Genomic DNA, 102,733 nt, shown 5'->3' with positions numbered 1-102,733 from the left:
GCCGACAGGTAAATTAATTCGTCGACTTTTGACACACTGTTGAGTTCTCAAGAATCAAGCGCGTACCGTGCTGATCGTTTCCGACCCGCTGCGGGGCAACCCGGTAAAACTTACCGGTCCGTGTCCGGCCCGTCAAATCGGGACCTGAGTGACTTTCCGGCTGCTTCCTCCGCCGGGACGGACCATGAGCCGTCCGCCCTCAGGGCGTGGCGACAAGGCCTGGATCCTGCCGGTGGAAGCTGTCTGCCTGGGGGCCGGCCACCCGATCGAATCTGGTGTCCCGCCGCACCCTGGCGACATCGAGAACAGTACACGGGCCCCGGCGCAGATGCACATCGGGGGCCCCTCCTGCGGAGGTGCGCTAGCGCACGTCCCGCTCCCCCGCGTGTCGGCTTGCGTCCACGGGCCGTCCACTTCTCCCTCGGGCCGTGGTCACCACCGCGACCGCCACCAGGGCGAGGACCACCAGCAGGCCCACCGCGGCGGCCACCCCGTCCCATCCCGCGCCGGCCCAGGCGACGCCCACCCACAAGCCGAAGACGCTGGACCCGGCGTAGTAGGCCATGACGTACGCCGCGCTGGCGCGGACGGCGACCGGGCCGGCCACCACCGGCGCCCACCCGCTCGCCACGGCGTGGGCGGCGAAGAACCCGCCCGTGAGCACCACCAGTCCGAGGATCACCAGGACCAGCCGGTCGGGCACGGTCAGGGCGAGCCCGGCGCCCATCACCAGGACGGCCAGCACCATCACCCGCGGCCGACCCCACACGTCAGCGGCCCGTCCGGCGGCGGCGGAGGCGACCGTCCCGGCCAGGTAGGCGAGGAACACCAGGCCCAGCAGGGCGGGCGGGAGGTCGAACGGTGGCCCGGACAGGCGGAACCCCAGGTAGTTGTAGACCGCGACGAAGCCGCCCATCAGCCAGAACGGCACGGACAGCAGCGCCACCAGCGCCAGCCAGGGCACCCGGGGGTCGGTGCCGGTCGTCGCCGTCCGCGGGCCGGGGTCCGGCTCGACCGAGTCGGGCAGCAACCGCCAGAAGGCCGCGGTGGCCAGCGCCGCCCCCAGCGCGAGCGCGCCCACGCCCCACCGCCAGGAGCCCAGGTCGGAGACGCCGGCCGTGACCAGGCGCCCGAGCACGCCCCCCAGGGAGTTGCCGGCGACGTAGAGGCCCATGGCCGAGCCGAGTCCGGCCGGGTGCACCTCGGACCCGACGTGGCCCATCGCCACCCCGACCACGAGCGCGAGGGCGAGCCCGGTCAGGACCCGCAGCACCACGAGGCCGGCGAAACCGGGCGCCACCGCCACCAGGGCGGTGAGGACCACGGAGGCGACGAGCCCCCAGCGCATCGTCGGACCGCGCCCCCACCGCCTGCCCACCCAGGCGGCGGGCAGCACGGCGAGGGCCAGGGCGCCCGTGGTCGCCGAGACGGTGAGGCTGGCGGCACCCGCGCCGACGTCGAACTCCGCGCCCAGCTGCGGGAGCACCGGCTGGGCGGCGTACAGCATCCCGAAGGCGGCGAGCCCGGCGAGCACCATGGCGCCGTTGAGCCGGGCGAACCCGGGGGTGCCGGGGCGGTGGAGGCCCTCGACCCCCGTGGTCGCGCTCACCGCGACGGCGCAGCGCCGGCCCGCTGCTCCCACGCCTCGAGGCTCTCGCCGATCACGACGTCCATCACCCGCGCCAGCCGCTCGGGCTCCAGCCCGGGGGCGTGCCGGCACATGCGCTCCACGATCTCGGCCTCGCGCCCGGCGTCGCGGCCGCGGTGGCCGCCCGCGCCGCCCGCGGCGTCCTTGTGGTCCTGCACCGCCGCCGTCAGCGCGGCACGACGCGCCAGCAGCTCGGCCAGCTGGTCGTCGACCTCGTCGATGGCCGCCCGCAGGTGCGACAGCGGCCGCTCCCCCGGCCAGACCACCCGGACGTCGGGAGCCCCCTCCTCGGTGGCCGACCCGTCGGTCGTCTCGAGCTCGACCAGCCCGTGGTGGGCGTAGAAGGCGCGGGCGGGACGGTTGGTCGCGAACACCCACAGCCCGAAGCCCTGCGGGCGCTGCGCCCGCGCCAGGTCGAGCAGGGCCGAGCCGACGCCGCGACGCTGGTGCGCGGGGTCGACGTAAAGGTCGTCGAGCCAGGTGCGGGTCAGCACGAGGAAGCCGGCGACACCCTCGCCGGCGTCGGCCACCCACACCTCGCGGTCGGGCGCGGAGACGGCGGCCGCGAGGTGGGCGCGCACCTCCTCCTCGCCGTGCACCGGGAGCGGGAGGTCGGGCGCCGCGGCGCGTCGGGCCGCCACGAAGACCCGGGACAGGTCCGCGACCTCGTCGGGCCGCGCCGGTCGGAGCGTCAGGTCGGCCGCGGTGAGGTCGGGCGAGGTCGGCTCACTGGCCGTCACGGACGACCTCGAGCGCGTGCGCCAGGTCCTCGGGGTACGCCGACTCGAACTCGACGTGCTCCCCCGTGCCCGGGTGCTCGAAGCCGAGCCGCACCGCGTGCAGCCACTGCCGCTCCAGCCGCAGCCGTCGCGCCAGCGTGGGGTCGGCGCCGTAGGTGAGGTCGCCGACGCAGGGGTGCTTGAGCGCCTGCATGTGCACCCGGATCTGGTGGGTGCGGCCGGTCTCGAGGTGCACCTCGAGCAGGCTGGCGAACCGGTGGGCCTCGAGCGTCTCGTAGTGGGTGACGCTCGGCTTGCCGTCGTCACGGACCGCGAACCGCCAGTCCGAGCTGGTGTGGCGACCGATCGGGGCGTCCACGGTGCCCTGCAGCGGGTCGGGGTGGCCCTGCACCATCGCGTGGTAGACCTTCTCGACCGTGCGCTCCCGGAACGCGTTCTTGAGCAGGGAGTAGGCGCGCTCGCTCTTGGCGATGACCATGACGCCGGAGGTGCCGACGTCGAGCCGCTGCACGATCCCCTGCCGCTCCGACGCCCCGCTGGTCGCGACCTGGACGCCGGCGGCCCGCAGGTGTCCCACGACGGTCGCCCCGGTCCAGCCCATGGAGGGGTGCACCGCGACACCGACGGGCTTGTCCACCACGACGAGGTCCTCGTCCTCGTGGATCACGTGCAGGCCCTCGACGGGCTCCTCGACCACCTCGAGGGGGTCGGTCTCGACCGGGAAGCTGACGTCGAGGCGGGTGCCGGGGAGCAGCCGGTCGGACTTGCTGGCCGGGGCGTCGTCCAGCTGCACCCGCCCGGTGGCGATCAGCTCGGCGGCGCGGGTGCGGGAGACGCCGAACAGGCGGGCCAGGCCCACGTCGACCCGCTCGCCGGCCAGGGTCTCGGGCACCTCGAGGGTGCGCTCCTCGGAGGACTCGCTCATCGGGCCGCCTCCGCGGTGGCGTCGTGACGGGTGCCGTCGGGGTTGATGCCGCGGAAGAGCAGCAGCACCAGGAGCACGCCGGCCACGTTGATGCAGATGTCGGCGACGTTGAAGACCGGCCAGTTGGGCAGGGCGAAGAAGTCGACGACGTGGCCGCGCAGCGGACCGGGCGGGCGCAGCAGCCGGTCGACGAGGTTGCCGGTCACGCCGGCGAGCAGCAGGCCGAGGGCCAGCGCCCAGGCGCGGTGCCGGACGCGGCCCACCTGCCACAGCACGACGACGGTGGCAACGATCGCGATCACCGAGATCACCGGGGTGATCGAGGCCCCCGCGCTGAAGGCCGCGCCGGGGTTGCGCACCAGCACCAGCCGCAGGAAGGAGCCGAGCACCTCGACGGGCTCACGGCCGGTGAGCTCGCGCACGGCCAGCACCTTGGTGACCTGGTCGACGACGAGCCCGGTGACGCCGACCGCGAGGGCCAGCCGGGTCGCCCGGGCGGGACGGTCCGCGGTCGCGGAGACAGGGTCCGCGCCGACCGTGTGACCGGCCGGCGGGTCCCCAGGACGCCCGGTCGCGCTCAGCGACGCTCCTCGCGCTGCTTGCACGTCAGGCACATCGTCGCCCGCGGGAAGGCCATCAGCCGGTTCTTGCCGATGGCGTTGCCGCAGATCTCGCACTGGCCGTACGTCGTGTCCGCGATCCGCTCGAGCGCGTGCTGGCTCTGCTCGAGCATGTCGCGGGCGTTGTTGACGATCTGACGCTCCTGGTCGCGCTCGAACGAGGCCGAGCCGACGTCGGCCTGGTCGTGCCCGGACCCCTCGCCGGAGTTCTCGATCATCCCGGCCAGGTCACCCTCGACCTCGGCGAGCTCGCCGGTGAGGCGTCGGACGTCGTCGTGCAGCTGCTCGCGCACCTGCTCCAGCTCCTCCGAGGTCCACGGGCTCTCCTTGTCGAGCACCACGAGGTCCTGGGGAGCAACCACCTTGTCAGCCACGTTGGGCGTCGCCTTTCGCATGAGTCGTACGAGCTGCAGGCACCCGGTCGGGCGGTGACACGCAGCGTGTCGTCTGGGTCGTCGGTGCGGCGGCGAGCGTCTTCACTGCCGGTGGCGTGCCCCTGGCGCTCCTCGGCAGGAGCGGCGCACGTGTGGCGAGAGGATATGTGCCGGGTCCGACGCCTTCAAACCACGGCGCGGTCGCACGGCGTCCCGGGCCGCGGCTAGAGTTGTCCCACCGCACGGCGTGGACGGGACGAGTACCCCTCTGCACGGCCAGGAGCGAGCCGGGGACGGTGGGAGCCCGGTGGCACGGCAGGGGGCGAAGATCACCCCGAGCCGCCGGAAGAAACGGCTCCCAGCACCACCGGGGACCGGAGTAGACCCGGCAGCGGTGGACCCTCCCGGGGTCACCCACGAAGCGGGCCGGCAGCACCAGCGCCGGTCAAGGAGGGTGGTACCGCGGGGCCCGGCCCGGCCGGTCCTCGTCCCTTCGGTCAGCACCGCCCCAGACCGAAGGACGACCGTGACCCAGCCCGACGCCCCGACGGGTGCGCCCACCGGCGCAGCGCCCGCGTACCGCCCCGTGCCGCCCCAGGTGGACCTGCCCGCGCTCGACCGCGAGGTGCTGGGGTTCTGGAAGGACCGGGGCATCTTCGAGAAGTCGGTGGCGCGCAACGCCGGGGCCGACACGTGGACCTTCTACGAGGGCCCGCCCACCGCCAACGGCCGTCCGGGGACGCACCACATCGAGTCGCGCACCTTCAAGGACGTCTTCCCGCGGTTCCGGACGATGCAGGGCTACCAGGTCAACCGCAAGGGCGGCTGGGACTGCCACGGGCTGCCCGTCGAGCTCGCCGTGGAGAAGGAGCTCGGCTTCTCCGGCAAGCCCGACATCGAGGCCTTCGGCATCGAGGAGTTCAACGCCCGCTGCCGTGAGTCGGTGACCCGCTACGTCGGTCTCTGGGAGGAGATGACCGACCGGATGGGCTGCTGGCTCGACATGCGCGAGCCCTATCGCACCATGGACCCGGAGTACGTCGAGTCGGTCTGGTGGGCACTGAAGCAGATCCACGCCAAGGGCTTGCTGGTCGAGGACTACCGGGTCGCGCCGTACTGCCCGCGCTGCGGCACCGGGCTCTCCGACCACGAGCTGGCCCAGGGCTACGAGACCGTGACCGACCCGAGCGTCTACGTGCGGCTCCCCCTCACCTCGGGCCCGTACGCCGGGACCGGCGGCCAGCAGGGCGCCAGCCTGCTGATCTGGACCACCACCCCCTGGACGCTGGTGTCCAACGCGCTGGTCGCCGCCCAGCCGGGGCTGACCTACGTCAGCGTCACCGACGGCGTCGAGACCCTCGTGATGGCCGAGTCGCTGGTGGCGTCGGTGCTCGGCGAGGGGTGGGAGATCGAGGACCGCTTCACCGGCGCCGACATGGTGGGCTGGACCTACCAGCGCCCCTTCGAGCTGCTGTCGTGGCCGGCCCGCACCGACGGGGCCAGCGACCTGCCGGACGCCCACTACGTCGTGGCCGAGGACTACGTCACCGCCGAGGACGGCACCGGCCTGGTGCACCAGTCCCCCGCGTTCGGCGAGGACGACTTCGCCTCGTGCCGTCGCAACGGCGTGGCGATGGTCAACCCGGTCACGCCGCGGGGCGAGTTCGAGGACGACCTGCCGCTGGTGGGCGGCCAGTTCTTCCGCCACGCCAACGCCGACCTCGTCGAGGACCTCACCCGCCGCGGGCTGCTGTTCCGCCACCTGCCCTACGAGCACAGCTACCCGCACTGCTGGCGCTGCCACACCTCGCTGCTCTACTACGCCCAGCCGTCGTGGTACGTCCGGACCACCGAGGTCAAGGACGAGCTGATCGCCCAGAACGAGCAGACCAGCTGGCACCCCGCCACCATCAAGCACGGCCGCTACGGCGACTGGCTGAGCAACAACATCGACTGGGCGCTCTCGCGCAGCCGCTACTGGGGCACGCCCCTGCCGATCTGGCGCTGCGCCGAGGACCACCAGACCTGCGTCGGCTCGCTGGCCGAGCTCTCCGGGCTCACGGGCACCGACCAGTCCGGGCTCGACCCGCACCGGCCCTTCGTCGACGACGTCGCCTTCGCCTGCCCCACCTGCGGGCAGGAGGCCCGCCGCGTCCCCGAGGTCATCGACGCGTGGTTCGACTCTGGGTCGATGCCGTTCGCGCAGTGGGGCTACCCCCACGTCGAGGGCTCGGCGGAGCGCCTGGAGCAGGCCTACCCGGCCGACTTCATCTGCGAGGCCATCGACCAGACCCGCGGCTGGTTCTACACGCTGATGGCGGTCGGCACGCTGGTCTTCGAGCAGTCCTCCTACCTCAACGTGCTCTGCCTGGGTCACATCCTGGCCGAGGACGGCCGCAAGATGTCCAAGCACCTCGGCAACATCCTCGAGCCGATCCCGCTGATGGACGAGCACGGCGCCGACGCGGTGCGGTGGTTCATGGCCGCCGGCGGCTCGCCGTGGGCCGCCCGCCGGGTCGGGCACACCACGATCCAGGAGACGGTCCGCAAGGTCCTGCTGACCTACTGGAACTCGGTGGCCTTCCACGTGCTCTACGCCGGCATCGCCCGCTGGACGCCGGGGGCCGGCAGCGCCCCGCCGGTCGCCGAGCGCCCGGTGATGGACCGCTGGGCACTCTCGGAGGCCCACCACCTCGTGGGCGAGGTCACCACGGCGATGGAGGGCTTCGACACCCAGCGCGCCGGGTCGCTGCTCGCGGCGTACGTCGACGACCTGAGCAACTGGTACGTCCGCCGCTCGCGCCGCCGCTTCTGGGCCGGTGACGAGGCGGCCTTCGCCACGCTGCACGAGTGCCTGCGGCTGGTCACCCAGCTGATGGCCCCGCTGGCGCCGTTCGTGACCGAGAAGGTGTGGGGCGACGTGTTCGCCGCCAGCGAGCCCGACCTCGCCGAGTCGGTGCACCTCTCGTCGTGGCCCGCGGCCGAGGCGTCGTACGTCGACCGCGAGCTGTCGGCGCAGATGCTGCTCGTGCGACGGCTGGTCGAGCTCGGCCGCGCCGCCCGCGCGGACGCCAAGGTGCGGACCCGGCAGCCGCTGGGGCGGGCGCTGGTCGCCTCCTCGGCCCACGCCCGGCTGGGCGAGGAGCTGCGGCGCGAGATCGCCGAGGAGCTCAACGTGGGTGCGGTCGAGCCGCTCTCCTCCGCCGGGGCCGACCTCGTCGACCACAGCGCCAAGGGCAACTTCCGCGCCCTCGGCAAGCGGTTCGCGAAGGACACCCCGCGCGTCGCCGCCGCCATCGCCGCGGCCGACGCCGAGGCCCTGGCGACGACGCTGGCGGCCGAGGGCCGTGCCACGGTCGAGCTCGACGGCGCCCCGGTGGAGGTGCTGCCCGACGAGGTGATCGTCTCCGAGCGCCCGCGCGAGGGCTGGTCGGTGGTCAACGAGCAGGGCGAGACGGTCGCGCTCGACCTCGGGCTCACGCCGGAGCTGCTGCGGGCCGGCACGGCGCGCGAGGTGGTGCGGATGGTGCAGGAGGCCCGCAAGGGCTCCGGCTTCGAGGTCTCCGACCGGATCACGCTGCGCTGGGCACCGCTCGGGGCGGGCAGCGACCTCGCCGACGCCGTGACCGAGCACCAGGAGCTGATCGCCACCGAGGTCCTGGCCACGACGGTCGCGCAGGCGCCGGCGGACGAGGACCTGCCCCACCGCGACACCGACCTCGGGATCGCGTTCTCGGTGACCCGGGTCTGACCGGGTCCGGACGCACCACGGCCCCGACCGGTGACCCGGTCGGGGCCGTGCGTGCGTCGGCGGCAGCGGACCGTCGGTCCGGAGCCGGTCGCGTCAGGAGCTGGTGTCGTCCTGCGGGTGGCCGTGGCCGGCCGGGAGCTCCCCACCCTCGCCACGCCCGTCGAGCGCCTCGAGCTGCTGGGTGAAGTAGCTCTTCAGACGGCTGCGGTACTCCCGCTCGAAGGCGCGCAGGTTGTCGACCTCGGCGTCGAGGCGCTGCTTCTCGCGCTCGACGTCGGCCAGGGCCTGGCTGCGCTTGCCCTCGGTCTCGGCGTCGAGGTTCTGCGCGCGGGTCCGCGCCTCCTCGTCGAGCTGGTCGGTGCGCTGCCGGGTCTCGGACTCCAGCTGCTCGGCCTCGGTGCGAGCCGCGGCCAGGATCTGCTGGGCCTCCTCGCGCGCCTCGGCGACGACCTCGTCGGCGTTGCGCGTGGCCAGCTCCAGCAGCCGGGTCGCCGCGGAGGACGCCTCGGCCGAGGTGGTGACCCGGATCTGCTCGTGCGGGGAGGGGCGCAGGCCCGAGGCGGCGGGCACGGCCTGCGGCTCGGCGGTGCTCTGCTCGGCCTCGCCGGAGACCGGCGGCGCCTCGGCGGCGGCCGGCTGCTCGGGCGTCGCGGCCGGCGCCGGGCTGGCCGGGGCCGGCTCGACCTCGGCGGCGGGAGTGCCGGTGGCGGCGTCGTCGGCCGTGGTGGCACCGGCGCGCGAGCGCAGCTGCTCGTTCTCCTTGAGCAGGCGGCCCAGCTCGGCCTCGACCTCGTCGAGGAACTGGTCGACCTCACCCTGGTCGTATCCCTCGCGCAGCCGCGTCGGGGTGAACCTCTTGGTGCTCACGTCCTCGGGCGTCAACGGCATGACCTCACCTGGCATCCTCACGTCGTCCATCAGGGGCTCGTGGAACCCTAGCGGGTCAGCCTCGGAGCAGGATGGCCTGGTTGAGCCCGCGCAGGACGTAGCACAGGATCAGCAGCGCGATGAAGCTCAGGTCGACCGCGACGCCGCCCAGCCGCAGCGGCGGGATCACCCGGCGCAGCGCCTTCACCGGCGGGTCGGTGGCGGTGTAGACGCCCTCGAGCACGACGAGGGCAGGACCCCGCGGCACCCACGAGCGCGCGAACAGCTGCACCCAGTCCACGATCAGCCGGATGAACAGCAGCACGATGAACGTGGTCAGCAGCAGATCGATGACGGAGCCGACGACAACCACGTGCTGAGCCTAGGGGGTCGTTCCAACGTCTCCGGAGGGGGTTCAGCTCTGGTTGAAGAAGCCGTTCTCGGCGATGCGCTGCTTGTCCTCGGCCGCGACCGAGACGTTGGGCGGGGAGAGCAGGAACACCTTGTTGGTGACGCGCTCGATCGAGCCGCGCACCGAGAACACCAGGCCGGCCGCGAAGTCCACCAGCCGCTTGGCGTCGGTGTCGTCCATCTCGGAGAGGTTCATGATCACGGGCACGCCGTCGCGGAAGTTCTCGCCGACGACGCGGGCCTCGTTGTAGGTGCGGGGGTGCAGCGTGGTGATGCGCGACATCGGGGCCACCGTCGGGGTCGGGGCCGCGGTCCGCTGGACCGGGGCCTGCGGGGCGGGACGGCGGCGCTCGGCGAGGTGGGCCACGGGGCGCGAGCGCTCCACGTCGTCCTCGTCGTCGACGTCGGTCTCCAGGCGGGTGGCCGTGCGGGCCGGGGCACGACGGGTGTCGTCGCGCTCGGCACGGGGCTCGGCGTACTCACCCTCGGCGTCCTCGAGGAGTCCGAGGTAGACGCCCATCTTCCGCATCGCGCTCATTGCCTGTTTCCTCTGCTCTCGTCACGCTCATCTGCCTGCACGCACGTCGTGGCGGCAGGCGTTTCGGACACTACTTGCTCTCGGGTCTGGGACCGAGGACCGCCGAGCCGACGCGCAGGTGTGTCGCACCGCGCGCGATCGCCTCGTCGAGGTCGCCGCTCATGCCGGCGGAGATCCAGCTCGCGCCGGGGTGGTCGCGGCGCACGTCGGCCGCCACCTCGGCGAGCCGCGCGAACGCCTCGCCGGCGTCGCCCCCCAGCGGGGCGACCCCCATCACGCCGCGCAGCACCAGGCCCTCGGCCTCGGCCACCCGCGCCGCCAGCTCCCCCACCTGGTCGGGGTCGGCACCGGAGCGGCCGTCGGCGCCCGGCGGGTCGAGGCTGACCTGCACGAGCACGTCGAGGTCGCGACCGCGCTCGGTGGCGCCGCGGCTCAGGCCCGTCACCAGCTTGGCCCGGTCGAGGGAGTGCACCGCGTCGGCGTACGTCGCGACGGCGGCCGCCTTGTTGCTCTGCAGCCCGCCGATGAAGTGCCACCGCAGCGGCAGCCCGACCAGCTCCTCGGCCTTGGCCGCGGCCTCCTGGTGCCGGTTCTCGCCCACGTCGCGCACCCCGAGGTCCGCGAGCACGCGCACGTCGGAGGCCGGGAAGAACTTGGTCACCACGACGAGGGTCACCTCGTCGGGGTCGCGCCCCGCGGAGCGGCAGGCGGACGCGATGCGCTCGCGCACCTCGCCGAGGCGGCGCTCCAGGTCGTCCTCACGCTCGCTCACGACCGCCTCCGCACCAGGCCGGCCAGCCGGCCGGACCGGACGCCGTCGCGGCGGTAGGAGTACAGGTCGGGCGACTCCAGCGTGCACCGCGAGACGTCGTCCACGGTGACGCCGGCGCGCTCGAGCCGGGCCCGCACGCCGGCTCCGAGGTCGAGCCCGGGGGTGCCCCACGACGTCGTCGCCGCCGCAGCGGGCTCGAGGGCTGCCACCTCGTCGCGCAGCCGGGCCGGAACCTCGTAGCAGCGTCCGCACACGTGCGGACCGATCCACGCCCGGACGTCGGTGGCGCCCAGCGCGCGCATCTGCTCCACGCAGGCGTCGACGACGCCCTCGGCCAGGCCCTGGCGGCCGGCGTGGGCCGCCCCGACGACGCCGGCCCCGGTGTCGGCCAGCAGCACCGGCACGCAGTCGGCGACCCGCACCACGAGCACGACGTCGGGCTGGTCGGTGACCAGGGCGTCGCAGCGCTCGCGCGGCTCGTCGCCGGCGGTGGTCACGACGCGACGGCCGTGGACCTGCTCCATGTCGGCGACGCGCGCACCCGGGGCGAAGTCGTCGAGCACCAGCGCGAGGTTGCGCCGGCGGTCGACCTCGTCGTCCTCGCCGACCAGGGCGAGGTTGAGCGAGTCGAAGGGGGCGGCACTGACCCCGTCGTACCTGTCGGTGAACGCCAGGTCGACGGGGCCGGTGCTGCTGCGGTGGGAGTACACCCGGGGGTGACCTACTTCAGGAAGTCGGGCACGTCGAGGTCGTCGCCGTAGCCCTCGCGGGACGGCGCCGAGGCGGGGCGGCTGCCCCAGCCCGAGGTGCCGCGCGAGCCCTCCTGCGGAGCCGGCTCGCGTCGCTCCGGGGCGGGCGCCGGGGCCTGCTGCTGCCCGGCGTCGCTCGAGCGCTGCGCGCCGACCGTGACCGGCTCGCGGCGGGGCGCGGCGGCGGCCTGCTCGGCGCGGCGCTGCTCGGCCAGGGCCCGGGCCGCGGCACGGGTCTCCTCCTGGCTCTGCTGGGCCGGCCGCGGACGCAGCCCCTGGCCCTCGTCGCGACGCTTGGGACGCCCACCCTCGAAGCCGGCGGCGATGACGGTCACCCGCACCTCGTCGCCGAGCGCGTCGTCGATGGTCGCACCGAAGATGATGTTGGCCTCGACGTGCACCGCGTCGGCCACCATCGCGGCCGCCTCGTTGATCTCGAACAGGCCGAGGTCGGAGCCACCGGCGATCGAGAGCAGCACGCCCTGGGCGCCGTCGATGGACTCCTCGAGCAGCGGGCTGGAGACGGCGAGCTCGGCGGCCTCGACGGCGCGGTTCTCGCCGCGGGCCGAGCCGATGCCCATCAGCGCCGAGCCGGCGTTGGACATGACCGACTTGACGTCGGCGAAGTCGAGGTTGATCAGGCCGGGGGTGGTGATCAGGTCGGTGATGCCGGAGACACCCTGCAGCAGGACCTGGTCGGCCTGCTTGAAGGCGTCGAGCATGCTCACGTTGCGGTCGCTGATCATCAGCAGCTTGTCGTTGGGGATCACGATGAGGGTGTCGACCTCCTCGCGGAGACCCTCGATGCCCTCCTCCGCCGAGGTCGCGCGGCGGCGGCCCTCGAAGGCGAAGGGGCGGGTGACCACACCGATCGTCAGCGCCCCGAGGGAGCGCGCGATCTTGGCGACGACGGGGGCGCCACCGGTGCCGGTGCCACCACCCTCACCAGCGGTGACGAAGACCATGTCGGCCCCCTTGAGGACCTCCTCGATCTCCTCGGCGTGGTCCTCGGCGGCCTGCGCACCCACGCTGGGGTTCGCACCGGCGCCGAGACCACGGGTCAGCTCGCGCCCGATGTCGAGCTTGACATCGGCGTCGCTCATCAACAGGGCCTGTGCATCTGTGTTGATGGCGATGAACTCGACGCCCTTCAGCCCGACCTCGATCATCCGGTTGACGGCGTTGACTCCACCTCCACCAATACCCACGACCTTGATGACGGCGAGGTAGTTCTGGGGTGCTGCCACGGCGGTGCCTCTCACTGTGTGGTGGTGCGTCCGACGGTTGTCGGTCGACCTCGGATGTTCCTGTGGGGAAGTCCGTCCCAGGAGGGCCAGCAACTCTAACCCTGAAGTAGAGGGTTATAGTTATGTCAACCTGGGGCGGTGGGATCAAGTTAGGCGGGAGGGCCCGGCCGACCGAATCGACACGCGGGGGCGCGTCGAGATTCCGCGAAATTCGTCCGATGGTGTAGGCGCGCTCGGCAGGTCGCGCACGACCGCACCGCGGGGCGACGGACGCGGGCGGGCGGGGGTCAGCGGGTGGTGAGGCGGCCGGGCACGGAGACGTCGATCTCGTCGACGCCGCGCGGCAGCTGGGGCAGCATCACGGCGAGCACCTCGGCCTTGGTGCCCGACTGCTCCGCGCTCCCCCACACCACGCGTCGGCCGCTGGCCAGCACGAGGGTGATCTCGTCGACGCTGCCCACCTCGACGGTGCGGGTGCGCCCCGCCACGTCGGCCGGGAGCGCCTCGACGACGCCGGCGGCCTCGACGACCGCCTCGCGGCCGACGCCCTCCCCCGGCACCACCAGGGGCAGCTTCTCCGGCCGGGCGTCGTAGCCGCCGAACACGACGCCCTCGGCGTCGAGGGCCTGGAGCCGGCCCGAGCGCTCCAGGACGGCGACCGGGGTGCGCGGGGTGACCTCGACGTGGAGCGTGTGGGGCCAGCTGCGGGAGATCTCGGCGTGGCGGACCGCGGGGATCGCCTCGACGCGGCGCTGCAGCAGGTCGGTGTCGACGCGGGCCAGCGGGGTGCCGGCCGGGACCTCGACGGCCCGGGCCACCCGGGTCTCGCCGGCCGCGCCGGCGCCGGACACCTCGACCCCGCGCGCGGTGAGGTAGGGCGAGAACAGCAGCAGCCACCCGATCGCCCCGAGCAGGCCCGCGGCGAGCACCCCGACCGCGACCCGCTTGACGGTGCGGCGACGGCCTTGGTGCTGACGTCGCCGGCGGACGTCGTCGAGGGCTATCCGGACGGTCTCCTCGTCGGGTCCGGTGGAGGACGGGACCGATGTCGTGGACCGCCCGGGTCCGCGCGTCCTGCGGGGCAGCCGCATCAGTGGCCTCCCCCGCGGCGGGGGTCGTCGGCCCGCTCGGCCAGCCGCTCGAGCACCTCGGGGCCGAGCAGCGTGACGTCGCCGGCCCCCAGGGTCAGCACGAGGTCGCCGGGACGCGCCCGGTCGACCAGGTGGCCGGCCACGGCCGACCAGGAGGGCTCGAAGACGACGCGGTCGGCGGGCAGCGGCACCGCGTTGGCGACGAGCGCGCCGTCGACGCCGGGCTCGGGGTCCTCGCGGGCGACGTAGACGTCCATGACGACCACCTCGTCGGCGGCGCCGAGGGCGACGCCCATGTCGTGGCCGAAGATGCGGGTGCGCGAGACCATGTGGGGCTGGAAGGCCACGATCAGCCGGCCGTCGCCGGCCACCGAGCGCGCGGCCTGGAGGTCACCCCGGATCTCGTTGGGGTGGTGGGCGTAGGAGTCGTAGACCCGCACCTGCCCGACCTCCCCCTTGAGCTCCATCCGGCGGCGGGTGCCGCTGAACGACCCCAGCCCCGCGGCGAGCGCCTCGAAGTCGAAGCCGAGCCGCAGCCCGCACGCCAGGGCGGCGAGGGCGTCGAGCACGTAGTGACGACCGGGGATCCGCAGCCGCACCTGGCCGAGCCGCTCGCCGCGGTCGACGACGGTGAAGCTCGAGGTGGAGCCGGCGAACCGGACGTCGACGGCCCGCACCTCGGCGTCCTCGCGCTCGCCCACGCGGACCACCCTGCGTCCGCGCGCGGTCGCCGTGGCGGCCAGCGCGTCGGCGCCGGGGTCGTCGGCGCAGAGCACGAGGAAGCCCGCCGGGTCGACGCGGTCGACGAACTCGTCGAACGCGGCCCGGTAGGCCTCCTCGGTGCCGTAGTTGTCGAGGTGGTCGGCCTCGACGTTGGTGACCAGCGCGGCGTGCGGGGAGTAGACGAGGAAGGCGCCGTCGCTCTCGTCGGCCTCGGCGACGAACAGCTCGCCGGTGCCGTCGTGGGCGTTGGAGCCGGTCTCGTTGAGGTCGCCGCCGATGGCGAAGGACGGGTCGGCGCCGCAGTGCTGCAGCGCGACGGTCAGCAGCGAGGTGGTCGTGGTCTTGCCGTGCGTGCCGGCCACCGCGACGACGCGGCGGCCCTGCATCACCGACTCGAGCGCGGCCGAGCGCGGCACCAGCCGCAGCCCGCGGTCGCGGGCGGCGACCACCTCGGGGTTGTCCTCGCGCACCGCGGTGGAGACCACGACCGTGTCGGCGTCGCCGAGGTGGGCGGCGTCGTGGCCGAGGTGGCAGGTCGCCCCGAGCGCGCGCAGCGCCTCCAGGGTGCGGGAGTCCTTGGCGTCGCTGCCCGTCACCCGGATGCCGCGGGCCAGCATGATGCGCGCGATGCCGGACAGGCCGGCCCCGCCGATGCCGATGAAGTGGACCGTGCCGAGCCGGTCGGCCGGCAGCAGCTCGTCGGGGACGGGGACCCTCATCGGCGTGCCTGCTTCCGGTAGTGCCAGGCCTCGACGACCAGGTCGGCGAGGAGCTCGTCGGCGTCGAGGGGCACGACGCCCGACGCGGCCGCCCCCATCGCGGCGAGCCGTGCGGGGTCGGTGAGCAGGTCGGGCAGCGCCGAGGCCACCCACTCGGGGGTCAGCGCCGCGTCGGAGACCAGCAGCCCTCCCCCGGCGTCGACGACGGGACGGGCGTTGAGGGCCTGCTCGCCGTTGCCGATCGGCAGCGGCACGTAGACGGCCGGCAGCCCGACACCGGAGACCTCGGTGACGGTGTTGCTCCCGGCGCGGCACAGCACGGCGTCGGCCGCGGCGTAGGCGAGGTCCATGCGGCTGACGAACGCCTCCACGACGTACGCCGGACCGCTGGCGCGCTGCTGCTCGCCCAGGGCCGGGTGGGCCTCGCCGCGGGGGCCGACGACGTGGAGCACCTGGACCCCCGCCGCGGCGAGGGCGGGGGCGGCGGCGGCGACCGACTCGTTGAGCCGGCGCGCCCCCTGGGAGCCGCCGGTCACGAGCAGCACCGGACGGTCGGCGGCGAGCCCGAAGTGGGCCAGCGCCTCCGCACGCAGGGCGGCGCGGTCGAGGGTGCTGACCATCCGCCGCACCGGGAGGCCGAGGTGGCGGGCGTGGGGCAGGTCGGTGCCGGGGAACGAGGTGGCGACGAACGGCGTCAGCCGCGCACCGAGCCTGTTGGCGATGCCGGGCAGGGCGTTGCCCTCGTGGACCACGAGGGGCAGCCCGCGCCGTCGGGCGGCGAGGTAGGCCGGCACCGAGACGTAGCCGCCGAAGCCGACGACCACGTCGGGGCGGACCCGGTCGAGCACCTCGAGGGTGGCGGTGAGCGCCGCCCGCACCCGGCCGGGGGTGCGCAGCAGGTCGGCGTTGGGCCGGCGCGGGAGCGGGACGGCGGGCACGAGCTCGAGCGGGTAGCCCGCCTCGGGCACGACCCGCGTCTCCAGGCCGCGGGCGGTGCCGAGCGCGGTCACCTCGACGTCGGGCAGGCGGCGGCGCAGCGCGTCGGCGGTGGCGAGCAGGGGCGAGGTGTGCCCGGCGCTGCCGCCCCCGGCGAGCAGCACGCGGTGGGGTCCGTCGTTCACGCCCGGCCCCGCTCGGTGCCGCGGCGGCGCGAGCGCAGGCCGCCGGCCAGGACGGCCGGCACCCCGCTGCGGGGCGTGGTGCCGTCGTCGTCGCGGGGCGCCCGGTCGCGTCGGCGGGCGCGCAGCGCGGCGCGGGCCTCGGGCTCGTCGCGGGCGAAGCCGACCAGCAGGCCGAGGGCCACCAGCGAGGGCACGAGCGCGGAGCCGCCGTAGGAGACCAGCGGCAGCGGGATGCCGATGACGGGCAGCAGCGCGAGCACCATGCCGATGTTGATGAGGGTCTGGGACATCAGCCAGATGCAGATGCCCGCCGAGGCGTAGCGCACGAACGGGTCGGCGGTGTTGATGGCGAGCCGGATCATGGCGTACGCCACGGCGCCGAACAGCGCGAGCACCAGCAGCGTGCCGACCAGGCCGAGCTCCTCGCCGAGCACGGCGAAGATGAAGTCGGTGTGGGCCTCGGGCAGGCTGCCCCACTTCTGCTGGCTGGCCGAGAGGCCCTTGCCGAGCAGGCCTCCGCTGGCCATGCCGAGCAGGCCGTGGCCGGCCTGCCAGCCCGCGCCCTGGAAGTCGGCGAAGGGGTCGATGAAGCTCGTCAGGCGGGTACGCCGCTCGGCGTTGCTCGCCGCGAGGTAGAAAGCCGCGACCCCGACGACCGACAGCGCGATGCCGAACAGCCGCGCCGGCACGCCGACCACCCAGAGCATCCCGAGCAGGATCGCGAACAGCACCAGCGCGGTGCCGAGGTCGTGCTGGAACACCACCAGGCCCGAGATCATCACCACGACCGGCGCGACCGGCACCAGGGCCTGCACCGGGTTGCCGAGCAGCCGCTCCTTGCGGGCGTAGACGTCGGCGGCCCACAGCACGACCGAGAGCTTGGCGATCTCGGACGGCTGCACCGTGAGGGGCCCGAGCGCCAGCCAGTTGCGGTTGCCGTTGACGGCGAACCCGAGGCTGGTCTGCGTCAGCGCGAGCAGCACGACGGCCACGCCCACGGCCGGCCAGGCCAGGCGGCGCAGCCAGCGCCGGTCGATGCGGCTCGCGACCCAGGCGGCCGGGAGCCCGATCGCGACCCAGGTGAGCTGCTTGAGCACGATGTAGTAGCTGCTGTCGTGCACCTTGAAGGAGTAGACGCTCGAGGCGCTGAGCACCATCATCAGCCCGATCGCCAGCAGCATCGAGGTGCCGCCGAGGATGAGGTAGTAGGAGGTCAGCGGCCGCTCGAGGCTGCGCTTGACCACGCGCCAGCGGTCGGCGAGCGGGGCGAGTACCGTCGCCACCCGGCCTCGCGGACCGGGCGCCCCCGCGGGCGCCGGGGCCGCCGGTGGCCGGGTCTGGCTGGTGACGCTCACCGGGCTCCTCCTCGGGCCTCCCGAGGAGGGGGGCCGCTAGCTGCTCGTCCCCCGGCGGCGGTGCACCGCGGCGGCGAAGGCGTCACCGCGGGCGCCGTAGTCGGCGAACATGTCCATGGACGCGCACCCCGGCGCCAGCAGCACCGTGTCCCCCGGTCTGGCCAGGGACGCGGCACCCGCGACGACGCGGTCCATCGGTCCTTGCCCCGCATCCTCCCCGGCGGCCACCTCGATCACGGGCACATCGGGCGCGTGTCGCCGCAGCGAGTCCCGGATCACCGGGGCGTCGCGACCGAGCAGCACGACGCCGCGGAGCCGGCCGCCGACGGCCTGCACGAGGTCGTCGAAGCGGGCGCCCTTGGCCAGCCCGCCGGCCACCCACACCACGGGGTCGTAGGCGCGCAGCGAGGCCAGCGCGGCGTGCGGGTTGGTGGCCTTGGAGTCGTCGACCCAGCGCACCTCGTCGAGGACGGCGACCTCGGCGATGCGGTGGCCGTCGGGCCGGAACGCCCGCAGCGCCTGCCGCACGGCGGCCGGCGACACGTCGTGGGAGCGCGCGAGCGCAGCGGCGGCGAGCGCGTTGGCGACGTAGTGCGGGGCGTCGCTGGCCAGGTCGCCGATCGTGCACAGCTCGGCGGCGCTGGTCTCGCGGTCGGGGACGAAGGCGCGGTCGGCGAGCACGTCGTCGACGACGCCCACCATCCCGACCGACGGGGTGCCGAGGGTGAAGCCGATCGCCCGCGCGCCCTCGACGACGTCGGCGTCGCGCACCAGCTGCTCGGTCACCGGGTCGGCGACGTTGTAGACGCAGGCCCGCTGCACGCGCTCGTAGACGCGGCCCTTGTCGGCGGCGTAGTCGGCCATGGCGGTGGGGCCGGCGTACCAGTCCAGGTGGTCCTCGGCGACGTTGAGCACCGCCGCCGACTGCGCGGCGACCGAGCGGGTCCAGTGGAGCTGGAAGCTGGAGAGCTCGACGGCGATCACGTCGTAGGGGTCGGGGTCCATCACGGCCTCGACGATCGGCAGCCCGACGTTGCCGGCGGCGACGGTGCGCAGCCCGCCGGCCCGCAGCATCGCCTCGAGCATCTGCACGGTGGTGGTCTTGCCGTTGGTGCCGGTCACGGCCAGCCAGGGGGCGGGGCGCTCGGGGTCGCGCAGCCGCCAGGCCAGCTCGACCTCCCCCCACACGGGTACGCCGCGGGCGGCGGCCTGGGCGAGCAGCGGCGAGGTGGGCGCCCACCCGGGCGAGGTGACCACGAGGTCGACGTCGTCGGGCAGCGTGGCGGTGCTGCCCTCCCCCAGCCGCACGGTGGCGCCGAGGCTCTCGAGCAGGTGGGCGCGCTCGACGCGGTCACCGGCCTGGGACTCGTCGAGCGCGGTCACGCTCGCACCGAGGAAGGTCAGGTTGTCAGCCGCGGCGTACCCCGAGACCCCGAAGCCGGCGACGACGACGCGCACGCCGGCCCACTCCGACGTGCGGCCGAGGTCGGTCACGTCACGCGTCATCCGCCGGCCACCCACTCGGCGTAGAACAGGCCGAGGCCGGCGGCGACGAAGATGCCCGCGATCAGCCAGAACCGGATGACCACGGTGATCTCCTCCCAGCCGAGCATCTCGAAGTGGTGGTGCAGCGGCGCCATCCGGAACAGCCGCCGGCCCTTGGTGGCCTTGAAGAAGCCGACCTGGAGGATGACCGAGAGGGTCTGGATCACGAACAGGCCGCCGAGCAGGGCGAGCAGGAACTCGGTGCGGGTCAGCACGGCGAGCCCGGCCAGGGCCCCACCGAGGGCCAGCGAGCCGGTGTCGCCCATGAAGATCTTGGCCGGGGAGGCGTTCCACCACAGGAAGCCGAAGCAGGCGCCGGTGATGGCGGCGGCGAAGATCGCGAGGTCGAGCGGGTCGCGCACCTCGTAGCAGGTGGGGCCCGGCTCGCGGCCGCACCACTGGTTGTTCTGCCAGATGTTGACCAGCGTGTAGGCGCCGAAGGTCATCACCGACGCGCCCGCGGCGAGGCCGTCGAGGCCGTCGGTGAGGTTGACGGCGTTGCTGGTGCCGGCGATGAGCAGCCAGATGAACAGCACCACGACGATCGCCGGGAGGGTGAGGTCCTTCGGGTCGCGGATCAGCGAGATGGTCTGGCCGGCCGGCGTCTGGCCGCGGGAGTCCTCGAACCACGGCGCCAGGGCCAGGGCGCCGAAGGCCACCGCGACGAAGGTCTGCCCGATGAACTTGGCCCGGCTGCGCAGGCCGAGGCTGCGCTGCCGCGAGATCTTGATGTAGTCGTCGAGGAAGCCGACCGTGCCCAGGCCCACGAACAGGAACATCAGCAGCAGCGCCGAGGCGCTGGGGGTGCGGCCGGTGACCAGGCACGCGGCGAGGTAGGACAGCACCGAGGCCAGCACGATCACCAGGCCGCCCATGGTGGGCGTGCCGCGCTTGGTGTGGTGGGTGGTGGGGCCGTCGTCTCGGATCAGCTGGCCGTAGCCGTGCCGGGCGAGCACGATGATGGCGTAGCGCGTGCCCACCAGGGTGAGCACCAGCGACAGGCCGCCGGCGAGCAGGATCGCTCTCACGTGCGGGACTCCTCTCCGCGCGCACCGGCGTTCGGCGCGTCGTCCTCGAGCAGCGTCTGGGCCACCTGCTCGAGACGTCCGGACCGCGATGCCTTCACCAGCACCACGTCCGGACCGCCGACATTCTCGCGCAACCAGGCCGAGGCCTCGGCCACGCCCCGGACGTGGTGTGTCGCGGGGTGCCCGGCGTCGCCGAGCGCGTCGGCGATGCCCGCCGCGCCCTCGCCCACGACGAGGACCACGTCGAGACCCATCCGCGCGGCCAGCGCTCCGACCGCCCGGTGCTCCGCGGCGGCGTCGGGTCCGAGCTCGCGCATCTCCCCCAGCACCGCGACCGTACGACGGCCCGAGCGCGTGCCGATGCCGGCGAGCGTCTCCACCGCCGATCGCATCGAGTCGGGGTTGGCGTTGTAGGCGTCGTTGACCACGACCAGCCCGTCGGCCCGCTCGGTGAGCTCCATCCGCCAGCGCGAGAGGGCCTCGATGCCGCGCAGGCTGGTCGCGACCTGCGTGAGCCCGAGCCCGACCGCGACCCCCACCGCCGCGGCGGCCGCGGCGTTGGTGGCCTGGTGGGCGCCGAGCAGGCGCAGCTCGACGCGCTCGGTCGCGCCGGCGTGGAGCAGGTCGAAGGCCGGGCGGCCGAGGTCGTCGAGGACCAGGTCGCCCACCCGCACGTCGGCCCCGTCACCGGTCCCGAAGCGGACGGTGTGGACACCGGCGTCGTCGGTGACCCGCGCGTCCATGCCGGTCACCAGGGGGTCGTCCGCGTTGAGCACCGCCACGCCGTGGCCGGGGTGCAGCGCCTCGACGATCTCGCCCTTGGCCTGGGCGATGTTGGCCTGCGACCCGAACTCGCCGAGGTGGGCCTTGCCCACGTTGAGCACCAGGGCGACGTGGGGCGGCGCGATCGCGCACAGCTCGGTCAGGTGGCCGATCCCCCGGGCGCCCATCTCCAGCACGAGGTAGCGGGTCTCGGCCGTCAGCCGCAGCACGGTGAGCGGCAGGCCGAGCTCGTTGTTGAACGACCCGGCCGTCGCCACCGTCGGCCCGGCGTCGGCCAGGACCCGGGCCAGCATGTCCTTGGCGCTGGTCTTGCCCTGGGAGCCGGTGATCGCCACGACCACCAGCGCCTCGGGGTCCTCCAGCGGCAGTCGGCCGAGCTCGCGGTCGTCGCGGTGGCGCCGGCGCAGCACCTGACGGGCCAGCTGCTGCAGCGCCGCCTGGGCGTCCTCGACCACGACGGTGGGCACCCCGGTCGGGCGGGTGCCGAGCACGGCGACCGCACCGGCGGCGACGGCCGCGGCCGCGTGGTCGTGGCCGTCGACGTGCTCCCCGGCGAAGGCGACGAACAGGCCGCCGGGCTCGGGGGTGCGGGTGTCGAGGAAGGCAGGGCCGGTCACCACGGTCGTGGGGTCGGCGTCGTGCAGCGCGCCGCCGACCATCTCGGCGACCTGGGCCAGGGTCCGCTCGATCACCGCAGCGCCCCCTCGATCGCGGCGCGGAGCTCGTCGCGGTCGTCGAACGGGTGGACCTGCCCGGCGACCTCCTGGCCGGTCTCGTGGCCCTTGCCGGCCACGACCACGGTGTCGCCGGGTCCGGCGAGCGCCACGGCACGGCGGATCGCCTCGCGGCGGCCGTCGACCTCCACCACCTCGGCCCGCTCGGCCGAGGGCACCTCGGCGGCCCCGGCGAGCAGCGCGGCCCGGATGGCCGCGGGGTCCTCGCTGCGCGGGTTGTCGTCGGTCACCACGAGCACGTCGGCCAGCCGGGCGCCGATCTCGCCCATCACCGGGCGCTTGCCCGTGTCGCGGTCGCCGCCCGCGCCCATCACCAGCACCAGGCGTCCTCGCGTCAGCGGCCGCAGCGTGTCCATCGCGGCCTGCACGGCGTCGGGCTTGTGGGCGTAGTCGACGACGGCGAGCCAGGGCTGGCCGGCGTCCACGCGCTCGAGCCGGCCGGGCACGCCACCGGACGCGGAGATGCCCCGGGCCACGACCTCGGGGTCGAGGCCGGCCTCCCCCGCCACGGCAATCGCGCACAGCGCGTTGGCGACGTTGAACGCGCCCGGGATCGGCACCCGCGCCCGCACCCGCAGGCCGTGCGGCCCGAGCACCGTGAACTCCGAGCCGCCCGGCTCGCCGACCACGTCCACCGCCCGCCAGTCGGCGTCGGCGCCGGTCGCGGAGAACGTCGCCATCGGCACCGTGGCCACCCGCAGCAGCCGGCGGCCGAACTCGTCGTCGACGTTGGTCAGGCCCCGCTGGGTGCGCTCGGGGGTGAACAGCGACGCCTTGGCGGCGAAGTAGTCCTCGAGGTCGCGGTGGAAGTCGAGGTGGTCGCGGCCCAGGTTGAGGAAGGCCGCGGCGTCGAAGACGACCCCGTCGACGCGCCCCATCACCAGCGCGTGGCTGGAGACCTCCATCGCGCAGGCCTCGACCCCGCGCTCGACCATCACCGCGAACAGCGCGTGCAGGTCGGGCGCCTCGGGCGTGGTCAGGGTGGAGCGGACGTCCTCGCCCGCGATGCGGGTGCCGACCGTGCCGACCACCCCGGCGCTCACCCCGGCGGCGGTGAGGCCGCCCTCCAGCAGCCGGGTCGTCGTGGTCTTGCCCTGGGTGCCGGTCACGGCGAGCAGGGTCAGCGCGCGGGCGGGATCGGCGTACACCCGGGAGGCGAGGGTGCCGAGCAGGGCGCGGGGCCGCTCGGCGACCAGCAGCGGGACCTCGAGCCCGGGGGCCTCCTCGGCGAGCACGCGGCGCACGGTCGCGGCCCCCTCGGCGTCGGTCAGCACGGCGACGGCGCCGGCGGCGACGGCCTGGGCGACGTAGGTCGCGCCGTGGGCGCGGGCACCCGGCAGGGCGGCGTACACGTCACCGGGGCAGACGCGCTGCGAGCTGAGCGTGAGCCCGGTGACCTCGAGGGCGTCGGCGCCCGGAGGGGACAGCTCGGCCCCGGTGAGGGCACTGACCTCGCCCATGGAGAGCGGCGGTGGCGAGCTCGGGCGGGTGGGGCTGGTCTCGGGCTCGGGCACCGGTCGAGGCTACCTATTCGGAGCCGGTGGTCGACCCGGCGGTGGGGGCGCCGGAGGTGCCGTCGGCCCCGTCGGACAGGTCCTCGCTGTCCACCTCGCCCTGGCCGGGACGCAGGCTGCTGGGCGAGGGCACCCCGAGGTCCTGGCCGGTGCTCCACTCGGTGGGGATGCTGGGCGGGAGCGTGCCGGTGGGCGCCACGGCGTACTTCTGGAGGAGGTAGGCGAGGATCTTGCGGAAGATCGGGCCGGTCGTGCCGCCGCCGCTGCCGCCGATGCTGGGCTTGTTGACCATGGCGTAGACGGTGAAGCGGGGGTCGTCGGCCGGCGCGAACCCGCCGAAGGAGACGGCCTTGCCGCCCATGGCGTAGCACCGGCACTCCCCGCCGGCCTGCTGCGCGGTGCCGGTCTTGCCGGCGACGCGGTAGCCCTGGATGCCCGCGCCGGGCGCGGTGCCGACGTCGGGGGTGGTGACGAGCTCCATCATCTCGGCGGTCTTGCGGGCGGCCTCGCTGCTGACGGCGCGCCGCTTGGTGGCGGTCGCGGTGCCGACCTCCTGGCCCGAGGACGTGCGCTCGCGGCCCTCGACGATGCTCGGCTCGACCAGCTCGCCGTCGTTGCCGAGGGCGTTGACGGCCGCGGCCATCTGGAGGGCGTTGACCGACAGGCCCTGGCCGAAGGCGATCTGCGCCCGGCTGAGCACCGACCACTCCGAGGCGTCGGTGAGCAGGCCGCGGCTCTCGCCGGGCAGGCCCACGCCGGTCTTCTGGCCCAGTCCGAAGCGGGTGAGGTGGTCGTGCAGCTCCTGGGGGGTGAACTGCCCGGCGGCGATGCTGGTGCCGATGTTGCTCGACTGCGCCACCACGCCGGCGACCGTCATCTGCAGGGTGCCGTGGTCGAACCAGTCGCCGATGACGCGGTCGAGCACAGGCAGCTCGGAGGGCACGGTCAGCTTGGTCTCCGGCGCCACCTTGCCGTCGTCGATCAGCGAGGAGAAGGTCAGCACCTTCTGCACCGAGCCCGGCTCGTAGACGTCGGAGACCGCGGACGAGACGAGCTTGCGCTGCGCCTCGGCGACCTCGGCCGGGGTCATCCCCGGCTCGGTGCCGGTGCAGTCGGCCAGCGCGAGCAGCTCACCGGTTCGGGTGTCCATCGCGACGGCCACCCCCGACTCGGCCTGCACGGTCTGCACGGTGTTGCACAGCACCCGCTGGGCGTACCACTGCACGTCGCGGTCGATGGTGAGGCGGAGGTCCTTGCCGTCGACCGGCGCGACCCGCGTGTTGTCGCCGAGCGGGATCCGGTTGCCACCGCCGACCTCGTAGGTCTCGCGACCGTCCTTGCCCGCCAGCAGGTCGTCGAAGGCCAGCTCGAGGCCCGCGGCGGGCTTGCCGTTCTCGCCCAGGAAGCCGATCACGTTGCCGGCGACGTCGCCGGAGGGGTAGCTGCGCAGCGGGTCGGGCCGGGTGTCGATGCCGGTCAGCTCCTGCTCGCGCAGCTCCGCCACGACCGAGGAGGCGAGCGTGGAGGGGACGCGCCGGGCGACGTAGGCGAACCGGGTGTCCTTCTCGGTCAGGGTGTCGCGGACCTCGAAGTAGTCGAGGTCGAGCCGGTCGGCCAGGATCCGGGCGATCGCGTCGGCGTTGGGGGCCGTGGTCTGCGGGTCGGCGACGACCATGAGGCCGGCCACCGACTCGGCCAGCGGCTCGCCGTTGCGGTCGAGGATCCGGCCGCGCTTGGCCGGCAGGTCGAGGGTGACCAGGCCCGAGGACTCGGCGCGGGCGGCGTACGACGCGGCGTCGATGCCCTGGATCTGCACCAGCCGCCCGGCGAACAGCGAGAGCAGCATCGCGACCCCGATCAGCGCCACCCGGAGGCGGAGGTGGGTCGTCCCGCGCGAGGAACGGCGGGTTGGGCTCACGGGTGGCTCCCGGGGTCGCGGGCCCGGTCAGCCCGGGCCGGTGGGCGGTGTGCTCTGTCTATCGGCTCAGGGGGCGCCGTCGGCGGCGGCGCGCGGGGTCGCCTCGACGATCACCGTGCGGCGCTCGATCTCGGCCGGCTTCTTCGACGGACCGGGCGTGACCTGGACGGCGTCGCCGCCGCCGGCCGGGGTGGGCGTGCCCAGCACGCGGCCGTCGCTGAGCCGCACGAAGGCGGGCGTCTGGGGGGCCACCATGCCGAGGTCGCGGGCGGACTGGGCCAGCTGCTGGGGGTCGCGCAGCCCGTCGAGCTCCAGGTCGAGCGCCTGCTTGCGGGCGGTCAGCTCGGTGGCGCGGTCCTGCAGCGCGGTCGCGGTGAAGGAGGTCTGCTGCATCTGGGTGTTGAACATGAGCAGGCCGACCACGCCGCCGGCGAGGATCACCAGGACGAGCACCGCGAACGGCGTCCGGGCCGCCTGGGTGCGGCCGAGCGACCGCGCGGGGACGACGGTGAGCCGGGCCCGCTCGACGGCGGCCTCGGCGAAGCGGGGCAGGCGGCGGCCGCTGGCGGCCTGAGAGGACGAGGTGCTCATGCGGCGTGGTCTCCCCGGTTGGTGTTGACGCGTTCGACGGCGCGCAGCCGCACCGAGGCGGCTCGCGGGTTCTGGGCGATCTCCTCGGCGGTGGCCTTCTCGGACCCGCGGGTGACCGAGCGCAGCGGCGGCTCGAGGCCGGCGGGCACGACCGGGAGGTCGTGGGGCGCCGTGGAGGTGGTGCCGGCGGTGAAGACGCGCTTGACGAGGCGGTCCTCGAGCGAGTGGTAGCTCATCACCACGACGCGGCCCCCGACCGGGGTCGCGGCCACGGCGGCCGGCACGGCCCGCTCGAGCACCCCGAGCTCGTCGTTGACCTCGATGCGCAGCGCCTGGAAGGTGCGCTTGGCCGGGTGTCCTCCCGTACGCCGCGCGGGCGCCGGGATGGTGTCGTAGAGCAGCTCGACCAGGCGGGCCGAGCGGGTGAACGGCTCGGTCTCGCGCGCCTTGACCACCGCCCGGGCGATGGCGCGGGCGAACTTCTCCTCGCCGTAGCGGCTCAGCACCCGCGCCAGGTCGCCGACGTCGTAGGTGTTGAGCACGTCGGCCGCGGTGCGACCCACGCTGTCGTCCATCCGCATGTCGAGCGGCGCGTCCTCGGCGTAGGCGAACCCGCGCTCGCGGACGTCGAGCTGCATCGAGGAGACCCCGAGGTCGAACAGGACGCCGTCGAGGTGGGCGAGGCCGAGGTCGTCGAGGACGTCGGGGATCTCGTCGTACACCGCGTGGACGAGGGTCAGCCGCTCCGCGTGGGGGGCCAGCCGCTCACCGGCCAGCTCGAGCGCGTGGGGGTCGCGGTCGACGCCGACGACGCGGGCCTCGGGGCACCGCTCGAGCACGGCCTCGGTGTGGCCGCCGAGCCCGAGCGTGGCGTCGAGGAAGGTGGCACCCGGACGCTGGAGCGCGGGCGCGAGGAGGGCGACGACCCGGTCGAGCATGACCGGGACGTGGCTCGGGTTCGGCATGGGCGGCGCGGACCTAGCCTGCGACCTGGACGAGGAGCATCAGCAGGACGGCGAGCCCGCAGGAGGCCACGGCCGAGAAGGCCATCACGGCGACCTGGTCGCGGGCCTCGTGGCGCACGCGGCGCCCGCCGGGACCGGCGCCGAGGGGCGGGACGTCCGCGGCGGTGCGCTGGCTGTGCGTGGTGCTCACGGTGTCGACCCCCTCGGTGGAGCGCTGCTGGTGCGTGGGCGCTGCCGGGTCCGGCAGCGGGGCGGGATCGCAGGGCCAGGTTCTCCGTCCGCTCGTCCCGTGGAGGGAAGAGGTGGCCTTCTGACACCGGGGAAGGTGCGTCAGACGACCGGGATGAGCGGACGTGAGCCTCGCCCTGCGATCTCGCTGTGGAGTTGTGCCGGTGGTGCGGGGTGGAGCGGGGTGGAGCGGGGTGGTGCGGGACTCAGAAGCCGGGGAAGACTTCTTCGGAGAGGTTGGCGAACGCCTGCTCCTGGTCGGCGGTGTAGCGGGTCCAGGCCGACGGCTCCCAGATCTCGACGCGGTCGTAGATGCCGATGACCACGGCCTCGCGGTCGAGCCCGGCGTACGCCCGCAGCTCGGGGGTCAGCGAGACCCGGCCCTGCTTGTCCGGCACCTGCTCCGAGGCGAGCGCGAACAGCATCCGGCCGTAGGCCCGCAGGCGGGCGTCGGTCTGCGAGGCGTTCTTGAACTTCTCGGTGAAGACGTCGAAGTCGGCGCGGGTGCGGAGGTCGAGGGAGCGGTCCTGGCCACGGGTGATCACGAGCCCCTCCTTCATCTCCTCGCGGAACTTCGCCGGGAGGAACAGGCGCCCCTTCTCGTCGAGCTTCGGGGTGTAGGTGCCGGAGAACATCTGCTGCTCCCCTCGCCGACCCCAAGGACTCCTCGTTCCTCCACTGCGCTCCACTTTACACCACTTCCCTCCACCAGCAACCACTTTCGCCCCCTCGGGCACCCCGTTCCGCCGCGTCGCCGCAGGTCGGGGCTCCCCGACCCCGCACGGGGCCACCCGGGGTGGAGGGGGCGCGACCCGTGGTCCGGTGTGGCCCCATGGGGTTCACTGGTGGCCAACCCCGCCCGTGACCCACGACGAGGTCGCCCCGGTGGTGGGTGGTGGAGCGACGTGGGGCAGGTGGAGGACGAGTGGTGAGCGACGTGACGACCGGGGACCGCGGGAGCGCCGTCCCCCGTGGCGACGGGGGCGGACCGGCGGACGGGGTCGACGAGGTCCGCGTCGTCGCCGAGCGGGTCCAGGCCAACGTGGGCACGGTCATCGAGGGCAAGCCCGAGATCGCCCGCACGGCCCTGGTCGTGCTGCTCTCCGGCGGTCACCTGCTGATCGAGGACGTGCCCGGCGTCGGCAAGACGATGCTGAGCAAGGCGCTGGCCCGCTCCATCGACTGCAGCGTGCGGCGGATCCAGTTCACCCCGGACCTGCTGCCCTCCGACGTCACCGGCGTCTCGGTGTTCAACCAGGACACCCGTCAGTTCGAGTTCCGGCCCGGCGGCATCTTCGCCAACATCGTGGTCGGCGACGAGATCAACCGGGCCAGCCCCAAGACGCAGTCGGCGATGCTCGAGTGCATGGAGGAGGCCCAGGTCACGGTCGACGGCTCGACGTACGGCCTGGAGTCGCCGTTCATGGTGATCGCGACGCAGAACCCGATCGAGATGGAGGGCACGTACTCGCTGCCCGAGGCCCAGCGCGACCGGTTCATGGTGCGGCTCTCGATGGGCTACCCCGTCGAGTCGGCCGAGATCGCGATGCTGTCCTCCCGCGAGGGCACCAGCCCGATCGACGAGCTGGAGCCGGTCACCGACGCCGCCGAGGTCCGCAAGCTGATCGAGGTCACGGGGCGGGTGCACGTCTCCCACGCCGTCCAGCAGTACGCCGTGGCGCTGGCCACCGCGACGCGCCGCTCCCCCGACCTCCGCCTGGGCGCCTCCCCGCGCTCGACGCTGCAGCTGGTGCGGGCGGCCCGCACGTGGGCGGCGATGCAGGGCCGGGCCTACGTGCTGCCCGACGACGTGCGCGAGCTGGCCACCCAGGTGCTGCCGCACCGGTTGCTGCTCACCATGGAGTCCACGATGGCCGGCCGGCGGCCGCTGCAGGTCGTCGAGCAGATCCTCGCCCAGGTGCCGGTGCCCGGCCCCACCTCCGGTGCGGGCAGCAGGCGTGCGTGACCTGACCCTGCGGGGGCGCTGCTTCCTGGCGGCCGGGGTCGCGGCGGTGCTGTGCGGCATCCAGGTCGGCGAGCGCGACTTCGTGCGGATGGGCCTGCTGGCCGCGGCGGTGCCGCTCGTGGCCTGGCTGCTGGTACGTCGTACGCCGCGCCGGGTGTGGGTGCGCCGCAACCTCAGTTCGCTTCGGGTCGAGGCCGGCGGGACCGCCCAGGTCGAGGTGGTGCTCGGCAACGACGGCCGGACCACCGGCCGGCTGCTGGTGGAGGAGCGGCTGCCCGACGAGCTGGGGTCGCGCCGCGGGTTCGTCGTCGACCCGCTGCTCACCGGCGGCCGCAGCACGCTGCGCTACCTGATCCGCACCACCGCCCGGGGACGCTTCCCCGTCGGCCCGGTCCACGTCCACGTCGCCGACGCGCTCGGGATGGTCGACGTCGAGCAGGAGCTGGACTCCCGCGACACCCTGCTCGTCACGCCCCGCACCGTGCCGCTGCCGCCGATCCCGCTGACCGGCCGCTGGGCCGGCGCCGGCGACAACCGCGCCCGCGAGCTGCTCGGCGGCGGCAGCCCCGACACCACCATCCGGGAGTACCGCCTCGGCGACGACCTCCGGCGCATCCACTGGCCCAGCAGCGCCCGCAACGACGAGCTGATGGTGCGCCGCGAGGAGCAGGAGTGGCAGCTGCGCTGCACCCTGCTGCTCGACCACCGGCTGGCCAACCACCGCGGCCACGGGGAGGAGTCCTCGTGGGAGGCCGCCGTCGGCGTCGCCGCCTCCCTCGTGCAGCACTTGGCGGCGCAGGGGTTCGAGGTGCGCCTGGTGACGGCGGCCGGGGCCGGCGCCGCGCCGGAGTGGCACGCGGGACGGGGCAGTCTCGGGGTCCACGAGCAGCTGGAGCGCCTCGCGGTGCTGCGCGGCTCCCGGCAGGGGGCGCTGGCCACCGACTGGGTCGACGAGAGCCAGCACGGCGGCATGCTGCTGGCCGTCCTCGGCGACCTCGACGACGCCGACCGCCGGACGCTCGGCCGGCTCGCGGCGGCCGGGGACGCGGCGTACGCCGTGGTGCTGGACGTCGACTCGTGGTCGACCACCGCCCGCGTCGCCGACCGCACCACCCCGACCGCCGAGCTGCGCCGCCACGGCTGGCGGGCCGCCACCCTCGCCCGCGGTGGGTCGCTGGGCGCCACCTGGCAGGAGCTCGGCCGATGACGACCACCGCCCCGCCCGCCGGACCCGCGACCACCGGGCCGGCACCCGGCCCCGCCCCGGCACCGCGGCCCCGGGGGGCCTGGCGACCGGTCCCGGCCGTGGTCGGGTTCCTCGCGGCGTGGGTGGCGATCTTCTCCTGGAGCGGCATGATCGCCGAGCCCTCGGGCTTCCTCGTGCCCGTCGGGGTGGGCGGGCTGGTGCTGGCCCTCGCCGGCAGCCTGCTGCGGTTCGCCCGCGTGGCGTCGTACGCCGTGGCGGCGGTGCAGGCGGTCCTCGGGCTGCTGCTGCTCAACCTCTTCTTCGCCTCCGGCCAGTCGCTGCTCGGGTTCGTCCCGACCGGCGCCTCGCTGCAGCGCGTGGCGGTGCTGGTGGAGAACGGCGCCCGGGCGCTGAACTACTACGCCGCGCCCGTCGAGTCGTTCGCGACCTCGACCCAGGCGCTGCTGGCCGGGTGCGGGCTCCTCGTGGTCTACGCCGTGGACGTGCTGGCGCTCGGCCTGCGCCGCCCGCCGCTGGCGGCGCTGCCGCTGCTCGTCGCTCTCAGCGTTCCCGTGACCATCCTGCTCGAGGACCTCTCGATCCCGGTCTTCGTGGTGGTCGCGCTGCTCTTCGTCCGGCTCCTCACCGCCGAGCGGCACGACCGCTGGAGCCGAGACCGTGACGAGCTGCCGCGGCGCGGCCCCGACGACGGCCGTGCCGTCGGCGACCCGGGTCGCGGCCTGGTCTGGCAGGTCTCGCTGGCCGCCGTGGCGCTGGCGCTGCTGGTGGCCCCGCTGGTGCCGGTCGGCGACAGCCTGCCCGACGACGGCACCGGCGAGGGCCCGGGCACCGGCGCGGGCGACGTGCGGCTCACCACGACGGTGAACCCCTTCATCTCGTTGCGGCGCGAGCTGATCGAGGAGACCGGCACCCCGTTGCTCTACGCGCGCACCGACGCCGAGCAGACGTCGTACGTCCGTACGACCGTGCTCGACCTCTTCACCGGCCAGCAGTGGCGGCCCTCCCAGCGCGACCTGCCCAGCGAGAACCTGGCCGACGGCGTGCTGCCCGAACCGCCCGGGCTCGCCGCCGGCCAGGGCGGAGCCGAGGCCGACTGGGACTTCGAGCTCGCCCCCGGCTACGCCACCAGCTGGCTGCCGCTGCCCTACCCGCTGCGCGAGATCGAGGTCGAGGGCAACTGGCGCTACGACGACCGCACCTTCGACGTGGCGCTGGCGCGCGGGCGCGCCCCCCAGGGCCTGGAGTACGCCGCCCGCTCGTTCGCCCCGCGCGTGACCGCGGCCGAGCTCGACTCGGCGCAGCCGCCGCCGGCCAGCGTGCGTGCGGCCGGCACCGCGCTCCCCCGCGACCTGCCGCCGGTGATCGCCCAGACCGCGCGCGAGGTCACGCGTGGCGCCGACACCGGGTTCGCCCGGGCCGTGGCGCTCCAGGACTGGTTCCGCACCTCCGGCGGCTTCACCTACTCGCTGGAGCAGCGCGACGGCTCGGGCATGCAGCTGCTGGCCGACTTCGTCACCACCGACCGGATCGGCTACTGCGAGCAGTTCGCCACCGCGATGGCCACGATGGCGCGGACCCTCGGCATCCCCGCCCGTGTCTCCGTCGGCTTCCTGGCTCCCGAGCGGCAGCCCGACGGCCGGCTGCTCTACACCTCCGACACCCGGCACGCCTGGCCCGAGCTCTACTTCTCGGGTGCCGGCTGGGTGCGCTTCGAGCCCACCCCGGGCGGGCGCACCGGCGCCACGCCGAGCTACACCCGGCAGTCGCCAGACGAGCCGGTGGCCGCCCCGACCCCCTCGGACGAGGCGTCCCCCGAGGCGACCCGGGAGGAGGAGGCGGCACCCGAGGACACCGACGCCGGAGGCCCCGGCGGCAGCGGCCCGCTCCCGTGGTGGTCCCTGCTCGTCCCGGTCGCCCTCGTCCTGCTCGCGGGCGGACCGACCCTCGTGCGGCGGCGCCAGCGGGCCCGCCGCCTGGGTGGCGCGTCCGCGACCACGGACGGGGTGCCGGCCGAGGGCGCCTGGGCCGAGCTGCGCGCGGTCGTGCTCGACGAGGGCCGCGACTGGCCGGACACCCGGACGCCGCGCGAGCAGGCCCGCCGGGTCGTCGCCCAGGCCGACGGCCCGAGCCCCGACGACGTCCGCGGCCTGGAGGACCTGCTCGTCGGGGTCGAGCAGACCCGCTACGCCGGCGGGGCGGGTGGCGTCCGTGAGGCGGTCCGCACCGAGACGGTGGAGAGCACGCTCGCGACGTGGCAGCGGCTGCTGCGTCGTACGGACGAGGGACGGGTGGCCCGCTGGCGCCGACGGTGGTGGCCGGCGTCCCTCACCGGCTGAAGACCTCCCCGGCCACGAGGTGGGTCGGCTGGTCGCTCACGACCGCCGGCACCCGTCGGCGGGCGACCGGGCCCGGGGACGCCACAGCGCCGCCCACGACGACGTGCGGCGGCGCTGGTGAGGCGGTGGATCGGTCAGTAGCCCTGCTGGCGGCGGCGCTCCCACCGCTGCTCCATGCGCTGCATGAAGGTGCCCTGGCGGGGCGCGCTGGAGCGGCCGGCACGGCGGGGGGCCTTGGGGCCCTTGCTGCGCTTGGTGGCGCGACCACCCTCGATGACACCGAAGCGGTGCGGGTGGTCGTCGAAGTCGAAGAGCTGCTCCTCGCCACTGCGGGGCTGCTGGGCGGCCGGGGCGTGACGGCCGCGCCACGCGGCCAGGCCGAGGGTCGCGGACGCGAGCATCACCAGGAAGCCGAGGACGGCGAGCCAGATCTGCTGGGACACGGCACCGCCCATCAGCATGCCGACGCCGAGGACGAAGACCGCGACGGCCCCGAAGGTGCGCAGCTTGGCGGTGCGCTCGAGGGCGCTGCCCCGGAGCGTGGAGGCGAACTTCGGGTCCTCCTGCGCAAGCGCCTGCTCCATCTGCTCGAGCAGACGAAGCTCCTCTTCGGAGAGTGGCACGGCGTCCTCCCACGTGACTGGCCCGGTGTGGCCCCGGTGAGCGCCCCTGTGCTGGAGGCGGTCGGTGTCGGTCCGTCAAGTCTAGGCAGGCCGTGGGCGTGGCGGTAGCCGAGATCACAAATAGGGGCCAGATCGGTGGTAGGAGCCCGGGCGGTGGCCGCCGCGACGGCGGGCCCCGCCGTGGTCGCGGTCAGGGTCGGTCCCCCTGCAGCAGCGTGGCCCGGCGTACGGCGCCGCCACCGAACCGGCTGGCCGCCGCGTCGACCGCCCGGTCGGCGTCCTCCCAGCCCCGGTCACGGGCTCCGATGACGAGCTGGCGCTGGACCTGCTCCCGTGGCAGCAACCCCTCCACCCGCACCCCGACCAGCCGGATCCGGGCCCGCTGCAGCCCGAGCGCGTCGAAGAGCGCCGCCGCGGTGCCGTGGACCTCGCCGGTGACGTCGGTGGCGTCACCGAGGGTGCGGGAGCGGGTGATGGTGGTGAAGTCCGCGAACCGCACCCGCAGCGTGACGGTGCGCCCCGCGACGCCGGCCGCCCGCATCCTGCTGGTCACCTTGGCCGACAGGCGCAGCAGCTCGCGCAGCACCACCGCCGGGTCGTCGGTGTCGCGGCCGAACGTCTCGTCGGCGCCCATGCTCCGGTCGGGCTCGTGGTTCGGACGCCGGGGCGTCAGCGTGCGCCGGTCGGTGCCCCAGGCGAGGTGGTGCAGGTGGGCACCGGCCGCGTTGCCGATGCCCCGCTGCAGCGTGGCCACCGGGGTGTTCGCCACCTCGCCCACGGTGCGCAGCCCGAGCCGGTGCAGCTGGTCGCGCGTCTTCTCGCCCACGCCGTAGAGCTCGCCGACGTCGAGCGGGTGCAGGAACTGCGTCACCTCGCGCGGCGGGACCACCACCACGCCGTCGGGCTTGGCCCGCCGGCTGGCCAGCTTGGCCACCGCCACCGACCCGGCCACCCCCACCGAGCAGGTGATCCGCTGCTCGTCAGCCACCCGGGCGCGCACGTGCTCGGCGATCCGGCGTGGCGAGCCGAGCAGACGGGTCGCCCCGGAGACGTCGAGGAACGCCTCGTCGATCGAGACCGCCTCCACGACCGGGGTCACCTGGCGGAAGATCTCCATCACCGACGAGGAGACGCTCTCGACCTCGGCGAAGTCGGGCGGCAGGACGACGGCCTCGGGGCACATCCTCCGGGCCCGGGTCATCGGCAGCGCCGAGCGGACGCCGTGGCGTCGCGCCGGGTAGTTGGCGGCCAGCACCACGCCCCGGTGACCGCCCCCGACGATCACGGGCACCGTCTGCAGGTCGGGCCGGTCGCGGATGGCCACCGAGGCGTAGAAGGCGTCCATGTCGACGTGCAGGATCGGGCAGTCCCACGAGGGATCGCCCGGCTCCCGGGTGACCGGCCTCACCGGGCCCCCCGAGTGTTCGGGCCGGCCGGGCCGCTCGGGCCGGCCGGGCCGCTCGGGTCAGGAGGCGGAGAGACCGGCGAGCACGTGGAGCTGGCTGGCGACGGTGAGGTACTCGGGCCGCTGCGCGACCGCGCGCTCCAGCTCGAGCAGCGCTGCCCCGGCCCCTGGCTCGAGGTCAAGCAGGGAGGAGGGCACGAGGTCGGTGAAGACCCGTACGCCGTGGACCGCGGCGACGTCGAACCCCGCCGCGCCGAGCTGCTCGCGCAGCTCCTCGGCGGTGAAGCGCCGTTCGGCCGTGGAGACCCCGTGCTCGGCGGTGAGCAGGTCACGGGCCTGGGTGAAGTGCCCGGCCATGGCCCGGGCCAGCACGGCGGCGTGACGCTGCCCCACCTGGAGCGAGAGCATCCCCCCGGGGCGCAGCACGCCGGCGATCGCCGCGAGCGCCGCCGCCGGGTCGTCGACGAGGCCGAGCACACCGTGGCACAGCACCAGGTCGACGTCCTGGGCCACCTCGGCGAGGGTGCCGAGGTCGCCCTGGACACCGGTGACCCGGGCCGCCACGCCCTCGTCGTGGGCGCGGCGCCCGAGCGCGGCCAGCGCGTCGGGGCTGGGGTCGACGACGGTGACGTCGTGCCCGAGACCGGCCACCCGCACGGCGAAGCCGCCGGTGCCGCCCCCGATGTCGAGCACCCGCCGGGTCCCGCCGTCGAGCACCGCCTGCACGGCGTCCCACACCACGGCGGTGCGGACGGCGTTGCGGCGTTCGAGAGGGCGCTCCATGGCGCCCACCCTAGGGGGTGGCGGGGCTCCCGGAGCTCCCGGAGCAGGGCCGTGGGGCCAGGGCGCGGGGCGCTCACCCGGGGCTCCCGGGGCTGCGGTGCCACAGCGCGCGGGCCACCTGACCGGTGACGACGCCGGGGCGGGTCCCGGCGGGGGCCACGTCGGCGTAGGGGGAGGTACGGAACCCGCTGGTGTGCACCACGACCCGGCGGGGGCCGGGGTCGCCCACGGCCCCGTCCTCACCCGAACCGGCCGGGCCGGAGCCGCGCGGCACGCGGGCCAGCTCGTCGTGCACCGCCGACATCCCCTCGACCTGCCAGAGGTCCTGCAGCGCCCCGAGGTCCCACGCCCCGGTCGCCCGCAGCGAGACGCCGCGACGCCCGGTGCGCCGCAGCACGCCGCGGACCACCAGCAGCCACGACCCGAACACGGTGGCGGCGTAGGGGCCCTGGGCGTCCTCGAAGAACGTCGCGTCGACCGGACCGGTGGCGTCGTCGAGGGTCAGGAAGACCACCCGCCGGCCCGAGCGGATCGGCGGGGTCTGGGTGGCGACCTTGACGCCGGCCACCAGCAGCTCGGCGCCGCTGCGGGCCTGGAGCAGACCGGCCGAGCGGGTCACCCCGAGCCGGTCCAGGAACGCGGCGTGGAAGTCGACCACGTGCCGGCTGACGTCGAGCCCGAGGACGTCGAGCTCGGCGCGCACCCGGTCGGCGGGCGACATCTCCGGCAGCCCGCTGACCTGCTGGTGGGTGGGGTCGCCGAGGTCGAGGGTCAGCTGCACCGAGTCGCGGTCGGGGTGGTGGGGGCTACCGGTGTGATCGGGGCGGCCGTCGCCGGGCGGCCGGGTGCGCGACAGCCCGCGGGCGCGCCGCAGCTCGCTGCGGGCCGAGGCCCGCTGCAGCCGGTCGAGGTCGCCGACCTCGAGCAGCAGGTCGCGCCGGGTCACCCGGTGACGACGCCCGCACCCCTCGGCACCGCCGAGGCCATAGACGCCGTCCAGGCCGCCGGCCTGCACGATCCGCTCCACCACGGGCCGGGAGACCCGGGCCCGCTGCCACAGGTCGGTGAGCGAGGCGTACGGCGCGCCCTCCCGGCCGGCGACGATGCGCCGGACCTCGGCGTCGGTGATGCCGCGGACCTCGCTGAGCGAGAGCCGGATGCCGTAGCCGTCGGCCAGCCGCTCGACGGTGTAGGTCGCCGCGCTGGCGTTGACGTCGAGGCCGAGCACCGCGATGCCGAGCTGGCGGGCGTCGTCGAGGATCAGCCGCTTGGGGTACATCCCGGGGTCGTGGGTCAGCAGCCCGGAGATGAAGTGGGCCGGGTAGTGGGCCTTGAGCCAGGCCGACTGGAAGGTCGGCAGCGCGAACGCGGCGGCGTGGGCCTTGCAGAACCCGAACGAGGCGAACGCCTCGATCACCGTCCAGATCTGCTCGACCACGTCGAGGTCGTAGCCGCGGCCCAGCGCCCGGGGGTGGAACCAGGCCCGGGTCGCGGCCATGCCGTCGCGGTCCCCCAGCGCGCGCCGCCACTCGTCTCCCTCGGCGTAGGAGCAGCCGGTGAACAGGGCGATCATCTCGATCACCTGCTCGTGGAAGACGACCACGCCGCGGGTGCTGCCCAGGATGGGACGCAGGTCGTCGTGGAGGTAGTGAGGCAGCCGCCAGCCCTGCTTGGCCTCGAGGTAGGGGGTGATCATGTCGCTCTTGACCGGCCCGGGCCGGAACAGCGAGATGTCGGTGATGATGTCGGAGAACTCCTCGATCCCGGACTTGCCCACCAGCTCGCGCTGGCCCGGGGACTCGATCTGGAAGATGCCGAGCGTCTTGGCGCTGGAGATCATGCGGTAGGTCGTCGGGTCGTCGAAGGGCACCTGGGTCTGGTCGTCGAGGTCGACGTGGTGGCCCTCCACCCGCTCGATCTCGGCCACGGCGTGCGCCATCGAGGACTGCATCCGGATGCCGAGCACGTCGAGCTTGAGCAGGCCGAGGTCCTCGACGTCGTCCTTGTCGAACTGGCTCATGGGGTAGCCCAGCAGGCTGTGCTCCACCGGTGTGCGCGCGAGCAGGCTGCGGTCGGAGAGCAGCACGCCGCAGGGGTGCATGGCGATGTGGCGGGGCAGGCCGTCGAGGCTCTCCACGAGCCGGAAGAACAGGTCGAAGCTCCCCCACTCCCCCGCCGCCGCCTCCCGGGCCAGGCCGGTGGCGCGCAGCTCGGGCAGGTCGCGCAGCGCCGCGCGCGCGTCGCGGGCCCGCACGTGCGGGAAGGCCTTGGCGATCGCGTCGACCTCGCCCGCCGGCATGCCCAGGGCCGCACCGACGTCGCGGATCGCGTGGCGGACCTTGTAGGTGTCCATCATCGAGACCGTCGCGCAGCGCTCGCGGCCGTAGCGCTCCAGGATCGCGTCGTAGACCTCGAGCCGGCGGGCGGACTCCACGTCGAGGTCGATGTCGGGCAGCGAGCGGCGCCGGGGCGAGAGGAAGCGCTCCATCAGCAGGCCGTGCCGGATCGGGTCGACCCCGGAGATGCCGAGCAGGTAGTTGACCAGGCTGCCGGCCCCGGAGCCGCGGGCGGCGCTGCGGATGCCGAGCCCGCGGACCATCTCGGTCACGTCGCCGACGGTGAGGAAGTAGGGGGCGTAGCCGAGACGCCGGATGGTCTCGAGCTCGTCGTCGAGCCGCTTCCAGATCCGCTGGCGGCCGACGTCGCCGAAGCGCCACCCGATGCCGGCCTGGCACCGCGCGCGCAGCACCGCGTCGGCAGGAGCCTCGGCCCCCACCCGCGCCGGGACCACGGTCGTGGAGAGCTCGAGCTCGGGGAGGTGGACCTCGCCGAGGCCGAGGTCGGCCCGGGGGTCCAGCACGCACTGGTCGGCGACGCCGCGGGTGCCGGCCAGGACCGCGGTCGCGCTGCCGGTGCCGGCGAGACGACAGACCTCCTCGGCGACCTCGTGCATCTGCTTGCCGGACTTCAAGAACCCCTCGGCGTTGCGCCGGTCGAGGTGGCGCAGGTCCATCGGGACGAGCCGACGTGTCGCGTCGAGGACGTCGGTGGTGGGGGCGTCGAGGCGGTCGGCGAACCGCACCGCGTTGCTGAGCACCACCGGGACCCGGCGTCCGCGCCGCGAGGCCACGCCCAGCATGCGGGCGGCGTGGACCGAGGTGCCGGGACCGTCGCCGCGCAGCCGGTGGGAGGTCAGCTCGACCGCGAGCTGCTCGGCACCGACCAGCTCCACCCACCGCGCCAGCACCTGCTCGGCGAGGTCGTCGCGGCGCCGCGCGGCGGCCAGGCCCAGCTCGGAGGTGGGGCCGAGAAGCACGCGGACCGGCTCGCCGGCGACGTGCTCGGCCACCGCCTCCGCGGTGCACACCGGCGAGCCCCGCTCACCCGGCGGGGCGCCCCAGCCGGGCCGGTCGGCCCAGCCGCCCCGGCCGGCCCCGTCGGCCGCGGCCGCACCGTCGGCCGCTCCGTGGGCCGCCGAGACCAGCCGGCACACCGCCGCCCAGCCGCGCCGCCCCTGCGCCAGGAAGACCACCCGGGGCAGCCGGGGGTCCCGGACGACACCACCGCGCACGGGGGTGCGGGGCTGCGCCCGCGGGCCGGCACGGCGCGCCGGCTCGGGGCGGAAGGCGAGGTCGACCCCGAGGACGGGTCGCACCCCGTGGGCCAGGGCGGCCTTGGCGAAGCGCACCGCGCCGTAGGTGCCGTCGCGGTCGGTCAGCGCCAGCGCGTCCATCTCCTGCTCCGCCGCGCGCTCCACCAGGACGTGGGGGTGGGACGCGCCGTAGCGCAGGGAGTAGCCGGAGGCGACGTGCAGGTGCACGAAGGGGTCGGACACCGGGCGGGCCCGGCTCAGGCGACGCGGATGGGAGCGTGCTCGGTCAGACCGAGCGAGGTCTCGACCAGCGCCAGGAACCGATCGGCGTCCCGCACGAGGTCGTCGGCCTCCCGCGGCGTCACCGCCCGCCGGGAGCCCGCCTCGGCCGCCGCCCGCTTGGCGGCGCCGGCGGCGAAGAACGTGGCCCACTCCTCCAGCTCGGGAGCGACCTCGGCCAGCAGCACCCACGCATTCTTCTGCCGGGACCGGCGTGCCGTGGTGGGACGGGCCCGGGCCGCCAGGAGCGCGGCCGTGGCGCGGAGCGCCGAGACGTGGGCCTGGGCGTAGCGCTCGGGCACCCCGGGGGTGGTGATGGCCTCGCGCAGCGAGGTGGCCGCCCGCTCGAGGTAGGAGTGGGTGGCGGCCGGCAGGAAGGCGGGCGGCGAGTAGTCGACAGCAGCGCTCACGGGTCGGCCTCCTCAGTCCATCGCCCGGACGAGCTGCCAGCTGCCGTCGGACCAGCTGAGGACCAGGTCGAAGACGCCGTAGCCCGGGTCGGCGTCGCCACCGGCTCCGCCGCGCCCCGCGGCCGCGGCCAGCGCCGCGACCCGTCCCCGGGCCGCGGTCACCCGCCAGACCTCCTGCTCGCGGAGCAGGTCGGTCACCGCGGCACCGGAGGCCTCGGCGGCGGGTCGGGTCCACCAGGCCCCGGTCTCCACCCAGTGCGCCACCACCTCGCGCACCTGCCACAACCGGCCCCGCCACAGGAACTGCTCGGGGTCCTCCTCCGCACCCTTGCGGACCTCCACCGGGTCGTCGTAACGCCGCACGTCGTGCTCCTCGTCTTCTCGCAGCCGTCTCGACCCGCTGGGTGCCCCGGTGGAGGACGGGGGTCGAGGTCATCCCCCACCGAGGCTGATCGAACACGTGTTCGAACAACCTCAAGGTACACCCGCCCGCCGACAACCCGTCAAGCCTCCGACGAGCCCGGTACGGTGCGGCCATGGGCGACCCGGTCACGGAGCACGCGGCGATCACCCGCTTCCGCGAGGCGCTCGCAGCGCGGGGCGGGACCGGCGAGGTCGTGGTGCTGCCGGAGGGGGTCCACACCGCCGCGCTGGCGGCCCAGGCCCTGGGCTGCGAGGTCGGGGCGATCGCCAACAGCCTGCTCTTCGCCGTGCCGGCGACCGACGGGTCGACGGACGGGACCCCGCTGCTCCTGCTCACCAGCGGGGCGCACCGGGTCGACACCGGGGCGGTGGCCGGCCGGATCGGCGTACCCGCCCTGCAGCGGGCGCGGCCCGACTTCGTGCGGCACCACACCGGGCAGGTGATCGGCGGGGTCTCCCCGCTCGGGCACCCGGCGCCCGTGCCGACCTACCTCGACCCGTGGCTGCGGCGGCACGAGGTGGTGTGGGCGGCCGCCGGCCACCCGGCCGCGGTGTTCAGCACCACCGTCGAGGAGCTGCTGCGGATGACCGGCGCCACCGAGGTGGACGTCGAGGCCTGACGCGCCCGGTGCCGCCGGGCCGGCGGCGCGGGACCGCCCCCTAGGGTGACCGCCATGGCACGGGTGGTGGTGGTCGGCGGCGGGTACGGCGGACTCGCCAGCGCCGCCCGTCTGGCCAAGCTCGGCCACGACGTCACCGTGCTCGAGGCGCGCGACACCCTCGGCGGGGCCCTGGGACGCGTCGAGCGCGACGGGTTCACGTGGGACGCCGGACCGGCCCACACCCTGCTGCCGGCCGTGGCCCGCGACCTGTTCCGCAAGTCCGGCCGGCCCCTGGAGCGCGAGCTCGAGCTGGTGCCGCTGACCCCGCTGCGCCGGCACCGGTTCGAGGACGGCACCGAGCTCGACCTGCCCGCCGGTCGCGCCGACCAGCTGGCCGCCGTCGACGCCGCGCTGGGGCCCGGGGCCGGCACGGCCTGGGTCGAGCACGTCGACGCCTTCGCCGACGACTGGGCGGCACTGCGCCGCGACTACTTCGAACGACCCTTCGCGCGCGACCTCGCCGGCGACCACGCCAAGGCGCTGCTCGGCACCCGGCTGACGCTGCACAAGGTGCTGCGCTCGACCTTCCGCAAGGACGAGCGGCTGCGGCTCCTGGCCGGCACCGCGGCCCTGCTGGAGGGCCACGCGCTCCGCGACGTCCCGGCCTGGGTCGGGCTGTGGAGCTACGTCGAGCAGAACTTCGGCTCCTGGACGGTGCCCGGCGGCATGGCCGGGCTCACCGACGCCCTCGCCGCCCGCCTGGCGACGCGGCGCGTGCAGGTCGAGCTCGGCACCCGCGTGCGCGACCTCGAGGTCCGCGAGGGCCGGGTGCGCGGCGTCCGCACGGACGACGGCGACCTCGACGCCGACGTCGTCGTGGTGGCCGTCGACCCGCGCCAGGTCCCGGCGCTCGCCCCGCACGTACGCCGGACCAACCCGGCCATCCCGCCGGTCGTGGCCCACGTCGGCCTGGCCGGCGAGGTGCCCGACCTCCCCCACGAGACCGTGCTCCACGGCGACCCGACCCTGGTCGTGCGCACCGGCGGCACCGCGCCCGCCGGCCACCACGCCTGGACGCTGCTCGCCCGTGGCCGGATCAGCGAGGACCCGGTGACGGCGCTGGCGCGCCTCGGGGTCCGCGTGCGCGACCAGGTGGTCGTGCAGGTCGACCGGTCCCCCCTGGAGCAGGTGCGCACCTACGGCGGCTCGCCGTACGGCGTGCTGTGGCAGGGCCGCGGCACGGTCGCCCACCGCCTCGGACCGCGTACGCCGATCGGCGGGACCTACCTCGCCGGGGCCAGCGCCAACCCCGGGGCCGGCGTCGCGGCGGTCGGGCTGTCGGCCTCCCTCGTCGCGCAGGCGGTCGGCCCCGCGACGTGAGGTCGGGCGCTCAGGCGCTCAGCGACAGCGCCGACCAGATCTCGCGCGTGGCCTTGGAGCGGTTGAGGGTGTAGAAGTGCAGCCCCGGCGCCCCTCCGGCGAGGAGGTCGTCGCACAGCTCGGTGGCGATCGCGATGCCCTCGGCGCGCACGGCCGCGGGGTCCTCGGCGAGCGGCTCGATGCGCGAGCGCACCTCCGCGGGGATGTCGCGCCCCGAGAGCTCGACCATCTTGGTCATCGAGGTGACGCCCAGGATGGGCATGATGCCGGGCACGATCGGGATCGTCACCCCGGCGGCCCCGGCGCGCTCGACCAGCCCGAGGTAGTCCGAGGCACGCAGCACCATCTCGGTGACGGCGAACTCCGCGCCGGCGTCCTGCTTGGCCCGCAGCACCGCGACGTCGTCGTCGAGCGTCGCCGCGTCGCGGTGGCCCTCGGGGAACGCGGCGACACCGATGCACAGGTCGCTGCTGCGCCGCACCAGCCCGACCAGCTCGGAGGCGTAGTCGACGCCGCCCGGCGTGGGCTCGAACGGCGTGCCCGGGCCGCCGGGCGGGTCGCCGCGCAGCGCCAGGACGTTGCCGACCCCCGAGCCGCGCAGCGCGGCGAGGATGTCGAGCAGCTCGGCGGTGGTGTGGCCCACGCAGGTCAGGTGGGCCATCGGGAGCAGCGAGGTCTCCTGCGCGATCCGCGCCGTGATGGCCAGGGTGCGGTCGCGGGTGGTGCCGCCCGCGCCGTACGTGACGGAGACGAAGGAGGGCTGCAGCGGCTCCAGCTCGCTGATCGAGCGCCACAGGACGTCCTCGCCCGCCTCGTCCTTGGGCGGGAAGAACTCGAAGGAGAACGAGCGCTGTCCGCTCCCGAGCAGGTCGCCGATGCGCGCAGGGGTCCCGGACATGCCCCGAGGATACGGGGCTAGGCTCACCCGGTGACCGTGCCGCACGCAGCGTGGGACACCGCCGGTTTCCGGACCTCGGTCGAGTCCACGCTCCTCGACTTCGTCGATGCGCAGGCCGCCTGGCTGGCCGAGCTGGGACCCGACGCCGACCGGCTCGTCTCCCACGCCCGCACCAGCGTCACCGGTGGCAAGCGGCTGCGCGCCGCCTTCTGCTGGTGGGGCCACCACGCGATCGACGACGCCCCCCTCGACGACGTGACGGGCACGGCGCTGCTGCGGGCGTGCGGCGCGCTGGAGCTGCTGCACGCCAGCGCCCTGGTGCACGACGACCTGATGGACGCCTCCGACACCCGTCGCGGCCACCCCTCGACCCACCGCGCGTTCGAGCGCCTGCACCGCGAGCAGGGCTGGAGCGGCGGCGCCGTGGAGTACGGCGCGTCGGCGGCCATCCTGCTCGGCGACCTCCTGCTCAGCTGGTCCGACGAGCTGCTGCGCACCTCCGGGCTGCCGGCCGAGCGCGTCCTGGAGGCACTGCGCTTCCTCGACCTCACCCGCAGCGAGGTGGTGACGGGGCAGTTCCTCGACGTCTCCGCGCAGGCCCGGGGCACCGCCGACGTGGACACCGCGATGACGGTGCTGCGCTACAAGTCGGCGAAGTACAGCATCGAGCGGCCGCTGCACGTCGGGGCGGCGCTCGGGGGCGCGACGGCGGCGCAGGTCTCCGACCTGACCCGCTTCGGGCTCCCGCTGGGCGAGGCGTTCCAGCTGCGCGACGACGTGCTCGGCGTCTTCGGCGACCCGGCGGTGACCGGCAAGCCCGCGGGCGACGACCTCGTGGAGGGCAAGCGCACCGTGCTGGTCGCGCTGGCCCTCGACGCCCTCCCGGCCGAGGAGGGCCGTCGTCTCGACGTCGCCCTCGGCACCCCGCTCGACCCCGACCAGGTCGCCGAGCTGCGCGACCTCATCGACGCCAGCGGCGCGCTCGCGCAGCTGGAGCAGGTCATCGAGCACCTGACCGGCACGGCCCTCGCGGCGCTGGAGCGCGCCGAGGTCACCGACAGCGCCCGCACCGCCCTCGCGGGGCTGGCGGAGCAGGCGACCCAGCGCACGGTCTGACCGCCCGCGCCGCGTGGGCCCCGTCGCTCAGGACAGGGCCATCGCCTGGGCGCGGCGCTTGACCTCCGAGCCGCGGTTCTCGCGCAGCGCGTCGATGGGGCGACCCGGGAGGGTCTCGTCGTCGGTGAACAGCCAGGTCAGGATCTCGAGGTCGTCGTAGTGGCCGTCGTGCAGCAGCGTGAGCAGCCCGGGCACCCCCTTGACGATCTCGCCGTCCATGACGAGCGCGGCTGGGACCTGCTGACCGGCCTTCGGGCGCGGCACGGCGGCGGCCAGCTGGTGCTCCCGGATCCAGGTGCGCACCCGGCTGACCGTCACGCCGAGCGCCTCGGCGGTCTGCTTCCAGTCCCACCATTCGCCCACCAGGGCGTCGAGGTCGGCGTTCGGGTCGGCGGAGGCCGGCACGCGGAGGTCGTCGTCGCTCACCGGCCCATGCTCCCACCCGAGCGGCGCCGCGGCGTACTCGGCCGGAGATCCTGCTGCTGCGCCGGAGCCCTGGTCCCGGCGCAGCGCCGGTTTCCCAGGCGACCCTGGGAAACCGCCGCCGCGCGCCGACCCACCCCGGCAGACCGACCCCCCACCGCGACTCCACGCCGACGGGTCGCACGGTCCCGGGCCGGGGACCCCTGGCACCGTAAAGTGGCTGGTCAGTCGGGCTCTCTTCCCCACCCGCGCCGGAGGACACCGTGGACCGCACCCGTGACGCCCTGACCGGGCGCGTCCTGGACGGGCGCTACCGCCTCGGCGCCAGGATCGCCCGCGGGGGCATGGCCACCGTCCACGAGGCCGTCGACCTGCGGCTGGACCGGCCGGTCGCGGTCAAGGTGATGCACGAGGGACTGGCGGCCGACGACGAGTTCGTGCGCCGCTTCCAGCGCGAGGCCCGCTCGGCCGCCCGCCTCTCCGACCCCCACGTCACGGCCGTGTTCGACACCGGCGACGACGACGGCACGCTGTTCCTCGTCATGGAGCTGGTGCCCGGCCGCACGCTGCGCGACCTGGTCAGGTCCGAGGCCCCGGTCGCCCCGGGCCGGGCGCTCGCGCTCGTCGAGCCCGTGCTGTCAGCGCTGGCCGCCGCCCACCGCGCCGGCATCGTCCACCGCGACGTCAAGCCCGAGAACGTGCTGCTGGCCGACGACGGCCGCGTCAAGGTCGCCGACTTCGGTCTCTCGCGGGCCGTCAACGCCGAGACGCAGCACTCCGCGACCGGCGGGGTGCTCATCGGCACCGTGTCCTACCTCGCGCCCGAGCTCGTGGTCGACGGCACCGCCGACGCGCGCACGGACGTGTACGCCGCCGGCGTGGTGCTCTTCGAGCTGCTCACCGGCAGCAAGCCGCACCAGGCCGAGAACCCCATCCAGGTCGCCTACAAGCACGTCCACGAGGACGTCCCACCGCCGTCGAGCCGGGTCCCGGGGCTGCCGGCCTACCTCGACGCCCTCGTCGCGCGGGCCACCTCGCGCGAGCCCGCGCTGCGGCCCGCGGACGCCCAGGTCCTCCTCCAGCAGGTACGCCGGGTCCGGCTGGCCCTCGACCAGGGCGTGCTCGAGGACGACGAGCTGACCGCCGACCTCGCCCCCGTCGCCCTGGCCCGCTCGGCCGGTGGCGTGGTCGAGGAGCTCGACGCCGCCACTACCGACGAGATCCCCGACATCCTCGCCCCCGCCGAGGCGGCGCGGGCCGCGCGGGTCGACGACCGGGAGCACACCCGCACCGTCCGGCGCGACGACCTCGGGGCCGACACGGTCTACGACCAGGAGCAGGACCGGTCCCACGACCGGCTGCACGAGGGCGGCAGCACCCTGCTCGCCCCGCCCCGACCGCCGCAGCAGCGCCGGGGTGACGGCGGGGTCCCGGGCTGGGGCAGCGAGCGGCTGGTCGGTGGACCGGTCGGCGACGGCACGGACGACCACGACGACTGGCCGGAGGCGCGCCCGCACCGTCGCGGACGCGGACCGGTGGCGCTGCTGCTCGTGCTGCTCCTGGCCGCCGGGGCCGCCGGCGCCGGCTGGTGGTTCGGCGTCGGCCGCTACACCGACGCCCCGGCGGTGTTGGGGCTGTCGCGGGCGGCCGCGGAGACGCGGCTCGAGGCGGCCGGCCTCGACCTGCGGGTCGGCGACCCGGCGTACAGCGAGACCGTGCCGCGCGGCCGGATCGTCGCGACCGACCCCGAGCCGGGCGGCCGGGTGCTCCAGGACGGCACCGTGGTGGCGGTGCTCTCCCGCGGGCCCGAGCGCCACGACGTGCCCGCCGTCGCCGGTCGCTCCCTCGACGCCGCGCAGCAGGCGCTCCTCGACGCACGGCTCGGGTTCGGCGAGGCCGTCGAGCGGTTCTCGGCCGAGGTGCCGAAGGGCCAGGTCGTCGCCAGCGACCCCGTCGCCGGCACCGCGCTGCGCCGCGACGCCGCCGTCGACCTCGTGGTCAGCAAGGGCCCCCGGCCGATCAAGGTGCGCGACTGGACCGGCGAGGACGCCGACGAGGCGCAGGCGGCGCTGGAGGAGCGCGGCTTCGAGGTCGAGGTCGGCGAGGAGAACAGCGACACCGTCGACGCCGGCACCGTGATCGGGCAGTCGCCCGACTCCGGCACCGCCTTCCGGGGCGACACCGTCGAGCTCACCGTCAGCAAGGGCCCGGTCCTGGTCGAGGTGCCCGACGTCGTGCGGATGGGCGTCGCCGCGGCCACCGCCCGGCTGGAGGCGGCCGGCTTCGAGGTCGAGGTGCAGGAGTCCAGCCTCTACATCGGGGTGCAGTACGTCGTCTCGATGGACCCCGGCGGCGGTGGCCGGGCCCCCCGGGGCAGCACCGTCACGCTGGGCATCGTCTGACCCGTTCGTCCGGTAGGTCCGTCGAGGAGGTCACGATCCGGACTCAGCGGTCCGGATCCTGGAAACCTGGTCCGTCATGCGGACGAAGGCGTCCTACGCTCGCGGCATGGTCGTGGTGATGTCGCCGGAGGCCACCGAGGAGCAGATCGCACGCGTCACGTCCCGCGTCGAGGAGACCGGTGGTCGCGCCTTCGTGAGCCGCGGCGTCGTACGCACCATCATCGGGCTGGTCGGCGACATCGAGTCCTTCCACGGCCTCAACCTGCGCAGCATGCCCGGCGTCGAGGCGGTCCACCGCATCTCCGACCCCTACAAGCTCGTCAGCCGCCAGCACCACCCCGACCGCTCGACGGTGCACGTCGGCGAGCCCGGCGCGCAGGTCGCGATCGGCCCCGACACCTTCACCCTGATCGCCGGCCCCTGCGCCGTCGAGTCGGCCCAGCAGACCCTCGAGGCGGCCGAGATGGCGCGTGCCGCGGGAGCGCGGCTGCTGCGCGGCGGGGCGTTCAAGCCGCGGACCTCGCCGTACTCCTTCCAGGGCCTGGGCACCAAGGGCCTGGAGATCCTCGCCGACATCGGTCGCGCCACCGGGCTGCCCGTCGTCACCGAGGTGGTCGACGCCCGCGACGTGGCCGTCGTGGCCGAGCACGCGCACATGCTGCAGGTCGGCACCCGCAACATGGCCAACTTCGGGCTGCTCCAGGCGGTCGGCGACGCGGGCCGACCGGTGCTGCTCAAGCGCGGCATGAACTCCACGGTCGAGGAGTGGCTGATGGCCGCGGAGTACGTCGCCCAGCGCGGCAACCTCGACATCGTGCTGTGCGAGCGCGGCATCCGCACCTTCGAGCCCGCGACCCGCAACACCCTCGACATCTCCGCGGTGCCGGTCGTGCAGGCGACCAGCCACCTTCCGATCATCGTCGACCCCTCGCACGCCGGCGGCCGCCGCGACCTGGTCGTCCCCCTCTCCCGCGCCGCGATCGCGGTCGGCGCCGACGGCATCCTCGTCGACGTCCACCCCGACCCGGAGAACGCGCTGTGCGACGGCCCCCAGGCGCTGGTCGGCGCCGACCTGCGCGAGCTCGCCTCCGCCGTACGCCGCCTCACACCGGTGGTGGGCCGCCGGGCCTAGACCGCCCGCGCACCGTAGACGCGCGGACACAAGTTCGCCGGAGCTGGTCGACCTGACCCGTTCTGCCCCGGTACGCCGACCCGTTGGCCGGACTTGTGTCCGCGCGTCTGCGAGCCCGCGGGCCGTCCGGACCGTCAGCCGACGAGCCGGGAGAGCACCTTCGCGGCGCGCTCGACCTCGTCGCGGGTGACGTCGAGGTGGGTGAGCATCCGGACCCGGGTGGGGCCGACGGCACCGATGAGCACGCCCTCCTCGCGGGCGGCGGCGACCACGGCCGCGGCGTCCGGGGCCTCGACGACGACGATGTTGGTCTCGGTCAGCGCGGGGTCCTGGCCGCAGGCCTCGGCCAGCAGCCTGGCGTGCTCGTGGTCGTCGGCGAGCCGGTCGAGGTGGTGGTCGAGCGCGTGCAGGCCGGCGGCCGCGAGGACCCCGACCTGGCGCATCCCCCCGCCCATCCGCTTGCGACGCACGCGGGCCACCTCGATCGCCTCGGCCGAGCCCAGGACGAGGGAGCCGATCGGGGCGCCGAGGCCCTTGGAGAGGCAGACCGCCATGGCGTCGGCCACCGCGCCGTACTCCCGCAGCGGGGTGCCGGTGGCGACGTGGGCGTTCCAGATGCGGGCGCCGTCGACGTGCACGCCCACCCCGACCTCGTCAGCCCAGCCGCGCAGCTCCTGCAGGTCGGCCAGCGGGAGCACCGTGCCGCCGGCGAAGTTGTGGGTGTTCTCCACCGCGATCGCGGTGGTGCGCACGAAGAAGGGGCCCATGTCGGGGGCGTACATCGACCGCACCGTCGCCAGGTCCAGCTGGCCGCGCTCCTCGACCCAGGTGCGGCTGGTGATGCCGAGCAGCGCCCCGTGGGCGCCGAGCTCGGCGCGCAGGATGTGCGAGCGCGACTCGCAGAGCACCTCCTCGCCCGGCCCGACGAGGGAGGCGACGGCGAGCACGTTGGCCATCGAGCCGGTCGGGGTGAACAGCGCGGCCTCGAAGCCGAACAGGTCGGCGACCCGCTCCTGCAGGTGCTGGACCGTCGGGTCCTCGTCGTAGACGTCGTCGCCCACCTCGGCCTCGGCCATCGCGCGCCGCATGGCCGGGGTGGGGCGGGTGACGGTGTCCGAGCGGAGGTCGATCATGTGCCGAGCCTAGGAGCGGGGTCGCGGCCTCAGCCGAGCAGGTCGGGCACCACCCACTCCTCCCCCAGCACGTGGTGGGCGAGGAAGGCGAAGACCGTGGCGTACCAGAGCTTCGCGTGGTTGGGGGTGAGCACCCAGTGGTTCTCGTCGGGGAACAGCAGGAACTTGTGCGGCATCGAGCCGTCGTCGGCCTCGGCGTGCGCGGCCAGGTCGGCCCACAGCCGCAGCCCCTCCCCGATCGGCACCCGGTAGTCCTTGTCGCCGTGGACGACCAGCATCGGGGTGACGATGTCGGCGACGAACCGGTGCGGGGAGTTCGCGGCCGCCATCTCGGGCGTCATCTCGCGCGACCAGTACCACGGGGCGTCGGTCGTCGGCCCGAACTGGTCGAGGGCCCACAGGCTGGCGTGGGTGACGATCGCGTCGAAGCGGTCGGTGTGCCCGGCCACCCAGTTGGCCATGTAACCGCCGAAGGACCCGCCCATCGCGGCGGTGCGGCTCTCGTCGACGTCGTCGCGGGCGACGGCGGCGTCGGTGGCCGCCATCAGGTCGGTGTACGGCGCGCCTCCCCACGCGCCCCAGCCGCGGGCCACGAAGTCGAGCCCGTAGCCGGTCGACAGCGCCGGGTCGGGCAGCAGCACGGCGTACCCCCGGGACACGGCGAGCCAGGGGTTCCAGCGCCACGACCAGGCGTTCCACGAGCCGAGCGGCCCACCGTGGATCCACAGCAGCAGCGGGGCGGGAGCCTCGACCGACGCCCCGTGGGGCAGGCACAGCCACGACCGGACGCGGGTGCCGTCGGCGGCGGTCGTCTCGACGTCGACCAGCGTGCCCGGCAGCAGCGGCGGCTCGGCCGGGCCGCGCAGGGGGACGGAGGCCTGGTCGGGCGTGGTGGCGTCGAGGCGGACCGGCCGGGGCGGCTCGGCCCAGGAGGTGCGCAGGGCGTAGACGGTCCTGCCGTCGGGGCTCACCTGCACGTCGGAGTAGGCGAAGTCGTCGTGGGTCAGCCGGGTGAACGCACCGCTGCCCACGTCGCAGCGGAACACCGGCGAGCGGCCGTCCTCGTCGGCGTGCAGCAGCAGCGCCGAGCCGTCCGGGGTCCAGGTGAGGTCGCCCGCCGGCCAGTGGTCCCAGTCGCCGCTGAGGTCGCGCAACGCGCCGGTGGCGAGGTCGACCACGGCCAGCCGCACGTCGCCCGGGTCGTCGGGGGTGGAGCGTCGCTCGGTGGTCACGGCCAGCGTCGCCCCGTCGGGGCTGAAGGACGGCGAGCCAAGCTCGACCCCGGGGTCGTCGAGCAGCAGCCGGCGTTCCCCGGTCGCGACGTCGACCAGCGCCATCGCCGAGCGCATCCCGCCGCGTTCGCGGACCGCCCAGGTCGCGGCCACCGTGGTGCCGTCGGGGCTGAGGTCGTGGCCCCCGGAGTAGAAGCTCGTGTCGCCACGGCCGGCACCCGGGGTCAGGTCGCGCAGCTCGACCCGGTCGTCGCCCTCGGGGAGGGTGCCCACGAGGAGCCGGGGGTGGTCGGGGCCGAGGTCGTGGTCCCAGAAGCGGATCCCGGCACCCTCGTGGAGGATCGCGGAGACCTTGCCGTCCTTGCGCGCCTTGCGGGTGCGGGCCTCGGACTCCTCGTCGGTGGAGGACGGGAAGGTGGCCGAGGTCAGCACCAGGGTGCCGGCGTCGCGCGCGACCCGGACGTCGCCCACGCCTCCGGGTCGGGAGGCGACGACGCGCGCCTCACCGCCACCGGCGGGCAGCTGCCACAGCAGCGCCGTCTCCTCGTCGTCCTCCGCGGCCGGGTCGGGCCGCGACGAGGTGAAGAGCACCGAGCCGTCGGTGGCGAAGCTCGCACCGGCCTCGCCCTTGGCGCTGCGGGTCAGCCGACGCGCCGGCCGGTCACCGGCCGGATCGACCTCCCACAGCGCGCTGACCCAGCGGGCACCCGCCGGGTCGAGGGTCTGGACCGAGGTCACCAGCCGCGTGCCGTCGGGCGACACCGCGAGCCCGCCGACGCGGGGCAGGGCGACGTAGGCCGCCAGGTCGTGCAGCGGGTCGGCGGAGACGACAGCGGGGCCGTCGGGGGCGGTGGTGGGGTCCGGGTCGCTCACCCGTCACACCCTGCCACGCGCCTCCGACAGCCCTGCGGGACCTCAGGCGGCCGTGAACCCGGCGGCCCGCGGGCTCTCCGGCTCGCCCGCCGCCGCGTCCTCGAGCGCCAGCGCGAGGATGTCGGCCACGTCGGCCACCGGCCGCACGTCGAGCGCCTCCAGCACCTCGGCGGGCACGTCGTCGAGGTCGGGCTCGTTGCGCGCCGGGATGAAGACCGTCGTGGCGCCGGCCCGCTGGGCCGCGAGCAGCTTCTGCTTCACCCCACCGATCGGCAGCACGCGACCGTTGAGGGTCACCTCGCCGGTCATGGCGACGTCGTGGCGCACCGGGCGACCCGTGGCCAGCGAGGCCAGCGCGGTGACCATGGTGACGCCCGCCGACGGACCGTCCTTGGGCACCGCTCCCGCGGGCACGTGGAGGTGCAGGCTGCGGTCCAGCGCGGTGGCGTCGACGCCGTGCTCGGCGCCGTGGGCACGCAGGTAGGACAGCGCGATCTGCGCCGACTCCTTCATCACCTCGCCGAGCTGGCCGGTGAGGTGCAGCCCGCGCTCGCCGGGCATCGACGTCGCCTCGATGAAGAGCACGTCGCCGCCGGTGCCGGTCACGGCCAGCCCGGTCGCCACGCCCGGCACCGCGGTCCGCTCGGCGGTCTCCGGGGTGAACCGGGGCCGGCCGAGGTAGTCGCGCAGCGTGCTCGCGTCCACCGTCAGCGGCGCCGCCTCGCCCGAGGCCAGCCGGGTCGCGGCCTTGCGCAGCACGCGGGCCAGGGCCCGCTCGAGCTGCCGCACCCCCGCCTCACGCGTGTACGACGCGGCGACCGACCGCAACGCCTCGTCCTCGACGACGACCTCGTCCTCGCCGAGCGCGGCCCGCTCCAGCTGACGCGGCAGCAGGTGGGTGCGCGCGATCGAGACCTTGTCGTCCTCGGTGTAGCCGTCCAGGGTGACGACCTCCATCCGGTCCAGCAGCGCGTCGGGGATCGAGTCCACGACGTTGGCGGTGGCCAGGAAGACCACGTCGGACAGGTCGAGGTCGACCTCGAGGTAGTGGTCGCGGAAGGTGTGGTTCTGCGCCGGGTCGAGCACCTCGAGCAGCGCCGCCGCCGGGTCGCCCCGGTAGTCCGAGCCCACCTTGTCGATCTCGTCCAGCAGCACGACGGGGTTCATCGAGCCCGCCTCGGAGATGGCCCGCACCAGGCGGCCGGGCAGCGCCCCGACGTAGGTCCGACGGTGGCCGCGGATCTCGGCCTCGTCGCGGACGCCGCCGAGGGCGACGCGGACGAACTTCCGGCCGAGCGCGTGCGCGACGGACTCGCCCAGCGAGGTCTTGCCGACGCCGGGAGGACCGACGAGGGCCAGCACGGCGCCGGAGCCTCGGCCGCCGACGACCTGGAGGCCACGCTCGGCACGGCGTGCGCGCACGGCGAGGTACTCGGTGATGCGGTCCTTGACGTCGTCGAGGCCGTGGTGGTCGGCGTCGAGCACCGCACGGGCGGCGCCGACGTCGGTGGTGTCCTCGGTGCGCACCGACCACGGCAGCTCCAGGACGGTGTCGAGCCAGGTGCGGATCCAGCCGGCCTCGGGGGCCTGGTCGCTGGCGCGCTCGAGCTTGCCGACCTCGCGCAGCGCGGCGTCGCGCACGTCGTCGGGCAGGTCGGCGGCCTCGACCCGGGCGCGGTAGTCCTCGGTGCCGTCGGGCTCGCCCTCGCCCAGCTCCTTGCGGATCGCGGCGAGCTGCTCGCGGAGCAGGAACTCGCGCTGCCGCTTGTCCATCCCCTCGCGGACGTCCTCGCTGATCTTCTCGGTCACCTCGAGCTCGGCGAAGTGCTCGCGGGCCCAGCCCAGGACACGGGTCAGCCGCTCCTCGACGTCGGGGGTCTCGAGGAGCTCGCGCTTCTGCTCGTCGGAGAGGTACGGCGCCCAGCCGGCCAGGTCGGCGAGGTCGGAGGGGTCGGTGATCCGCTGGACGTTGTCGATGACCTGCCACGCGTTGCGGCGCTGCAGGATCGCGATCACGACCTTGCGGTAGTCCTCGGCGAGCTCGTGGGCCCGCGAGGACGGGGCGTCGGTCTCGACCGGCTCGGCCTCGACCCACAGCGCCGCACCGGGGCCGGGGACGCCGGAGCCGATCCGGGCTCGGGCGCCGGCGCGCAGCACGGCGACCGGCGCACCGCCGGGGAGGCGGCCGATCTGCTCGACGGTCGCCACGACGCCGTACGTCGGGTAGCGGTCGGCGAGCCGCGGGGCCAGCAGGAGGGTGGCCTCGCTGTCGGCGTCGGCCGCGGCGCGCGCGGCGTCGACCACCGGGCGGGTGTCGGCGTCGAGCTCGACCGGGACGACCATGCCGGGCAGCACCACGGTGTCGGGGAGGGAGAGGAGCGGGAGGGTCTGCACGTCGGTCATGGGGGTCTCCGATTCTTGAGTCTGTCCGGCTCAACCTCGGCCCGGGGTCGGCGCTTCCCGGGCGACGTCCGCCCACAGCGAACGCCCAGCACCTCCGACCCCGAGCGGGCACTTCCGCCCCGCTCCGACACGCCGACCGGGCAGCTCCGCGCACCCCGGGGGTTCCGTAACGTCCCGGCGCCGGACGCGTTGCTCCTGGGGACACCGACCTCTGGAGCTCCCATGCGCCGCCGCCTCGCCGCCCTGTCCCTCAGCATCGCCGCCGCCGTGTCGGCGGGCCTGGTCACGACCGCCCCGGCGTCGACCGCCACGACGGGCACCACCCCCACCCCGCCGTCGTACGTCGCGCTGGGTGACTCCTACAGCGCCGCCTCCGGCGTGCTCCCGGTCAGCCCGACCGCGCCGCCCCAGTGCCTGCGCTCGACCCGCAACTACCCCGCCGTGATCGCCGCCGCGACGGCCCGGCCGGTGCGCGACGTGACCTGCGGGGGCGCCGACACCACCGACTACCGGGAGTCGCAGTACCCCGGCGTCGCGCCGCAGCTCGACGCGGTCAGCAGCAGCACCGAGCTGGTCACGATGACCATCGGCGGCAACGACAGCGGCGTCTTCGTCGGCGCCATCACCACGTGCGGCACCGCCGGGGCGAGCACCGCCGGCCGGGGCAGCCCGTGCCGGGACCGCTACGGCAGCTCCTTCGAGGACACCATCCGCACCACGACGTACCCCGCGCTGGTCCGGGCGCTGCAGGACGTCCGCGCCAAGGCGCCCGACGCCCGCGTCGCGATCCTGGGCTACCCGTGGATCGTGCCGAGCAGCGGCCGCTGCTTCCCGCAGCTGCCCATCGCCGACGGCGACGTGCCCTACCTGCGCAGCCTGCAGGCCACGCTCAACGACGCCGTCGCGCGCGCCGCGGCGGCGACCGGAGCGACGTACGTCGCCCTCGACGGCGTCTCCGAGGGCCACGACGCCTGCAAGCCGATCGGCACCCGCTGGGTGGAGCCGGTCGTGGGCACCACCAACCCCGTGATCGTGCACCCCAACGCCCTGGGCGAGCGTCGGATGGCCGAGCAGACCCTCGCGGTCCTCGGCCTCGGCTGAGCAGGACTGCCCGCTCGACCCTCCTGGGCGTGCACGGACTGCCCGCTCGACGGTCCTGGGCGTGCACGGACTGCCCGCTCGGCGGTCAGACGTTGCCGATGACCCCGGTGAGGGTGATGCGCAGCGCCACCCGGGTGGGGTTCTCACGGGGCTGGCGGTAGCGCTCGGCGTAGCGGCGGCAGGCCTCGGCGACGGAGTCGGGGTCGTCGAGGACCTCGGCGGTGCCCTCGATCGTCGACCAGCGCCGACCGTCGACCTGGCACACCGCGACCCGGGGGTCGAGGCCGGCGCGGAGGTTGGCGACCTTCTGGGAGCCGCCCGAGGTGATGGCCCAGGCGAAGCCGCCGGTGCCCTCGGTGTCGGGGTCGACGGCGACGCCCATCGGGACGACGTGCGGGGAGCCGTCGCGCCGCAGCGTGGTCACGGTGCACAGGTGGCGCTCGCGCCAGAACTCGAGGTGGTCGCCCACCAGGGCGTGGGTGCGGGGCACGGGCCCACCCTGGCACAGCGGTTGTGGAGAACCGCCCCGCGGCCGGCGACGAGCCGCGACCATGGGCGCACGACCGGCTCGTTCCTCGGGGGGACCATGACCACGACCGCACCGACCCCACCCACCACCGGCTCCGCCGTGGGGCCCAGGGCGGCGGGCCTGCGGGACCCGGCGCTGGACCTGCTGGCCCTGCTGCTCGTGGCGGGCGGCACCGGCTGGGACCTGCTCTCGCTCTCCGAGGTCGGTCCCGCCACGCTGGTCGCCGGCGCCCTGGTGCTGGCCGCCGTGGGGTCGGTGCACGTGGCGACGGTGCTGACGCCCACGCCGCGGGGGGACGTGCTGCTCGTCGTACGCCTGCTGCTCGTGCTGGCAGCGGCGGCGGTCCTGCTCCCGGCCGTGCGGTCGCAGCCCGAGCTCACCGACGTCCAGGTGCCCTACCGCCCGGCCGCCGCCACCCTCGGCCTGCTGCTGGCCGCGGCCGTCGTGGCGTTGCTGCCCCGCCGGCCCGACGCGTCACCCGCGGCCGTCCGGTGGCGCCGGTACGCCGCGACGGCGCTCGTCGCCCTCGCCGTGCTCGACCCGGCGGCGGAGGTGGCGCGCGACGTCTGGCTGGCGTCGACCACGCTGCCGGCGGGGCTCGGGCTGCGACCGACGTCGGTCTACCTGCTCGGCGCCCTGACCGTCCCGGCACTCGCCGTCGGCCTGCTGCTGCTGCGGCGCCCCGGGGCGGGCGCGGTGCTCGGCTGCGCCTCGCTCACCGGGCTGGTCGCGCTCCTGCTGCTCGGCAGCGTGACCGCCGGCAGCGCCTACCCGCAGGTGGCCAGCCCGCTGGCCTGGGTCGTCGCGACCTCGGTGCTGCTGCTCGCGGGCGGGGTCGCCGTGGGCACCGACCCGCAGCCACCGCCGCAGGGCAGGTGCGCCGACCCGGCGCTCACCGCCGGGCTGGTGCTCGTCGCCGCTCCCGCCCTGGGCCTGCTGCTCGAGCTGCTGGCCCTGACCGGACGCTGGCTGACCCTCGACCGTGACCACGGCGAGCAGCTGCGCCCCGACGTGCTGGTGCTGGGCGGGCTGCTGGTGCGGCTGCTGGTCGCCGCCGGCGTGCTCGCGCTGCTGCACCACGGCGGCCGCAGCACCCGGGTCGCCGCCGGCGCGGTCGCGGGCGTCGTCGCCCTGCTGACGCTGCTGGGCATCATGGTGGGCCACGTCGTCGCGGGCGTGACCTTCACGCCGTGGGGCCTGATCGCCGTGATGGCCCCGCCGACGGCGGTGGCGGTGCTGGCGCTCAGGCCTTCCGCAGCATCTCCGCGACCAGGAACGACAGCTCCAGGCTCTGCACCCGGTTGAGGCGGGGGTCGCAGACCGACTCGTAGCGCCCGGCCAGGTCGGCCTCGCTGAGCTCCTCGCCGCCGCCGACACACTCGGTGACGTCGTCACCGGTGAGCTCGACGTGGAGGCCGCCGGGCCAGGTGCCGACGGCGCGGTGGACGTCGAAGAAGCCCTGGACCTCCTCGATGACGTCGTCGAAGCGACGCGTCTTGTAGCCCGAGGACGCCTCGAAGGTGTTGCCGTGCATCGGGTCGCAGACCCACGCGGCCTCGACCCCGGCGGCGTGGACCTTCTCCAGCAGCGGCGGCAGGTGGTCGCGGATCTTGCCCGCGCCCATCCGGGTGATGAAGGTCAGCCGGCCCGGCTCGTTGGTCGGGTTGAGCTTGGCGGCGAGCGCGATGGCGTCGTCGGAGGTCGTGGTCGGGCCGAGCTTGACGCCGATCGGGTTGGCGATGCGGCTCATCAGCTCCACGTGGGCGCCGTCGAGCTGGCGGGTGCGCTCACCGATCCACACGAAGTGGCTGGAGACGTCGTAGGGCAGCTGGGTGCGGCTGTCGGTGCGGGTCAGCGCGTGCTCGTACTCCAGCACCAGCGCCTCGTGGCTGGAGTGGAAGTCGACGCGACGCAGCTCGTCGACGTCGACGCCGATGGCCTCCATGAACGACATCGCCTTGTCGATCTCGGCGGCCAGCTGCTCGTAGCGACGGCCCACCTCCGAGCCGAGCACGAAGTCGGTGTTCCAGGTGTGCACCTGGCGCAGGTCGGCGTAGCCGCCGGTCACGAAGGCACGCACCAGGTTGAGGGTCGCGGCCGAGGCGTTGTAGACGTCCACGAGCCGGCTCGGGTCGGGCACGCGGGACTCGGGGGTGAAGTCGAAGCCGTTGACGGCGTCGCCGCGGTAGGCCGGCAGCGTCACGTCGCCGCGGGTCTCCCAGTCCGAGGAGCGCGGCTTGGCGTACTGGCCGGCCAGCCGCCCCAGCTTGACCACCGGGACCGAGGCGGCGTACGTCAGCACGACGGCCATCTGGAGCAGCACCCGCAGCTTGTTGCGGGTGTTGTCGGCGGTGACCCCGGCGAAGGTCTCGGCGCAGTCGCCGCCCTGGAGCAAGAACGCCTCGCCGCGCGCGACTGCGGCGAGCTTGGCCTTCAGCTCGTCGCACTCACCGGCGAAGACCAGCGGCGGCATCTGGCGCAGCCGGGTGACGGCGGCGTCGACCGCGGCGCGGTCGGGGTAGCTCGGCTGCTGGGCGGGGGCGAGGGCGTGCAGCTCGGCCAGGGACGGGACAGACGGGACGGACACCGCTCCAGGGTACGGCGCTCCGGACGCCGCACCGAAACGCGACCCCGAGGTGGACTCCCCGCCCCCGTGGGGCCGGACCGCCTCACTCCCCCAGGTGCTCGACGTCGCGGAAGCGGCCGCCCTCGGGCTTGTGCACGACCATGGTCACGAGCCAGAGCCCGACGCCGATCAGCATCAGCACCCCGGCGATCTGGTAGACCAGCGCACCCCGGTCGACCCACGGGCCGACCAGGAAGGCGCACAGCACGGCCGCCACGGCCGGGGTGAGCCCCGGCGAGCGGAAGCCCCCGTCGTGCGACCTGTCGCGACGCAGCACCAGGCAGGCGACGTTGACGATGAGGAAGACCACGAGCAGCAGCAGCGAGGTCACGCTGGCGAGGTTGAGGACGACCTCGTCCTCGGCGCGGCTGGAGACGTAGACGATCAGGGCCAGCGCGAGCAGCGTGGAGAAGGCGATCCCGACGTAGGGGGCCTTCGACCGGGGCGAGACCTTGCCCAGCACCCGCGGCAGCACGTCCTGGTTGGCCAGGCCGTAGAGCAGCCGGCTCGCCATCAGCATGTTGATCAGCGCCGTGTTGGCCACGGCGAACACCGCGAGGAAGGGGAACACCCGGTCGATCGGGAAGTCGGGGGCACCCACGCGGACGACCTCGAGCAGGGCCCGGCCCTCGCTCGCGTCGGCGATCTGCTCGGAGGTCAGCACCGAGACGACCGAGACCGCCACGAGCATGTAGATCACGACCGCGATCCCCAGGCCGGTGAGCAGCGCGCGGGGGAAGATCCGGGCCGGGTCCTTGGTCTCCTCGACCATGTTGACCGAGTCCTCGAAGCCGACCATGGCGAAGAACGCGATCGAGGTGGCCGCGGTGACCGCGAGGAAGAGGCCCTTGTCGCCGGAGTCCTCGAAGGTCACGACGCGGCCGAAGTCGACGTTGCCCTGGGACATCGCGAAGAAGCCGACGCCGATGACGATCGCCAGGGCGGTCACCTCGACGAGCGTCAGCACCACGTTGAACTTCACCGACTCCCCGACCCCACGCAGGTTGATCAGCGCCAGGAGCAGCATGAAGGCCATGGCGATGGCGGTGACCACGCCCGTGCTGGGCTCGGAGTCCAGCCACCCGTTGGCCACGAAGCCGCCGGTGAGGTTCTGCGCCAGGACGTTGGAGGAGGTGGCGGCACTGGTGATGCCGGAGCAGATCACCCCGAACGCCACCAGGAACGTCACGAAGTGGATGCCGAACGCCTTGTGGGTGTACAGCGCGGCCCCCGCCGCCCGGGGGTACTTGCAGACCAGCTCGAGGTAGGACAGCGCGGTCAGCGACGCCACCACGAAGGCCACCAGGAACGGCAGCCACACGATGCCGCCGACGATCCCGCTGAGCTGGCCGGTGACGGCGTAGACGCCCGCGCCGAGGATGTCGCCGACGATGAAGAGCAGCAGCAGACCGGGCCCCATCACCCGCTTGAGGTCCGGCTGGTCCTGCGTGGTCTGTTCGGACGTGGTGCTGGACATGACGAACCTCCGACGTGAGCGGTTCCGGCCATCGTGGACCACGACACGCGGTCTGACCAGCCATTCGGCGTACGACGCGCCAAGGTCACGCGACCGTCACACGCCCGTGACGCGACCCGGCCGCCCGACGGCCCGTCGGGCGGGGAGCTCAGCCGAAGAAGACCTCGGCCTCGGCGTACTCCGCGGGGTCGACGAGCTTGAGCTCGCCGGTGCCCTCGATCAGCGGCACCCGCTCGATGTGGGTGCCGCGCAGCGCCATCATGGTGCCGAAGTCGCCGTCGTGGACCGCGTCGATGGCGTGCAGCCCGAAGCGGGTCGCCAGCCACCGGTCGAACGCCGTGGGCGTGCCGCCACGCTGGACGTGGCCGAGCACGACCGCGCGCGCCTCCTTGCCGGTGCGGTGCTCGATCTCGCTGGCCAACCGGTCACCGATGCCGCCGAGGCGGACGTGCCCGAAGGCGTCCTTCTCCCCCGACACCAGGCTCATCTCGCCGCCCTCGACCGGCACGGCGCCCTCGGAGACGACCAGGATCGGCGCGAAGTGGTCCTCGAACCGGCGCTCGACCAGCGCGCAGACCTGCTCGATGTCGAACGGCTTCTCGGGGATCAGCACCACGTTGGCGCCGCCCGCGAGACCGGCGTGCAGCGCAATCCAGCCGGCGTGGCGACCCATCACCTCGACCACGAGCACGCGGTGGTGCGACTCGGCGGTGGTGTGCAGCCGGTCGATGGCCTCCATCGCGATGTTGACCGCGGTGTCGAACCCGAAGGTGAAGTCGGTGGCGTTGAGGTCGTTGTCGATCGTCTTGGGCACGCCGACCACGTTGACGCCGAGGTCGTGCAGCTTGGTCGCCACGCCGAGGGTGTCCTCGCCGCCGATGGCGACGAGCGCGTCGACCCCGAGCTCGGCGAGGTTGGCCTTGATGCGCTCCACGCCGTCGTCGACCTTGAACGGGTTGGTGCGCGAGGAGCCCAGGATGGTGCCACCCCGGGGCAGGATGCCGCGCACCTGCGGGATGCCCAGCTCGGTGGTCACGCCCTCGAGCGGGCCCTTCCAGCCGTCGCGGAAGCCGACGAAGTCGTAGCCGTACTCCGAGACGCCCTTGCGGACGACCGCCCGGATCACGGCGTTGAGGCCGGGGCAGTCCCCGCCTCCGGTCAGGACTCCGACGCGCATCTGCTCTCCTCGTGGCTGGTGGGTCGACCGCGTTGGATCGTTCCACACCTGGGGACGGAAACCCAGGGCACCGGGCGCCGCGTCGCCCGCCGGCTCACCGGTGGGCGTCGGCCGCGGCCTGCACCCGGGCCACGTGGGCCTGCCACCAGCCGTCGTCGCCGAGCTCGTCCCGGTCGGCGCCGCCCCGGCCGTCGACCGACTCGCGCAGCACGTCGGCGTGGCCGGCGTGCTGCGCCGTCTCCTCCAGCAGGTGCACCAGCACCCACCCGACCGTCGTGCGGCGGCGCTCCTCAGGCCACCACGGCACGGTCGCGGGCGCCTCCAGCCCGAGCGCGCGCACGCTCGCGTCGCCGTGGGCCGAGGTGCGCCCGTAGAGACCGAGCAGGCCCGCGCGCGACTCCTCGGCCGTGGCCCACATGTCGGCGGCCTCGGCGTAGCCCTCGTCGGTGTCCCAGGGCAGCACCTCGGGGAACGGACGCCCCACGCACCCGCCGAGGTAGCCCGCCTCGACGGTCGCGACGTGCTTGACCAGGCCGAGCAGGCTGGTGCCGGTCGGCGTCAGCGGGCGGCGCACGTCGTGGTCGGAGAGCCCCTCGAGCGCCCCGAGCAGGTTGGTGCGGGCGCGGTGCAGGTAGCCCAGCAGCAGCTCGGCGTGGTCGGGGTGGGCGGGGTCCAGGGTGCGGTCGGCCATGTCCCGCACGCTAGGCGCGGCCGCCGACAGCCGCCAGGACCGCCAGCCTCGTGGGCTCAGGCCGGGCCGAGGTCGTCCAGCGCGGCGCGGGCCCGCTCCTGCTCGCGCACGGCCTCGTCGAGCACGGCCCGGGCGTCGTCGAGCGCGTCCTGCGCCTCCTCGTGCTCCTCGTCGCAGCGGTCGACCTGGTCCTCGAGCTCCGCGAGCCGGCGGCGCAGCTCCTCGGCCTCGCCCTGCAGCTGCAGCCGGCGCGCGTCGAGGCGGGAGACGGACGTCGCGACCTCCTCGTGCTCGGCACGGGCCGCGTCCAGCTCCTCGGTCGCCTGCTCCAGCGCCTCCTCCGCCTCGCGGCGCGCCCGCCCGTCGTCGGGCACGAGGGTGAGGGTGGGGGGCGTGGGCTCACCGTCCTCGCCCGGCGCGCGCGGCGTGGCCCGCATCCCGAGCGCCTCGGGGACCGCGACGACCGCGGCCACGTCGAGGTCCGAGACGCCCGTGGAGGTGAACGAACGGACCAGCCGGCCCGTCAGCACGACCTCGGCGGCCACCGGGTCCAGCATCGCGGCGGTCAGCACGTCCTCGACCTGCTCGACCACCGCCTCGGAGAGGCGCGTCCCCTCGTCGCGGGCGCGGCTGCGGGCCGTGGTGGCCAGCGCCGCGGTGAGCTGGCGGCGCTGCCGGGTGAGCGCGCGCAGCTCGTCACCGTCCAGAGCCTCCGCGGCGCTGCGCAGGGAGGCCGCGACGGCAAGCACCTGGTCGATCTGCTCCGCCTCCACCCGCACCAGCAGGTTGACCGCCCAGGCCGCCACCGACGGCTTGCGCAGCCGACCCACGTCCCGGGCCAGGCCCGGGTCGCCGTCCTGCTTGGCCGCGCGCACCGCGGCGTCGCGCTGCGGCACGAACTGCTCGACCGGCCCGGCGTAGAGGTCGTCGGCGACGGCGGCGAGAGCCGCGGTCGTGGCTGCCTCGGGCTCGTCGGTGCGTGCCATGGGCAGCACGCTAGCCCGCGGCCACCCCGGCCGCCGGAGCGTCGGGCTCCTCCAGCCGCACCACGACCACGCCGGCGAGGATGAGCAGCCCGCCGGCGAGCTGCACCAGGCCGGGCAGCTGGCCGAGCAGCAGCCACGCGAAGAGCACCGCGAAGAGCACCTCGGACAGGCCCACGAAGGACGCGACCTTGGCCCCCAGCAGACGGGCGGCCACGATCCCGGTGACGTACGCCGTGGCGGCGGCGACGGCTCCCAGCTCGAGGACCGGGACCCACCAGGGCAGCACCGCCCCGGCCAGCTCGACGTCGTCGGTGCGGAAGGTCATCGGCAGCACGCCCAGCAGGCCGAGCACGCCGAAGCCCACCGAGGCGACCACCAGGCCCGAGCCGGCCAGGGCCAGCGGCGGCAGCGCGTCGTCGTGGGAGACCCCCGACATCACGAAGTACGACGCCAGTCCGAGCGCCGCGAGCAGGCCCCAGGCGACACCGATCCCGCTGATCTGGACCTCGCCGCCCCGCAGCAGCGAGGGCAGGTCGAGCACCAGGGTCAGGCCGCCGACGGCCAGCACGACGCCGGCCAGGGTCGGCAGCGCGGGCCAGCGTCGGCGGACGAGGGCCTGCCAGGCGACGACCAGGACGAGACCGAGGTACTCCAGCAGCAGCGCGACGCCGACCGAGAGCGTGTCCACGGCGTAGAAGAAGGCCAGCTGCGGCAGCGCGACGGCCATCGCGCCGTACACCAGGACCTGCCGCCAGGACCCGCGCAGCAGGTGCCAGCGGCCCGACAGCGCCCGCACGGTGGGCACCAGGAGCAGCAGCGCGGCCCCGGCGATGCGCAGGAAGACCGTCGACCCGGGGGTCCAGCCGGTCTCGAGCAGCGACTTGGCGAACGGGCCCGACGTGCCGAAGGTGGCGGCCGAGACCAGCGCCACCAGCAGTCCGCCGCCGGCCAGGCCACGGCCGCGCCCCACCGGTCGGGCGGCCTCGCTCGCGTGGGGCAGGGTCTCGGGGAGCGCCACGGGGTGCCTCTCGCGTCGTCAGGAGTCAAAGTGTCGGACACCAGTTACTCTAGGAAGACGAGACGTCAGGAGTCAACATGACTTTCGCCCATGACACCCAGATGGCGCTGGCCGCGGCGGCCGCGCTGGTCAACACCGACCCCGAGGGCGGGTCGGGCGAGGACACCCTGCAGACCCGCGACGACCTCGCGCGCTTCCTCGACGACCAGGGCTGGTACGGCGTACGGCTGGGCGACGCCGGTGAGCTCGACGCCGTCCGGGCGCTGCGGCCCTCGCTGCGCCGGCTCTGGCACCTCGACGAGCAGTCCCTGGTCGCCCGGATCAACGAGATCCTCGTCGAGGCCCGCGCGCTGCCCCAGCTGGTCGACCACGACGGGCTCGGCTGGCACGTCCACGCCGTCCCGCAGCACGCCCCGCTCGACCAGCGGATGGCCGTCGAGGCGGCGATGGCGATGATCGACGTGGTCCGCTCGGGCGAGCTGGACCGCCTCAAGACCTGTGCGGCCGACGACTGTGAGGACGTCGTGGTGGACCTGTCCCGCAACCGGTCGCGCCGCTTCTGCGAGGGCGGCTGCGGCAACCGGGAGAACGTCCGGGCCTACCGCGACCGCCAGCGCTCGGACCCCTAGCCGGGATCAGTCCTGGGTCTGGCGCTCCGCGCTGGTCGGGCGTCCCGCCCGGTGCCGCACGACGTCGCGCGCGAACTCCCACCCGGAGGTGAGGGTGAGCACCACGGCGACCAGCAGCGCCACGGCCGAGAGCCACCACAGCGCGTCGCCGACCGTGGCCAGGCCGCCCTCGAGCAGGCCGAACGGCGCCACGAAGCCACCCAGCGCCACCACCTGCATCGTGGTCTTGACCTTGCCGCTCTGCTTGGCCGGCATCACGACCTCGCGGGCCACCGAGAGCCGCGCCGCGGTCACCCCCCACTCGCGCACCAGCACCACGACCGTGATGGTCCACCACAGCCAGGCCGGCATGAAGTCGGCGATGATCGCCAGGCCGATGAAGGCCATGCCGGTCATCGCCTTGTCGGCGATCGGGTCCGCGATCTTGCCGAAGTCGGTGACCAGGTCGTGCTTGCGGGCGAGGTCGCCGTCGATCTTGTCGGTCAGCATGGCCACCGCGAACAGGGCCCAGGCGACCCAGCGCCAGGTGAGGTCCTGACCGCCGTCGTGCAGCAGCGCCCAGCCGAAGAACGGCACCATCACGATGCGCAGTGTGGTCAACGCGTTGGGGACGTTCCAGTTGCTCACGGTGCGTCCGCTGTCGGTCATCGACCCGCCTCCCCCGCCGCTCGGCCCGCGACCTCCGCCACGAGGTCGACGCCGTCGGTGGCGACGACGCGTGCCCGGATCACGTCACCGACCACGATCCCGGCGAGGTCGCCGCTCAGCAGGGTGCTGCCGTCGACCTCGGGGCCCTGGTGCGCGGCACGGCCCTCGACCTCCTCGTCGTCGACCGACTCCACCAGCACCAGCACGTCCTCGCCGACGCGCTCCTCGGCGCGCTGCGCAGTGAGCTCCTCGGCCAGCGCGGTCAGGTGCTCGACGCGCTCGGCGATCACGTCCTCGTCGAGCTTGTCGGTGAAGCCCTCGGCCTCGGTGCCGTCCTCGTCGGAGTAGCCGAAGACGCCGATGGCGTCCAGGCGCGCCCGGGACAGGAAGTCGCAGAGAACCTCGAAGTCGTGCTCGGTCTCGCCCGGGAAGCCCACGATGAAGTTGGAGCGGGCCCCGGCCTGCGGGGCCAGCGCGCGCGCCTGTTCGAGCAGCCCCAGGAAGGACCCGCTGTCGCCGAAGCGACGCATCCGTCGCAGCACCGGGTTGGACGCGTGCTGGAAGGACAGGTCGTAGTAGGCCGCGACGCCCGGGGTGCCGGCGATCGCCTGCACCAGACCGGGCCGGGTCTCGGCGGGCTGCAGGTAGGAGACCCGCACCCGCTCGACGCCCTCGACCGCGGCCAGCTCGGGCAGGATCGTCTCGAGCAGCCGGAGGTCGCCGAGGTCCTTGCCGTACGACGTGGAGTTCTCGCTCACCAGGAACAGCTCGCGCGCCCCCTGCTCGGCCAGCCACCGCGCCTCGGCGAGCACGTCGGAGGGCCGGCGCGAGACGAACGAGCCGCGGAAGGCCGGGATCGCGCAGAAGGTGCACCGTCGGTCGCAGCCCGAGGCCAGCTTGAGCGGAGCCATCGGACCGCTGTCGAGGCGCCGCCGCTCGCCGTGGCCGGGCTGGTAGGCCGGCGCGTCGGCGCGCTCGGCCGGCGAGATCGGCAGCAGCTTGCGGCGGTCCGACGGCGTGTGCGGGTGCTGCTGCTCCCCGGCGAGGATGCCGCGCAGCCGGGAGGCGATGTCGGGGTAGTCGTCGAAGCCCAGCACCGCGTCGGCCTCGGGCAGCGAGGTGGCGAGGTCGGCGCCGTAGCGCTCGGCGAGGCACCCCACGGCCACGACCGCCTGCGTGGCCCCGCCGCCCTTGAGGTCGGCCGCGGCCAGGAGGGTGTCGACGGAGTCCTTCTTGGCCGCCTCGACGAAGCCGCAGGTGTTGACCACCACCGTCTCGGCCTGCTCGGGGTCCTCGACGAGCACGAAACCGCCGGCCTCGAGCCGTCCGGCGAGCTCCTCGGAGTCGACCTCGTTGCGGGCGCACCCCAGCGTCACCATCGCGACGGTCGTGGGGGCGGCGTGGCGGACGGTGGGCGCGGAGGCGGTGTCAGAGGTAGTCATGGGCCTCGTCGAGTATGACGGACGATCGCGCCCCGGCCACACACGCCGTCCCCCCGACGCGACCGTGGCCGCCCACCCCGGACGGGGAGGACGGCCATCGGGCGACGAGGTCGCGGGCTCAGCCGAACTGGCGGTTGTCGGGCTGCTCGCCCTCGCCGACGGTGCCGCGCTTCTTGCCCAGGTAGGTCACCGTCACCGCGGCGCCGTTGCTGGAGGTGACGTCGAAGGGCGCCAGGCCGATGACCTGCTGCTGCGCCCCGTCGGCCAGCCGCGAGGCCAGCAGGATCTTGCCGTCGCGGTCGCGCACCACCACCTGGGGCGAGGCGCCCCGGGCGGTCAGCGACAGCGCGGCCAGGGTCGACTGGGGCGCCGCCTCGGTGTCCTCGCCGCTGGCCAGCCCGGCCACGTCGACGACGTCGGGGGCGGGGCTCACCAGCTCCTGCGGCGTGTCGTTGAACACCCGCGCCACGCCCCAGATCCCGACCAGCGCCAGCACGCTGGCGGCCAGCAGGCTCCAGCGCGGGCCCGAGGAGGCGGTCCGCACGCCGCCACCGATGCCGGTGGCGAGCTCGGCCTCGAAGACCTGGCGCGCCTCGATCTCGGCGGTGGCGTAGTGGTGGTCGTAGAGCCCCACCAGCTCGGCCGGGTCGAGACCGAAGACGCGGGCGAGGGTGCGCAGGTGGCCGCGGGCGTAGAAGTCCCCGCCGCACGCCTCGAAGTCGTCGACCTCGATGCACTCCAGCACGTGCGGCCGGATCCGGGTGCGCTCGCTCAGCGTGTCGATGCTGAGCCGGGCGCGGTGGCGGGCCGCGGCGACGAGCGGGCCGATGACCGGCTCGGCCACGGGGTGCGGCTGGTCCTCGCCCCACCCGGCGGCGCCCTCACGGCTCGGGGCGTCGTCGATGCGGGCCACCAGGACGGGCCCGTCGGGCGAGCGTTGGGCCGGCACGGTGGGCGGGTCGGGCAGCCGGCGTACGGACTCGCGACGCACCTCGGCGCGCGTGGCCGCGCGGGGCACGCGGGTGGGGTCGACCGGCTCGTACGCCGCCACGCCCTCCTCGACCTCGGGCTCGACCTCGGCCGCCGGCTGCTCGACCGCGGCCGCGGGCTCCTCGACGACAGCAGCAGGCTCCCGCCCGGACACCTCCGCGGGCTCCTCGGCGGGCACCTCGGGCTCCTGCTCGGCGGCGGCGGCGGCGCGTGCCTCCCGCACCGGCCGGGTCAGCACCAGCACGGGCACCTGGCCCTGGCCGAGCGAGTCGAGGTCGGCGACCAGGTCACCTGTGAGGCCGTCGTAGTCGATGCGGGTGGTCGGGCCCAGCGGCACCGACAGCGCACGGAGGGCGACCGGCTCGACGGCGGCGTCGTCGGTGTCGGTGGGCGAGAACGGGTCGGCGGGACGCACCCGGGGGTGGACCACCAGCCGGCCGTCGGAGAGCCAGCGACCGCCCGAGCGCACCTCGACGCGGTCGACCGCCTCCCACTGCACGCCGTGCCAGGTGACGCCGCGACGCACGCGGACACCGAGCTCGTCGGCGACCAGCAGCGGCGAGCGCGCGTCGCGCACCACCAGGAGCTGGAGCAGGCCGACCGCGGCCGGCACCAGGCACCAGACCCAGTCGAGCGGGTCGGCCGTGCCCAGGGCCCGGGCGAACCACGCCACGGTGAGGACGCCGGACAGCAGCGCGACCACCGCGGCGATCCGGGCGTCCTGGCGGACCGACACCCCGATGGGTGTGATGGTCGTCGGTGCGTTCACTGCTCCCCCTGGATGGCGACGATGACCTCGTCGAGGTCGTCGGGCTTGATCAGCACGTCACGGGCCTTGGAGCCCTCGCTGGGACCCACGACCCCGCGGCTCTCCAGGATGTCCATCAGCCGGCCCGCCTTGGCGAAGCCGACCCGCAGCTTGCGCTGGAGCATCGAGGTGGAGCCGAACTGCGTGGACACGACGAGCTCGATGGCCTGCACCACGAGCTCCATGTCGTCGCCGATGTCGTCGTCGAGCTCGCGCTTGGAGGCGGCCGGCGCGGTGACGTCCTCGCGGTAGGCCGGCTCGAGCTGCTGCTTGCAGGACGCGACCACCTGGGCGATCTCGGCCTCGGTGACCCACGAGCCCTGCACCCGGACCGGCTTGGAGGCGCCCATCGGCAGGAAGAGGCCGTCGCCCTGGCCGACCAGCTTCTCCGCGCCCGGCTGGTCGAGGATGACCCGGCTGTCGGCCAGCGAGCTGGTCGCGAAGGCCAGCCGCGAGGGCACGTTGGCCTTGATCAGGCCGGTGACCACGTCGACCGAGGGCCGCTGGGTGGCGAGCACCAGGTGGATGCCCGCGGCACGGGCGAGCTGGGTGATGCGCACGATCGCGTCCTCGACGTCGCGCGGGGCGACCATCATCAGGTCGGCGAGCTCGTCGACGATCACGCACAGGTAGGGGTACGGCGCGAGCACCCGCTCGCTGCCGGGCGGCACCTGCACCTTGCCGGCGCGGACCGCCTTGTTGAAGTCGTCGACGTGCCGGAAGCCGAAGTTGGCGAGGTCGTCGTAGCGCAGGTCCATCTCGCGCACCACCCACTGCAGGGCCTCGGCGGCCTTCTTGGGGTTGGTGATGATCGGGGTGATCAGGTGCGGGATGCCCTCGTAGGCGTTGAGCTCGACCCGCTTGGGGTCGACCATGATCATGCGGACCTCGTCGGGCGTGGAGCGCATCAGCAGCGAGGTGATCATCGAGTTGATGAACGACGACTTGCCCGAGCCGGTCGCGCCGGCCACCAGCAGGTGGGGCATCTTGGCCAGGTTGGCGACCACGAAGCCGCCCTCGACGTCCTTGCCGAGGCCGCAGACCATCGGGTGGTGGTCGTTGCGGGCGATCTGGCTGCGCAGGACGTCGCCGAGGGAGACGACCTCCTTGTCGCTGTTGGGGATCTCGATGCCGACGGCGGACTTGCCCGGGATCGGGCTGAGGATCCGGACGTCGGCCGAGGCCACGGCGTAGGAGATGTTCTTGGCGATGCCGGTGATCTTCTCGACCTTGACGGCCGGGCCGAGCTCGACGATGTAGCGCGTCACCGTCGGGCCACGGGTGTAGCCCGTGACCTGCGCGTCGATGTCGAACTCCTCCATCACCTGGGTCAGCCGGTCGACGACGGCGTCGGAGGCCTTCGAGCGGGCCTTGTGCACCGAGCCGGGCTTGAGCACCTCGCTGTCGGGCAGCGAGTAGGTGACGTCGCCGGAGAGCGCGAGCTGCTCGACCCGCGCGGGCAGCGGGGTGTGCGGCGGCGGCTCGAGCGCCTCCCTGGCCGAGACGGCCTCAGCGGGGTCGGCGGGGTCGGCCGCAGCGGACGTCCCGCGCTCGGACGCGTCGGCCCCGTCGGCACCGTCGGTGAGGTCGAGGTCGATCTCGGGGTCCCTGTCGGGACGACGGCGGCCGCGGCGCTTGACCTCGCGCTCCTCCAGCACCGGGGAGTCGTACGCCGGGTCGCCCATCTCGGGGTCGATCTCGTCGTCGACCCGGCCGCGGCGACCGCGTGGGGCGCCCTCGGCCCGGTCGTCGTCGAGCTGGTCGGGGTGGGTGCCCATGATCCGCTCGCCGAGCTCCCGGAACCGCGCCGGGATCTGGTAGACGGGCGTCGCGGTGACCACGAGCAGCCCGAACAGCGCCACCAGGGTCAGCAGCGGCACCACGACGTAGACCGACTGCAGCAGGTCGAGCAGCAGCTTGGAGACCACGAAGCCGATGGCGCCGCCGGCCTGCTGCAGCGGACGGGTGTCGCCGAGCTCGGGGGCCGGGGACCCGTTGGCGATGTGGACGATGCCGAGCACGCCGAACAGCAGCGCGCCCCAGCCGATCACCTGCCGGCCGGCGGGTCCGTTGCGCTCGGGGTCGCGCAGGTTGCGCCAGGCGACCACGGCGAGCAGGAGCGGCACGAACCACGCGAGCAGGCCCACGGAGCCGGCGACCACCGCGCGGGTGAAGTCGCCGATGCCGCCGGGGAGCTGCCACCACACGGCGGCGGCGACGACCAGGGCGGTGCCGAGCAGGAAGAGCCCGGCGCCGTCACGGCGGTGCTCGGGCTCCAGCTCACCGGCGGAGTGACCCAGGCTGCGCACGGCCCCGCCGACGGCGTGGGCCAGGCCCAGCCAGGCGGTGACGAGGACGCGGGCGAGGGCCAGGAAGACGCGGGCGACCGGACCGGTGCCGTTGCGCACCGCCCGCGGGGCCGGGCGGGACGCCCCGCCACGGCCCTTGGCCGGCCCCTTGCCACGGGCAGGGGCCTTGCGGGTGCTGCTTCCCGACGACCGGGTGCGCGTGCCCGCCCCCTTGCTGCCGGTCTTGCGGGCAGAGGAGGTGGAGCTGCGCGACCCCGGCGGGGAAGACGTACGGGTCGCCATGGTCGCGAATGTACCGGCGCACCACTCCCGTCCCGCGCGTCACACGCCGGACGGTCAGGAGGCCTGCGACCGCGCCGTGGTCCCGGGGTGTGCCAGGGCGTCGGGGCCGAGCAGCCCCACGGTCCGGTCGGGCCCGCCGGCGCCCCGGACGGGGTCGGGGGTGCCGCCCTCGTGCTGCCCCTCCTGCTGCTCGTCGGGGTCCCGCACCGGGAGGCGCAGCCGGAAGCTGCTGCCGTGCCCGAGCTCGGAGGAGACCAGGATCTCGCCGCCGTGCATCTGCGCGATGCGGCGCGAGATCGCCAGTCCCAGGCCGGTGCCGGGGATCGACAGCGCCTCGGGGTTGGACGAGCGGTGGAAGGCCGAGAACAGCTGCACCTGGTCGGCGGCCGAGATGCCGAGCCCGGTGTCGACCACCTCGACGAAGGCCAGCGGCCCGTCCTGGCCGACCGAGACCTCGACCGAGCCCCCGGGCAGGGTGTACTTCACGGCGTTGCTGACCAGGTTGTCCACCACCTTGCCCAGCTCGTCGGGGTCGCAGGTGACCAGCACCTCGGTCTCGGGCACCGAGACCGCGATCGCCACCGAGCCCTGCTCGGCGGGCATCGCCATCAGGTCGATGCTCTGGGCGGCCAGCGTCCGCAGGTCGACCGGCACCCGCACCCGCTCGCGCTTGTCCTGGACCTGGGAGTAGTTGAGGAGGTTCTGCACCAGCCGGTTGAGCCGGTCGGCGTTGCGGGAGATGGCGTCGACCGAGGAGATCCCGGTGTCGAGGTCCTCGAGCAGCTCGATGTGGCCGATGATCGAGGTCAGCGGCGTCTTCAGCTCGTGGGAGATCGTGGCGATCAGCTCGCCCTTGTAGCGGTCGAGCTCCTGCAGCTCGCCCACCAGGTGGCGCTCGCGGTCGTAGAGCCGGGCGTTGAGCACGACCCGCCCCAGGGTGCGCCCGACCTCCATCACGGCGTCCTGCTCGTCGTCGCTCCAGGGGGCGCCGTCGTCGCGCGCGAGCAGCACGTAGCCGAGCAGCTCGCGGCCCAGCCCGACCGGCGCGAACATCAGGCTCTTGTCGGGGTTGTCCTCGAGCAGCCCCAGCACGTGCTGCTGCTGCTCGGGGTCCAGGTGCGTGGCCAGCTCGTACGACGTCCGCGCGGTGACCACGACGGGGCGGCCCAACCGGGCGGCCCGCGAGGCCAGCTGGGCCTTGACCTGCACCAGGTCGGCGGCCTGCTCGCGCTCGTCGGGCGGGTACGCCGCGGACTGCTCGAGCTGGCCGAGGTCGCCGTTGGGGAAGCAGCGGATCCACAGGTGCTCGGTGCGCAGCCCGCGGGCCACCGCCTGGGCGGCCTCGCGCAGCGAGACGTCGAGCTCGGCCAGCTGCCCGGCCGAGGAGACCGCGCGCAGCATCTCCCCCATCCGCACCTGGTCGCTGAGCCGCTCGCGCTGCTGGGCGTTGTACATCGCCAGGCCCGCCTGCACCACGAACATCTCGAGCAGCTCGCGCTCCTCGCGGTTGGGGATGCGGTTGCCCGGCGGCAGGTCGACCGACATGTTGCCCAGCAGCTGGCCGGTGGCGGAGTAGAGCGGCGCGTAGAGGGCGTCGAGCGGGTGCCACGCGTCGGGGCGGGCGTCGGGCTCGAACTCCGGCACCCAGGCGGACTCCTCGAGGGCGTCGGGCATCCGGTCGTGCGGCACGAAGCGCAGCACGCCCCACTCGTCGGCCTGGGCGAACTCGTTGAAGATCGAGGCCACCGGCGTACGCCGCCCGATGATCTGCTCCTGGACCTCGACCGGGCCCGCGACGGTGGTCATCACGAACGTCTCGCCCTCGAGCCGCGCGATGGCCGCGATGCCGTAGCCGAGGACCTCGACCACCCCGCGGGCGATCTCGTCGAGCACCTCGGAGAGGTCCGTCGAGCTGTTGACGCGCAGCATCAGCTCGTACAGACGACGGATCCCCTCGGCCCGAGGAGACTCTGTGAGGTGCATCGGGTGGTTTCCCCTGACCGGTCTCGGTGGCAGGACGACGGCGACCTGTGGCAGCAGTCTAGGTGGCATTGTCCGGTTTGACTGCCGATCGCACCACCCGACGGTACGCCTCACGACCCCGCTCGCACATGGCCTCGGGGCACCATTCCTGCAGGTCCACCGCGCGTCGGCCCCCGGAGGGGACCGCCGCGCGCCCCGGTCAGGCCTCGAGCACGACCGGGACGATCATCGGCCGGCGGCGGTGGGTGCCGCTGACCCAGCGGCCCACCACACGACGGATGGTCTGCTGCAGCTGGTAGGTGTCGGTCGTGCCCTCGGAGACCGCCCGGTCGATGGCGTCGACGATCGGGCCCGTGATCGAGGCGAAGGTGGCGTCGTCCTCGGCGAAGCCGCGGGCGTGGATCTCGGGCCCGCTGACGACCTTGCCGGTCTGGGAGTCGACCACGACGATCACCGAGATGAACCCCTCGTCGCCGAGGATGCGGCGGTCCTTGAGGTCGCTCTCGGTGATGTCGCCCACCGAGCTGCCGTCGACGAAGACGTAGCCGCAGTCGACCTTGCCGGTCACCTTGGCCCGTCCGTCGACGAGGTCGACCACGACGCCGTCCTCGGCGATCACGACCCGGTCGGCCGGCACGCCCGTGCGGCGGGCCAGGGCGGCGTTGGCCAGCATGTGCCGGATCTCGCCGTGGACCGGGAGCACGTTGCGGGGCTTGACGATGTTGTAGCAGTAGAGCAGCTCGCCGGCACTGGCGTGGCCGCTGACGTGGACCAGCGCGTTGCCCTTGTGGACCACGTGGGCGCCGCCGCGGGCGAGGCCGTTGATGACGCGGTAGACGGCGTTCTCGTTGCCCGGGATCAGCGAGGAGGCCAGCACGACCGTGTCGCCCTGCTCGAGGTGCACGAAGTGGTGGCTGTTCTGGGCGATGCGGCTCAGCGCCGACAGCGGCTCGCCCTGGGAGCCGGTCGAGATCAGCACGACCTTCTCCGGCGGCATGTCGGCGAGCGCCTTGGCGTCGACCAGCAGGTCGGGCGGGACGGTGAGGTAGCCCATGTCGCGGGCGATCCCCATGTTGCGGACCATCGAGCGGCCGACGTAGGCCACCTTGCGGCCGTGGGCGGCGGCGGCGTCCATCACCTGCTGCACGCGATGCACGTGGGAGGCGAAGCAGGCCACGATGATGCGCTGCCTGCTGGTGCGGAAGACGCCGTCGAGCACCGGGGCGATGTCGGACTCGGTGGTGGTGAAGCCGGGGACCTCGGCGTTGGTGGAGTCGGTGAGGAACAGGTCGACGCCCTCCTCCCCCAGCCGGGCGAAGGCGCGCAGGTCGGTGATCCGGCCGTCGAGCGGCAGCTGGTCCATCTTGAAGTCGCCGGTGTGCAGCACCATGCCGGCCGGGGTGCGGATCGCCACGGCGAGCGCATCGGGGATGGAGTGGTTGACCGCGACGAACTCGAGCTCGAACGGCCCGAAGCTGATCGTCTCGCCCTCGGCCACGATCGCCTTGACGGTGTTGCGCAGCCGGTGCTCGCGCAGCTTGGAGCCCAGCAGGGCCAGGGTCAGGTTGGACCCGACCAGCGGGATGTCCTCGCGCTCGCGCAGCAGGTAGGGCACGGCGCCGATGTGGTCCTCGTGGCCGTGGGTGAGCACCAGCGCCTCGACGGTGTCGAGCCGGTCCCGGATGTAGTCGAAGTCGGGGAGGATCAGGTCGACGCCGGGGTGGTTCTCCTCGGGGAAGAGCACGCCGCAGTCGACGATCAGCAGCCGGCCGTCGTACTCGAAGACGGTCATGTTGCGACCGACCTCGCCGAGCCCGCCGAGGGGGACCACGCGCAGCCCGCCCTTCGGCAGCGGCGGCGGAGCGGAGAGCTCGGGATGGGGGTGGCTCACAGGAGTCCTGCCTTCTGGATCACGGCCCGCAGGGCCGCGACCTCGTCGTCGTCGAGCGGCACCAGGGGGCCCCGCACGTGGCGTCCGTCGAGGACGCCGAGCAGCTCGAGGGCCGCCTTGGCGGTAGTCGCGCCGTAGTTGGGCACGCCCATGACGGCGTCGAACACCGGCAGCAGCGTGGTGAACGTGTCGAGGGCGGCCGCCGGGTCGGAGCCGAACTGCTCCACCACGCGGCGCAGCTGCTCGCCGACCACGTGGCCGGCCACCGAGACGATGCCGCAGGCGCCGTGGGCGAGGTAGCCCAGCAGCAGGCTGTCGTCGCCGGCGTAGACGTCGTAGCCGAGCTGGCGCAGCGCGACCGCGTCGAGCGGGTTGCCCGTCGCGCTCTTGACCGAGGTGACGTTGTCGAGCCGGCGGGCGGCCTCGTAGGTCGAGGGCGCGATCGCCTGGCCGGTGCGGCCGGGCACGTCGTAGAGCATCACCGGGAGGCTGGTGGCCCGGGCCACCTCGGTGAAGTGGTGGAGCATCCCGGCCGGGCCGGGCTTGTTGTAGTAGGGCGCCACCAACAGCACGGCGTCCACGCCGACCTTCTCGGCCTGCACCGCCAGCTCCACGGAGTGGGCGGTGGCGTTGGTGCCGACCCCGGCCACGACGGTGCCACGATCGCCCACCGCGTCCTTGACGGCCCGCAGGATCTCGGTGTCCTCGGGCACGGTGGTGGTGGGCGACTCCCCGGTCGTGCCGCTGACCACGACGCCGTCGTTGCCGTGGTCGAGCAGGTACGAGGCCACCGCGGCGACGCCGTCGAGGTCGACCGCGCCGTCGGCGGTGAAGGGCGTGACCATCGCGGTCAGCACGCGGCCGAAGGGCGCGGCAGGCAGGCTCATGGGGCCTAGGTTATCCGGGACACGGACCGTCGCGAGTCGCAGGCGCACGACGGCCCCGGCTGAGTATCTTGTGCCGCATGACGCAGAGCGACCAGCCCGACCCGTCGTACGACCCCTACGCCGCAGGCGGCCAGGGAGGCGGCCAGGGCGGCTACGACCAGGGCTACGGCCAGGCGGGGGTCCCCGCGCCGGCGCAGGGCAGCTTCATGCTGGCCCACCTCGGCCAGGAGTACGGCCCCTACGGCTTCCAGCAGCTGCAGCAGATGGCACTGGCGGGCCAGCTCAAGGGCGACGCGACGCTGCGCGAGTCCCACCAGGGCGGCTGGTTCCCGGCCAAGCAGCTGCCGGGACTGTTCAGCCACCGCGAGTGGCTCACCGCCACCCTGCTCTCGGCCTTCCTCGGCGGCTTCGGCGTCGACCGGTTCTACCTCGGTCAGACCGGCCTCGGCATCCTCAAGCTGCTGACGCTCGGCGGCTGCGGCATCTGGTCGCTGATCGACTTCATCCTGATCCTGCTGCGCAAGGTCCCGGACGCCGACGGGCGCCCCCTGGCCTAGCGGCTCCCGAGCTCCCCCAGGAGCTCGAGGTGATGGAGGTCCCGGCCCGCGCAGGTCCGGCGCCTCACCACAGGGCGAGCCACCGGATGGTCCACGCCGGGTCATCGTCGAGGTGCTCCTCCCGACGGGTCTCGACCCAGTCGGCCTCGTCGAAGTCGGGGTAGTGGGTGTCGCCCTCCGGGGCGAGGTCGACCTCGGTGAGGACCTGCTCGGTCGCGAACCGGATCGCCTCGGCGTACAGCCGGCCGCCGCCGCCGACGTTGACCACCTCGTCGAGGCCGGCACCCACCTCGAGCGCCTCCTCGAAGGACCGCGCGACCAGCACGCCCTCGTGGGCCCAGGCCCGGTCGCTGGTCACCACGATGCTCTGCCGGTCGGGCAGGGGGCGCCCGATGCCCTCGAAGGTGGCGCGGCCGAGCACCAGCGGGTGGCCCACGGTGGTGCGCTTGAAGTGGGCGAAGTCGGCCGGGATCCGCCAGGGGATGCCGCCCGTGGCCCCGATCACGCCGTTGCGGGCGCGCGCCGCCACGAGCACGACCCGCGTCATCGGCCGCTCACGCGCTAGACCGCGATGGGGGCGCGGATGCCCGGGTGGGGGTCGTAGCCCTCGAGCCGGACGTGCTCGAGGTCGAAGGCGTCGAGCTCGCGCACGGCCGGGTCGAGGTGGAGCGTGGGCAGCGGTCGGGGCTCGCGGGTGAGCTGGAGCTCGGCCTGCTCGAGGTGGTTGAGGTAGAGGTGGGCGTCGCCGAAGGTGTGCACGAAGTCGCCGACCTCGAGGTCGACGACCTGGGCCACCATGTGGGTCAGCAGCGCGTAGGAGGCGATGTTGAACGGCACGCCGAGGAAGACGTCGGCCGAGCGCTGGTAGAGCTGGCACGACAGCCGTCCCCGTTCCCCGGGCTCGCGGGGCGGGGCGACGTAGAACTGGAACAGCGCGTGGCACGGCGCCAGCGCCATGGCTGGGATGTCGGCGACGTTCCACGCCGAGACCAGGTGGCGGCGGGAGTCGGGGTCGCGGCGCAGCTGCTCGACCACCTGCGCGACCTGGTCGACGTGGCGGCCGTCGGGCGTGGGCCAGGAGCGCCACTGGTAGCCGTAGACCGGGCCCAGGTCGCCGTCGGCGTCGGCCCACTCGTCCCAGATCGAGATGCCGCGGTCCTGCAGCCACTTCACGTTGGTGTCGCCACGCAGGAACCACAGCAGCTCGCCGAACACCGAGCGGGTGTGGACCTTCTTGGTGGTGACCAGCGGGAAGCCGGCGGTCAGGTCGAAGCGCAGGTGGTGGCCGAAGACGCTGCGGGTGCCCGTGCCGGTGCGGTCGGACTTCTCGACGCCGTCCTCCAGCACGTGGCGGAGGAGGTCGAGGTAGGCCTGCATGGGGCCAATCTACCGTCGGTGCCAGGATGGCCCGATGAGCAGTGCCGACGTCTCAGCCCGTGTCGCCTGGGCCGACGACGCCCCCGCGATCGCGGCCGTCCAGGTCCGCGCGTGGCGGACGTCGTACGCCGAGCTGCTGCCCGCCGAGGTGCTCGCCGCCCTCGACCCCGAGCAACTCGCCTCCGGGTGGCGCGAGGCGCTGGCCCGGCCCGCCGACGCCCGGCAGCGCACCCTGGTGGCGCTGGAGCGCAACACCGTCACCGGGTTCGTGCTGACCGGGCCGACGGCCGACCCCGACCGCGACCCGGTCGCGACGGGCGAGCTGACCGACCTCACCGTCGACCCCCACGTGCGCGGCGCCGGCCACGGCTCCCGGCTGCTGCAGGCCGCCGCGGACACGCTGGTGGCCGACCGGTTCACGCGGGCCGTGACCTGGCTGCCGGCGCGCGACGACGCGCTGCGGGCCTTCCTGACCGGGGCCGGCTGGGGACCCGACGGGGCGCACCGCACCCTCGACCTGCTCGGCGACGGCGCCGTGACGTTGCAGCAGGTCCGGCTGCACACCTCGTTCTCCGACTGAGCCAAGTGTCGGGACCGGGCCGACCCCCGGACGCACCTGACCGCCGGGGCCATCCGGGCCACCCGAGAGGGGCCCGGAGACGCACCGGCGGTCGTGGAGGGTGGACGGGGGGCCACGTGTGCCCAACACGGGCCCCCCGTCCGGGGGGATCCTGACCTTCCAGGGGGGAGGAAGGTCAGGACACGTTGACCGCGCGCCAGGCGGCGGCCACCGTGGTGGACTCGGTGCTGGACGCGCCGTACAGGTCGCGGGCGGCGTTCAGCGTGGCGGTGCGGGCCCCGGCGTACGTCGTGCCGGAGGTCATGTAGACCGACAGCGCGCGGAACCAGATCTTGCCGGCGGCGTCGCGGCCGATGCCGGTCACCGAGGAGCCGTCGCACGTCGAGGAGGCGTGCGGCTTGCCGCCGATGGTCTTGGCGCCGGAGCCCTCGGCCAGCAGGTAGAAGAAGTGGTTGCCGATGCCCGAGGAGTAGTGCACGTCGGCCGAGCCGGCGGTCGCCGAGTAGCAGTTCAGCGAGCTGCCGTCGGAGGAGGGGTCGTCCATCCGGCGGAAGCCGACGCCCTGGGCGAGGTCGAACTCCTCGCCGATGTAGTAGTCGGCCGGGTCGTTGGCGTTGGCGGCGTAGAACTCCACGAGGGTGCCGAAGATGTCGGAGGTGGCCTCGTTGAGGCCGCCGGACTCGCCGGAGTAGGTCAGGTTGGCGGTGTTCTCGGTGACGCCGTGGCTCATCTCGTGGCCGGCCACGTCGAGGGAGACGAGCGGACCGAAGCTGGTGCCGTCGCCGTCGCCGTAGGTCATCTTCGAGCCGTCCCAGAAGGCGTTGACGTACTTGTTGCCGTAGTGGACGCGGTTCAGCGACCCGGTGCCGTTGCCGAAGATCCCGTTGCGGCCGTGGACCTGGGCGAAGTAGTCCCAGGTCTCGTTGCTGCCGTACTGCGCGTCGGCGGCGGCGCTCGCCCGGTTGGCGTTGGTGCCGTTGCCGAAGGTCGTGGTCGAAGAGGTGACCAGGGTGCCGTTGGAGCAGCCGCTGCCGGTGAGCTGGCAGATGTAGGAGTCCTGCTTGTTCTTCATGTCGGTGGTGTAGGTGCCGCCGCGGACGCCGGCGTTCTTGAGCTGGTACGACGAGCCGGACTGCGTGACGCTCAGCGGGACGGTGCCGCTGTAGAGCGTCTGGCCCGAACCGTCGACGTTGACGATCTCCTGCTCGGTGCGGATCACCTGGCCGGTCGTGGCGTCGACGTAGGTCGCGAGGCGGCTGGGCGTCTGGTCGGCCTGGGTGCCGCCGCTCATCACCTTCCACGCCAGCCGCGGCTGCGCCCCGCGGGCGTCGACCACCAGTGTGCTGCCCTCGACCTGCTCGCCGGCGATGGCGCGGGTGGCCTTGCTCGGGGCGAGCGCCTTGGCGCCGGCGGCGGACCTGGTCACGGCAGGCGTGACGCCCAGGGTCAGGGTGTCGTCGAGGGTCTGGCTCGCGCCCTTCCAGCCGCCCGCGGGGCCCTGGTGGACGACGAGGTCACCGCCGACGACCGGGAGGCCGCGGTAGCTGCGCTCGAAGCGCACGTGGCTGGTGCCGTCGGCGTCGACGACGGTGCCGACGGCCTTCAGCTGCTGCGACGCGGCGTACTTCGTGGTGCCGGGGTGGGCCTCGACGGCGGCCAGGGCGCGGTCGACGCGGGCGCCGGACGGGTCGGCGGTGACCGAGGGACCGGACGCGGCGGTCGCGGGCGCGACCTGGGTGCCGGCGGCGGCGGCCGAGGCGAGGGCCGCGGCGGCGGCGCTGAGGAAGGCGGTGGTGGGACGCATGCAGCTGCTCGTTTCGCGGGAGGAGGTGGTCCGGGACGGGCTTCCCGGGGCTCCTCCAGCGTGCCCGTGCCGCGGTCTCCTGGCACCGGGCTGGCGGGTGCACGATGGTGCGTTGCACGTTCGTGCAGAGTTGCGGACCTCAGAGGTCGAGGAACGCCTCCAGGCCGACGGTCAGGCCCGGGTGGTCGGCGACCTGCCGCAGGCCCAGCAGCACCCCGGGCGTGAACGACGCGCGGTCCATGGAGTCGTGGCGGATGGTCAGGGTCTCCCCCGGCCCCCCGAGCACCACCTCCTGGTGGGCGACCATGCCCCGGATCCGCAGCCCGTGGACGCGGATCCCGTCCACCTCGGCCCCCCGCGCCCCGTCGAGCGCGGTGCTGGTGGCGTCCGGCGGTGCACCGAGCCCGGCCTCGGCACGGGCGGCGGCCACCAGCTGCGCCGTACGACGTGCGGTGCCCGAGGGCGCGTCGGCCTTGTCGGGGTGGTGCAGCTCGACGATCTCGACCGATTCGTAGAACCGCGCCGCCTCCGCTGCGTACCGCATCATCAGCACCGCGCCGACGGAGAAGTTGGGGGCGATCAGCACGCCCGTGGCCGGGTGCTCCTCGAGCCACCCGCCGAGCGTGGCGAGCCGGTCGTCGTCGAACCCGGTGGTGCCGACCACGGCGTGGATGTCGTGCGCGACGCAGAACTCGAGGTTGGCCATCACCACGTCGGGGTGGGTGAAGTCGACCACCGCCTCGGCGCCCGCCTCGGTCAGCGTCGCCAGGTCGTCCCCGGCGTCGACTCGCGCAACCAGCTCGAGGTCGTCGGCCTCCTCGACCGCCCGGCAGACCTCACGACCGACCTTGCCCAGCGCGCCCAGCACGCCCACCTTCGTCGTCACGGGCCGAGGCTATCGAGCCCCGACGCGACGGATGCGCGGCGCGTCGTACGACGTGGGGAGGAACCGGACACCTGAACAGGCGAAACTGCCCGTTCGTGACCGGTATGCCCGTTCTCGCGGGCAGTTTCACCGGCTGGCCGGTGAAACTGCCCTCAGGCCGGCCCCACCGTCGCGAGCGTCTGCGGCCGGGAGAACACCTCGGCGGCGAGGGTGCGTACGTCGGCGGGGGTGATCGCCTCGATGCGGGTCAGCACCTCGTCGACCGAGCGGAGGCGGCGCTGGAAGAGCTCGGCCTCGCCGAGGCGGGTCATCCGGGAGCCGGTGTCCTCCAGCGAGAGCACCAGGCCGCCGCGGGCCTGGCCCTTGCCGCGCTCGACCTCGTCGTCGTCGAGTCCGTGGCGAGCCACGAGCGCGACCTGCTCGCGCACCACGCGGAGCAGCTCGTCGGCCTTGCCGGGCAGCGAACCGGCGGCGACGCCGACCATGCCGGCGTCGGAGTAGCCGAGGCCGAAGGAGTAGACCGAGTAGGCCAGGCCGCGCTTCTCGCGCACCTCCTGGAACAGCCGCGAGCTGGAGCCGCCGCCGAGGCCGGCGTTGAGCACGTTGAGGGTGAGCCGCCGGGGGTCCGAGCGCGTCATGCCCTGCACCCCGAGCACCAGGTTGACCTGCTCGAAGGGCCGGGTCGCGAAGACCTCGCCGACCCGGAAGTCGCGGGGTGCCTCGGCGAGCCGGGGGCCGCGCGGGGAGGCGTCGTTGGCCAGGAAGTCGCGGCCGGCGAACGCAGCCGTGACCCGGCGTACGACGTCGTCGTGGTCGACGTTGCCGGCCACGGCCACGACGGTCGAGGCGGCCACGTAGTGCTGGCGGTAGTAGCCCTCGACCTGGTCTCGGGTCAGCGCCCGGATCGACTCGGCGGTGCCCGCGATGGGCAGCGCGAGCGGGGTGCCGGCCCATGCGGTCTCGGCGAACAGGTTGTGCACGACGTCGTCGGGGTCGTCGTCGTGCATCGCGATCTCGTCGAGGATGACCTCGCGCTCGGCCTCGACGTCCTCGCCCTCGATCAGCGAGGAGGTGAGCATGTCGCCGAGGACCTCGAGCGCCATCGGCAGGTCCTCGTCGAGGACGCGGGCGTGGTAGCAGGTGTACTCACGCGCGGTGTAGGCGTTGAACTCACCGCCGACCTCGTCGAAGGCGGTGGAGATGTCCATCGCCGACCGGGTCGGGGTGCCCTTGAAGAGCAGGTGCTCCAGGAAGTGGGAGGCGCCGTTGAGGTCGGCCGCCTCGTCGCGCGAGCCGACCTGGACGAAGACCCCGACCGCGGCCGAGCGGACGCCCGGCACGTGCTCGGTGACCACGCGCAGGCCGCCCGGCACGACCGTGCGGCGCACGCCGGCGGGCAGGGAGCCCGCCGGCGTGGCAGCAGCGGTCGTCACGCGGTCTCGGACTCCGAGCCGCCGTCGGTCTCGCCCGCGTCGGACTCCTCGACCACGGGGGCCAGGGAGAGCTTGCCGCGGTCGTCGATCTCGGAGATCTGGACCTGGAGCTTCTGGCCCACCGAGACGACGTCCTCGACGTTGTCCACGCGCTTACCGCCGGCCAGCGCACGCAGCTTGCTGATGTGCAGCAGGCCGTCCTTGCCGGGCAGCAGCGAGACGAAGGCGCCGAAGTTGGTCGTCTTGACCACGGTGCCGAGGTAGCGCTCGCCGACCTCGGGCATCGTCGGGTTGGCGATGGCGTTGACCGCGGCACGCGCGGCCTCGGCGGCCTCCCCGTTGACGGCGCCGATGTAGACGGTGCCGTCGTCCTCGATCGACAGGGTCGCGCCCGTGTCGTCCTGGATCTGGTTGATGACCTTGCCCTTGGGGCCGATGACCTCGCCGATCTTGTCGACGGGGACCCGCACGGTGATGATGCGCGGGGCGTGGACCGACATCTCCTCGGGACCGTCGATGGCCTCGGCCATCACCTCGAGGATCGCCAGGCGGGCGTCGCGGGCCTGGGTCAGCGCACCGGCCAGGACCTCGGCGGGGATGCCGTCGAGCTTGGTGTCGAGCTGGAGCGCGGTGACGAACTCCTTGGTGCCGGCGACCTTGAAGTCCATGTCGCCGAACGCGTCCTCGGCGCCCAGGATGTCGGTCAGGGCGACGAACTCGTCCTTGCCGTCGACCTGGCCGGAGATGAGGCCCATGGCGATGCCGGCGACCGAGGCGCGCAGCGGCACACCGGCCTGCAGCAGCGACAGGGTCGAGGCGCAGACCGAGCCCATCGAGGTGGAGCCGTTGGAGCCCATCGCCTCGGAGAGCTGGCGGATGGCGTAGGGGAACTCCTCGCGGCTGGGCAGCACGGGCAGGAGCGCGCGGCGCGCGAGCGCACCGTGGCCGACCTCGCGACGCTTGGGCGAGCCCACGCGACCGGTCTCGCCGGTGGAGAAGGGCGGGAAGACGTACTTGTGCATGTAGCGGCGGTGCTTCTCCGGCGACAGCGTGTCGAGCTGCTGCTCCATCTTGAGCATGTTCAGCGTGGTGACGCCCAGGATCTGGGTCTCGCCGCGCTCGAACAGCGCCGAGCCGTGCACCCGCGGGATGACCTCGACCTCGGCCGAGAGGGTGCGGATGTCGGTGAGGCCGCGACCGTCCATGCGGACCTTGTCGCGCAGCACGCGCTCGCGGACCAGCGACTTGGTCAGCGAGCGGAACGCGGCGCCGACCTCCTTCTCGCGACCCTCGAACTGGCCGGCGACCTTCTCCAGCAGCGAGGCCTTGACCTCGTCGAGGCGCTCCTCGCGCTCCTGCTTGCCGGCAATGGTCAGCGCGGCGGCGGTGTCGTCCTTCACGGCCGACTCGACGGCGGCGTACACGTCGTCCTCGTAGTCGAGGAAGATCGGGAACTCCTGGACGGGCTTGGCGGCCTGCTTGGCCAGCTCGGCCTGCGCCTCGCACAGCTGCTTGATGAAGGGCTTCGCGGCGTCGAGGCCCTGGGCCACGACCTCCTCGGTCGGCGCCTGCTGGCCCGACTGCACGAGCTCCCAGGTGGTCTCGGTCGCCTCGGCCTCGACCATCATGATGGCGACGTCGCCGGTCTCGGTGACGCGGCCGGCCACGACCATGTCGAACACGGCGGTCTCGAGCTGCGCGTGGGTCGGGAACGCGACCCAGCGGCCGTCGATGAGGGCGACGCGGGTGCCGCCGACCGGGCCGGAGAACGGCAGGCCGGAGAGCTGGGTGGAGGCGGACGCGGCGTTGATCGCGAGCACGTCGTAGGGCTGGTTGGGGTCCAGCGCCATCACGGTGATGACGACCTGGACCTCGTTGCGCAGACCCTTCTTGAAGGTGGGCCGCAGCGGGCGGTCGATGAGGCGGCAGGTGAGGATCGCGTCCTCGCCGGGCCGGCCCTCGGAGCGGAAGAACGAGCCGGGGATCTGGCCCACGGCGTACATCCGCTCCTCGACGTCGATCGTCAGGGGGAAGAAGTCGAAGTGGTCCTTGGGGTGCTTGCCCGCGGTGGTCGCGGAGAGCAGCATCGTGTCGTCGTCGAGGTAGGCCGTGACGGCGCCGGCGGCCTGGCGGGCGAGCAGCCCGGTCTCGAACTTGACGGTGCGCTGGCCGTGGGGGCCGTTGTCGATGACGGTCTCGACGGCGAAGACGTCGGTTCCTGTGGTGTCGGTCAAAAGATCGTCGCTTTCGTTGGCGAAGCGATCCGCGGCCGCGTCGTGGCCGATCTTCGATCGAAGCGACTGGTGTCCGGGAGGCGTGCCGCCTGCTGGCGTCGGTCCTCCGGGGAGGACACCAATCCCTACTACCGAGGACCGGGCCGCAGGGCTCGCGGACCACTCCTGGGGGGATCAGGGATGTAGTTGTGTTCTAACACGTTCGGCCCACCCGGGAGGGTGAGCCGAACGGGGTGTCAGCGTCGCAGGCCGAGGCGGGACACGATCGAGCGGTAGCGCTCGATCTCGGTCTTCTCCAGGTAGTTCAGGAGACGACGGCGCTGGCCGACCAGCAGCAGCAGGCCGCGCCGGCTGTGGTGGTCGTGCTTGTGGGTCTTCAGGTGGTCGGTGAGGTGGGAGATGCGGTGGCTCAGCAGCGCGATCTGCACCTCGGGAGAACCGGTGTCGCCCTCGACGGTGGCGTACTCGGCGATGATCTTCTTCTTGGTCTCGGCGTCAGTACCGATCGACACGACGAACTACCTGTCTCTCTTGTCTCGTTGCGCGGCGCGCCGGGGCCTGTTCACCCGGGCACTACTGGTCCGCGGCCGTTGCACGGCGGTGCCACCCGGGCCGGGAACCGGCCCTGGGCAACTGTCCCAGGCTAGCAGCGGGGGGCACCGCACCCGAAATCGTGCCTCACGCGTGCGCGTGGGGCTCCAGCACGCGGCGTACGTCGTCGAGCCCGGGACGCGCCGCCGGGTCGGTGCGCAGGCAGGTGAGCAGCAGGTCGCGCACGTCGTCGGGCACCAGCGCGGCCGGCAGCCGCGGCGGCCGGGGGGCGCGGCGGTGCAGCAGCGGCAGCCGCCTCCGGGAGTCCCAGGTGGCCTCGTCGCCGTGCGGCAGCTCGGAGGTCAGCGCCTCGACCAGGGTCACCGCCAGGCCCCACACGTCGGTGGCCGGGCCCAGGCCGGAGCCGCGGGCCTGCTCGGGTGCGAGGTAGCCCCGGGTGCCGGCCCCCGGCCGCCCCTCCCCCGGCCGGCCGACCAGGCTGAGGTCGATCAGCGTCACCCGGCCCGCGTCGACCACGACGTTGGCCGGCTTGACGTCGAGGTGCAGCCAGTCGTGGCGGTGCAGGTAGCCCAGCACCGAGACCAGCTGCAGCCCCAGCCCGGCGGTGTCGGCCAGGCCGAGCGGCTCGTCCTCGACGAGCGCGGCGAGCGTCGCCCCGCCGAGGACCTCCAGGACCAGTGCCGGGGGCTCGTCGTGCACCTCGTAGCAGCGCACCAGGTGGGGGTGGGCCAGCGTCGCGAGCACCTCGCCCTCGCGCCGGGTCGCCGCGACCACGCGCGGCTCGTTGCGCCGGTCCTCGCGCAGCACCTTGACCACGCTGCGGCAGCCGCGGTCGAGGTCGTGGGCGTCGTAGGTGTCCATCCGGCGGCCGTGCGAGAGCAGCGACACCACGACGTGGCCGGGGAGCACCTGCTCCCCGGGCGGCACCGTGCCGAGCGGGACCACGACGGGCGGGACCACGACGGGCGGGACCACGACGGGCGGGACCACGACGGGCCCGGTCACGCCGGCACCGGCTGCAGCGCGCCGAGGTCGACCACCCGGTCGACGTGGGCCAGGACCCGCGGGTCGTGGGTCAGCACCAGCACGGTCCGGCCGCGCTCCGCCGACAGCGGCGCGAGCAACCGGGCGGCCGCCTCGTCGTCGAGGCCGGTGGTGGGCTCGTCGAGCACGAGCACCGGCGCGTCGCGCAGCAGCGCCCGGGCCACGCACAACCGCTGCCGCTGGCCGCCGGAGAGCAGCCGGCCGCGCTGGCCGACGCGGGCGTCGTACGCCGCGGGCAGGCGCTCCACGAACTCCTCGGCGCCGGCGCGTCGTACGGCGTCGCGGACCGCCGCTCTCGACGCGCCCGGAGTGCCGAGGGCGACGTTGTCGTGCACGCTGGCGTCGAGCAGCAGGGTCTCCTGCAGCACGATCGAGACCGAGGCCCGCACGGAGTCGAGCGTGTGCGCCGCCAGGTCGTGGCCGTCGAGCAGCACGCGGCCGGCCGTGGGCTCGAGGTGGCGGGTGAGCAGGTAGGCCAGGGTCGACTTGCCGACGCCGCTCGGCCCGACGAGCGCGACCCGCTCGCCCGCGGCGACGTCGAGGTCGAGGTCGCGCAGCACCGCCCGGTCGGCGCCGGGGTAGCCCACGGTGACGCCCCGCAGGCTGACCGCCCCCGGGCCGCGGGGCAGCGCGGTCGCCCCGGGCCGGTCCTGCGGCACCGGCTCGTCGAGCAGCTCGACGACGCGCTCGACGCCGGCCGAGGCCGCAAACATCTCCGGCAGCAGGTCGCCGAGGTCGCGGGCGGGGCGGTAGCACTGCACCAGCAGGGTGAGGAAGGCGAGCAGGCCGCCCAGCGTCAGCCGCTCGGACTCCAGCGCCCACACGCCCATGGCGACCACGAGCAGCACGCCGAGCAGCTCGACGAGGTCGACGACGGGCAGGAAGACCGCGCGCACGCGGCTCGAGGCCAGCTCGGCCGCCATGATGGCGCGGTTCTGCCGGTCGTACGCCGCCTCGGTCTCGCGCTCCGCGCCGGCGGTCTGCACGAGCGCCGCGCTGCCGAGGCTCTCCTCGGTGACCGAGCCGAGCGCCCCGCCCCGACGTCGGCGCTCCCGGCTGAGGTCCTTGACGAGGTGGGCGAAGCGCGAGGACACCCACCAGAAGGCGGGGACCACGACCAGCGAGGCGAGCGCGAGCTCCCACTGCAGGAAGAACAGCGCGCCGACGAAGAACAGCAGCCGCAGCACGGTGCCGACGACCTCGCTGAGCTGGCCGACCATGAAGGTCTCCACCTGGGCGATGTCGCTGCTGAGTCGCTGCAGCACGTCGCCGAGCCGGCGCTGTGCCAGCCGCGGCAGCGGCAGCGCGAGCGCGTGCGCGAAGGAGCGGCCGCGCAGCCGCACCAGGAAGTGCTGGGTGATCCAGGTCGAGAGGTAGTCGTCGGCGCCGGAGACGCCGGCGCTGAGCAGGTTCAGGCCGAGGTAGAACGCCACCAGCAGCGGCAGCGCCTCGAAGGAGGCGGGCACCAGGACGTCGTCGACGAGCCGCTGGAACAGCAGGATCTCGACCACCTCCACCGCCGGGGCGGCGGCCAGCAGCAGCAGGCCCAGCAGCAGGTGGCGGGAGTAGGGGCGCAGGTCGGGCCAGAACCGGCGTACGACCTGGGCGAGGGTGAGCCCGGGGGCCTCCTCGACCACCGGGGCCTCGTCGTGCTGGGGCCGGAGCAGGGCGCCGGCCCGCTGCCACCTCGTCGTCATCTGTCGTCCTCGCCGTGCGTCGTCGCTGCGTGCTGTGATGGCCGTCCGGGCGGGTGGCTCCCTGATCGAGCCACCCGCCCGGACCTGTGCCTGCGGTGGTGCCGTGCCGTCAGTCGGTGCTGCGGCTGCGGGCCGCACGGCGACGCAGCCGCCGGCGGCGCATGATCCGCCGACGGCGCCGACGCCGGCGGCGGCGCTGGTCGTCGGAGCTGTCCGAGCGCGCCGAGCGCGCCATCCGGGCCGGCTGGAGCGAGGCGAGGATCGTGGAGCGTGCCATGGTCGTGCCTTCCTGTGGGGGTGGTTTCCCTGACGAGGAAGACACTCGCGGTGATGCGTGAGGTGCGGGTGAGGTCAGCGTGAGAGGGCTCTCACGGGGGCCGCACTCCCGGAGACGCGCGGACACACGTCCCGACGGGTGTCCGGTTCTGTCCGGATTTCGACGTACGCCGCTCGGACTTGTGTCCGCGCGTCCACGTGGGATCGGGGCGGGTCAGCGGGATCGGGGCCGGTCAGCGGGTGGTGCGGAGCTCCTCGAAGTCCTCGTAGCGCCACTCCCCCGCGCGCGCCTCGCCGGCGGCCGCCTCGTCCTCGAGCCCGCGCAGCTCGACGCGGCGGATCTTGCCCGAGACGGTCTTGGGCAGCTCGGCGAACTCGACCCGGCGCACGCGCAGGTAGGGCGGCAGCTGGTCGCGGGCGTGGGCGAGGATCGACAGCGCCGTCTCGCGGGTGGGCTCGTGGCCGGCGACGAGGGTGACGTAGGCCTTGGGCACGGCCAGCCGCAACGCGTCGGGAGCGGGTACGACGGCCGCCTCGGCGACCGCCGGGTGCTCGATCAGCACCGACTCGAGCTCGAACGGGCTGACCTTGTAGTCGCTGGCCTTGAACACGTCGTCGGTGCGCCCGACGTAGGTGATGTAGCCGTCCGCGTCCCGGGTCGCGAGGTCGCCGGTGTGGTAGTAGCCGCCCGCCATCGCCTCGGCGTCGCGCGCCGGGTCGCCCTGGTAGCCGGTCATCAGCGGCAGCGGTCGCCCCTGGGGCCCGTCGAGGTCGAGGCAGATCTCGCCCTCGGTCGCCGACGGCTCGCCGGTGAGCGGGTCGACCAGCACCACGGGCACGCCGGGCAGCGGCCGCCCCATCGAGCCGGGCCGCACCTCGGCGCCGGGGGTGTTGCCGACCGCGGCCGTCATCTCGGTCTGGCCGTAGCCGTCGCGCAGCGTCATCCCCCACTGCTCCTGCACCTGCGCGATCACCTCCGGGTTGAGCGGCTCGCCCGCCCCGATCAGCTCGCGCAGCTGCCCCGGCCCGCCGGCGAGGTCGGACTTGATGAGCATCCGCCACACCGTCGGCGGCGCGCAGAAGGTGGTGACGCGCTGCTCGCGCAGCCGGGCCAGCAGCGAGGCCGGCTCGAAGCGCGCGTAGTCGAGCACCACGATCGTGGCCTCGGCGATCCACGGCGCGAAGAAGCACGACCACGCGTGCTTGGCCCAGCCGGCGGAGGAGATGTTGAGGTGCACGTCCCCCGGTCGTACGCCGAGCCAGTACATCGTCGACAGGTGGCCGACCGGGTAGGAGACCTGGGTGTGCTCGACCAGCTTGGGCCGCGAGGTGGTGCCCGAGGTGAAGTAGAGCAGCAGCCGGTCCTTTGCCTGCGTCCCCGGGTGGTCCAGCGCCACGGGGTCGGCCGGGTCCGCGGCGTACCCGTCGGCGAAGGTGTGCCACCCCTCGGCGGCGCCCACGCTGATCCGGGTCCAGTCGCCGGGCACCCCGTCGAACGTGGCCACCGCGGCGGCGTCGACGACCACGTGGCGCACCTCGCCCCGCTCGATGCGGTCGGTCAGGTCGGCGGGGCCGACGGCCGTGGTCGTGGGCATCACCACGGCGCCGAGCCGCATCACCGCGAGCATCGCCTCCCACAGCTCGACCCGGTTGCCGAGCATCACGATGACGGCGTCGCCGCGGCGTACGCCCAGGCCGTGCAGCCAGCTCGCGAGCCGACGGGACCGGTCGAGCAGCTCCGCGAACGTGTGGGCGGCCGAGGAGCCGTCCTCCTGCACGACCACGAGGGCGCGGGCGTCGTTGCCCTCGGCGACCACGTCGAACCAGTCGTGCACCCAGTTGAAGGGGCCGGTGATCTCGGGGTAGCGGAACTGCTCGACGGCCTCCTCGTAGCGGCCGCCCCAGCCCAGCAGGCGGTCGCGGGCGTCGCGGTAGAGGTCGGTGGCAGACGTGGTCATCGGGTTCCCTCCGGCGGTGGCTGGTGGGGCCACCCTGGCACCTCGGAGGTCGCCGCGGGAGTCCTCGGAGGCGTCCCGCGAGACCGTCGGCGACGTCGGCGCCGCGTGCGAGGATGCCCGGCATGACCACCGCCCCCACCGACGTCCCGACCGAGACCCGGCTGACGGCCTGCAACCTGTGCGAGGCGATCTGCGGGCTGGTGCTCACCATCGAGCAGCGTCCCGAGGGGCCGGCGGTCACCGGCGTGCGCGGCAACCCCGACGACCCGCTCTCGCGCGGGCACGTGTGCCCCAAGGGCGTGGCCATCGCCGACGTCCAGGCCGACCCCGACCGGCTGCGCGCGCCGGTACGCCGCGTCGGCCGCGGCGCCGACGCGACCTGGGAGGAGATCTCCTGGGACGAGGCGATCCGGCTCGCCGCGGACGGCCTCGCCGACACCCAGCGGCAGCACGGTCGCGACGCGGTCGGGGTCTACCTCGGCAACCCCAACGTGCACTCGCTCGGCGCCATGACCCACGGGGTCCGGCTCGCCAAGACGCTGCGCACCCACAACACCTACAGCGCGACCTCGGTCGACCAGCTGCCGGCGCAGCTGCTCGCCTGGCAGCTCTACGGCCACCAGCTGATGATCCCCGTGCCCGACCTCGACCGCACCGAGCTGTTCCTGGTCGTCGGGGCCAACCCGATGGCCTCCAACGGCTCGCTGATGACCGTGCCCGACTTCCCGGCGCGGGTGCGCGAGCTCAAGGCGCGCGGCGGCCGGATGATCGTGCTCGACCCGCGGCGCACCGAGACCGCCAAGGTCGCCGACGAGCACCACTTCGTGCGGCCCGGGTCCGACGCCGCGGTGCTGCTCGCGATGGTGCACGTGCTGCTCGAGGAGGACCTCACCGAAGTCCCCTCCTACGTCCGGGGCGTCGAGGCGGTCCGGTTGGCCGTCGCCGACCTCACCCCCGAGCGTGCCGAGGCGGTCTCCGGGCTGCCGGCCGAAGAGATCCGTCGGCTGGCGCGTGACCTCGCCTCGGCCGGGCGCGCGGCGGCGTACGGCCGGATGGGGCTGTCCACCCAGGGGTTCGGCTCGCTCGGCCAGTGGGCGGTCCACCTGCTCAACGTGCTGACCGGCAACCTCGACCGCGAGGGCGGCGTGATGTTCACCGAGCCGGCGATCGACGTCGTCGGCAGGGGCCTGGTGGGCCGGGGACACCTCGGCGCCTGGCGCAGCCGGGTCCGGGGCCTGCCCGAGTTCTCCGGCGAGCTCCCCGTCAGCGCCCTGCGCGAGGAGATCGAGACCCCCGGTGACGGCCAGGTGCGGGCGATGCTCACCGTGGCCGGCAACCCCGTGCTCTCGACCCCCGACGGCGCCGGGCTCTCCCGGGCGATGGAGGGCCTCGACTTCATGGTGTCGGTCGACATCTACCTCAACGAGACGACCCGGCACGCCGACGTGGTGCTGCCCCCGACGACCGCGCTCGAGCGCGACCACTACGACCTGGTCTTCCACGCCCTGGCGGTGCGCAACACGGCGCGGTTCTCCCCCGCCGTGCTGCCCCAGCCGGCCGGCTCGCGCCACGACTGGGAGATCTTCCGCGACCTCGCGCTGCGGATCTCCGGGCGGCGCCCGGCCCGCGGCGCCGCGCGGCTCAAGCGGCTCGCCGACGCCGCGGTGCTGCGGACCAGCCCGACCCGGCTCGTGGAGCTGTTGCTCCTCGCCGGTCGCCGCACCTCGCTCCGCGCGCTGCGCGCCCACCCCGAGGGCGTCGACCTCGGCCCGCTGCGCCCGGTGCTGCCCGGCCGGCTGCAGACCCGCGACAAGCTGGTGCACCTGGCCCCCGACCTGGTGCTCGCCGACCTCGACCGGCTCCGCCGCAGCCTCGACGCCCCGCAGCCGGCCGACGGCGAGCTGCTGCTCATCGGGCGGCGCCACCAGCGCACCAACAACTCCTGGATGCACAACACGCCGCGGCTGACCCGGGGCAAGGCACGCCACCACCTCCTCGTCCACCCCGACGACCTGGCCGCGCGCGGCCTGGCCGACGGCGACCGGGTGCGGATCACCTCCCGCGTCGGCAGCGTCACCACCGAGGTGCAGGCCACCGACGACGTGATGCCCGGCGTGGTCTCGCTGCCCCACGGCTACGGCCACGGTGGCCCGGGCAACGCCGGCACCCGGCTGGCCCACGCCAACGGCGTCGTGGGCGTGTCGGTCAACGACCTGACCGACCCCGAGCGGCTCGACGTCTCCGGCAACGCCGCGCTCAACGGCGTCCCGGTGACGCTCGCGCCGGCGGACGCCCACGACGACGGGTCGGGGCACGACGCCGCCACGGCGGTCGCCGAGCCGGCCCCGGCATACTCCTCCCGTGCCTGAGCCCCGCGCCGCGGTCCCCGGCCTCGACGAGGTCCTCGCCCCGCTCCCCGTACACCGCCGCCAGCTCTTCGAGGCCCGGGTCGCGCGGTGGCGGCCCGACCTCGACGCCGCGCTGCGTCCGCTGTACGACGCGCCCGCCGCGGTCGGCGACCGGCTGGTGCTGCTCGCCGCCCGGGCGTTCGCCGCCCGGTCCGAGGAGCTGCACGCGCTCGACCTCGAGCGCTCACTGGCCCCCGACTGGTTCCAGCGGCCCGACGTCGTCGGCTACGCGGCGTACGCCGAGCGGTTCGGCGGCGACCTCGCCGGGGTGGCCGGGCGGGCGTCGTACCTGCAGGAGCTGGGGGTGCGCTACCTGCACCTGATGCCGCTGCTCACCCCCCGGCCGGCGCCCAACGACGGCGGCTACGCCGTCATGGACTACCGCACCGTGCGCTCCGACCTCGGCACCGTCGACGACGTCGCCCGGCTGACGGCCGAGCTGCGCGGCCGCGGCATCAGCCTGTGCCTCGACCTGGTGCTCAACCACGTGGCCCGCGAGCACGAGTGGGCCCGGCGTGCGGTGGCCGGCGACCAGGTCCACCGCGACTACTTCCTGGTCTTCGAGGACCGCGAGCTCCCCGACGCCTACGAGCAGACGCTGCCCGAGGTGTTCCCCGACTTCGCGCCCGGCAGCTTCAGCCACGACGCCGAGCTCGACGCGTGGGTGTGGACGACCTTCAACGACTACCAGTGGGACCTCGACTGGTCGAACCCCGCGGTGCTGTGCGAGTTCGCCGACATCATCTGCTTCTGGGCCAACCACGGCGTCGAGGTGTTCCGGCTCGACGCGATCGCCTTCACCTGGAAGCGGATGGGCACCAGCTGCCAGAACCAGCCCGAGGTGCACGCGCTGACGCAGGCGCTGCGCACCGTGGCCCGGATCGCGGCCCCGTCGGTGCTGTTCAAGGCCGAGGCGATCGTCGGGCCGCAGGACCTCGTGGCCTACCTCGGACAGGGCGCCCACCACGGCAAGGTCAGCGACCTGGCCTACCACAACAGCCTGATGGTGCAGATCTGGTCGATGCTGGCGACCCGCGACGTGTGGCTCGCGAGCCGCGCGCTGCAGCAGCTGCCCGCCCCGCCCTCGACGACGGCGTGGGTGACCTACGCCCGCTGCCACGACGACATCGGCTGGGCCGTCGACGACGCGGACGCCGCGGCGGTCGGGGTCACCGGCCACGGCCACCGCGCGTTCCTCTCCGACTTCTACTCCGGCGACTTCCCCGGCTCCTGGGCCCGCGGCCTGGTGTTCCAGGAGAACGAGGAGACCCGCGACCGGCGGATCTCCGGCTCGCTGGCCTCGCTGGCCGGCCTCGAGGCCGGCGACCCCGACGCCCCGGCCCGGATCCGGCTCGCCCACGCCCTGGTGCTCGGCTTCGGCGGGGTGCCGGTGATCTGGATGGGCGACGAGCTCGGGCTGCTCAACGACGCCGCCTGGGACCAGGTGCCCGAGCACGCCGAGGACAACCGCTGGGTGCACCGGCCGGTGATGCCGTGGCCCGAGGACGGCTCGACGCCGCGCGACGCCCACGGCATCGGCGACGACCTGCGGCAGCTCGTGGCCGCCCGTCGGGCACTGCCCCACCTGCACGCCTCGGTCGGCGCGGAGGTCCTCGACCCGGCCGACCCCGGCGTGCTGCTGGTGCTGCGACGCCACCCCCTCGGCCCGATGCTCGGCGCCTACAACGTGACCGGCTCACCGCGCCCGGTGCCCGTCGAGGTGCTCCACTCCGTCGGGCTCGACCCCGCCGACCTGGTCGACCGCACGTCCGGCGAGCAGCCGGTCGTGCGCGGCGGGGCGGTGCTGCTGCCGGCGTACGGCGCGGCTTGGCTGACCTCGGGTGGGTGAGCGGGCAGTTTCACCGGCTAGCCGGTGAAACTGCCCTCCGACGTCCGGAATGCCCGGTCTCGCGGGCAGTTTTGCCCGCTCAGTCGCCCCGGGCGGCGAGGTACGTCGCGCGGGAGGACACGGCGCGGTCGAGCTCGGCCTTGATCTCGGTGAAGAACTGCTCGCGGTAGGTCTCGTCGGTGACGGCGTAGACGGTGAAGTAGAGGCCGGAGAAGGCCGCGAGGAACACCGAGACCTGCACCAGCTCCACCGAGAGGTTGTCGGCCCACGGCAGCGCCGAGATCGAGTCCTGGCCGGTCCACGCCTCCTGCACGCCGTGGGTCATCACCAGGCCACCGAAGACCATGAAGAAGCCGAACACCGACAGCGCGAGCAGCAGCACCTGCACCGCCTGGGCGACCATCAGCACGAGCACCAGGTTGGCCCGTTCGAGACCGCTGATCTGCGGGGCGTCGACCTGGTCGCCCACCCGGTCGAGCTCCTCGGGCAGCCGCGCCAGCAGGAACACCACGGCGATCGCGGCGAACATCAGCACCGTCAGCCACAGCACGCCGCCGTCGAGGTTGGCCGAGAGCTGCCACACCTCGGCGTTGATGAACAAGAAGGTGATGAACAGCAGCAGCAGCGGCAGCGCCCGGGTCACCAGGGGCAGCAGCAGGTGCAGGCTGCGCAGCGTGTGCCGGCCTGCCCAGCGGGCGATCGGCCACGCGCCGAGCTTGGTCCCGGCGTACGCCGCCGCGGCGAGGCCGGTGACCGTGAGCAGCGAGGCGGGCGCCAGGCTGGGCGTGCCGGCCAGCCACGCCAGTGCGATGCCGCCGAGCAGGCTGAGCAGCGCGACGCCGACCAGCCCCACGAGCAGGCGGGGGTCGCGCAGCGCCCGGTGGGCCCGCTCGCGACGCTCGGGCACGAACCACGGCAAGCCGTGCTCGACGAACCAGCGGTCGTCCTCGGGCGAGGTGGCGCGCGGCCGGCCGCGGAGGAGGCCGGGCTGGGCCGGCCGGCCGGGCTGGTCGCGCTGGTCGGGCTGACGCGGCTGGTCGGACTGGTCGGGCTGACGCGGCTGGTCGGGCTGACCCTGGTCGGGCCGGTCCGACTGGTCGGGTCCGGCTGCGAACGGGACGGTGGGCGGCTGCTCCTCGCTCACGCGGTGCCCTCCAGCAGCTCGCGGGTGCGCTCGACGTCGAGGGTCATCCGCTCCAGCAGCTCCTCGACGCCGTCGAAGCGGACCATGCCGCGGATCCGCGCGGTGAAGGTCACCTCGACGGTGCGGTCGTAGAGCTCGATCCCCTCCCGGTCCAGGACGTAGGACTCCACGCGGCGGTCGCGCTCGCCCTCGAAGGTCGGGTTGGTACCGACGCTGATCGCGGCCGGCAGCCACTGGCCCTGCAGCGGGTCGCCCTCGTCGAGGACGCGCAACCGGCCGGCGTACACCCCGTCGGCGGGGGCGGCGAGGCCGTGGGTGGGCACGTTGGCCGTGGGGTAGCCGAGCTCGCGCCCACGCTGGTCGCCGCGGACGACCTGGCCCACCAGCGAGAACGGGCGGCCGAGCGCCTCGGCGGCACCCTCGACGTCGCCGGCGGCCAGGCAGGTGCGGACGTAGGTCGAGGACCAGACCTGCGGGCCGCCGTCGAGCTCGATGCCCTCGGCGGTGAAGCCGTGCTCGCGGCCGAACTCGCGCAGGAACGCCACGTCGCCGGCAGCGCGGGCGCCGAAGCGGAAGTTCGCGCCGACCACGACCGCCCTCGCGTGCAGCCCGTCCACGACCACGCGCCGCACGAACTCCTCGGGCGTCCACGCCGCGACCTCACGGTCGAAGGGCAGCACGAACACGTCGTCGACCCCGGCGTCGGCGAGCAGGGCGCAGCGGGTGCCGACCTCGGTCAGCGTCTGGGGCGCGTGGTCGGGCCGCAGCACCGCGATCGGGTGCGGGTCGAAGGTGACGGCGACGACGCGGTGGCCGAGCTCGTCGGCCAGCTCACGCGTACGCCGCAGCACCGCCCGGTGGCCGAGGTGCACGCCGTCGAAGTTGCCGATGGTCACCACGGTGGCGGCGAGGTCGGCGGGGACGTCGTCCAGGGATCGCCAGATGCGCACGGACGAACCCTACTGGCGCCCGCTCAGACGAAGACGGCCACGGCCCGGGCCTGCGGCCCCGCCTGCTCGTAGAGCGCCAGGAAGGTGCCGTCGGGCGCGAACAGCGCCACCGGGCCCGGGCTGCCGAGCTCCAGGTCGAGCTTGCGGCCGACGCGCACGTCCAGTGCCTGGCTCTCGTCGAGGTCCACCGAGGCGAACGCCGCGCGGGCGGCCACGGCGATCGGCACCACGCCGGGCTCGGCCTCCAGCTGCTCGAGGGTGCGGGCGACGTCGAGCGCGAACGGGCCGACCGTCGTACGCCGGAGCGCGGTGAGGTGGCCCCCGGTGCCCAGCTGCTCCCCCAGGTCGCGCGCCACGGCGCGGACGTAGGTGCCGGTCGAGCAGTGCAGGGTGAGGTCGACGTCGCTCATCTCGCGGCGGGTGTGGTTGGTGCGGCGTACGTCGTGGACGACGAGCTCGTGGATGGTCACCCGCCGGGAGGCGAGCTCGACCTGCTCACCGGCCCGGACCCGGTCGTAGGCACGGCGGCCGTCGACCTTGATCGCGGAGACCGCGGAGGGCACCTGGTCGAGCTCGCCGACGAAGCCGGCCAGAGCCGTACGGACGTCGTCCTCGCTGGCGGCGACGAACGACGTGGTCAACACCTCGCCCTCGGCGTCGTCGGTGGTCGTGGAGGCCCCGAGACGGATCGTCGCGTCGTAGGTCTTGTCGCTGAGCTGCAGGTGGCCGAGCAGCCGGGTGGCCCGACCGACCCCGAGGACCAGCACGCCGGTCGCCATCGGGTCGAGCGTGCCGGCGTGCCCGACCTTGCGGGTGCCGAGGATGCGGCGGGTCCGGGAGACCACGTCGTGGGAGGTCATCCCCCCGGCCTTGTCGACGACGACCAGGCCGTGGGGGCCGTCGGGACGGCTCACGCCCGCGGGTCGTCCGCGCGGTCGTCCAGCCCGTCCTCGAGGTCGTCCTCGTCGGGCTCGGGCTCGCGGGGCTTCTTGTAGGGGTCGGCGTCCCCGGCGTACGCCCCTTCGGCGGCGCGGCGCGCCGCCTCGGCGTCGGCCGCACGCACGCGCTCGAGGAGGTCGTCGATCTCGCGCGCGGTCTCGGGCAGCGCGTCGCGCACGAACTCCAGCGTCGGCACCTGCCGGATGCCGAGCTGCTTGCCCACCTCGGAGCGGATCAGCCCGCGGGCCGACTCCAGCGCCGCGGCCGTGCCCTCGTGGTCGGACTCCTCGCCGAGGACGGTGTAGAAGATCGAGGCGTGCTGGGTGTCGCCGGAGACGCGGACGTCGGTCACGGTGACGAACCCCAGCCGGGGGTCCTTGATCCGGCGCTCGAGCATCTCCGCCACGACCACCTTGATGCGGTCGGCGATCTTGCGCACGCGGGGGCTTGCCATGGTGGGTCCTGTTCTGTGCCTGGGGCCGGACGGGTCACTGTCGGTTTCACAGGGGACCTTGTGAAACTCACGCTCCCCGTGCGAAGTTCTGCCCGGGAAGCTGCGGTTTCACAGGGGACCCTGTGAAACCGCAGCCCGGTCCGTCGTACGTCGTGCCGCGGGATCAGCCCCGCGGGATCTCCTTCATCTCGAAGGCCTCGACGATGTCGCCCTCCTTGATGTCGTTGAACCCGCGCAGTACCAGACCGCACTCGAAGCCCTCGCGGACCTCGGAGGCGTCGTCCTTCTCCCGCTTGAGCGAGGCCAGGTCCAGGTTGTCCTGGATCACGGAGCCGTCGCGGATCAGGCGCACCTTGGCGTTGCGTCGGATGACGCCGCCGGTGACCATGCAGCCCGCGATGTTGCCGATCTTGGAGCTGCGGAAGATCGCACGGATCTCCGCCTGCCCCAGGGTCGACTCCTCGTACTCCGGCTTGAGCAGGCCCTTGAGCGCCGCCTCGATCTCCTCGATGGCCTGGTAGATCACCGAGTAGTAGCGGATCTCCACGCCCTCCTTGTCGGCCATCTCCGTCACCTTGCCCTGCGGGCGGACGTTGAAGCCGATGATGATCGCGTCGGAGGCCGCGGCCAGGTCGACGTTGGTCTCGGTGATCGCACCGACACCGCGGTCGATGACGCGCAGCGAGACCTCGTCGCCGACGTCGATCTGGGCCAGCGAGTCCTCGAGGGCCTCGACCGAACCGGACACGTCGCCCTTGAGGATGAGGTTGAGCTCCTGGCTCTTGCCCTTCTCCATGGAGGCCATGAAGTCTTCGAGGCTGCGACGCACGCGACGCTTGGCCTGCATGGCCGCCCGCTCGCGCGACTCGCGCTTCTCGGCGATCTGGCGCGCCATCCGGTCGTCCTCGACCACGATGAAGTTCTGCCCTGCGCCGGGGACGCCGGAGAGACCGAGCACCATCGCGGGACGCGAGGGGTAGGCCTCCTCGATGTTGTCGCCGTGCTCGTCGATCATCGCGCGGACCCGGCCGTGGGCCGGACCGGCGACGATCGAGTCGCCCACGCGCAGCGTGCCGCGCTGGACCAGGATCGTGGCGACCGGGCCGCGACCGCGGTCCAGGTGCGCCTCGACGACCAGGCCCTGGGCGTCCTGCTCGGGGTTGGCGCGCAGGTCGAGCGACGCGTCGGCGGTGAGCACGACGGCCTCGAGCAGCTTGTCGAGGTGCAGCTGCTCCCGGGCGGAGACGTCGACGAACATGGTGTCGCCGCCGTACTCCTCGGGGACCAGGCCGTACTCGCTGAGCTGGCCACGGACCTTGGTCGGGTCCGCCGCAGGCACGTCGATCTTGTTGACGGCGACCACGATCGGCACGTTGGCAGCCTTGGCGTGGTTGAGCGCCTCGACCGTCTGCGGCATCACGCCGTCGTCCGCCGCGACCACGAGGATCGCGATGTCGGTGGCCTGGGCACCACGGGCACGCATGGCGGTGAACGCCTCGTGACCGGGGGTGTCGATGAGGGTGATGCGACGCTCGTCGCCGTCGACCTCCGCCGCGACCTGGTAGGCGCCGATGTGCTGCGTGATGCCACCGGCCTCCTTGTCGACGACGTTGGCGCTGCGCAGCGCGTCGAGCAGCTTGGTCTTTCCGTGGTCGACGTGGCCCATGACGGTGACGACCGGCGGCCGCGCCTCGAGCATGTCCTCGTCGCCCTCGTCGGAGCCGAACTGGACGTCGAAGGAGTCGAGCAGCTCGCGGTCCTCGTCCTCGGGGGAGACGACCTCGACGACGTAGTTGAGCTCGTCGCCGATCAGCTGCAGGGTGTCCTCGTTGACCGACTCGGTCGCGGTGACCATCTCGCCCAGGTGGAACAACATCTGCACCAGCGAGGCGGCGTCGACGCCGATCTTCTCGGCGAAGTCGGTCAGCGAGGCGCCACGCGCCAGGCGGACGGTCTCGCCGTCGCCCTTGCGGACGCGGACGCCGCCGATCGTCGGGGCCTGCATGGCCTCGAACTCCTGACGACGGGCGCGCTTGCTCTTGCGACCGCGACGCGACGGGCCGCCGGGGCGACCGAAGGCACCCTGCGTGCTGCCGCGCTGGCCGGGACGACCCCGACCGGGACCACCGGGACGACCGGGGGCACCGCCGCCGGGCGCACCGCCCGGACCGCCGCCGAAGCCGCCGCGGCCGGGAGGGCCGCCGCGCGCCGGGGCGCCACCGGGACCACCGCGACCCGGGCCGCCGGGACCACCACGGCCGGGGCCGCCGGGGCCACCACGGCCGGGACCGGCACCGAAGGCGGCCGGGGACTTGGGCATCATCGCCGGGTTGGGGCGCGGCATGCCGTCGCGACCGGCCGGGGGCCGGGGCGGACGCTGCGCGTCGTCGCCCGCAGCGGCGGGCGCGCCCGACTGCGGGCGGGGCGCCGGACGGCGACCCATGCCCTGGGTCGAGCTGAACGGGTTGTTGCCCGGGCGCGGCGCGCCGGGACGGGGCGGCCGGGGGCCGGGCTTGAAGCCGGCGCCACCGGAGGGACGCTCCTCCTCGCCACCCTCACGGGCGGCCGGCGCCTCGGGAGCCGCAGGGCTCTCGGGGGCGGCCGGAGCACTGGGGGCGCTGGGGGCGCTCGCCGCGGGGGCGGGTGCCTCCGGGGCGGCGGGCTCGGGGGCGGGCTTGGACCGGGGACCGGGACGCGGGCCCGGTCGGGCCGGGGCGGCCGACGGGGCCTGGGCGGCCGGGGCCGCGGGGGCCTCGGCGGCAGGAGCCTCGGGGGCGGGTGCCTCGGCGGCCGGCGCGGCGGGAGCCGTGGGGGCGGCGGGAGCCTCCGGGGCCGGGGCCTCGGTGGGGGCCGCTGCCGCGGGCGCGGCGGGGGCCGACGGGGTCGCCGACGGCGACTTCTTGGCGGCCTTCTTGGCGGCAGCGGCGTCGGCCTTGGCCTTCAGCTCGCTGCCGTAGGTGTCGTTGAAGCGCTTCTCGACGAGCGGGTTGATGCCCGACGACGGCGCCTTGACGAACTCGCCCAGGTCGCCGAGGAGGGTGATGACCTCCTTGCTCGGCACGCCGTACTTCTTGGCGAGATCGCTGACTCTCGTGTTTGCCACGGATTTCCTCCTGGTCCGAGCCCGTCCAGGAGGGCAACGAACCGCTAGTTGATGTGCTTGCTCATCGCGCGGTACTCAGTGCGAGGTGTCTCATCGCAGGCTCATGAGCTCGTGCTCCCGTTCCGGATGGGTGCTGACTGGGTCGGTGCTGGTGGTGCTGGGAGTTGCAGGTCCGCGAGGTGCCGGCGCAGCCGGTCGAGGCTGAGTGCTCCTCGGGCCTGAGCATCATGCCGCAGGGCCCGGGTGAAAGCACGTTTGCGCTCGGCCAGCGCCAGGCACGCGACCGTGGGGTGCAGGTGCGCCCCACGGCCCGGTGCGGAGCCGACCGGGTCGGGCTCGACGTGCCAGGGGGCCTGGCCATCGGGACCCGCACGGACGACCACCCGCAACAGCTCGCGCTTGGGGGCCTTCCGCCGACACCCGACACAGGTCCGGACGGGTCCGTCGCCGCGCTGCGTGTCCTGCTGGAAAACCACCGTGGGCCACTCTACCGGGCGGCTCGCCCCAGCCCTAACCGGATCTCGGACCCCGCTCGGTCAGTCCGCGGGCGCCTCGTCGGAGCGGATGTCGATGCGCCAGCCGGTGAGGCGGGCGGCGAGGCGGGCGTTCTGCCCCTCCTTGCCGATCGCCAGCGACAGCTGGAAGTCGGGCACCACGACGCGGGCGGAGCGGGCGGCTAGGTCCACCACGGTGACCGAGGAGACGCGGGCCGGGCTGAGCGCGTTGCCGACCAGCGTCGCCGGGTCGTCGGACCAGTCGACGATGTCGATCTTCTCGCCGTGCAGCTCGTTCATGACGTTGCGCACGCGCTGGCCCATCGGGCCGATGCACGAGCCCTTGGCGTTGACGCCCGGCACCCGCGTGTGGACGGCCAGCTTGGTGCGGTGGCCGGCCTCACGGGCGATGCCGGCGATCTCGACGGTGCCGTCGGCGATCTCGGGCACCTCGAGCGCGAAGAGCTTCTTGACCAGGCTGGGGTGGGTGCGCGAGAGCATCACCTGCGGGCCGCGCATCCCCTTGCGGACGCTGACCACCAGGCACTTGATGCGGGTGCCGTGGGAGTAGTCCTCCCCCGGGACCCGCTCGCCGGCGGGCAGCAGCGCCTCGAGCGACCCCAGGTCGACCATGACGTCGTCGGGGTTGCGGCCCTGCTGGATGACGCCGGAGACGATGTCGCCCTCCTTGCCGGCGAACTCCCCGAACTTGCGCTCGTCCTCGGCGTCGCGCAGCCGCTGCAGCATGATCTGCTTGGCGGTCGTCGCGGCGATCCGGCCGAAGCCCGCCGGGGTGTCGTCGTACTCCCCCACGACCTCGCCCTCGGCGTCGCGCTCCTGCGCCACGACCGTGACGTGGCCGGACTTGCGGTCGAGCTGGACGCGGGCGTGCTCCTGCGCCTCGTTGCTCTTCTGGTACGCCGTCAGCAGCGCCTGCTCGATGGCCTCGACCAGCACCTCGAAGGGGATCTCCTTCTCGCGCTCGAGCATGCGCAGCAGGTTCATGTCGATGTCCATCAGGACTCCTCGTGCTTGGTGAACTCGATCTGGACCTTGGCCTTGGTGACCTCGTCGAACCCGACACGGCGGGCGGTGCCGCCGACGTCGAGGTCGGCGCCCTGCTCGTCGGCACCGACCAGCCGGCCGGTGACGTCCTCCTCGCCGGGCAGCGTGACCTTGACCAGCCGGCCCACGTTGCGGCGCCAGTGACGCGGCAGGGTGAGCGGGCGGTCGACGCCGCGCGAGGACACCTCGAGGGTGTAGGCACGCTCGCCCATGAGGTCGCGCTCGTCGAGCACGCGGGAGACCTCGCGGGTCGCCTCCGCGATCTCGTCCATGGTGACGCCGCCGTCCTTGTCGACGGCCACCCGCAGCACGCGGCGCTTGCCGGCGGCGGAGACGTCCACGGCCTCGAGGTCGAGCCCCAGCGCGAGCATCGGGGCGACGAGCTCCTCAGCGAGGCGATCCCTGGTGTCGGACGCAGTCATGTCCCAGACCCTCCAAGCTGTGCTGTTGTGGAGTGCCACCCTAACGCCCCGGCGGGGCGCGCTCCGCGACTGCGTCGGGCGGGGGGCCGCCGCCCCTAGGATGCTCGGGTGGTCGACCCGAGCCCGACGCGGCGCACGCTCTCGCGCCGCACCCTGGTCACCGGCGGGCTCGCCGTCGGGGCCGCGGCGACCGTGCTGCCCGGCTGCTCGGTCGACACGCCGCTGCGGCGCGACGACTCCCCCCGGCCGCGCCCGCTCGCCCCCGACGTCGCCGTGGCCACCACCGCCCTCGCCGAGCTGCGGGCCGCCCGACGCGCGGTGGCCGCGACCACGCGCCGCTTCCCCGCGCTACGGGCCGCGCTGGACCCCGTCGGGTCGATGCACCGGGCCCACGAGGCGTCGCTGGTCGACGCGGTGCCCCGCGGCGCCGACCCCAGCACCCCCGTCACGCCGTACGC

At 74.2% G+C, this 102,733-nt stretch carries 85 protein-coding genes (1 of these 85 cut by a window edge); 17 read left to right on the top strand and 68 right to left on the bottom strand.

From position 1 onward, the window contains the following. Window positions 1-361 precede the first annotated feature (361 nt). Genes ASG49_RS12725 through ASG49_RS12705 form a run of 5 tightly spaced genes read right to left on the bottom strand, consistent with a single transcriptional unit; the run spans window position 362 to window position 4,307 of the window. Complete coding sequence (locus tag ASG49_RS12725; protein ID WP_056542403.1) at window positions 362-1,642, bottom strand: MFS transporter; 1,281 nt, start codon at window positions 1,640-1,642, stop codon at window positions 362-364. Beyond that, a complete protein-coding gene (locus ASG49_RS12720) occupies window positions 1,606-2,388 on the bottom strand; it encodes a GNAT family N-acetyltransferase (RefSeq protein WP_056542401.1) in 783 nt (260 codons plus the stop codon). The genes ASG49_RS12725 and ASG49_RS12720 overlap by 37 nt, the downstream gene beginning before the upstream one ends. Next, window positions 2,375-3,313 (bottom strand): RluA family pseudouridine synthase, encoded by a 939-nt coding sequence (locus ASG49_RS12715; protein ID WP_056542399.1) that lies wholly within the window; start codon window positions 3,311-3,313, stop codon window positions 2,375-2,377. Before ASG49_RS12715 ends, ASG49_RS12720 begins: the two co-directional genes overlap by 14 nt. Further along, on the bottom strand, window positions 3,310-3,918 hold the full coding sequence (gene lspA, locus ASG49_RS12710; protein ID WP_056542397.1) for a signal peptidase II: 609 nt from the start codon (window positions 3,916-3,918) through the stop codon (window positions 3,310-3,312). Before lspA ends, ASG49_RS12715 begins: the two co-directional genes overlap by 4 nt. Further along, entirely contained in the window at window positions 3,891-4,307 is a 417-nt protein-coding gene (locus ASG49_RS12705; protein WP_162244530.1) for a TraR/DksA C4-type zinc finger protein, read from the bottom strand. The genes lspA and ASG49_RS12705 overlap by 28 nt, the downstream gene beginning before the upstream one ends. 526 nt (window positions 4,308-4,833) lie before the next feature. On the opposite strand from ASG49_RS12705, the gene ileS reads away from it, so the two are divergent. After that, window positions 4,834-8,058 (top strand): isoleucine--tRNA ligase, encoded by a 3,225-nt coding sequence (gene ileS, locus ASG49_RS12700; protein WP_056542393.1) that lies wholly within the window; start codon window positions 4,834-4,836, stop codon window positions 8,056-8,058. Between the two features lie 93 nt (window positions 8,059-8,151). On the opposite strand, the gene ASG49_RS12695 is transcribed toward ileS, so the two are convergent. The 19 genes from ASG49_RS12695 to mraZ form a co-directional block, all read right to left on the bottom strand. Further along, complete coding sequence (locus tag ASG49_RS12695; RefSeq protein ID WP_082534109.1) at window positions 8,152-8,946, bottom strand: DivIVA domain-containing protein; 795 nt, start codon at window positions 8,944-8,946, stop codon at window positions 8,152-8,154. 55 nt (window positions 8,947-9,001) lie between these two features. Then, a complete protein-coding gene (locus ASG49_RS12690) occupies window positions 9,002-9,298 on the bottom strand; it encodes a YggT family protein (protein WP_056542388.1) in 297 nt (98 codons plus the stop codon). Between the two features lie 42 nt (window positions 9,299-9,340). After that, window positions 9,341-9,874, bottom strand: coding sequence for a cell division protein SepF (locus ASG49_RS12685; protein WP_056542386.1), 534 nt, complete (start codon window positions 9,872-9,874; stop codon window positions 9,341-9,343). 70 nt (window positions 9,875-9,944) lie between these two features. Further along, on the bottom strand, window positions 9,945-10,646 hold the full coding sequence (locus ASG49_RS12680; RefSeq protein ID WP_056542384.1) for a YggS family pyridoxal phosphate-dependent enzyme: 702 nt from the start codon (window positions 10,644-10,646) through the stop codon (window positions 9,945-9,947). Continuing rightward, window positions 10,643-11,356 (bottom strand): peptidoglycan editing factor PgeF, encoded by a 714-nt coding sequence (gene pgeF / locus ASG49_RS12675; protein WP_056542382.1) that lies wholly within the window; start codon window positions 11,354-11,356, stop codon window positions 10,643-10,645. The genes ASG49_RS12680 and pgeF overlap by 4 nt, the downstream gene beginning before the upstream one ends. A gap of 11 nt (window positions 11,357-11,367) precedes the next feature. Further along, window positions 11,368-12,642: a cell division protein FtsZ gene (gene ftsZ / locus ASG49_RS12670; RefSeq protein WP_056542380.1), complete on the bottom strand. Its 1,275-nt coding sequence runs from the start codon at window positions 12,640-12,642 to the stop codon at window positions 11,368-11,370. 287 nt (window positions 12,643-12,929) lie between these two features. Then, window positions 12,930-13,733 (bottom strand): cell division protein FtsQ/DivIB, encoded by an 804-nt coding sequence (locus tag ASG49_RS12665; protein WP_056542378.1) that lies wholly within the window; start codon window positions 13,731-13,733, stop codon window positions 12,930-12,932. After that, window positions 13,733-15,175: a UDP-N-acetylmuramate--L-alanine ligase gene (gene murC / locus ASG49_RS12660; RefSeq protein ID WP_056542376.1), complete on the bottom strand. Its 1,443-nt coding sequence runs from the start codon at window positions 15,173-15,175 to the stop codon at window positions 13,733-13,735. Before murC ends, ASG49_RS12665 begins: the two co-directional genes overlap by 1 nt. Next, window positions 15,172-16,296, bottom strand: coding sequence for an undecaprenyldiphospho-muramoylpentapeptide beta-N-acetylglucosaminyltransferase (gene murG / locus ASG49_RS12655; RefSeq protein ID WP_200936305.1), 1,125 nt, complete (start codon window positions 16,294-16,296; stop codon window positions 15,172-15,174). Before murG ends, murC begins: the two co-directional genes overlap by 4 nt. Next, window positions 16,293-17,651 carry a putative lipid II flippase FtsW gene (gene ftsW, locus ASG49_RS12650; RefSeq protein WP_235562056.1) on the bottom strand — a complete coding sequence of 453 codons (1,359 nt, stop codon included), beginning with the start codon at window positions 17,649-17,651 and terminating at the stop codon, window positions 16,293-16,295. The genes murG and ftsW overlap by 4 nt, the downstream gene beginning before the upstream one ends. 36 nt (window positions 17,652-17,687) lie before the next feature. After that, window positions 17,688-19,157: a UDP-N-acetylmuramoyl-L-alanine--D-glutamate ligase gene (gene murD, locus ASG49_RS12645; protein ID WP_056542478.1), complete on the bottom strand. Its 1,470-nt coding sequence runs from the start codon at window positions 19,155-19,157 to the stop codon at window positions 17,688-17,690. Beyond that, window positions 19,154-20,224: a phospho-N-acetylmuramoyl-pentapeptide-transferase gene (gene mraY, locus ASG49_RS12640; RefSeq protein ID WP_056542372.1), complete on the bottom strand. Its 1,071-nt coding sequence runs from the start codon at window positions 20,222-20,224 to the stop codon at window positions 19,154-19,156. The genes murD and mraY overlap by 4 nt, the downstream gene beginning before the upstream one ends. After that, window positions 20,221-21,699 carry a UDP-N-acetylmuramoyl-tripeptide--D-alanyl-D-alanine ligase gene (murF, locus tag ASG49_RS12635; protein ID WP_056542371.1) on the bottom strand — a complete coding sequence of 493 codons (1,479 nt, stop codon included), beginning with the start codon at window positions 21,697-21,699 and terminating at the stop codon, window positions 20,221-20,223. Before murF ends, mraY begins: the two co-directional genes overlap by 4 nt. Further along, a complete protein-coding gene (locus ASG49_RS12630) occupies window positions 21,696-23,255 on the bottom strand; it encodes a UDP-N-acetylmuramoyl-L-alanyl-D-glutamate--2,6-diaminopimelate ligase (RefSeq protein WP_056542368.1) in 1,560 nt (519 codons plus the stop codon). Before ASG49_RS12630 ends, murF begins: the two co-directional genes overlap by 4 nt. 13 nt (window positions 23,256-23,268) lie before the next feature. Further along, window positions 23,269-25,173: a penicillin-binding protein 2 gene (locus ASG49_RS12625; RefSeq protein ID WP_235562055.1), complete on the bottom strand. Its 1,905-nt coding sequence runs from the start codon at window positions 25,171-25,173 to the stop codon at window positions 23,269-23,271. A gap of 66 nt (window positions 25,174-25,239) precedes the next feature. After that, window positions 25,240-25,764: a hypothetical protein gene (locus ASG49_RS12620; protein WP_056542366.1), complete on the bottom strand. Its 525-nt coding sequence runs from the start codon at window positions 25,762-25,764 to the stop codon at window positions 25,240-25,242. Continuing rightward, on the bottom strand, window positions 25,761-26,729 hold the full coding sequence (gene rsmH / locus ASG49_RS12615) for a 16S rRNA (cytosine(1402)-N(4))-methyltransferase RsmH (protein ID WP_056542365.1): 969 nt from the start codon (window positions 26,727-26,729) through the stop codon (window positions 25,761-25,763). Before rsmH ends, ASG49_RS12620 begins: the two co-directional genes overlap by 4 nt. A gap of 13 nt (window positions 26,730-26,742) precedes the next feature. After that, entirely contained in the window at window positions 26,743-26,919 is a 177-nt protein-coding gene (locus ASG49_RS18655) for a hypothetical protein (RefSeq protein ID WP_156384325.1), read from the bottom strand. Between the two features lie 244 nt (window positions 26,920-27,163). After that, entirely contained in the window at window positions 27,164-27,592 is a 429-nt protein-coding gene (mraZ, locus tag ASG49_RS12610; RefSeq protein WP_056542362.1) for a division/cell wall cluster transcriptional repressor MraZ, read from the bottom strand. A 302-nt stretch (window positions 27,593-27,894) separates the two neighbouring features. Here mraZ and ASG49_RS12605 point away from each other — a divergent pair, with 302 nt between their 5' ends. The 3 genes from ASG49_RS12605 to ASG49_RS12595 are packed head-to-tail and all read left to right on the top strand — an operon-like array spanning window position 27,895 to window position 32,466. Then, complete coding sequence (locus ASG49_RS12605) at window positions 27,895-28,923, top strand: MoxR family ATPase (protein WP_056542476.1); 1,029 nt, start codon at window positions 27,895-27,897, stop codon at window positions 28,921-28,923. Continuing rightward, on the top strand, window positions 28,916-30,130 hold the full coding sequence (locus tag ASG49_RS12600) for a DUF58 domain-containing protein (protein WP_056542360.1): 1,215 nt from the start codon (window positions 28,916-28,918) through the stop codon (window positions 30,128-30,130). Before ASG49_RS12605 ends, ASG49_RS12600 begins: the two co-directional genes overlap by 8 nt. Continuing rightward, the gene (locus tag ASG49_RS12595; protein ID WP_056542358.1) at window positions 30,127-32,466 is read left to right on the top strand and encodes a DUF3488 and transglutaminase-like domain-containing protein; all 2,340 of its coding nucleotides are present in this window, start codon (window positions 30,127-30,129) and stop codon (window positions 32,464-32,466) included. Before ASG49_RS12600 ends, ASG49_RS12595 begins: the two co-directional genes overlap by 4 nt. Before the next feature lie 134 nt (window positions 32,467-32,600). Here ASG49_RS12595 and ASG49_RS12590 read toward each other — a convergent pair whose 3' ends face one another. From ASG49_RS12590 to ASG49_RS12565, 6 genes are all read right to left on the bottom strand, one after another. Then, window positions 32,601-33,089, bottom strand: coding sequence for a DUF3040 domain-containing protein (locus ASG49_RS12590; RefSeq protein ID WP_056542356.1), 489 nt, complete (start codon window positions 33,087-33,089; stop codon window positions 32,601-32,603). 190 nt (window positions 33,090-33,279) lie between these two features. Continuing rightward, a complete protein-coding gene (gene dinB, locus ASG49_RS12585) occupies window positions 33,280-34,497 on the bottom strand; it encodes a DNA polymerase IV (protein WP_235562054.1) in 1,218 nt (405 codons plus the stop codon). Window positions 34,498-34,554: 57 nt separating this feature from the next. Further along, window positions 34,555-35,277 carry a methyltransferase gene (locus ASG49_RS12580; RefSeq protein WP_056542352.1) on the bottom strand — a complete coding sequence of 241 codons (723 nt, stop codon included), beginning with the start codon at window positions 35,275-35,277 and terminating at the stop codon, window positions 34,555-34,557. A gap of 73 nt (window positions 35,278-35,350) precedes the next feature. Continuing rightward, complete coding sequence (locus ASG49_RS12575) at window positions 35,351-39,112, bottom strand: DNA polymerase III subunit alpha (RefSeq protein ID WP_056542350.1); 3,762 nt, start codon at window positions 39,110-39,112, stop codon at window positions 35,351-35,353. A gap of 14 nt (window positions 39,113-39,126) precedes the next feature. Further along, a complete protein-coding gene (locus ASG49_RS12570) occupies window positions 39,127-39,558 on the bottom strand; it encodes an SAV_6107 family HEPN domain-containing protein (RefSeq protein ID WP_056542348.1) in 432 nt (143 codons plus the stop codon). 12 nt (window positions 39,559-39,570) lie between these two features. Beyond that, the gene (locus ASG49_RS12565) at window positions 39,571-39,921 is read right to left on the bottom strand and encodes a DUF6504 family protein (RefSeq protein ID WP_056542346.1); all 351 of its coding nucleotides are present in this window, start codon (window positions 39,919-39,921) and stop codon (window positions 39,571-39,573) included. A gap of 173 nt (window positions 39,922-40,094) precedes the next feature. Between ASG49_RS12565 and ASG49_RS12560 the strand changes: the two genes are divergently transcribed. Next, window positions 40,095-40,601, top strand: coding sequence for a YbaK/EbsC family protein (locus tag ASG49_RS12560; protein ID WP_056542344.1), 507 nt, complete (start codon window positions 40,095-40,097; stop codon window positions 40,599-40,601). Between the two features lie 54 nt (window positions 40,602-40,655). After that, window positions 40,656-41,963 carry an NAD(P)/FAD-dependent oxidoreductase gene (locus ASG49_RS12555; protein ID WP_056542474.1) on the top strand — a complete coding sequence of 436 codons (1,308 nt, stop codon included), beginning with the start codon at window positions 40,656-40,658 and terminating at the stop codon, window positions 41,961-41,963. Window positions 41,964-41,973: 10 nt separating this feature from the next. Here ASG49_RS12555 and metF read toward each other — a convergent pair whose 3' ends face one another. Next, entirely contained in the window at window positions 41,974-42,861 is an 888-nt protein-coding gene (gene metF, locus ASG49_RS12550; protein ID WP_056542342.1) for a methylenetetrahydrofolate reductase [NAD(P)H], read from the bottom strand. 30 nt (window positions 42,862-42,891) lie between these two features. On the opposite strand from metF, the gene ASG49_RS12545 reads away from it, so the two are divergent. Next, the gene (locus ASG49_RS12545; protein WP_056542341.1) at window positions 42,892-43,977 is read left to right on the top strand and encodes a polyprenyl synthetase family protein; all 1,086 of its coding nucleotides are present in this window, start codon (window positions 42,892-42,894) and stop codon (window positions 43,975-43,977) included. Window positions 43,978-44,004: 27 nt separating this feature from the next. Here ASG49_RS12545 and ASG49_RS12540 read toward each other — a convergent pair whose 3' ends face one another. After that, a complete protein-coding gene (locus tag ASG49_RS12540) occupies window positions 44,005-44,403 on the bottom strand; it encodes an Rv2175c family DNA-binding protein (protein ID WP_162244529.1) in 399 nt (132 codons plus the stop codon). Window positions 44,404-44,663: 260 nt separating this feature from the next. Here ASG49_RS12540 and pknB point away from each other — a divergent pair, with 260 nt between their 5' ends. Beyond that, window positions 44,664-46,802 carry a Stk1 family PASTA domain-containing Ser/Thr kinase gene (gene pknB / locus ASG49_RS12535; RefSeq protein ID WP_056542340.1) on the top strand — a complete coding sequence of 713 codons (2,139 nt, stop codon included), beginning with the start codon at window positions 44,664-44,666 and terminating at the stop codon, window positions 46,800-46,802. Between the two features lie 106 nt (window positions 46,803-46,908). Continuing rightward, window positions 46,909-47,934 carry a 3-deoxy-7-phosphoheptulonate synthase gene (aroF, locus tag ASG49_RS12530; protein ID WP_056542469.1) on the top strand — a complete coding sequence of 342 codons (1,026 nt, stop codon included), beginning with the start codon at window positions 46,909-46,911 and terminating at the stop codon, window positions 47,932-47,934. Between the two features lie 134 nt (window positions 47,935-48,068). On the opposite strand, the gene ASG49_RS12525 is transcribed toward aroF, so the two are convergent. The 3 genes from ASG49_RS12525 to lon are packed head-to-tail and all read right to left on the bottom strand — an operon-like array spanning window position 48,069 to window position 53,575. After that, complete coding sequence (locus ASG49_RS12525) at window positions 48,069-49,067, bottom strand: low specificity L-threonine aldolase (protein ID WP_056542338.1); 999 nt, start codon at window positions 49,065-49,067, stop codon at window positions 48,069-48,071. A gap of 29 nt (window positions 49,068-49,096) precedes the next feature. Continuing rightward, on the bottom strand, window positions 49,097-51,172 hold the full coding sequence (locus tag ASG49_RS12520) for an alpha/beta fold hydrolase (RefSeq protein WP_056542336.1): 2,076 nt from the start codon (window positions 51,170-51,172) through the stop codon (window positions 49,097-49,099). A 42-nt stretch (window positions 51,173-51,214) separates the two neighbouring features. Beyond that, window positions 51,215-53,575 carry an endopeptidase La gene (lon, locus tag ASG49_RS12515; RefSeq protein ID WP_056542334.1) on the bottom strand — a complete coding sequence of 787 codons (2,361 nt, stop codon included), beginning with the start codon at window positions 53,573-53,575 and terminating at the stop codon, window positions 51,215-51,217. 222 nt (window positions 53,576-53,797) lie between these two features. Between lon and ASG49_RS12510 the strand changes: the two genes are divergently transcribed. Further along, window positions 53,798-54,676 carry an SGNH/GDSL hydrolase family protein gene (locus ASG49_RS12510; RefSeq protein WP_056542333.1) on the top strand — a complete coding sequence of 293 codons (879 nt, stop codon included), beginning with the start codon at window positions 53,798-53,800 and terminating at the stop codon, window positions 54,674-54,676. Between the two features lie 85 nt (window positions 54,677-54,761). Here ASG49_RS12510 and ASG49_RS12505 read toward each other — a convergent pair whose 3' ends face one another. Next, window positions 54,762-55,166 (bottom strand): PPOX class F420-dependent oxidoreductase, encoded by a 405-nt coding sequence (locus ASG49_RS12505; RefSeq protein ID WP_056542330.1) that lies wholly within the window; start codon window positions 55,164-55,166, stop codon window positions 54,762-54,764. A 96-nt stretch (window positions 55,167-55,262) separates the two neighbouring features. Between ASG49_RS12505 and ASG49_RS12500 the strand changes: the two genes are divergently transcribed. Beyond that, on the top strand, window positions 55,263-56,510 hold the full coding sequence (locus ASG49_RS12500) for a hypothetical protein (RefSeq protein ID WP_056542328.1): 1,248 nt from the start codon (window positions 55,263-55,265) through the stop codon (window positions 56,508-56,510). Here the strand turns inward: ASG49_RS12500 and ASG49_RS12495 are convergent. The 6 genes from ASG49_RS12495 to ASG49_RS12470 all read right to left on the bottom strand — a co-directional run bounded on the left by ASG49_RS12495 (window position 56,449) and on the right by ASG49_RS12470 (window position 63,180). Next, window positions 56,449-57,792: a class II 3-deoxy-7-phosphoheptulonate synthase gene (locus ASG49_RS12495; protein ID WP_056542326.1), complete on the bottom strand. Its 1,344-nt coding sequence runs from the start codon at window positions 57,790-57,792 to the stop codon at window positions 56,449-56,451. The genes ASG49_RS12500 and ASG49_RS12495 overlap by 62 nt on opposite strands. 82 nt (window positions 57,793-57,874) lie before the next feature. Further along, complete coding sequence (locus tag ASG49_RS12490; RefSeq protein ID WP_056542324.1) at window positions 57,875-59,308, bottom strand: APC family permease; 1,434 nt, start codon at window positions 59,306-59,308, stop codon at window positions 57,875-57,877. Window positions 59,309-59,456: 148 nt separating this feature from the next. Continuing rightward, window positions 59,457-60,485 (bottom strand): 6-phosphofructokinase, encoded by a 1,029-nt coding sequence (locus ASG49_RS12485; RefSeq protein WP_056542322.1) that lies wholly within the window; start codon window positions 60,483-60,485, stop codon window positions 59,457-59,459. Between the two features lie 94 nt (window positions 60,486-60,579). Then, window positions 60,580-61,176, bottom strand: coding sequence for a DinB family protein (locus ASG49_RS12480; protein WP_056542321.1), 597 nt, complete (start codon window positions 61,174-61,176; stop codon window positions 60,580-60,582). Window positions 61,177-61,232: 56 nt separating this feature from the next. Next, window positions 61,233-62,162: a hypothetical protein gene (locus tag ASG49_RS12475; protein ID WP_082534106.1), complete on the bottom strand. Its 930-nt coding sequence runs from the start codon at window positions 62,160-62,162 to the stop codon at window positions 61,233-61,235. Window positions 62,163-62,172: 10 nt separating this feature from the next. Continuing rightward, window positions 62,173-63,180 (bottom strand): EamA family transporter, encoded by a 1,008-nt coding sequence (locus ASG49_RS12470; RefSeq protein ID WP_156384324.1) that lies wholly within the window; start codon window positions 63,178-63,180, stop codon window positions 62,173-62,175. Between the two features lie 77 nt (window positions 63,181-63,257). Between ASG49_RS12470 and ASG49_RS12465 the strand changes: the two genes are divergently transcribed. After that, a complete protein-coding gene (locus tag ASG49_RS12465; RefSeq protein ID WP_056542317.1) occupies window positions 63,258-63,809 on the top strand; it encodes an ABATE domain-containing protein in 552 nt (183 codons plus the stop codon). 6 nt (window positions 63,810-63,815) lie between these two features. Here the strand turns inward: ASG49_RS12465 and pgsA are convergent, their stop codons facing one another. From pgsA to dapA, 7 genes are all read right to left on the bottom strand, one after another. Beyond that, complete coding sequence (pgsA, locus tag ASG49_RS12460) at window positions 63,816-64,457, bottom strand: CDP-diacylglycerol--glycerol-3-phosphate 3-phosphatidyltransferase (protein ID WP_056542315.1); 642 nt, start codon at window positions 64,455-64,457, stop codon at window positions 63,816-63,818. Beyond that, window positions 64,454-65,899: a 30S ribosomal protein S12 methylthiotransferase RimO gene (rimO, locus tag ASG49_RS12455; protein WP_056542313.1), complete on the bottom strand. Its 1,446-nt coding sequence runs from the start codon at window positions 65,897-65,899 to the stop codon at window positions 64,454-64,456. The genes pgsA and rimO overlap by 4 nt, the downstream gene beginning before the upstream one ends. Before the next feature lie 118 nt (window positions 65,900-66,017). Then, entirely contained in the window at window positions 66,018-67,658 is a 1,641-nt protein-coding gene (locus ASG49_RS12450) for a helix-turn-helix domain-containing protein (protein WP_056542311.1), read from the bottom strand. Then, window positions 67,655-70,288 (bottom strand): DNA translocase FtsK, encoded by a 2,634-nt coding sequence (locus ASG49_RS12445; RefSeq protein ID WP_082534098.1) that lies wholly within the window; start codon window positions 70,286-70,288, stop codon window positions 67,655-67,657. Before ASG49_RS12445 ends, ASG49_RS12450 begins: the two co-directional genes overlap by 4 nt. A gap of 54 nt (window positions 70,289-70,342) precedes the next feature. Further along, window positions 70,343-72,271, bottom strand: coding sequence for an ATP-binding protein (locus tag ASG49_RS12440; protein ID WP_162244528.1), 1,929 nt, complete (start codon window positions 72,269-72,271; stop codon window positions 70,343-70,345). A 199-nt stretch (window positions 72,272-72,470) separates the two neighbouring features. Next, complete coding sequence (locus tag ASG49_RS12435) at window positions 72,471-74,162, bottom strand: ribonuclease J (protein WP_056542308.1); 1,692 nt, start codon at window positions 74,160-74,162, stop codon at window positions 72,471-72,473. Beyond that, complete coding sequence (dapA, locus tag ASG49_RS12430; RefSeq protein WP_056542305.1) at window positions 74,159-75,049, bottom strand: 4-hydroxy-tetrahydrodipicolinate synthase; 891 nt, start codon at window positions 75,047-75,049, stop codon at window positions 74,159-74,161. Before dapA ends, ASG49_RS12435 begins: the two co-directional genes overlap by 4 nt. Before the next feature lie 77 nt (window positions 75,050-75,126). On the opposite strand from dapA, the gene ASG49_RS18345 reads away from it, so the two are divergent. Then, window positions 75,127-75,606, top strand: coding sequence for an NINE protein (locus tag ASG49_RS18345; RefSeq protein WP_082534096.1), 480 nt, complete (start codon window positions 75,127-75,129; stop codon window positions 75,604-75,606). A 64-nt stretch (window positions 75,607-75,670) separates the two neighbouring features. Here the strand turns inward: ASG49_RS18345 and ASG49_RS12420 are convergent, their stop codons facing one another. Together ASG49_RS12420 and ASG49_RS12415 are read right to left on the bottom strand one after the other, a co-directional pair. Further along, on the bottom strand, window positions 75,671-76,153 hold the full coding sequence (locus ASG49_RS12420; protein ID WP_056542302.1) for a dihydrofolate reductase: 483 nt from the start codon (window positions 76,151-76,153) through the stop codon (window positions 75,671-75,673). Between the two features lie 14 nt (window positions 76,154-76,167). Next, the gene (locus tag ASG49_RS12415) at window positions 76,168-76,983 is read right to left on the bottom strand and encodes a thymidylate synthase (RefSeq protein ID WP_056542300.1); all 816 of its coding nucleotides are present in this window, start codon (window positions 76,981-76,983) and stop codon (window positions 76,168-76,170) included. A gap of 34 nt (window positions 76,984-77,017) precedes the next feature. Between ASG49_RS12415 and ASG49_RS12410 the strand changes: the two genes are divergently transcribed. Beyond that, complete coding sequence (locus ASG49_RS12410) at window positions 77,018-77,563, top strand: GNAT family N-acetyltransferase (RefSeq protein WP_056542298.1); 546 nt, start codon at window positions 77,018-77,020, stop codon at window positions 77,561-77,563. A gap of 175 nt (window positions 77,564-77,738) precedes the next feature. Here the strand turns inward: ASG49_RS12410 and ASG49_RS12405 are convergent, their stop codons facing one another. The 9 genes from ASG49_RS12405 to ASG49_RS12370 form a co-directional block, all read right to left on the bottom strand. After that, window positions 77,739-79,367: a M4 family metallopeptidase gene (locus tag ASG49_RS12405; RefSeq protein WP_056542296.1), complete on the bottom strand. Its 1,629-nt coding sequence runs from the start codon at window positions 79,365-79,367 to the stop codon at window positions 77,739-77,741. A gap of 139 nt (window positions 79,368-79,506) precedes the next feature. Further along, window positions 79,507-80,253, bottom strand: coding sequence for a 4-hydroxy-tetrahydrodipicolinate reductase (gene dapB / locus ASG49_RS12400; RefSeq protein ID WP_056542294.1), 747 nt, complete (start codon window positions 80,251-80,253; stop codon window positions 79,507-79,509). 152 nt (window positions 80,254-80,405) lie between these two features. Next, entirely contained in the window at window positions 80,406-81,686 is a 1,281-nt protein-coding gene (locus ASG49_RS12395) for a pitrilysin family protein (protein WP_056542291.1), read from the bottom strand. Then, window positions 81,683-83,920, bottom strand: coding sequence for a polyribonucleotide nucleotidyltransferase (locus ASG49_RS12390; RefSeq protein WP_056542289.1), 2,238 nt, complete (start codon window positions 83,918-83,920; stop codon window positions 81,683-81,685). The genes ASG49_RS12395 and ASG49_RS12390 overlap by 4 nt, the downstream gene beginning before the upstream one ends. 236 nt (window positions 83,921-84,156) lie before the next feature. Further along, window positions 84,157-84,432 (bottom strand): 30S ribosomal protein S15, encoded by a 276-nt coding sequence (gene rpsO, locus ASG49_RS12385; RefSeq protein ID WP_082534095.1) that lies wholly within the window; start codon window positions 84,430-84,432, stop codon window positions 84,157-84,159. A gap of 166 nt (window positions 84,433-84,598) precedes the next feature. Next, the gene (locus ASG49_RS12380; RefSeq protein ID WP_056542286.1) at window positions 84,599-85,477 is read right to left on the bottom strand and encodes a serine/threonine-protein kinase; all 879 of its coding nucleotides are present in this window, start codon (window positions 85,475-85,477) and stop codon (window positions 84,599-84,601) included. Next, window positions 85,474-87,213, bottom strand: a complete 1,740-nt coding sequence (locus tag ASG49_RS12375; protein WP_056542285.1) for an ABC transporter ATP-binding protein — start codon at window positions 87,211-87,213, stop codon at window positions 85,474-85,476. Before ASG49_RS12375 ends, ASG49_RS12380 begins: the two co-directional genes overlap by 4 nt. Before the next feature lie 109 nt (window positions 87,214-87,322). Beyond that, a complete protein-coding gene (locus tag ASG49_RS18650) occupies window positions 87,323-87,490 on the bottom strand; it encodes a hypothetical protein (protein WP_156384323.1) in 168 nt (55 codons plus the stop codon). A 232-nt stretch (window positions 87,491-87,722) separates the two neighbouring features. Further along, entirely contained in the window at window positions 87,723-89,447 is a 1,725-nt protein-coding gene (locus ASG49_RS12370) for an AMP-binding protein (protein ID WP_056542282.1), read from the bottom strand. Between the two features lie 122 nt (window positions 89,448-89,569). Here ASG49_RS12370 and ASG49_RS12365 point away from each other — a divergent pair, with 122 nt between their 5' ends. Next, the gene (locus tag ASG49_RS12365) at window positions 89,570-91,816 is read left to right on the top strand and encodes a molybdopterin-dependent oxidoreductase (RefSeq protein WP_082534094.1); all 2,247 of its coding nucleotides are present in this window, start codon (window positions 89,570-89,572) and stop codon (window positions 91,814-91,816) included. Further along, entirely contained in the window at window positions 91,809-93,704 is a 1,896-nt protein-coding gene (locus ASG49_RS12360) for an alpha-amylase family protein (RefSeq protein ID WP_056542281.1), read from the top strand. The genes ASG49_RS12365 and ASG49_RS12360 overlap by 8 nt, the downstream gene beginning before the upstream one ends. Before the next feature lie 79 nt (window positions 93,705-93,783). Here ASG49_RS12360 and ASG49_RS12355 read toward each other — a convergent pair whose 3' ends face one another. The 8 genes from ASG49_RS12355 to rimP form a co-directional block, all read right to left on the bottom strand. Further along, the gene (locus tag ASG49_RS12355) at window positions 93,784-94,848 is read right to left on the bottom strand and encodes a hypothetical protein (protein ID WP_200936304.1); all 1,065 of its coding nucleotides are present in this window, start codon (window positions 94,846-94,848) and stop codon (window positions 93,784-93,786) included. Further along, the gene (locus ASG49_RS12350) at window positions 94,845-95,798 is read right to left on the bottom strand and encodes a bifunctional riboflavin kinase/FAD synthetase (RefSeq protein ID WP_056542279.1); all 954 of its coding nucleotides are present in this window, start codon (window positions 95,796-95,798) and stop codon (window positions 94,845-94,847) included. The genes ASG49_RS12355 and ASG49_RS12350 overlap by 4 nt, the downstream gene beginning before the upstream one ends. Window positions 95,799-95,821: 23 nt before the next feature. Beyond that, window positions 95,822-96,712: a tRNA pseudouridine(55) synthase TruB gene (gene truB / locus ASG49_RS12345; RefSeq protein WP_255355132.1), complete on the bottom strand. Its 891-nt coding sequence runs from the start codon at window positions 96,710-96,712 to the stop codon at window positions 95,822-95,824. Continuing rightward, window positions 96,709-97,191, bottom strand: coding sequence for a 30S ribosome-binding factor RbfA (gene rbfA, locus ASG49_RS12340; RefSeq protein WP_056542277.1), 483 nt, complete (start codon window positions 97,189-97,191; stop codon window positions 96,709-96,711). Before rbfA ends, truB begins: the two co-directional genes overlap by 4 nt. A gap of 163 nt (window positions 97,192-97,354) precedes the next feature. After that, on the bottom strand, window positions 97,355-100,294 hold the full coding sequence (gene infB / locus ASG49_RS12335; protein WP_056542275.1) for a translation initiation factor IF-2: 2,940 nt from the start codon (window positions 100,292-100,294) through the stop codon (window positions 97,355-97,357). Window positions 100,295-100,395: 101 nt separating this feature from the next. After that, window positions 100,396-100,770 carry a YlxR family protein gene (locus ASG49_RS18340; RefSeq protein ID WP_082534093.1) on the bottom strand — a complete coding sequence of 125 codons (375 nt, stop codon included), beginning with the start codon at window positions 100,768-100,770 and terminating at the stop codon, window positions 100,396-100,398. Between the two features lie 60 nt (window positions 100,771-100,830). Then, window positions 100,831-101,805, bottom strand: a complete 975-nt coding sequence (nusA, locus tag ASG49_RS12330; RefSeq protein WP_056542273.1) for a transcription termination factor NusA — start codon at window positions 101,803-101,805, stop codon at window positions 100,831-100,833. Further along, window positions 101,805-102,275, bottom strand: a complete 471-nt coding sequence (rimP, locus tag ASG49_RS12325) for a ribosome maturation factor RimP (RefSeq protein WP_056542270.1) — start codon at window positions 102,273-102,275, stop codon at window positions 101,805-101,807. Before rimP ends, nusA begins: the two co-directional genes overlap by 1 nt. 108 nt (window positions 102,276-102,383) lie before the next feature. Here rimP and ASG49_RS18645 point away from each other — a divergent pair, with 108 nt between their 5' ends. Further along, window positions 102,384-102,733, top strand: the 5' portion of a protein-coding gene (locus tag ASG49_RS18645; protein WP_056542268.1) for a hypothetical protein. 172 nt of this gene lie beyond the right edge of the window; only the first 350 of its 522 coding nucleotides appear in the window; the start codon lies at window positions 102,384-102,386; the stop codon falls past the right edge of the window.

This window comes from Marmoricola sp. Leaf446, from assembly GCF_001424755.1.
GTDB lineage: Bacteria > Actinomycetota > Actinomycetes > Propionibacteriales > Nocardioidaceae > Marmoricola.
This window is presented reverse-complemented; position numbering and strand designations above follow the sequence as displayed.

Excerpts from the sequence above, each read along its gene's own strand:
- ASG49_RS12715 (WP_056542399.1), bottom strand. The coding sequence starts at position 3,313 with ATGAGCGAGTCCTCCGAGGAGCGCACCCTCGAGGTGCCCGAGACCCTG.
- ASG49_RS12695 (WP_082534109.1), bottom strand. The coding sequence starts at position 8,946 with ATGCCGTTGACGCCCGAGGACGTGAGCACCAAGAGGTTCACCCCGACG.
- ASG49_RS12685 (WP_056542386.1), bottom strand. The coding sequence starts at position 9,874 with ATGAGCGCGATGCGGAAGATGGGCGTCTACCTCGGACTCCTCGAGGAC.
- ASG49_RS12665 (WP_056542378.1), bottom strand. The coding sequence starts at position 13,733 with ATGCGGCTGCCCCGCAGGACGCGCGGACCCGGGCGGTCCACGACATCG.
- murC (WP_056542376.1), bottom strand. The coding sequence starts at position 15,175 with ATGAGGGTCCCCGTCCCCGACGAGCTGCTGCCGGCCGACCGGCTCGGC.
- murD (WP_056542478.1), bottom strand. The coding sequence starts at position 19,157 with ATGACGCGTGACGTGACCGACCTCGGCCGCACGTCGGAGTGGGCCGGC.
- ASG49_RS12620 (WP_056542366.1), bottom strand. The coding sequence starts at position 25,764 with ATGAGCACCTCGTCCTCTCAGGCCGCCAGCGGCCGCCGCCTGCCCCGC.
- rsmH (WP_056542365.1), bottom strand. The coding sequence starts at position 26,729 with ATGCCGAACCCGAGCCACGTCCCGGTCATGCTCGACCGGGTCGTCGCC.
- mraZ (WP_056542362.1), bottom strand. The coding sequence starts at position 27,592 with ATGTTCTCCGGCACCTACACCCCGAAGCTCGACGAGAAGGGGCGCCTG.
- ASG49_RS12595 (WP_056542358.1), top strand. The coding sequence starts at position 30,127 with ATGACGACCACCGCCCCGCCCGCCGGACCCGCGACCACCGGGCCGGCA.
- ASG49_RS12580 (WP_056542352.1), bottom strand. The coding sequence starts at position 35,277 with ATGGAGCGCCCTCTCGAACGCCGCAACGCCGTCCGCACCGCCGTGGTG.
- ASG49_RS12560 (WP_056542344.1), top strand. The coding sequence starts at position 40,095 with ATGGGCGACCCGGTCACGGAGCACGCGGCGATCACCCGCTTCCGCGAG.
- ASG49_RS12555 (WP_056542474.1), top strand. The coding sequence starts at position 40,656 with ATGGCACGGGTGGTGGTGGTCGGCGGCGGGTACGGCGGACTCGCCAGC.
- metF (WP_056542342.1), bottom strand. The coding sequence starts at position 42,861 with ATGTCCGGGACCCCTGCGCGCATCGGCGACCTGCTCGGGAGCGGACAG.
- aroF (WP_056542469.1), top strand. The coding sequence starts at position 46,909 with ATGGTCGTGGTGATGTCGCCGGAGGCCACCGAGGAGCAGATCGCACGC.
- ASG49_RS12525 (WP_056542338.1), bottom strand. The coding sequence starts at position 49,067 with ATGATCGACCTCCGCTCGGACACCGTCACCCGCCCCACCCCGGCCATG.
- lon (WP_056542334.1), bottom strand. The coding sequence starts at position 53,575 with ATGACCGACGTGCAGACCCTCCCGCTCCTCTCCCTCCCCGACACCGTG.
- ASG49_RS12510 (WP_056542333.1), top strand. The coding sequence starts at position 53,798 with ATGCGCCGCCGCCTCGCCGCCCTGTCCCTCAGCATCGCCGCCGCCGTG.
- ASG49_RS12500 (WP_056542328.1), top strand. The coding sequence starts at position 55,263 with ATGACCACGACCGCACCGACCCCACCCACCACCGGCTCCGCCGTGGGG.
- ASG49_RS12490 (WP_056542324.1), bottom strand. The coding sequence starts at position 59,308 with ATGTCCAGCACCACGTCCGAACAGACCACGCAGGACCAGCCGGACCTC.
- ASG49_RS12485 (WP_056542322.1), bottom strand. The coding sequence starts at position 60,485 with ATGCGCGTCGGAGTCCTGACCGGAGGCGGGGACTGCCCCGGCCTCAAC.
- ASG49_RS12480 (WP_056542321.1), bottom strand. The coding sequence starts at position 61,176 with ATGGCCGACCGCACCCTGGACCCCGCCCACCCCGACCACGCCGAGCTG.
- ASG49_RS12475 (WP_082534106.1), bottom strand. The coding sequence starts at position 62,162 with ATGGCACGCACCGACGAGCCCGAGGCAGCCACGACCGCGGCTCTCGCC.
- ASG49_RS12465 (WP_056542317.1), top strand. The coding sequence starts at position 63,258 with ATGACTTTCGCCCATGACACCCAGATGGCGCTGGCCGCGGCGGCCGCG.
- pgsA (WP_056542315.1), bottom strand. The coding sequence starts at position 64,457 with ATGACCGACAGCGGACGCACCGTGAGCAACTGGAACGTCCCCAACGCG.
- rimO (WP_056542313.1), bottom strand. The coding sequence starts at position 65,899 with ATGACTACCTCTGACACCGCCTCCGCGCCCACCGTCCGCCACGCCGCC.
- ASG49_RS12445 (WP_082534098.1), bottom strand. The coding sequence starts at position 70,288 with ATGGCGACCCGTACGTCTTCCCCGCCGGGGTCGCGCAGCTCCACCTCC.
- ASG49_RS12440 (WP_162244528.1), bottom strand. The coding sequence starts at position 72,271 with ATGCACCTCACAGAGTCTCCTCGGGCCGAGGGGATCCGTCGTCTGTAC.
- dapA (WP_056542305.1), bottom strand. The coding sequence starts at position 75,049 with ATGAGCCTGCCTGCCGCGCCCTTCGGCCGCGTGCTGACCGCGATGGTC.
- ASG49_RS18345 (WP_082534096.1), top strand. The coding sequence starts at position 75,127 with ATGACGCAGAGCGACCAGCCCGACCCGTCGTACGACCCCTACGCCGCA.
- ASG49_RS12420 (WP_056542302.1), bottom strand. The coding sequence starts at position 76,153 with ATGACGCGGGTCGTGCTCGTGGCGGCGCGCGCCCGCAACGGCGTGATC.
- ASG49_RS12415 (WP_056542300.1), bottom strand. The coding sequence starts at position 76,983 with ATGCAGGCCTACCTCGACCTCCTCCGCCACGTGCTGGAGGACGGCGTC.
- ASG49_RS12410 (WP_056542298.1), top strand. The coding sequence starts at position 77,018 with ATGAGCAGTGCCGACGTCTCAGCCCGTGTCGCCTGGGCCGACGACGCC.
- ASG49_RS12405 (WP_056542296.1), bottom strand. The coding sequence starts at position 79,367 with ATGCGTCCCACCACCGCCTTCCTCAGCGCCGCCGCCGCGGCCCTCGCC.
- ASG49_RS12375 (WP_056542285.1), bottom strand. The coding sequence starts at position 87,213 with ATGACGACGAGGTGGCAGCGGGCCGGCGCCCTGCTCCGGCCCCAGCAC.
- ASG49_RS18650 (WP_156384323.1), bottom strand. The coding sequence starts at position 87,490 with ATGGCACGCTCCACGATCCTCGCCTCGCTCCAGCCGGCCCGGATGGCG.
- ASG49_RS12370 (WP_056542282.1), bottom strand. The coding sequence starts at position 89,447 with ATGACCACGTCTGCCACCGACCTCTACCGCGACGCCCGCGACCGCCTG.
- ASG49_RS12365 (WP_082534094.1), top strand. The coding sequence starts at position 89,570 with ATGACCACCGCCCCCACCGACGTCCCGACCGAGACCCGGCTGACGGCC.
- rbfA (WP_056542277.1), bottom strand. The coding sequence starts at position 97,191 with ATGGCAAGCCCCCGCGTGCGCAAGATCGCCGACCGCATCAAGGTGGTC.
- nusA (WP_056542273.1), bottom strand. The coding sequence starts at position 101,805 with ATGGACATCGACATGAACCTGCTGCGCATGCTCGAGCGCGAGAAGGAG.
- rimP (WP_056542270.1), bottom strand. The coding sequence starts at position 102,275 with ATGACTGCGTCCGACACCAGGGATCGCCTCGCTGAGGAGCTCGTCGCC.